At 52.9% G+C, this 115,343-nt stretch carries 108 protein-coding genes and 2 pseudogenes (1 of these 110 only partly in view); 52 read left to right on the top strand and 58 right to left on the bottom strand.

The window, feature by feature from the left end; translation table 11 throughout:
- The 12 genes from OGV93_RS17550 to OGV93_RS17495 all read left to right on the top strand — a co-directional run.
- Nucleotides 1-886 carry the 3' portion of a Csu type fimbrial protein gene (locus OGV93_RS17550; protein ID WP_137367344.1) on the top strand. The gene continues 83 nt to the left of window position 1, outside the view, so only the last 886 of its 969 coding nucleotides appear in the window; its start codon lies off the left edge, out of view; the stop codon is at nt 884-886.
- Nucleotides 887-1,207: 321 nt separating this feature from the next.
- Nucleotides 1,208-2,482: a Glu/Leu/Phe/Val family dehydrogenase gene (locus OGV93_RS17545; RefSeq protein WP_287109882.1), complete on the top strand. Its 1,275-nt coding sequence runs from the start codon at nt 1,208-1,210 to the stop codon at nt 2,480-2,482.
- A gap of 325 nt (nt 2,483-2,807) precedes the next feature.
- Entirely contained in the window at nt 2,808-3,878 is a 1,071-nt protein-coding gene (dhaK, locus tag OGV93_RS17540; protein ID WP_049282654.1) for a dihydroxyacetone kinase subunit DhaK, read from the top strand.
- An 11-nt stretch (nt 3,879-3,889) separates the two neighbouring features.
- Nucleotides 3,890-4,522 carry a dihydroxyacetone kinase subunit DhaL gene (gene dhaL / locus OGV93_RS17535; protein WP_016153354.1) on the top strand — a complete coding sequence of 211 codons (633 nt, stop codon included), beginning with the start codon at nt 3,890-3,892 and terminating at the stop codon, nt 4,520-4,522.
- A 10-nt stretch (nt 4,523-4,532) separates the two neighbouring features.
- Nucleotides 4,533-5,963, top strand: coding sequence for a dihydroxyacetone kinase phosphoryl donor subunit DhaM (gene dhaM, locus OGV93_RS17530; RefSeq protein ID WP_287109880.1), 1,431 nt, complete (start codon nt 4,533-4,535; stop codon nt 5,961-5,963).
- Between the two features lie 171 nt (nt 5,964-6,134).
- Nucleotides 6,135-7,847 (top strand): alpha,alpha-trehalase, encoded by a 1,713-nt coding sequence (locus OGV93_RS17525; protein WP_200012595.1) that lies wholly within the window; start codon nt 6,135-6,137, stop codon nt 7,845-7,847.
- 208 nt (nt 7,848-8,055) lie between these two features.
- Nucleotides 8,056-9,078 (top strand): ABC transporter substrate-binding protein, encoded by a 1,023-nt coding sequence (locus OGV93_RS17520; protein WP_200012593.1) that lies wholly within the window; start codon nt 8,056-8,058, stop codon nt 9,076-9,078.
- A 26-nt stretch (nt 9,079-9,104) separates the two neighbouring features.
- A complete protein-coding gene (locus OGV93_RS17515) occupies nt 9,105-10,064 on the top strand; it encodes a FecCD family ABC transporter permease (protein ID WP_284104072.1) in 960 nt (319 codons plus the stop codon).
- The gene (locus OGV93_RS17510) at nt 10,061-10,822 is read left to right on the top strand and encodes an ABC transporter ATP-binding protein (RefSeq protein ID WP_046275011.1); all 762 of its coding nucleotides are present in this window, start codon (nt 10,061-10,063) and stop codon (nt 10,820-10,822) included. The genes OGV93_RS17515 and OGV93_RS17510 overlap by 4 nt, the downstream gene beginning before the upstream one ends.
- Nucleotides 10,823-10,831: 9 nt before the next feature.
- Nucleotides 10,832-11,644 (top strand): class I SAM-dependent methyltransferase, encoded by an 813-nt coding sequence (locus tag OGV93_RS17505; RefSeq protein ID WP_094761114.1) that lies wholly within the window; start codon nt 10,832-10,834, stop codon nt 11,642-11,644.
- Entirely contained in the window at nt 11,641-12,498 is an 858-nt protein-coding gene (gene modD, locus OGV93_RS17500; RefSeq protein ID WP_047416626.1) for a ModD protein, read from the top strand. Before OGV93_RS17505 ends, modD begins: the two co-directional genes overlap by 4 nt.
- A 23-nt stretch (nt 12,499-12,521) precedes the next feature.
- Entirely contained in the window at nt 12,522-14,492 is a 1,971-nt protein-coding gene (locus OGV93_RS17495) for a TonB-dependent receptor plug domain-containing protein (RefSeq protein ID WP_275262481.1), read from the top strand.
- A 41-nt stretch (nt 14,493-14,533) separates the two neighbouring features.
- Here the strand turns inward: OGV93_RS17495 and OGV93_RS17490 are convergent, their stop codons facing one another.
- A complete protein-coding gene (locus OGV93_RS17490) occupies nt 14,534-14,788 on the bottom strand; it encodes a GlsB/YeaQ/YmgE family stress response membrane protein (RefSeq protein WP_016153363.1) in 255 nt (84 codons plus the stop codon).
- A 200-nt stretch (nt 14,789-14,988) separates the two neighbouring features.
- On the opposite strand from OGV93_RS17490, the gene ycgR reads away from it, so the two are divergent.
- Nucleotides 14,989-15,723, top strand: coding sequence for a flagellar brake protein YcgR (ycgR, locus tag OGV93_RS17485; RefSeq protein ID WP_016153364.1), 735 nt, complete (start codon nt 14,989-14,991; stop codon nt 15,721-15,723).
- 11 nt (nt 15,724-15,734) lie between these two features.
- Here the strand turns inward: ycgR and emtA are convergent, their stop codons facing one another.
- Nucleotides 15,735-16,346: a membrane-bound lytic murein transglycosylase EmtA gene (emtA, locus tag OGV93_RS17480; RefSeq protein WP_016153365.1), complete on the bottom strand. Its 612-nt coding sequence runs from the start codon at nt 16,344-16,346 to the stop codon at nt 15,735-15,737.
- A 98-nt stretch (nt 16,347-16,444) separates the two neighbouring features.
- Here emtA and ldcA point away from each other — a divergent pair, with 98 nt between their 5' ends.
- Nucleotides 16,445-17,359: a muramoyltetrapeptide carboxypeptidase gene (gene ldcA / locus OGV93_RS17475; RefSeq protein WP_287109876.1), complete on the top strand. Its 915-nt coding sequence runs from the start codon at nt 16,445-16,447 to the stop codon at nt 17,357-17,359.
- A gap of 97 nt (nt 17,360-17,456) precedes the next feature.
- A pseudogene (locus OGV93_RS17470) lies at nt 17,457-19,187 on the top strand (potassium/proton antiporter); the annotation flags it as partial.
- Here OGV93_RS17470 and OGV93_RS23950 read toward each other — a convergent pair.
- From OGV93_RS23950 to OGV93_RS17460, 3 genes and pseudogenes are all read right to left on the bottom strand, one after another.
- Nucleotides 19,128-19,250 (bottom strand): annotated as a pseudogene (locus OGV93_RS23950) (hypothetical protein); the annotation flags it as partial. The pseudogenes OGV93_RS17470 and OGV93_RS23950 sit on opposite strands and share 60 nt — an antisense overlap.
- 67 nt (nt 19,251-19,317) lie before the next feature.
- Nucleotides 19,318-20,388, bottom strand: coding sequence for a catabolic alanine racemase DadX (dadX, locus tag OGV93_RS17465; protein ID WP_049043149.1), 1,071 nt, complete (start codon nt 20,386-20,388; stop codon nt 19,318-19,320).
- A 12-nt stretch (nt 20,389-20,400) separates the two neighbouring features.
- Complete coding sequence (locus OGV93_RS17460) at nt 20,401-21,699, bottom strand: D-amino acid dehydrogenase (RefSeq protein ID WP_046275019.1); 1,299 nt, start codon at nt 21,697-21,699, stop codon at nt 20,401-20,403.
- A gap of 322 nt (nt 21,700-22,021) precedes the next feature.
- On the opposite strand from OGV93_RS17460, the gene OGV93_RS17455 reads away from it, so the two are divergent.
- The gene (locus tag OGV93_RS17455; RefSeq protein WP_003833557.1) at nt 22,022-23,554 is read left to right on the top strand and encodes a SpoVR family protein; all 1,533 of its coding nucleotides are present in this window, start codon (nt 22,022-22,024) and stop codon (nt 23,552-23,554) included.
- 75 nt (nt 23,555-23,629) lie between these two features.
- Here OGV93_RS17455 and fadR read toward each other — a convergent pair whose 3' ends face one another.
- Nucleotides 23,630-24,349, bottom strand: coding sequence for a fatty acid metabolism transcriptional regulator FadR (gene fadR, locus OGV93_RS17450; RefSeq protein WP_016153370.1), 720 nt, complete (start codon nt 24,347-24,349; stop codon nt 23,630-23,632).
- 236 nt (nt 24,350-24,585) lie between these two features.
- Here fadR and nhaB point away from each other — a divergent pair, with 236 nt between their 5' ends.
- The 3 genes from nhaB (at nt 24,586) to OGV93_RS17435 (ending at nt 27,254) form a co-directional block, all read left to right on the top strand.
- On the top strand, nt 24,586-26,130 hold the full coding sequence (gene nhaB, locus OGV93_RS17445; RefSeq protein WP_103928302.1) for a Na(+)/H(+) antiporter NhaB: 1,545 nt from the start codon (nt 24,586-24,588) through the stop codon (nt 26,128-26,130).
- 141 nt (nt 26,131-26,271) lie between these two features.
- The gene (dsbB, locus tag OGV93_RS17440; RefSeq protein WP_003844060.1) at nt 26,272-26,802 is read left to right on the top strand and encodes a disulfide bond formation protein DsbB; all 531 of its coding nucleotides are present in this window, start codon (nt 26,272-26,274) and stop codon (nt 26,800-26,802) included.
- Nucleotides 26,803-26,912: 110 nt separating this feature from the next.
- Entirely contained in the window at nt 26,913-27,254 is a 342-nt protein-coding gene (locus OGV93_RS17435) for a TehB family protein (RefSeq protein WP_200084427.1), read from the top strand.
- Nucleotides 27,255-27,283: 29 nt separating this feature from the next.
- Here OGV93_RS17435 and ycgN read toward each other — a convergent pair whose 3' ends face one another.
- The 3 genes from ycgN to OGV93_RS17420 form a co-directional block, all read right to left on the bottom strand.
- Complete coding sequence (ycgN, locus tag OGV93_RS17430; protein WP_287109874.1) at nt 27,284-27,730, bottom strand: cysteine cluster protein YcgN; 447 nt, start codon at nt 27,728-27,730, stop codon at nt 27,284-27,286.
- Between the two features lie 92 nt (nt 27,731-27,822).
- Nucleotides 27,823-28,482, bottom strand: coding sequence for a fumarylacetoacetate hydrolase family protein (locus tag OGV93_RS17425; RefSeq protein WP_016156786.1), 660 nt, complete (start codon nt 28,480-28,482; stop codon nt 27,823-27,825).
- Nucleotides 28,483-28,551: 69 nt separating this feature from the next.
- Nucleotides 28,552-28,845 (bottom strand): YcgL domain-containing protein, encoded by a 294-nt coding sequence (locus OGV93_RS17420; protein WP_016153375.1) that lies wholly within the window; start codon nt 28,843-28,845, stop codon nt 28,552-28,554.
- 126 nt (nt 28,846-28,971) lie between these two features.
- On the opposite strand from OGV93_RS17420, the gene minC reads away from it, so the two are divergent.
- Genes minC through minE form a run of 3 tightly spaced genes read left to right on the top strand, consistent with a single transcriptional unit; the run spans nt 28,972 to nt 30,785 of the window.
- Nucleotides 28,972-29,679: a septum site-determining protein MinC gene (gene minC, locus OGV93_RS17415; RefSeq protein ID WP_016153376.1), complete on the top strand. Its 708-nt coding sequence runs from the start codon at nt 28,972-28,974 to the stop codon at nt 29,677-29,679.
- Between the two features lie 23 nt (nt 29,680-29,702).
- The gene (minD, locus tag OGV93_RS17410) at nt 29,703-30,515 is read left to right on the top strand and encodes a septum site-determining protein MinD (protein ID WP_003020956.1); all 813 of its coding nucleotides are present in this window, start codon (nt 29,703-29,705) and stop codon (nt 30,513-30,515) included.
- A gap of 3 nt (nt 30,516-30,518) precedes the next feature.
- A complete protein-coding gene (gene minE / locus OGV93_RS17405) occupies nt 30,519-30,785 on the top strand; it encodes a cell division topological specificity factor MinE (protein ID WP_001185666.1) in 267 nt (88 codons plus the stop codon).
- Between the two features lie 87 nt (nt 30,786-30,872).
- Here the strand turns inward: minE and OGV93_RS17400 are convergent, their stop codons facing one another.
- Nucleotides 30,873-31,790, bottom strand: a complete 918-nt coding sequence (locus OGV93_RS17400; protein ID WP_016153377.1) for a LysR family transcriptional regulator — start codon at nt 31,788-31,790, stop codon at nt 30,873-30,875.
- A gap of 103 nt (nt 31,791-31,893) precedes the next feature.
- Between OGV93_RS17400 and OGV93_RS17395 the strand changes: the two genes are divergently transcribed.
- The 4 genes from OGV93_RS17395 to OGV93_RS17380 all read left to right on the top strand — a co-directional run bounded on the left by OGV93_RS17395 (nt 31,894) and on the right by OGV93_RS17380 (nt 37,039).
- Nucleotides 31,894-32,976 (top strand): tartrate dehydrogenase, encoded by a 1,083-nt coding sequence (locus OGV93_RS17395; RefSeq protein ID WP_287109872.1) that lies wholly within the window; start codon nt 31,894-31,896, stop codon nt 32,974-32,976.
- A 255-nt stretch (nt 32,977-33,231) separates the two neighbouring features.
- Complete coding sequence (locus OGV93_RS17390; protein WP_049043155.1) at nt 33,232-34,833, top strand: BCCT family transporter; 1,602 nt, start codon at nt 33,232-33,234, stop codon at nt 34,831-34,833.
- A 45-nt stretch (nt 34,834-34,878) separates the two neighbouring features.
- Nucleotides 34,879-36,003, top strand: a complete 1,125-nt coding sequence (gene yeaW / locus OGV93_RS17385; protein ID WP_003833746.1) for a carnitine monooxygenase, oxygenase subunit YeaW — start codon at nt 34,879-34,881, stop codon at nt 36,001-36,003.
- Nucleotides 36,004-36,073: 70 nt separating this feature from the next.
- Nucleotides 36,074-37,039: a PDR/VanB family oxidoreductase gene (locus OGV93_RS17380; protein ID WP_181599181.1), complete on the top strand. Its 966-nt coding sequence runs from the start codon at nt 36,074-36,076 to the stop codon at nt 37,037-37,039.
- Nucleotides 37,040-37,088: 49 nt separating this feature from the next.
- On the opposite strand, the gene rnd is transcribed toward OGV93_RS17380, so the two are convergent.
- The 5 genes from rnd to yoaA all read right to left on the bottom strand — a co-directional run bounded on the left by rnd (nt 37,089) and on the right by yoaA (nt 43,522).
- A complete protein-coding gene (gene rnd / locus OGV93_RS17375) occupies nt 37,089-38,204 on the bottom strand; it encodes a ribonuclease D (RefSeq protein WP_287110144.1) in 1,116 nt (371 codons plus the stop codon).
- Between the two features lie 84 nt (nt 38,205-38,288).
- Nucleotides 38,289-39,974, bottom strand: coding sequence for a long-chain-fatty-acid--CoA ligase FadD (gene fadD, locus OGV93_RS17370; protein WP_131379489.1), 1,686 nt, complete (start codon nt 39,972-39,974; stop codon nt 38,289-38,291).
- Between the two features lie 204 nt (nt 39,975-40,178).
- Nucleotides 40,179-40,763: a Slp family lipoprotein gene (locus OGV93_RS17365; protein WP_053389065.1), complete on the bottom strand. Its 585-nt coding sequence runs from the start codon at nt 40,761-40,763 to the stop codon at nt 40,179-40,181.
- Nucleotides 40,764-40,857: 94 nt separating this feature from the next.
- Nucleotides 40,858-41,553 (bottom strand): tRNA (adenosine(37)-N6)-threonylcarbamoyltransferase complex dimerization subunit type 1 TsaB, encoded by a 696-nt coding sequence (gene tsaB / locus OGV93_RS17360; RefSeq protein ID WP_275395435.1) that lies wholly within the window; start codon nt 41,551-41,553, stop codon nt 40,858-40,860.
- 58 nt (nt 41,554-41,611) lie between these two features.
- The gene (gene yoaA, locus OGV93_RS17355) at nt 41,612-43,522 is read right to left on the bottom strand and encodes a DNA repair helicase YoaA (protein ID WP_016153386.1); all 1,911 of its coding nucleotides are present in this window, start codon (nt 43,520-43,522) and stop codon (nt 41,612-41,614) included.
- A gap of 141 nt (nt 43,523-43,663) precedes the next feature.
- Between yoaA and OGV93_RS17350 the strand changes: the two genes are divergently transcribed.
- A complete protein-coding gene (locus tag OGV93_RS17350; RefSeq protein WP_016153387.1) occupies nt 43,664-44,008 on the top strand; it encodes a RidA family protein in 345 nt (114 codons plus the stop codon).
- A gap of 6 nt (nt 44,009-44,014) precedes the next feature.
- Here OGV93_RS17350 and OGV93_RS17345 read toward each other — a convergent pair whose 3' ends face one another.
- A complete protein-coding gene (locus tag OGV93_RS17345) occupies nt 44,015-44,194 on the bottom strand; it encodes a YoaH family protein (RefSeq protein WP_016153388.1) in 180 nt (59 codons plus the stop codon).
- 83 nt (nt 44,195-44,277) lie between these two features.
- Here OGV93_RS17345 and pabB point away from each other — a divergent pair, with 83 nt between their 5' ends.
- The 4 genes from pabB (at nt 44,278) to pdeD (ending at nt 49,501) form a co-directional block, all read left to right on the top strand.
- The gene (gene pabB, locus OGV93_RS17340) at nt 44,278-45,639 is read left to right on the top strand and encodes an aminodeoxychorismate synthase component 1 (protein WP_181548022.1); all 1,362 of its coding nucleotides are present in this window, start codon (nt 44,278-44,280) and stop codon (nt 45,637-45,639) included.
- Nucleotides 45,640-45,642: 3 nt separating this feature from the next.
- Nucleotides 45,643-46,221: a CoA pyrophosphatase gene (locus OGV93_RS17335; protein ID WP_016153390.1), complete on the top strand. Its 579-nt coding sequence runs from the start codon at nt 45,643-45,645 to the stop codon at nt 46,219-46,221.
- A 183-nt stretch (nt 46,222-46,404) separates the two neighbouring features.
- A complete protein-coding gene (sdaA, locus tag OGV93_RS17330) occupies nt 46,405-47,769 on the top strand; it encodes an L-serine ammonia-lyase (protein WP_016153391.1) in 1,365 nt (454 codons plus the stop codon).
- A 130-nt stretch (nt 47,770-47,899) separates the two neighbouring features.
- Entirely contained in the window at nt 47,900-49,501 is a 1,602-nt protein-coding gene (pdeD, locus tag OGV93_RS17325; protein ID WP_016156794.1) for a cyclic di-3',5'-guanosine monophosphate phosphodiesterase PdeD, read from the top strand.
- Nucleotides 49,502-49,507: 6 nt separating this feature from the next.
- On the opposite strand, the gene yoaE is transcribed toward pdeD, so the two are convergent.
- Together yoaE and OGV93_RS23945 are read right to left on the bottom strand one after the other, a co-directional pair.
- Entirely contained in the window at nt 49,508-51,067 is a 1,560-nt protein-coding gene (gene yoaE, locus OGV93_RS17320; protein ID WP_016153393.1) for a CNNM family cation transport protein YoaE, read from the bottom strand.
- Complete coding sequence (locus OGV93_RS23945) at nt 51,055-51,213, bottom strand: protein YoaL (RefSeq protein ID WP_371745393.1); 159 nt, start codon at nt 51,211-51,213, stop codon at nt 51,055-51,057. The genes yoaE and OGV93_RS23945 overlap by 13 nt, the downstream gene beginning before the upstream one ends.
- 313 nt (nt 51,214-51,526) lie before the next feature.
- Between OGV93_RS23945 and manX the strand changes: the two genes are divergently transcribed.
- From manX to mntP, 5 genes are all read left to right on the top strand, one after another.
- Nucleotides 51,527-52,489, top strand: a complete 963-nt coding sequence (manX, locus tag OGV93_RS17315; protein WP_047416602.1) for a PTS mannose transporter subunit IIAB — start codon at nt 51,527-51,529, stop codon at nt 52,487-52,489.
- Nucleotides 52,490-52,547: 58 nt separating this feature from the next.
- Nucleotides 52,548-53,348, top strand: a complete 801-nt coding sequence (manY, locus tag OGV93_RS17310) for a PTS mannose transporter subunit IIC (RefSeq protein WP_016153395.1) — start codon at nt 52,548-52,550, stop codon at nt 53,346-53,348.
- A 12-nt stretch (nt 53,349-53,360) separates the two neighbouring features.
- Nucleotides 53,361-54,212, top strand: a complete 852-nt coding sequence (locus OGV93_RS17305) for a PTS mannose transporter subunit IID (protein ID WP_016153396.1) — start codon at nt 53,361-53,363, stop codon at nt 54,210-54,212.
- A 60-nt stretch (nt 54,213-54,272) separates the two neighbouring features.
- Nucleotides 54,273-54,731, top strand: a complete 459-nt coding sequence (locus OGV93_RS17300) for a DUF986 family protein (RefSeq protein WP_016153397.1) — start codon at nt 54,273-54,275, stop codon at nt 54,729-54,731.
- Between the two features lie 431 nt (nt 54,732-55,162).
- Complete coding sequence (gene mntP / locus OGV93_RS17295) at nt 55,163-55,729, top strand: manganese efflux pump MntP (RefSeq protein WP_016153398.1); 567 nt, start codon at nt 55,163-55,165, stop codon at nt 55,727-55,729.
- Here the strand turns inward: mntP and rlmA are convergent.
- From rlmA to mgrB, 6 genes are all read right to left on the bottom strand, one after another.
- On the bottom strand, nt 55,726-56,535 hold the full coding sequence (gene rlmA / locus OGV93_RS17290; RefSeq protein WP_287109868.1) for a 23S rRNA (guanine(745)-N(1))-methyltransferase: 810 nt from the start codon (nt 56,533-56,535) through the stop codon (nt 55,726-55,728). The genes mntP and rlmA overlap by 4 nt on opposite strands.
- A gap of 63 nt (nt 56,536-56,598) precedes the next feature.
- Entirely contained in the window at nt 56,599-58,344 is a 1,746-nt protein-coding gene (ftsI2, locus tag OGV93_RS17285) for a peptidoglycan DD-transpeptidase FtsI2/PBP3(PARA) (RefSeq protein WP_016153400.1), read from the bottom strand.
- A 219-nt stretch (nt 58,345-58,563) separates the two neighbouring features.
- Nucleotides 58,564-58,773: a transcription antiterminator/RNA stability regulator CspE gene (gene cspE, locus OGV93_RS17280; protein ID WP_001062678.1), complete on the bottom strand. Its 210-nt coding sequence runs from the start codon at nt 58,771-58,773 to the stop codon at nt 58,564-58,566.
- A gap of 12 nt (nt 58,774-58,785) precedes the next feature.
- Nucleotides 58,786-58,929: a DUF2627 domain-containing protein gene (locus OGV93_RS17275; protein ID WP_006684179.1), complete on the bottom strand. Its 144-nt coding sequence runs from the start codon at nt 58,927-58,929 to the stop codon at nt 58,786-58,788.
- A 636-nt stretch (nt 58,930-59,565) separates the two neighbouring features.
- Complete coding sequence (locus OGV93_RS17270) at nt 59,566-59,850, bottom strand: YebO family protein (RefSeq protein ID WP_047358298.1); 285 nt, start codon at nt 59,848-59,850, stop codon at nt 59,566-59,568.
- Between the two features lie 74 nt (nt 59,851-59,924).
- Nucleotides 59,925-60,068: a PhoP/PhoQ regulatory lipoprotein MgrB gene (mgrB, locus tag OGV93_RS17265; RefSeq protein WP_016153402.1), complete on the bottom strand. Its 144-nt coding sequence runs from the start codon at nt 60,066-60,068 to the stop codon at nt 59,925-59,927.
- Between the two features lie 164 nt (nt 60,069-60,232).
- On the opposite strand from mgrB, the gene OGV93_RS17260 reads away from it, so the two are divergent.
- Nucleotides 60,233-60,472: a YobH family protein gene (locus OGV93_RS17260; RefSeq protein WP_016153403.1), complete on the top strand. Its 240-nt coding sequence runs from the start codon at nt 60,233-60,235 to the stop codon at nt 60,470-60,472.
- 112 nt (nt 60,473-60,584) lie between these two features.
- Here OGV93_RS17260 and kdgR read toward each other — a convergent pair whose 3' ends face one another.
- On the bottom strand, nt 60,585-61,376 hold the full coding sequence (gene kdgR, locus OGV93_RS17255; RefSeq protein ID WP_016156798.1) for a DNA-binding transcriptional regulator KdgR: 792 nt from the start codon (nt 61,374-61,376) through the stop codon (nt 60,585-60,587).
- Between the two features lie 174 nt (nt 61,377-61,550).
- On the opposite strand from kdgR, the gene OGV93_RS17250 reads away from it, so the two are divergent.
- Entirely contained in the window at nt 61,551-62,924 is a 1,374-nt protein-coding gene (locus OGV93_RS17250; protein WP_137367351.1) for an MFS transporter, read from the top strand.
- Between the two features lie 50 nt (nt 62,925-62,974).
- Here the strand turns inward: OGV93_RS17250 and icd are convergent, their stop codons facing one another.
- Complete coding sequence (gene icd, locus OGV93_RS17245) at nt 62,975-64,225, bottom strand: NADP-dependent isocitrate dehydrogenase (protein ID WP_003030769.1); 1,251 nt, start codon at nt 64,223-64,225, stop codon at nt 62,975-62,977.
- Nucleotides 64,226-64,427: 202 nt separating this feature from the next.
- Between icd and rluE the strand changes: the two genes are divergently transcribed.
- The 5 genes from rluE to purB are packed head-to-tail and all read left to right on the top strand — an operon-like array spanning nt 64,428 to nt 68,736.
- Nucleotides 64,428-65,051 (top strand): 23S rRNA pseudouridine(2457) synthase RluE, encoded by a 624-nt coding sequence (gene rluE / locus OGV93_RS17240; protein ID WP_016156800.1) that lies wholly within the window; start codon nt 64,428-64,430, stop codon nt 65,049-65,051.
- Nucleotides 65,052-65,064: 13 nt separating this feature from the next.
- Nucleotides 65,065-65,526 carry an NUDIX hydrolase gene (locus tag OGV93_RS17235; RefSeq protein ID WP_016153407.1) on the top strand — a complete coding sequence of 154 codons (462 nt, stop codon included), beginning with the start codon at nt 65,065-65,067 and terminating at the stop codon, nt 65,524-65,526.
- A gap of 53 nt (nt 65,527-65,579) precedes the next feature.
- Complete coding sequence (gene mnmA, locus OGV93_RS17230) at nt 65,580-66,686, top strand: tRNA 2-thiouridine(34) synthase MnmA (RefSeq protein WP_104651392.1); 1,107 nt, start codon at nt 65,580-65,582, stop codon at nt 66,684-66,686.
- Nucleotides 66,687-66,720: 34 nt separating this feature from the next.
- A complete protein-coding gene (hflD, locus tag OGV93_RS17225; protein WP_016153409.1) occupies nt 66,721-67,362 on the top strand; it encodes a high frequency lysogenization protein HflD in 642 nt (213 codons plus the stop codon).
- A 3-nt stretch (nt 67,363-67,365) separates the two neighbouring features.
- A complete protein-coding gene (gene purB, locus OGV93_RS17220; RefSeq protein ID WP_016153410.1) occupies nt 67,366-68,736 on the top strand; it encodes an adenylosuccinate lyase in 1,371 nt (456 codons plus the stop codon).
- A gap of 74 nt (nt 68,737-68,810) precedes the next feature.
- Here purB and ruvB read toward each other — a convergent pair whose 3' ends face one another.
- From ruvB to aspS, 6 genes are all read right to left on the bottom strand, one after another.
- Nucleotides 68,811-69,821 (bottom strand): Holliday junction branch migration DNA helicase RuvB, encoded by a 1,011-nt coding sequence (ruvB, locus tag OGV93_RS17215; RefSeq protein WP_016153411.1) that lies wholly within the window; start codon nt 69,819-69,821, stop codon nt 68,811-68,813.
- A gap of 8 nt (nt 69,822-69,829) precedes the next feature.
- A complete protein-coding gene (gene ruvA / locus OGV93_RS17210; protein ID WP_016153412.1) occupies nt 69,830-70,441 on the bottom strand; it encodes a Holliday junction branch migration protein RuvA in 612 nt (203 codons plus the stop codon).
- An 80-nt stretch (nt 70,442-70,521) separates the two neighbouring features.
- Nucleotides 70,522-71,043, bottom strand: a complete 522-nt coding sequence (gene ruvC / locus OGV93_RS17205; RefSeq protein ID WP_003034867.1) for a crossover junction endodeoxyribonuclease RuvC — start codon at nt 71,041-71,043, stop codon at nt 70,522-70,524.
- Between the two features lie 34 nt (nt 71,044-71,077).
- Nucleotides 71,078-71,821 carry a YebC/PmpR family DNA-binding transcriptional regulator gene (locus tag OGV93_RS17200; protein WP_016153413.1) on the bottom strand — a complete coding sequence of 248 codons (744 nt, stop codon included), beginning with the start codon at nt 71,819-71,821 and terminating at the stop codon, nt 71,078-71,080.
- Nucleotides 71,822-71,849: 28 nt separating this feature from the next.
- Nucleotides 71,850-72,293, bottom strand: a complete 444-nt coding sequence (nudB, locus tag OGV93_RS17195) for a dihydroneopterin triphosphate diphosphatase (RefSeq protein ID WP_016153414.1) — start codon at nt 72,291-72,293, stop codon at nt 71,850-71,852.
- A gap of 1 nt (nt 72,294) precedes the next feature.
- Nucleotides 72,295-74,067 (bottom strand): aspartate--tRNA ligase, encoded by a 1,773-nt coding sequence (aspS, locus tag OGV93_RS17190; protein WP_016153415.1) that lies wholly within the window; start codon nt 74,065-74,067, stop codon nt 72,295-72,297.
- Nucleotides 74,068-74,331: 264 nt separating this feature from the next.
- Between aspS and OGV93_RS17185 the strand changes: the two genes are divergently transcribed.
- The 5 genes from OGV93_RS17185 to cmoB are packed head-to-tail and all read left to right on the top strand — an operon-like array spanning nt 74,332 to nt 77,910.
- Complete coding sequence (locus tag OGV93_RS17185) at nt 74,332-74,898, top strand: hydrolase (RefSeq protein ID WP_016156803.1); 567 nt, start codon at nt 74,332-74,334, stop codon at nt 74,896-74,898.
- Entirely contained in the window at nt 74,895-75,713 is an 819-nt protein-coding gene (locus OGV93_RS17180; RefSeq protein WP_016156804.1) for a DUF72 domain-containing protein, read from the top strand. The genes OGV93_RS17185 and OGV93_RS17180 overlap by 4 nt, the downstream gene beginning before the upstream one ends.
- Before the next feature lie 52 nt (nt 75,714-75,765).
- On the top strand, nt 75,766-76,161 hold the full coding sequence (locus tag OGV93_RS17175; RefSeq protein ID WP_016153418.1) for an MAPEG family protein: 396 nt from the start codon (nt 75,766-75,768) through the stop codon (nt 76,159-76,161).
- Between the two features lie 40 nt (nt 76,162-76,201).
- Nucleotides 76,202-76,945 carry a carboxy-S-adenosyl-L-methionine synthase CmoA gene (gene cmoA / locus OGV93_RS17170; protein ID WP_016153419.1) on the top strand — a complete coding sequence of 248 codons (744 nt, stop codon included), beginning with the start codon at nt 76,202-76,204 and terminating at the stop codon, nt 76,943-76,945.
- On the top strand, nt 76,942-77,910 hold the full coding sequence (cmoB, locus tag OGV93_RS17165; RefSeq protein ID WP_016153420.1) for a tRNA 5-methoxyuridine(34)/uridine 5-oxyacetic acid(34) synthase CmoB: 969 nt from the start codon (nt 76,942-76,944) through the stop codon (nt 77,908-77,910). The genes cmoA and cmoB overlap by 4 nt, the downstream gene beginning before the upstream one ends.
- 167 nt (nt 77,911-78,077) lie before the next feature.
- On the opposite strand, the gene cutC is transcribed toward cmoB, so the two are convergent.
- Together cutC and OGV93_RS17155 are read right to left on the bottom strand one after the other, a co-directional pair.
- Nucleotides 78,078-78,824 carry a copper homeostasis protein CutC gene (gene cutC / locus OGV93_RS17160; RefSeq protein ID WP_287109865.1) on the bottom strand — a complete coding sequence of 249 codons (747 nt, stop codon included), beginning with the start codon at nt 78,822-78,824 and terminating at the stop codon, nt 78,078-78,080.
- A 2-nt stretch (nt 78,825-78,826) separates the two neighbouring features.
- Nucleotides 78,827-79,393, bottom strand: coding sequence for a VOC family protein (locus tag OGV93_RS17155; protein WP_049040531.1), 567 nt, complete (start codon nt 79,391-79,393; stop codon nt 78,827-78,829).
- A 238-nt stretch (nt 79,394-79,631) separates the two neighbouring features.
- On the opposite strand from OGV93_RS17155, the gene argS reads away from it, so the two are divergent.
- Complete coding sequence (gene argS, locus OGV93_RS17150) at nt 79,632-81,365, top strand: arginine--tRNA ligase (RefSeq protein WP_220222218.1); 1,734 nt, start codon at nt 79,632-79,634, stop codon at nt 81,363-81,365.
- A gap of 183 nt (nt 81,366-81,548) precedes the next feature.
- On the top strand, nt 81,549-83,468 hold the full coding sequence (mrdA2, locus tag OGV93_RS17145) for a peptidoglycan DD-transpeptidase MrdA2 (protein WP_080858821.1): 1,920 nt from the start codon (nt 81,549-81,551) through the stop codon (nt 83,466-83,468).
- On the opposite strand, the gene bglB is transcribed toward mrdA2, so the two are convergent.
- The 14 genes from bglB to tar form a co-directional block, all read right to left on the bottom strand.
- Nucleotides 83,440-84,579 (bottom strand): beta-galactosidase BglB, encoded by a 1,140-nt coding sequence (gene bglB / locus OGV93_RS17140; RefSeq protein WP_016156806.1) that lies wholly within the window; start codon nt 84,577-84,579, stop codon nt 83,440-83,442. The two genes, mrdA2 and bglB, sit on opposite strands and share 29 nt — an antisense overlap.
- Nucleotides 84,580-86,166 (bottom strand): MFS transporter, encoded by a 1,587-nt coding sequence (locus OGV93_RS17135; RefSeq protein WP_287109863.1) that lies wholly within the window; start codon nt 86,164-86,166, stop codon nt 84,580-84,582.
- 262 nt (nt 86,167-86,428) lie between these two features.
- A complete protein-coding gene (gene flhE / locus OGV93_RS17130; RefSeq protein ID WP_016153427.1) occupies nt 86,429-86,821 on the bottom strand; it encodes a flagellar protein FlhE in 393 nt (130 codons plus the stop codon).
- Nucleotides 86,821-88,899 carry a flagellar biosynthesis protein FlhA gene (gene flhA, locus OGV93_RS17125; protein ID WP_016153428.1) on the bottom strand — a complete coding sequence of 693 codons (2,079 nt, stop codon included), beginning with the start codon at nt 88,897-88,899 and terminating at the stop codon, nt 86,821-86,823. Before flhA ends, flhE begins: the two co-directional genes overlap by 1 nt.
- On the bottom strand, nt 88,892-90,043 hold the full coding sequence (gene flhB, locus OGV93_RS17120; RefSeq protein WP_016153429.1) for a flagellar biosynthesis protein FlhB: 1,152 nt from the start codon (nt 90,041-90,043) through the stop codon (nt 88,892-88,894). Before flhB ends, flhA begins: the two co-directional genes overlap by 8 nt.
- Before the next feature lie 140 nt (nt 90,044-90,183).
- Nucleotides 90,184-92,850: a family 78 glycoside hydrolase catalytic domain gene (locus OGV93_RS17115; protein WP_287109861.1), complete on the bottom strand. Its 2,667-nt coding sequence runs from the start codon at nt 92,848-92,850 to the stop codon at nt 90,184-90,186.
- A 24-nt stretch (nt 92,851-92,874) separates the two neighbouring features.
- Entirely contained in the window at nt 92,875-94,176 is a 1,302-nt protein-coding gene (locus OGV93_RS17110; RefSeq protein WP_016153431.1) for an MFS transporter, read from the bottom strand.
- Between the two features lie 105 nt (nt 94,177-94,281).
- Nucleotides 94,282-95,133 carry a helix-turn-helix domain-containing protein gene (locus OGV93_RS17105; RefSeq protein WP_016153432.1) on the bottom strand — a complete coding sequence of 284 codons (852 nt, stop codon included), beginning with the start codon at nt 95,131-95,133 and terminating at the stop codon, nt 94,282-94,284.
- A gap of 487 nt (nt 95,134-95,620) precedes the next feature.
- Nucleotides 95,621-96,265 (bottom strand): protein phosphatase CheZ, encoded by a 645-nt coding sequence (gene cheZ, locus OGV93_RS17100; RefSeq protein WP_029139578.1) that lies wholly within the window; start codon nt 96,263-96,265, stop codon nt 95,621-95,623.
- Nucleotides 96,266-96,278: 13 nt separating this feature from the next.
- Nucleotides 96,279-96,668, bottom strand: a complete 390-nt coding sequence (gene cheY / locus OGV93_RS17095; RefSeq protein ID WP_016153434.1) for a chemotaxis response regulator CheY — start codon at nt 96,666-96,668, stop codon at nt 96,279-96,281.
- A gap of 18 nt (nt 96,669-96,686) precedes the next feature.
- Nucleotides 96,687-97,736, bottom strand: a complete 1,050-nt coding sequence (locus tag OGV93_RS17090; RefSeq protein WP_279265698.1) for a protein-glutamate methylesterase/protein-glutamine glutaminase — start codon at nt 97,734-97,736, stop codon at nt 96,687-96,689.
- Nucleotides 97,733-98,605, bottom strand: coding sequence for a protein-glutamate O-methyltransferase CheR (cheR, locus tag OGV93_RS17085; RefSeq protein ID WP_016153436.1), 873 nt, complete (start codon nt 98,603-98,605; stop codon nt 97,733-97,735). Before cheR ends, OGV93_RS17090 begins: the two co-directional genes overlap by 4 nt.
- Before the next feature lie 19 nt (nt 98,606-98,624).
- On the bottom strand, nt 98,625-100,226 hold the full coding sequence (gene tap / locus OGV93_RS17080) for a methyl-accepting chemotaxis protein IV (RefSeq protein WP_053390057.1): 1,602 nt from the start codon (nt 100,224-100,226) through the stop codon (nt 98,625-98,627).
- A gap of 43 nt (nt 100,227-100,269) precedes the next feature.
- Nucleotides 100,270-101,925: a methyl-accepting chemotaxis protein II gene (tar, locus tag OGV93_RS17075; RefSeq protein ID WP_046275660.1), complete on the bottom strand. Its 1,656-nt coding sequence runs from the start codon at nt 101,923-101,925 to the stop codon at nt 100,270-100,272.
- 406 nt (nt 101,926-102,331) lie between these two features.
- Here tar and OGV93_RS17070 point away from each other — a divergent pair, with 406 nt between their 5' ends.
- Entirely contained in the window at nt 102,332-103,591 is a 1,260-nt protein-coding gene (locus tag OGV93_RS17070; protein ID WP_016153439.1) for a dicarboxylate/amino acid:cation symporter, read from the top strand.
- A 75-nt stretch (nt 103,592-103,666) separates the two neighbouring features.
- Here the strand turns inward: OGV93_RS17070 and cheW are convergent, their stop codons facing one another.
- From cheW to flhD, 6 genes are all read right to left on the bottom strand, one after another.
- Complete coding sequence (gene cheW, locus OGV93_RS17065) at nt 103,667-104,170, bottom strand: chemotaxis protein CheW (protein WP_003034638.1); 504 nt, start codon at nt 104,168-104,170, stop codon at nt 103,667-103,669.
- A gap of 20 nt (nt 104,171-104,190) precedes the next feature.
- Entirely contained in the window at nt 104,191-106,245 is a 2,055-nt protein-coding gene (gene cheA / locus OGV93_RS17060) for a chemotaxis protein CheA (RefSeq protein ID WP_016156813.1), read from the bottom strand.
- A gap of 4 nt (nt 106,246-106,249) precedes the next feature.
- Complete coding sequence (gene motB, locus OGV93_RS17055; RefSeq protein ID WP_016153441.1) at nt 106,250-107,179, bottom strand: flagellar motor protein MotB; 930 nt, start codon at nt 107,177-107,179, stop codon at nt 106,250-106,252.
- Nucleotides 107,176-108,063 carry a flagellar motor stator protein MotA gene (motA, locus tag OGV93_RS17050; RefSeq protein ID WP_016153442.1) on the bottom strand — a complete coding sequence of 296 codons (888 nt, stop codon included), beginning with the start codon at nt 108,061-108,063 and terminating at the stop codon, nt 107,176-107,178. The genes motB and motA overlap by 4 nt, the downstream gene beginning before the upstream one ends.
- A gap of 124 nt (nt 108,064-108,187) precedes the next feature.
- Nucleotides 108,188-108,772 carry a flagellar transcriptional regulator FlhC gene (gene flhC / locus OGV93_RS17045; protein WP_287109858.1) on the bottom strand — a complete coding sequence of 195 codons (585 nt, stop codon included), beginning with the start codon at nt 108,770-108,772 and terminating at the stop codon, nt 108,188-108,190.
- Nucleotides 108,769-109,110, bottom strand: a complete 342-nt coding sequence (gene flhD / locus OGV93_RS17040) for a flagellar transcriptional regulator FlhD (RefSeq protein ID WP_016153444.1) — start codon at nt 109,108-109,110, stop codon at nt 108,769-108,771. Before flhD ends, flhC begins: the two co-directional genes overlap by 4 nt.
- A gap of 792 nt (nt 109,111-109,902) precedes the next feature.
- On the opposite strand from flhD, the gene uspC reads away from it, so the two are divergent.
- Nucleotides 109,903-110,331 carry a universal stress protein UspC gene (gene uspC, locus OGV93_RS17035; RefSeq protein ID WP_016153445.1) on the top strand — a complete coding sequence of 143 codons (429 nt, stop codon included), beginning with the start codon at nt 109,903-109,905 and terminating at the stop codon, nt 110,329-110,331.
- Nucleotides 110,332-110,348: 17 nt separating this feature from the next.
- Here uspC and otsA read toward each other — a convergent pair whose 3' ends face one another.
- The 4 genes from otsA to araG form a co-directional block, all read right to left on the bottom strand.
- Nucleotides 110,349-111,770 (bottom strand): alpha,alpha-trehalose-phosphate synthase, encoded by a 1,422-nt coding sequence (gene otsA / locus OGV93_RS17030; protein ID WP_046275658.1) that lies wholly within the window; start codon nt 111,768-111,770, stop codon nt 110,349-110,351.
- Nucleotides 111,745-112,548: a trehalose-phosphatase gene (otsB, locus tag OGV93_RS17025; protein ID WP_047416573.1), complete on the bottom strand. Its 804-nt coding sequence runs from the start codon at nt 112,546-112,548 to the stop codon at nt 111,745-111,747. The genes otsA and otsB overlap by 26 nt, the downstream gene beginning before the upstream one ends.
- 175 nt (nt 112,549-112,723) lie before the next feature.
- Nucleotides 112,724-113,710 carry an L-arabinose ABC transporter permease AraH gene (gene araH, locus OGV93_RS17020; protein WP_016153448.1) on the bottom strand — a complete coding sequence of 329 codons (987 nt, stop codon included), beginning with the start codon at nt 113,708-113,710 and terminating at the stop codon, nt 112,724-112,726.
- 14 nt (nt 113,711-113,724) lie between these two features.
- Nucleotides 113,725-115,239 carry an arabinose ABC transporter ATP-binding protein AraG gene (araG, locus tag OGV93_RS17015; RefSeq protein WP_016156817.1) on the bottom strand — a complete coding sequence of 505 codons (1,515 nt, stop codon included), beginning with the start codon at nt 115,237-115,239 and terminating at the stop codon, nt 113,725-113,727.
- Nucleotides 115,240-115,343: the final 104 nt, after the last annotated feature.

Here is a 115,343-nt window from a genome sequence, read left to right as displayed (position 1 = left end):
TGTACAACCCATAAATTTGGGCTCAGTCAATCCGCTGTCTGCGACAGGCGCAACGTCATCAATGACGTTCAACTACACCTGCACCAAAGAGCTTGGCGACGTGCTGGCAGGGATCAACCTCTGTTTTAATATTGGCGCCTCAGCCGTCAGTGGCCAGGTGACACCCCGAAATATGTCATTAAACGGAACACCTGCCAGAACGCTGGCATACCAGCTTTACCAGGATGCCGGACACACCAAAGTCTGGGGGAGTCAGTATCAGTCGGGAACAACTTTTCCAATGGTACAGCTTAACCTGCTGAATCTGACGCCAGTGACGGGCTCACTCACGGTATCAGCGCAGATTGTCACGCCACAAACCTCAGCGGTCCCCGGAAGCTATCAGGATAGCTATACGGCGGCGACAGCCCTTGTCACCCTCAATCCTGGATTGCTTTTCCCGCCGACCACCTGTGGCGATACCGTTGCCGCCAGGCTTCCCTTCACCGTATCGGCGACGGTCAGCAAACAGTGCAATATCACCTCTGCAACCAATATTAGCTTTGCGCCCGCCAGGGCAACCGAGCGTAACCTAACGGCTTCAAATACCGTGGGCGTAGCATGTTCCAATAACACGCCTTACACCATCGGACTTCAGCCCTCTAACGGCAATACGGCAGGCAGCGGCGTGATGGCCGGCACGGGGTCAAATACGGACAAGGTCCCCTACCAGCTTAGCTCGACGCCGGGGCCGTCCGGAACGGTTTGGGGCAATTCATCGCTCAATACTGTCGCGGGCAACGGTACGGGAACCACCACCACCTACCCGGTTTACGCCACCGTTCCCAGCGCGAACTACACGCCTGACAACTATGCTGATACCGTTACCATCGCCGTGACCTACTGACCCCAGCTTAATCGCAATAAAGCAAATACATTTTATTATCATATTATTTACTTTTAGAGGTGCGTCATAAATCTGACAAATTGCGATTTTTATAAATCATGCATATTAAATTACCCAGCCAGCAAAATAACCGAAATATCAGCACAATCAAAGAATAACTATTCATTTCTCAGCTAAAGCCCACACGCTTCATGCCGATAAACCGTGTTAGCCGGACAGGCCATTCTATGAAATAAATGTTAAATTTAGGTTCATATGGTGTGATTCACTGTATACCACGGCCAAATTAAGAACATATTACTTTTATAACTAAGGTTTATCATGGATAAGTTATCTTACGCTTCAGATAGCAGCACATCTGCCTGGAATACCTACCTGCAACAAATCGAGCGTGTGGCCCCTTACCTGGGCGAACTTTCCCATTGGGTGGATACCCTGCGCCACCCAAAACGCGCGCTTATTGTCGATATCCCGGTGCAGATGGATGACGGTACTATCCGTCATTTTGAAGGGTATCGCGTGCAACATAATCTCTCCCGCGGGCCGGGCAAAGGCGGTGTGCGTTATCATCCTGATGTTGATCTTAATGAAGTGATGGCCCTGTCCGCATGGATGACCATCAAATGCGCAGCGTTGAACCTGCCGTACGGCGGTGCGAAAGGTGGTGTGCGCGTCGATCCGTTCTCGCTTTCCGAAGGTGAACTGGAGCGTTTAACCCGCCGTTATACCAGCGAAATCGGCATTATCATCGGGCCGCAGAAAGACATTCCTGCGCCGGATGTGGGGACTAACGGAAAAGTAATGGCCTGGATGATGGATACCTACTCCATGAACCACGGCACCACCGTGACCAGCGTGGTCACCGGTAAACCTATTCACCTCGGCGGCTCGTTAGGCCGTGATAAAGCCACCGGTCGTGGTGTTTTCGTCAGCGGTCTGGAAGTGGCGCGTCGTGCCAACATCGACGTTGAAGGCGCTCGCGTAGCGGTGCAAGGTTTTGGTAACGTCGGCAGCGAAGCCGCCCGCCTGTTCGCGGCAGCAGGAGCACGCGTGGTCGCGATTCAGGATCACACCGCAACGCTGTTTAACTCAACGGGTATCGACATGGCCGCGTTGTCTGCCTGGCAACTGGAGCACAAACAGATTGCCGGTTTCCCGGGCGCTGAAACCATTGCCAGCGAAGCCTTCTGGAGCCTGGAGATGGATATTCTGATCCCGGCCGCGCTCGAAGGCCAGATCACCCGTCACCGCGCGGAAACGCTGACCTGTAAACTGGTACTCGAAGGCGCTAACGGCCCAACCTATCCGGACGCCGACGACGTTCTGGCAAACCGCGGTATCGTGGTTGTCCCAGACGTTGTTTGTAACGCCGGCGGCGTAACCGTCAGCTACTTCGAATGGGTTCAGGACATGGCTAGCTTCTTCTGGAGCGAAGAAGAGATTAACAATCGCATGGACAAAATCATGACCGATGCGATGGTACACGTGTGGGAAAAAGCGGCAGAGAAATCCTGCTCACTGCGTACGGCAGCCTACATTGTTGCCTGCGAACGCATTCTACTGGCACGTAAAGATCGCGGAATTTATCCGGGCTAACGCCGAAATCGACCATGCCTACAAACCACCTGCTCTGCAGGTGGTTTGTTTTCCATAAACATCCGTGAATCAGCTTCCCGGCCAAATACGGCCCAACCTCTCATTTTCGCTGTTTTATGCACCATGACGTTCCAATACGGAACATTATTATGTTGCTACGTTTCGTATTGAAACGCCCATTGCAGCAATTTTCTTTTGCCAACCCGTGTGCAAAATTACCTTATCGGCAGCGAGCAGTCGCCGTGGCGTTGTATAACCCGATACCCTACATCAGATGCCTGCCCGAATCTGGCAGCCATCCAGGACTGTCTGCGGAGCATAAATAATGAAAAAATTGATTAACCGTGTTGAAGACGTACTGACTGAACAACTCGCCGGACTGGCGAAAGCGTATCCTTCCCTGGCACTGCATCAGGATCCGGTATATGTCACCCGCGCAGATGCGCCGGTAATGGGCAAAGTGGCGCTGCTTTCCGGCGGCGGCAGCGGACACGAGCCTATGCACTGCGGCTATATTGGTCAGGGCATGCTCTCTGGTGCCTGCCCGGGTGAAATTTTTACCTCACCCACGCCGGATAAAATGTTCGAATGCGCCATGCAAATTGATGGCGGCGAAGGCGTACTGCTGATCATCAAAAATTACACCGGCGATATTCTTAATTTCGAAACCGCCACCGAGCTGTTGCATGAAAGCGGCGTCAAAGTCACCACCATGGTAGTGGATGACGACGTGGCGGTGAAAGACAGTCTGTATACCGCCGGTCGTCGTGGTGTGGCGAATACCGTATTGATCGAAAAACTGGTCGGCGCGGCCGCCGAACGCGGTGACTCACTGGAAGTCTGTGCGGCGCTGGGTCGTAAACTGAATAACCAGGGCCACTCCATTGGGATAGCCATTGGCGCCTGTACCGTTCCGGCCGCCGGACAACCGTCGTTCACGTTGCAGGATAACGAAATGGAGTTTGGCGTGGGTATCCACGGGGAACCCGGCATTGACCGCCGCACCTTCACTTCCCTCGATCAGACCGTTGATGAAATGTTCGATACCCTGCTGGAAAACGGCAACTACAGCCGTACGCTCCGCCACTGGGACAACGTTCAGGGCGCGTGGCAGGAAGGCAAAGAATGCAAACGCGCGTTGCAAAGCGGCGATCGCGTCATTGCGCTGGTCAATAATCTCGGAGCGACGCCGCTGTCAGAACTCTTCGGCGTGTATAACCGCCTCGAAAGCCGTTGCCAGGACGCCGGCATCGTCATTGAGCGCAACCTGATCGGTTCTTACTGTACCTCTCTGGATATGACCGGCTTCTCAATCACCCTGTTACAGGTGGATGACGACACGCTGAGCTTATGGGATGCACCGGTTCACACCCCTGCTCTCAACTGGGGTAAATAAGGAGATACATGATGTCCCTCAACAGAACACAAATTGTTAACTGGCTCTATCGCTGCGGTGAGATCTTCACCACCGAAAGTGATTTTCTCACCGGTCTTGATCGGGAAATTGGTGATGCCGACCACGGTCTGAACATGCACCGTGGCTTTAGCAAAGTCGTCGAAAAGCTGCCGTCCATCGCCGATAAAGACATTGGTTTTATTTTGAAAAACACCGGCATGGTGCTGCTCTCAAGCGTCGGGGGGGCCAGCGGTCCACTGTTTGGTACCTTTTTTATCCGCGCCGCCCAGGTGACCCAGGCTCATCAAAGCCTGACGCTTGAGGAGTTGTATCAAATGATTCGTGATGGCGCAGAAGGTGTGATTAGCCGCGGTAAAGCTGAACCTGGCGACAAAACCATGTGCGATGTCTGGCTGCCGGTAGTGGAATCTTTACGTCAATCCTGCGAGCAAAAGCTGAGCGTACAGGCGGCGCTGGAAGCGGCAAGCCAACAAGCGGAAGCAGCAGCGCAAAGCACCATCACCATGCAGGCCCGCAAAGGCCGCGCCAGCTATCTCGGTGAGCGCAGCATTGGGCATCAGGATCCCGGCGCAACTTCCGTAATGTTTATGATGCAAATGCTGGCTCAGGCGTCCAGAGAGTAAGGATAAAGCGATGGTAAACCTGGTTATTGTTTCTCACAGCGCCCAGTTGGGCGAAGGCGTCGGCGCGCTAGCCCGGCAGATGTTAATGGGTGATGGTTGCAAAATCGCTATTGCCGCAGGCATTGACGATCCTGAGAATCCGATTGGCACCGATCCTATCAAGGTGATGGAAGCCATTGAGTCCGTGGCCGATACGGATCACGTGCTGGTGATGATGGATATCGGTAGTGCGCTACTGAGTGCGGAAACCGCGCTGGAACTGCTCGATCCGGCCATTGCCGCCAAAGTACGTTTGTGCGCCGCGCCGCTGGTCGAAGGCACGCTCGCCGCAACGGTTAGCGCTGCTGCAGGTGCTGACATTGAGCGGGTCATCTGTGATGCCATGAACGCCCTCGACGCCAAATGTGAGCAACTGGGTTTACCTTCGCCATCTGCAGCAAAGCCGACATCCGCCGAATTCGCGCCCGATGCAGATGCTCATTCAGTGGCCATTGTGGTGAAAAATCCAAACGGCATTCATGTGCGTCCGGCTTCACGGCTGGTTTCCGCGCTGTCTGGCTTTAACGCCGATTTGTGGCTGGAGAAAAATGGCAAGTGCGTCGTCCCTGATAGCCTGAATCAGATTGCCCTGCTGCAGGTACGCTGTAACGACACGCTGCGCCTGATTGCCAAGGGCGAACAGGCAGAGGATGCACTGGCCGCATTCAAACAGCTGGCGGCTGAGAATTTTGGTGAATCGCTCGAGCCCGCGCATGCTGATACCGTGGTGACGAAGGTTCCCTCACAGGTCACGGGGACGGCATTCTGTTACACACCGTTCTCACCACAGGTAAGCCAGCAGCCTGTAGCCTCACTCCAGATTGAGCAGCAACGGTTACGGGTCGCTATCCAAAGCACGCTGAACGACTTAAGCGAGCTAACCGCGCTTGCAGAAGAGAGATATTCCGCAGATATCGCCGCTATTTTCTCCGGTCACCACACGCTGTTGGACGATCCGGATCTGTTCGATATGGCCTGCGATCTAATGCGTGAAACGCAGTGCAGCGCGGCCTGGGCCTGGCATCACGTGCTGAGCGATCTCAGCCAGCAGTATTTACAGCTCGACGATCCTTACCTGCAGGCGCGATACATCGATATTGAAGATTTGTTGTCTCGTTCACTGCAGTATTTGACGGGAGAGACTGCACAAATTCCCGCATTCATCCGCCCCACTATTTTGGTCGCGGAGGTCATCTATCCATCTACGGTGCTGCAACTCGATCCGAAGACCATCAAAGGCATCTGCCTGCGGGACGGGAGCGAAGCGTCCCACCCGGCGATTATCGCCCGTGCAATGGGGTTATGTTGGTTATGTCAGCAAGGCGAGGCCATCGAGAGTATCACGATGGGTGATACCCTGACCCTTGACAGCGTGGCCCAGCGGATAACCCGCGCGGGCTGATGTCGGTTGCACGCCCTTTCCCGACAAAGGGTGTGCATCTTTTCGATTCGCGTCGGGAAATGTCTGTTTATTCGCAAAATGGGGCGTCGATCACGCGCAACGGTCGATCCTGAACTAAGGTTTTCTCATGGTAAATGCCGCTGCTTCGGCACACCCTAAGGAGATTAACCGATGATAACGCCTGCAACTCGCCATCCAGGCCTGCTCTCTGTTGCAATAAAACTGACGCTCGCAAGCACCTTTTTTGCCCTTTCCTCTTTTGCCGTCAACGCCGAGGACGCACCAACCGCTACGCCTCAGCCGCCTGATATTTTGCTTGGCCCACTGTTTAACGATGTACAAACGGCCAAACTGTTTCCTGACCAGAAAACCTTTGCTGACGCCGTCCCTAACAGCGATCCATTAATGATCCTTGCCGATTACCGGATGCAGAAAAATCAGTCCGGATTCGACTTACGTCATTTTGTGGAAGTGAATTTCACCTTGCCGAAAGCTGGCGAGAAATACGTCCCTCCAGCCGGGCAATCGCTGCGCGAGCATATTGACGGACTGTGGCCGGTACTCACCCGTTCGACAACCGACGCTGAAAAATGGGACTCTCTGCTGCCGCTCCCGGAGCCGTATGTCGTGCCTGGCGGGCGTTTTCGCGAAATATATTATTGGGACAGCTATTTCACCATGCTGGGGCTTGCCGAGAGCAATCACTGGGATAAGGTCTCTGACATGGTGGCAAACTTTGCTTACGAGATTGATTCCTGGGGACACATTCCTAACGGCAACCGCACCTACTATCTGAGCCGTTCTCAACCGCCATTCTTTGCTTTTATGGTGGAACTGCTGGCGCAGCATGACGGGGATGACGCGCTGAAAAAATACCTCCCGCAGATGCTCAAAGAATACACCTACTGGATGGAAGGCGTCGAAACGCTCCAGTCCGGCCAGCAGAATAAGCGCGTGGTTAAGCTGGATGACGGCACCATTTTGAATCGCTACTGGGATGACCGCGATACGCCGCGGCCAGAGTCCTGGGTGGAGGATATCGCCACAGCGAAAAGCAATCCGAACCGACCGGCCACAGAAATCTACCGCGACCTGCGTTCTGCCGCCGCGTCGGGTTGGGACTTTAGTTCCCGCTGGATGGATAACCCCAATCAACTAGGCACCCTGCGCACCACCAGCATCGTTCCGGTCGATCTCAATGCGTTGATGTACAAAATGGAAAAGATGATCGCCCTCGCCAGCAAGGCCGCCGGGGATAATGCCAAAGCTGCACAATATGAAGGCTTCGCTAATGCCCGACAAAAAGGGATCGAAAAGCACCTGTGGAACGACAAAGAAGGCTGGTATGCCGATTACGATCTGAAGAGCCACAAAGTACGTAACCAACTCACGGCCGCCGCCTTGTTCCCGTTGTATGTCAATGCAGCAGCAAAAGATCGCGCCAGTAAAGTGGCCGCGGCAACCCAGGCGCATTTGCTGCAACCCGGCGGCCTGGCCACCACGTCAGTGAAAAGCGGCCAGCAGTGGGATGCTCCCAACGGCTGGGCCCCGCTCCAGTGGGTCGCCGCATCGGGATTACAGAATTACGGTCAGGATAACGTCGCCATGGACGTGACCTGGCGATTCCTCACCAACGTGCAGCACACCTACGATCGTGAGAAAAAGCTGGTTGAAAAGTATGACGTGAGCAGCACAGGCACTGGCGGAGGCGGCGGCGAATATCCGTTGCAGGATGGTTTTGGCTGGACCAACGGCGTAACGCTTAAAATGCTCGACCTGATCTGTGCCAAAGAAAAGCCCTGTGACAGCGTGCCCGCATCGCGCCCGGCCCCGGCAAGTACCACGCCAGTCGAGCCTAAAAAACAGGCTCAGCCGACGTCTTAACGCCGTTACCTGAAGCGTTTTACTCCCCGAATCCGCGCTGCGTCGCGGATTTTTTCTGGCTTCTATTCCGCCATTCCTGTTGTCTCTACGCCATCTAGCCCTTATGGGGTATTCCGGGTTTTCATCCGTGAGAAATTGATTCTGAACATGTTTTTATTCGCTGTATATGTAAATATATAGCGATTTTATCACCTTCAGGATAACAATTATGCCACTGACAAGACGGATGTTTGCCCAGCTTGTGGCATCTGCATTGCTGCTACGCCATCTTCCCGCCTTGGCTCAAACACCGCTAACCGTTGCCGTGGGAGGCCACCCAGCGCCAGAGGCGACCCAACGCGTGGTCAGCGCAGGCGCACCCGCCGACATGCTGCTGCTGGCCGTCGCGCCGGAAAAACTGGTTGGTTTTTCATCCTTTGATTTTTCTCGTCAGACCGCCATCCCGTTTCACGAAGACATTCGGGCTTTACCGAAACTGGGCAAGCTGGCGGGGCGCGCCAGCACACTCTCGCTTGAAGCGCTACTGGCGCTTAAACCCGATCTGGTGATTGACTGCGGCAATGCCGATGAAACCTGGCTTTCTCAGGCCAGACAAGTGAATGCGCAAACGCAAATTCCCTGGCTGCTGATTAATGGCGAACTGCGGCTCAGCCCACAACAGCTACTCGCAGCAGGTGAAGCGCTGGGAGTCGCAACACGGGCCAGGACTCAGGCCAAACTGGCCCAGCGTTTTATTGATGAAGCCCTCGCGTTTTCACACTCTCCCGCAGCAAAGCTGCGTTTTTATGCCGCACGCGGCGCCCAAGGACTTGAAACAGGATTACAAAGTTCATTGCATACCGAAGCTGCAGAACTACTGGGATTACACAATGTGGCGCAAATTCCTGGGCGGCACGGGCTGGCGCAGGTTTCAATGGAAAACCTGTTGAGCTGGCAGCCCGATATTATTCTGGTACAGGATGCGATTACGGCACAGTACCTGCGAGAAGATCCCGTCTGGCAAGGAGTCAAAGCGGTTGCCGATCGGCGCATTCTGTTTCTCAGCGGCCTGCCGTTTGGCTGGCTGGACGCGCCTCCCGGCATCAATCGTTTGCTGGGGTTACGCCGTCTGCATGCCTGGCTTGATCTACAGGTTGAAGCGGGCTTTAAAACCGATATGCAGCGCTACAGTGAGCTGTTCTGGCACACCACGTTAAGCGACGCACAGTACCAACAACTGGTGAGCGTCTGATGAAAACGTCTACCCTCGGTTTTCTGATGATTACGACGGTGGTGCTTTGCGCGAGCATCGCCGCGGTGTCGGGTGCTTATCGCCTCGATGCACAACAGGTCGTGGATCTTATTGCAGGCAGGGATAGCGTCCCGATGCAGGACAAAATCGTCTTCTGGCAAATCCGACTGCCACGCATTCTGGCTGCATTGTTACTCGGCGCAGCGCTGGCTGGTGCAGGAACCACTTATCAGGGAATGTTCCGTAACCCACTGGTTTCGCCGGATATCCTCGGCGTGGCGGCCGGTGCCGGTTTGGGCGCCTGTACGGCAATCCTGCTGGGGCTACCAATCCTGTTTATTCAGCTGTATGCGTTCACTGGCGGTTTGTTAGTGGTCGCCGGTGTCTGGCTGATTACCCGGCGAGTCAAGCGTCACGATCCGGTGTTAACGCTGGTGCTGGTCGGGATTGCGCTGGGTACGGTCTGCGGAGCGGGAATTTCACTCATCAAAACGCTGGCCGACCCGTATACCCAACTCCCGTCGATCACCTTCTGGCTGCTCGGCGGTTTATCGACAATTACTCTGCACGATCTGTGGTTCTCAGCACCGCTGATCCTTGCTGGACTGGTCCCGTTATTGCTGCTGCGCTGGCGCATGAACCTGCTCACCCTGTCGGATGATGAAGCCCGATCGCTTGGGATCAACGTCTCCCGACTGCGGCTGGGACTGATCGTCTGCGCAACGTTAGTCACCGCCTGTACCGTCGCCATTGCCGGCATTATCGGCTGGATTGGACTGGTAGTGCCGCACATCGGCAGACTCCTCAGCGGGAATAACCACCAGCAGTTACTGCCGGTGTCCATGGGGATCGGCGCCATTTTACTCCTGCTCACCGACACCCTCGCCCGCACGCTGAGCCGCACGGAAATCCCGCTGGGGATCCTGACTGCATTTATTGGCGCACCATTCTTTTTGCTGCTTTTGCTGCGGGGAAACCGCCCATGACGCTATTACTCGTGCGCCACGCGTCGCTGGGATACCACAGTAAACAGCCCGTGTTACGCGATATCTCCTTTCAGGTTTCGCCCGGTTCTGTCTGTTGTCTGATTGGTGCTAACGGCAGCGGTAAAACCACCCTGATGCGCACCATTCTCGGCGTTCTTCCGCCGCTTCGCGGTGACATTCTGCTTGATGGCGTCGCGGTGAATCATCTCAGCGATCGGGAACGCGCCGCAGCCATCGCCTGGGTTCCTCAGGCGCACGACGGCGCGTTTGCCTTCACCGCGCTGGACATGGTGATGATGGGACTGGCCCCGCAACTGGCGGCATTTGCGGTTCCCGGCGCTAAAGAGCGTGAAATTGCGCATCAGCAACTGGCGATGCTGGAGATTTCTCACCTGGCACTTCGACGCTGGAACACCCTGAGCGGCGGCGAACGGCAACTGGTGTTGATCGCTCGCGCGCTGGCGCAACGTCCGCGTCTTTTATTGCTGGATGAACCCGCATCCAGCCTTGATTTTGGGCATCAAATCCGTCTGCTCGACACGCTGGTGACGCTGAAAAATTCCGGTATGGCCCTGCTGATGTCGACCCATCACCCGTTGCACGCCCGGGCAATCGCCGACAGCGTGGTACGGGTTGAACCAAACGGCGAGGTGTCGCAGGGTCTGCCTGAACATCAGCTCGCCGCCGACCGCCTGGCCGCGCTGTATCGCGTTACACCGTCACAAATTACCCACCATCTTTATGGTTCACTCAATTAAGGAATATTCATGCTCATTGACGACATTGATTTTGCCGATCTTTACCGTAAGCAATTACAGCTGGCGAACAGAACCGAGAAAAAGCCGGAGCACTGGGACAAACGTGCGGAAAAAATGGCGGAGAATTGCGCCTCATTAACCGACAGCTATCTGTTGCAACTGCTGGGGAAAATCGACCTGCAAGGTGCAGAGTCGCTGTTTGATATGGGTTGCGGCCCCGGTACAGTCTCGCTGGCGCTGGCTAAAAAAATGCCAATAATTTACGGCGTAGATTACAGCCAGGGAATGCTGAGCGTAGCTGCCCGCCGCGCCGCACAAATGAACGCCCGTCACGTACAATGGGTGCAACGAGCCTGGGAAGAGCACTGGGATGATTTACCCCAGTGCGATATCGCCGTCGCCTCGCGCTCCACGCTGGTTGCCGATATGCGCCAGGCAATGAGCAAGCTGAATAATCAGGCCCGGCTGCGGGTTTATACCACCCACCTTGTCAGTTCATCTTTCGTTTCTCCCACCATTCAGCGCGCACTGGGCCGCGAAGTGATTGAACTGCCCAACTATATCTATGCGCTTAATGTTCTGTATCAGATGGGGATCCACGCGCACGTTGATTTTATCCGCGGTCCCAACTGTCAGCAGGACAACAGCATCTGGACGCGTTTTCTGGAAAACGTGCGCTGGAGTATGGGTGAACTGAGCGCCGACGAGGTCGAACGTCTGGAAAACTGGTATCAACAGCAGGATCCACGCGCTATTGCCCCCGCCAGCCGTGACTGGGCGCTTATCTGGTGGGACAGCATCCCGCGGGAGGCGCTGCGATGATCTACTTTTCGCAGGCGCAAATTGACGCGCTGCTGCTGGAAGATATTCAGGGCGGCGATCTGACCACCCGCGCGCTGGGTATCGGCGCCCAACCAGGCGTCATCGAGTTTAGCCATCGCCAGGGCGGATGCGTTAGCGGTACCGCTGTTGCCAGACAAATGCTGACTTCATTGGGATTAACCGTCACCGATATTTTGTCCGATGGCGAACGGGCGAACGCCGGACAGCGACTGATTCGCGCACACGGACCAGCGGCGGCGCTGCACCAGGGCTGGAAAGCGGTACAAAATGTACTGGAGTGGAGCTGCGGCGTGTCGGGCTATCTCGTCGAGATGCTGAGCATGCTGCATCAACGCTATCCCGATGGGCAGATTGCCTGCACCCGCAAAGCCATTCCCGGTACGCGTTTACTGGCGACTCAGGCAATACTTGCCGCCGGGGGCATTATCCATCGGGGAGGATGCGCCGAAACGGTACTGCTGTTTGCTAATCACCGCCGTTTTCTTACCAACCCAAACGACTGGACAGGCGCGATTGCGCGCTTACGCAGCCATGCGCCAGAAAAAAAGATCGTGGTCGAAGCGGATACGCCAGATGAGGCATTGGCCGCCCTACGCGCCGCCCCTGATGTCCTACAACTCGACAAATTTACCCCCGAGCAGGCGGCAGAAATTGCCCGTCAGGCCCCTGCTCTGGCCCCCCATTGCACGCTGGCACTGACCGGCGGCATTACCCTCGCCTCGCTGGCGGGTTATCTCGACTGCGGTATCAGACTCTTTATCACTTCCGCGCCTTACTACGCTCCACCTGCGGATATCAAAGTGAGCCTGAGCCCGGACGCACGTGGCCTATAACATCAAAAAATGGACTAAAAATAATGAATTTCAACAAAAGTTGTCTTTACACAGCCCTGTCGTTTGCTTTCGCGCACAGTGCTTTTGCTGGGCAGGAAAGCGAAAACATGACCGTCTGGTCTAGTCCGGTCTCCGCGGCAACCACCACGGTTCTCGGCCAGGAAACGATACAACAGTTGGATAAACAGAACGTGGCGCAGGCGCTGAGCGTCGTCCCCGGCGTCGTGCTGCAAAAGTCAGGCAACCGCAACGAGCAACAGGTAAAAGTGCGCGGATTTGACAGCCGTCAGGTTCCCGTCTTTTTCGACGGCGTGCCGGTGTACATCCCCTATGACGGCAACCTCGACTTAGGCCGTTTTCTGACATCCGATATCGCTTCGGTTGAAGTCTCCAAAGGCTACTCGTCTCTGTTACAGGGGCCAAACCAGATGGGCGGTGCCATCAATATCACTACAAAAAAACCGACCAAACCGCTTGAAGGCAGCATTGGCTATCGCCAGGGCTGGAGTCGCAGCAAAGACAACGCCCACGATATGCACGCTTCATTTGGCGCCAGTAACGATCTCGGCTATATCCAGCTCAGCGGCAGTCAGCTGAAGCAGGATTTTCTTGGGTTACCGCATGGCGTGGACAACCCGGTTGCAGGCAGTCACGGCAAGATGATCAACTCTTCCGCTGATGACAAGCGTGGCATCGTGAAGCTGGGCTTTACCCCTCGTGGAGATGATGAATATGTGCTGACCTATATAAATCAGGACGGTGAAAAAGATAATCCACCGTACGCCGGAACCAGCAGCCAGAAATCACGCTACTGGCAATGGCCACAATACGATAAAGAGAGCTATTACTATCAGGGAACCACGCATCTGGGCGACCGTTTTACTCTGAAAAGCCGTCTGTATCGCGACACCTTTGAAAATACGTTAATGATGTACAACTCGCTGGCCGATCTGAAAAATAAGAAAGGCAGCTACAGCCATTATTCGGACTATAGCGATGGGGCTGGCCTGCAGCTCGCTGCGGATATGCGAGAAAACGATCTGCTCTCTTTCGCCGTGAACTGGAAGGACGATGTTCACCGCGAGAAAGGCGCACCGAATGCGGCTTACGACCGCTACGAAGACCGCACCTGGTCCGTGGCCAGTGAATACCAGTGGGCTGCGGCGGATAATGTCGATGTGGTGGCGGGAATAAGCTATGACTGGCGAGACAGTCTGGAAGGTATGAAGCACGAGAAAAACGGCAGCGTCACGCACTACGATGACAACAATCAGTCGGCCTTTAACTGGCAGGTGATGACCAAATACCACTTTGAAAATTCAGACACATTAGCGCTGTCTTACTCTGACAGAACGCGTTTCCCAACGTTAAAAGAACGCTACACGACCTCGAAACCGGCCTATAACCAGGTAGCCCTGGTCAATCCACAGCTTAAACCGGAGCGCGCCCGCAGCGTGGACCTGACATGGAATGGTTCACTTAGCCAGAACTGGGGATTCGAAGCCAGCGTGTATTACAACCGCATCAGCGACGCGATTCTTTCGCACAATATTGATGCCGATACCATCCAGAATCAGAACAGTGGTCGGGTGGATTACACCGGCCTGGATGCAGGCGTTAAAGGTAAAGTTTTTGATATGCTGGACGTCGGGCTGAGCTACGGCCTTATTCATGCGGACGCCAAACGCAGCGATATCGGTAAGATTACCGATCTGCCGACGCAAACCCTGACCGCCTGGATGACGCTGAAACCGTGGGAGCCACTCAGCATTACGCTGTCCGAAGAGGCCCGTTCGTCAAGCTATAGCAATACCGACGGCTCGCAGAAAGCCGCTGGTTTCGCCATTACCCATTTGCGCGCTGATTACGCCATTGGTCACGGGTTTAGCGTTAACGCTTCGGTCAATAACCTGTTCGATACGCAGTACGTTTACAGTGAAGGATTTATTGAAGAGGGGCGTAATTACTGGGCGGGCATTGAGTATCAGTTCTGACTTAACAATGCAGAAAAACGGCCCCGTCAGGGGCCGTTCGATTAATCTCGTCGTACAAGCCGAAAGACACCCAGCACAACAATCGCGCCGACCACGGCCACCAGGAAGCTGTGGAGATTAAACCCGCTGATATCGCCGCCGATACCGAACATCGTAGCCAGCCATCCACCGACCACAGCACCGATAATACCGAGAATGCAGGTCAGGATAAATCCACCGCCATCGCGCCCCGGCATAATCAGTTTGGCGATAACCCCCGCAATCAGACCAAAAATAATCCAGGTAATAATTCCCATTTCCAGGCCCTCTTTCCAGTGAACGCACGCGCAAGACATTCTTGCGCCAGCACGTTAAGTATAGGCAAGCCATCGCTACGTGCTTTTTCCCTCAGACTTAATTCATTGGGTTTGGTAAAAAATTTCATCCATTTGTATTAAGTTCCGTTGATTGATGCCGATAATCCAACGATAAACCAGGCATCCAGGAGTCATTAGGTGTGAGTAACTACAATGAGCAGTTCCTGAAGCAAAATCCATTAGCGGTGTTAGGCGTACTCCGGGACTTAAATTCGCAGCAGGTTCCGCTGCGTATCTCCTGGTCAGGTGGCCAGTTCATCAGCAAAATACTGGCGGTCAGCCCGGATGAACTGATCATGGATTTTGGTAGTCAGGAATATGAAAACCAGGCCGTGCAGCGAGCCAATCAAATTACGATTATCGCCGAAACGCAGGGAGCCAAAGTGGAGTTCACCCTGCCACAGCTGAAAAAAGGCGAATACCAGCGGCTACCCGCATTTATCTCATCATTGCCGCCATCTCTGTGGTTCGTCCAGCGTCGGGAATATTTCCGTATCGGTGCTCCACTGCATCCCCCCTATCGCTGCACGGTAAAAATGCCGGATAACAGCACGCTGTGTTTTCGCTTATTCGATTTGTCTCTTGGCGGTATGGGCGGGCTGTTAGAAACGGCAAAACCAGAGGGACTGGTAGAAGGCATGCGCTTTTCACAGGTTGAACTGAACATGGAGCAATGGGGAGTGTATCAGGTGGACGCCCAGCTAATTTCCATTAGCGAACGCAAAGTTATCGACGGGAAAAACGAAACAATTACCACTCCCCGCCTGAGCTTTCGTTTTCTCAACGTCGGCCCGGCGGTGGAGCGTAACCTACAGCGAATTATTTTTTCCCTCGAGCGCGAGGCCCGGGAAAAGTCGAATAAGGTGCGCGATTAGCATCACCTGAATTACATCACATCCAGCGCTTGTTGAAGCTTCCAGATATAGCGCGGAGCCTGCGGCGCCGGATGATTATCAGCAACATGTTCAATAAATTCATCCGGGCTGAGATCGTTTATCTTATTAATGGCTTTTTTCCTGTCGGAGGAGAACGTTCTCAGCAGCGCGCCCGCACCGTTGGCGTACGATACCACCAGCGCATATTGCATCACCTGCGGATCTTCGATCCCGGCCAGCGGCCCGGTCTCAAGAATGCTCAGGTATGCGGCCCCCATCGAGATATTGCGCTCAGGATTTTTCAGCTCGCTGGTTGACGGCTCGCCACTCCACCCCATGCGACGATAAACATCACGCCCTGACGTCGAGGCTTTTAACTGCATCAGGCCAATCGCATTAGACTTACTGACCGCATTCGGATTTCCACCTGATTCAATGGCGATGATAGCGGTAATCAATTGTGGACTGACACCCCAGGCCGCACCGGCTTTTTCGCTGATCGGCATCCATTGCATTGCGCGTTTAACCGGAACTTCAGCATTCCACGGCGGATTTTTGTAATCCTGTTTTGAACTACAGCCCGCAAGTAATACAACCAAAAAAGCAAACCATCTCAATTTCACGTCATCTATCCTTATAGCCGGAACCTGTCGCTGAGGTGACAACGACATACCTACGCGGCATGATATACATTTGGTTTTAGTTGTAGCAAGGAAATGCCATGTCCCGGTTTCACTTAATTGCCCCGTCGGGCTACTGTATCAACCAGCAGGCTGCCTTACGCGGGCTGGCGCGTCTTACTGAGGCCGGTCATCAGGTCGACAATTCAGCGGTCATTACGCGCCGTTGCCAGCGTTTTGCGGGTACAGAAGCAGAACGGCTTGCTGATGTGAACGCGCTCGTAAATCTGAACACGCCCGATACCATTGTGATGGCAGTACGCGGCGGCTATGGCGCGAGCCGTTTACTGGCAGATATTGACTGGCAGGCGCTGGCGAACCGTCAGCAACACAACCCGCTGCTGCTGTGCGGACACAGCGATTTTACCGCGATCCAGTGTGGTCTGCTGGCGCAGGGGAATGTGATTAGCTTCAGCGGCCCGATGCTGGCGGCTAACTTTGGCGCCGAGGAGATGAACGCATTTACCGAGCACCATTTCTGGCAGGCTGTTCGCAATGCCCAATTTACCCTCGAGTGGCAAGGTAACGGTCCGGCATGTGCGACCGAAGGTACGCTATGGGGCGGAAATCTGGCGATGCTCATTTCTCTGATGGGCACGCCGTGGATGCCTGCTATCGAAAACGGCATTTTGGTGCTGGAAGACATTAACGAGCATCCTTTTCGCATTGAACGCATGCTGCTGCAACTGTATCACGCAGGAATACTGGCCCGACAAAACGCCATTATCCTCGGCAGTTTTAGCGGCAGCGCACCTAATGATTACGACGCGGGTTACAGTCTTGACTCAGTTTGTGATTTTCTACGCGCCAGGTTATCGGTTCCGGTGATCGACGGCCTCGATTTTGGTCATGAACAACGCACCGTCACCTTGCCGTTGGGGGCCAGAGCGGAACTGAAAAATGATAAAAACGGCGCTCAGCTCACCTTAAGTGGGCATCCGGTACTTAAATCGTAAAAAAAGCGGTTAACAGGGCTAAGTAAAACGCTGTTTCTGTCGTTATTATGTTAGGGTTTATAAATACGAAACAGCGTAATTCAGGAGTAACCGAACGTTGGATGCCGCAGCAATAATTAGCCTTTTTATTTTGGGTTCCGTACTCGTCACCTGCAGTATCTTACTCAGTTCATTCTCATCACGTCTTGGTATCCCTATTCTGGTGATATTTCTCGCTATCGGTATGTTAGCGGGAGTCGACGGCGTGGGCGGTATTCCTTTCGATAACTACCCTTTCGCCTATATGGTGAGTAACCTGGCGCTGGCGGTTATCCTGCTCGACGGCGGGATGCGCACCCAGGCCAGCTCATTTCGTGTCGCGTTAGGCCCGGCGCTGTCGCTGGCGACCGTCGGGGTGCTGATAACCTCCGGACTCACCGGCATGATGGCCGCGTGGCTGTTTCATCTGGATCTTATCGAAGGACTCCTGATTGGCGCGATTGTCGGTTCAACCGATGCCGCGGCGGTTTTTTCCCTGCTTGGCGGCAAGGGGCTTAACGAGCGTGTTGGCTCTACGCTGGAAATTGAATCCGGGAGTAATGACCCGATGGCGGTGTTTTTAACCATCACGCTTATCGCCATGATTCAAAATCACGAGACCGGTTTAAGCTGGATGTTTGCGGTGCATATTATCCAGCAGTTCGGCTTAGGGATCATACTGGGCCTCGGTGGGGGCTACCTGCTTCAGCAAATGATTAACCGCATTTCACTGCCTGCCGGGCTTTATCCGCTACTGGCCTTAAGCGGTGGGATCCTGATTTTTGCCCTGACCACTGCACTGGAAGGCAGCGGTATTCTGGCGGTCTATCTGTGTGGTTTCCTGCTGGGTAATCGCCCCATCCGCAACCGATTTGGCATTCTGCAAAACTTCGACGGTCTGGCATGGCTGGCGCAAATCGCCATGTTCCTGGTGCTGGGACTGCTGGTTACGCCGTCCGACCTGCTGCCTATCGCGATCCCTGCGCTGATTTTGTCTGCATGGATGATATTCATTGCCCGTCCGCTGTCGGTCTTCGCCGGACTGCTGCCGTTTCGTGGCTTCAATCTGCGCGAGCGCATTTTCATCAGTTGGGTGGGCCTGCGCGGTGCAGTCCCCATCATCCTCGCCGTGTTCCCAATGATGGCGGGTCTGGAGAATGCGCGCCTGTTCTTTAACGTCGCGTTCTTCGTGGTTCTGATCTCGCTGCTGTTTCAGGGAACGTCGCTTTCCTGGGCCGCCAAAAAAGCCAAAGTGGTGGTTCCTCCCGTCGGCTGGCCCGTTTCGCGCATTGGTCTGGATATTCATCCGGAAAACCCCTGGGAGCAGTTCGTTTATCAGCTCAGCGCGGATAAGTGGTGTGTAGGAGCCGCACTGCGCGACCTGCATATGCCGGAAGAGACGCGAATTGCCGCCCTGTTTCGTGACAACGTGCTGTTTCACCCATCCGGCAGTACGCGGCTGCGTGAAGGCGATGTTCTGTGCGTCATTGGCCGCGAGCGCGATCTCCCGGCTCTCGGCAAGCTGTTCAGCCAGTCGCCGCCGGTGTCATTAGACCAGCGCTTCTTCGGTGATTTTATTCTCGAGGCCAGCGCAAAATACGCCGATGTGGCACTGATTTATGGCCTGGAAGATGGCACAGAGTATCGTGATAAACAGCAAACGCTGGGTGAAATTGTCCAGCATCTGCTTGGCGCCGCGCCGGTCGTCGGTGACCAGGTAGAATTTGCTGGCATGATCTGGACGGTTGCTGAGAAAGAAGATAATGCGGTGCTGAAGGTCGGTGTTCGCGTTGCTGAAGATGAGGATGAGGCGCGTTGATGCTTTTTGCCGGGCGGCGGCAGCGCTTTGCCCGGTTTGCGCTCTGCGTCGCATAATCTGCGTCGCATAAACGGTGTAGCCGGATGAAACGCATCAGCGTCGACATCCGGCTTTAGATACGTTACACCGTCACAACCGGCACGCGCAGCGCCAGAGAACACATCAACTCGTAGCCCACCGTACCCGCTGCGCTGGCCACATCGTCAATTTTAATCTCTTTGCCCCACAGCTCTACCGGCGTCCCGATCCCCGCCTGCGGACACGGTGTCAGATCTACCGCCAGCATATCCATTGAGACCGTCCCCACCGTTGTCGTGCGTACGCCGTCCACCAGCACCGGCGTTCCGCTTGGCGCATGGCGCGGATAACCGTCTGCATACCCGGTCGCCACAATGCCAATGCGCTGCTCGCCGCTGGCGGTATAGCGTCCCCCGTAGCCCACCCGATCTCCAGCTTTCAGCGTCTGTATGCCGATTATCTCGCTGCTCAGGGTCATGACCGGTTTCAGGCCGGTATTGGCGATGTCCCGCCACTGTCCCGAAGGTGACGCGCCATACAAAATAATGCCCGGGCGCACCCAGTCATAATGTGCTTCAGGGTGCCACAGCGTGGCGGCCGAATTGGACAGCGACCGTCTGCACTCCAGCCCTTCTGTCGCCTGTGCAATCCGCGCCATGGCGTCCTGAATACCTTCCGGGTGCTCCGCATCTGCAAAGTGGGACATCAGCGTCATTTCACCGACGTTGGGCATTGCCCGCAGCTGTTGCCAGACCGTTGATACTCTTTCCGGTAAGAAACCCAGTCGGTTCATGCCGCTGTTCACCTTCAGGTAAACATCCAGCGGCGCGTTGAGGCGCGCATTCTGCAGCGCTTTTAATTGCCAGTTACTGTGTACACAGGTGGTCAGACGATATTTGTCATACACCACCAGGTCTTCGGCGTGGAAAAATCCCTCCAGCATGAGTATCGGGCCTTTCCACCCGCGCTCACGCAGGGTTATCGCTTCTTCAAGATTGAGCATGGCAAAACCGTCGGTTGTGCCCAGCGCATTCCAGACACGTTCAATGCCGTGTCCGTAGGCATTGGCTTTCACCACCGACCAGACGCGGGCGTCCGGCGCGGCCTGGCGGGTAATGGTCAGGTTTTGTTTCAACGCCTGCAGGTCAATGCTGGCCAGTATCGGGCGAGTCATCTCACGTCCTTATCAGTTATGTGCGCCATGTAAATGCCGTGGACGAGATGGGGTAAACCCCGGGCTGTAACGCGCCACGCTCAGATCGTCGTAAGGAATGGCTGGTGTGCGGCCAGACAGAATGTCGCTCAGCAACTGACCCGAACCGCAGGCCATGGTCCAGCCCAGCGTGCCGTGGCCGGTATTAAGCAGTAGATTCTTAAAGCGCGTTCGCCCGATCACTGGCGTACCGTCCGGCGTCATCGGACGCAGCCCGGTCCAGAAGGTTGCCTGCTCCACATGCCCACCGCGTGGGAAGAGATCGCGGACGACCATCTCCAGCGTCTCACGACGGGGTTGCAGCAATTCCGTATTGAAGCCGACAATCTCCGCCATGCCGCCAACGCGAATACGATTATCAAAGCGGGTAATGGCGATTTTGTAGGTTTCATCAAGGATCGTTGAAACCGGTGCGCCGTCATCTTGCGCCACAGGAATGGTCAATGAATAGCCTTTGAGCGGATAGACCGGAATATCAACGATCCCTTTTAGCATCGCCGTAGAGTACGAGCCGAATGCCATTACATAGGCATCGGCTTTGACTATCTCCTCGCCACACTGAACGCCATAAATCTGCTCACCATCGCTCAACAGCTTATCGACCGGAGTATTAAAGCGAAATTTCACACCCGCCTGCTCCGCCATCAGCGCCAGACGCTGGGTAAACAGCTGGCAGTCACCGGTTTCGTCATTCGGTAAACGCAGACCACCGGTCAGCTTGTGTGCCACTTCCGCCAGCGCCGGTTCAACTTCCGCCAGACGGCTTGCTTCCAGGAGCTGATACGGCACGCCGGCGTCTTCGAGGACGGCGATGTCGCGGGTCGCGTTCTCATACTGTTGAGCGGTACGGAACAGTTGCAACGTTCCGCCCTGGCGTCCTTCGTACTCGATACCGGTAGAGGCGCGTAGCGCTTTCAGGCAATCACGGCTGTATTCCGCCAGTCGCACCATCCGGCCCTTGTTTTCCATGTAATGGCTGGTGTCGCAGTTGCGTAGCATCTGCCACATCCATTTCAACTGGAACTGCGTCCCGTCGAGGCGAACGGCCAGCGGCGCATGGCGCTGAAACATCCATTTAATTGCTTTAAGCGGTACGCCTGGCGCCGCCCAGGGTGCTGCATAACCTGGAGAGATTTGCCCCGCGTTCGCCGCACTGGTTTCCAGTGCCGGACCGGGCTCACGATCAATGACGGTGACATCGTGTCCAGCCTGACTTAAGTACCAGGCGCTGGTCACGCCAACGACACCACTTCCCAGTATGACAACTCGCATAGCCACTCCGTTAACAGTAAAAGAACAATCATCTAATTACATCTTGATAACTCAGTTGAAAATATTATTCAACATATGGCTTTTTTATGGTGACTTATCTCACATATGGCGGTGATGGCGGGGAACTCCCTGCTTTGGTATCTCCTGCTGTGCGTTATTTTTATCCAGCATAAAATTTTGCGGCCATACCGTTTTTCGACGCCTCGCTAACAAGAAATCGCAAAGAAAAAAATTCAGCCGCAGCACGTTTTTTAACACCATGATCTATGCTTGAAATGAGGTACTCCAGACAGAGAGTGCCGCCAACAATGAGGGTGCGCGAATGGCTACGATTGATTCCATGAACAAGGACAGCACACGGTTAAGCGATGGACCCGACTGGACGTTTGATCTGCTGGATGTCTATCTGGCGGAAATAGACCGCGTGGCGAAACTCTACAGACTGGATACCTACCCGCACCAAATCGAGGTGATCACCTCCGAACAAATGATGGACGCTTACTCCAGCGTCGGGATGCCAATCAACTATCCTCACTGGTCGTTTGGTAAAAAATTTATTGAAACCGAGCGTTTGTATAAGCATGGTCAGCAGGGGCTGGCCTATGAGATTGTTATCAACTCCAATCCGTGTATCGCGTATCTGATGGAGGAGAACACCATCACCATGCAGGCGTTGGTGATGGCGCATGCCTGCTACGGACATAACTCCTTCTTTAAAAACAACTATTTGTTCCGTAGCTGGACGGATGCCAGCTCCATCGTTGATTACCTGATCTTCGCGCGAAACTATATTACCCAGTGTGAAGAGCGTTACGGCGTGGATGAAGTCGAAAAGCTCCTCGACTCCTGTCACGCGCTGATGAACTACGGCGTGGATCGTTACAAACGCCCGCAAAAAATCTCCCTACAGGAAGAGAAAGCCCGACAGAAAAGCCGTGAAGAGTATCTGCAAAGCCAGGTAAATATGTTGTGGCGTACGCTGCCGAAGAAAGAGGAAGAGAAAACCGTTGCGGAAGCCCGACGTTATCCTTCTGAACCGCAGGAGAATCTGCTGTATTTCATGGAGAAGAACGCCCCGCTGCTGGAATCCTGGCAACGCGAAGTGCTGCGCATTGTGCGCAAGGTCAGCCAGTATTTTTATCCGCAGAAACAGACCCAGGTGATGAACGAAGGGTGGGCCACTTTCTGGCATTACACCATCCTTAATCACCTTTATGACGAAGGTAAAGTCACCGAACGGTTTATGCTGGAGTTTTTACATAGCCATACCAACGTGGTATTCCAGCCGCCGTACAACAGCCCGTGGTATAGCGGGATAAATCCCTATGCTCTGGGTTTTGCCATGTTCCAGGATATTAAACGAATTTGTCAGTCGCCTACCGAAGAGGACAAATACTGGTTCCCGGATATAGCGGGTTCTGACTGGCTGGAAACCCTGCATTTCGCGATGCGCGATTTCAAAGATGAGAGCTTTATCAGCCAGTTCCTGTCACCGAAGGTTATGCGTGATTTCCGTCTGTTCACCGTGCTGGATGACGATCGTCATAATTATCTGGAGATTTCCGCGATTCACAACGAGGAAGGATATCGTGAGATCCGCAACAGGCTGTCGTCGCAATATAACCTGAGCAACCTTGAGCCGAATATTCAAATCTGGAATGTCGATCTGCGCGGCGACCGCTCGCTCACCTTGCGCTATATTCCGCATAACCGCGCTCCGCTGGATAAAGGACGCAAAGAGGTGCTCAAGCATGTGCACCGGCTCTGGGGTTTTGACGTGATGCTGGAGCAGCAGAATGAAGACGGCAGTGTGGAACTGCTGGAGCGTTGCCCGCCGAGGATGAACGGTCTGTAAATCTTATTGCCGGATGGCGACGCGAAAACCTCTTATCCGGCCTACAATGCATTTCGTAGGCCGGATAAGCTGCGATTAGCGCCCCTGAATAGCTAAATCGCCCGGCAGGTTTTTCTGCATACGATGCCAAATCTCGCCGCTGTCGTGACCATAGCGACGCACCGTTTCATATACCTGCTCATGAGCACCCTGATCACAAAGTTCTGACAGCTTACGGTAAAAGCTCAGCGCCAGCGCGCGGGCTTCCGGATTGGCGAAATAATGGCGGCCAATGCGGGTATATAATCCCTTCATTCCATTGAGGATCAAACCGTAAATCGGATTGCCAGAGGCAAATGCCAGACCGCGGAAAATGTTATAGTCCAGATCGGCGAATGCATCAGCATGGTCGGCCACCTGATTTGCCGTTGCCAGAACCTCCTGCGCTTTATCAGGATGCTGGCGAAACGCGGTACGAACAAAGATCGTCGAGATGTTGGTACGCACGGACAGCAGATTATCAATAAGCTGCGGCACGCTCTCGTGATCGAGACGCGCCAGCGTTTCAAGGATATTTAGCCCGGAGGTTTCCCAGAAGTTATTCACCTTCGTCGGCTTGCCGTGTTGAATGGTCAACCAGCCGTCCCGCGCCAGACGCTGTAATACCTCGCGTAACGTGGTACGTGTCACTCCAATCAGTTCAGAGAGTTCACGTTCAGCAGGCAAAATAGTGCCAGGTGGGAAGCGGTTATTCCAGATACTTTCAATGATGTACTCTTCCGCGAACCCAGCCGGGCTTTGCGCCTTAATGACCATAGTGATAATTCCATTACACAGCAAAACATAGTTACAGTTATCATACCAGACGGGCTACATGGCTGATAGCTGACGCAATGAAGAAAAAGTGGATCAAGGCTTCATTTTCCAGATTACGCTGAAGCACAGCCAGCCTTGTCCGTCGCGTGAATAGCTTGCCTGTACTCCCTCCTCCCGCTAAGCTTTGCGGTCAAACATAAAAACATGATTTCATTTTTAAAGGTAGGGAAATCACCATGGAGCTATCATGGGGCCGCGCTATGTGGCGCAATTTTTTAGGTCAATCACCTGACTGGTACAAACTTGCACTACTCGTATTCTTAGTCGTTAACCCGGTAATATTTTTCATCAATCCCTTTATTGCGGGCTGGCTGTTGGTGGCCGAGTTCATTTTTACGCTGGCGATGGCGTTAAAATGTTACCCGCTGCTACCAGGCGGGTTGCTAGCCATCGAGGCGGTCATCATCGGCATGACCAGTGCCACACATGTGCGTGAAGAGGTTGCCGCTAACCTTGAGGTGCTATTGCTGCTGATGTTTATGGTGGCTGGCATCTACTTTATGAAGCAGTTGCTGCTGTTTATTTTCACCCGCCTACTGCTTACGATTCGCTCCAAGATGCTGCTGTCGCTGGCATTTTGCGTTGCCGCCGCCTTCCTTTCTGCATTCCTGGATGCGCTGACCGTCGTTGCCGTGGTAATCAGCGTAGCGGTTGGTTTTTATGGTATTTACCATCGCTTCGCCTCTTCCCGCACGGAAGACAACAATATGCTCGATGATAGCCATATCGATCAGCACAATAAGGTCGTACTGGAGCAGTTCCGTGGTTTTCTGCGCAGCCTGATGATGCATGCGGGTGTCGGTACGGCGTTAGGCGGCGTAATGACTATGGTCGGCGAACCGCAAAACCTGATTATCGCCAAAGCGGCTGGCTGGCATTTTGGTGACTTTTTCCTGCGCATGTCGCCGGTCACCGTCCCGGTGCTGATTTGCGGCCTGCTAACCTGCATGCTGGTTGAGAAATTGCGCTGGTTTGGCTATGGCGAAACGCTGCCGGAGACCGTCCGCGATGTCCTGCAACAGTTTGACGATCAAAGCCGTCAGCAGCGTACTCGTCAGGAAAAAATCAAACTGATTGTTCAGGCGATTATCGGTATCTGGCTAGTGGTTGCCCTGGCCCTGCATCTGGCGGAAGTCGGATTAATCGGTCTGTCCGTCATTATCCTGGCCACGTCGTTGACCGGCGTTACTGACGAACACGCGATTGGTAAAGCGTTTACCGAGTCGCTGCCTTTCACCGCCCTGCTGACCGTGTTCTTCTCTATCGTTGCGGTGATTATCGATCAACAGCTCTTTTCACCGATTATTCAGTTTGTTTTGCAGTCCTCTGAACATGCTCAACTGACGCTGTTCTATCTCTTTAACGGCCTGCTGTCTTCTATCTCTGATAACGTGTTTGTCGGCACCATCTACATTAACGAAGCCAAAGCCGCGTTGGAACATGGGACCATCAGCCTTAACCAATTTGAGCTGTTAGCGGTGGCGATCAATACCGGGACTAACCTGCCTTCCGTTGCTACGCCAAACGGCCAGGCGGCATTCCTGTTCCTGCTGACCTCCGCGCTGGCACCATTGATTCGACTCTCTTATGGCCGCATGGTGTGGATGGCTCTGCCTTATACTCTCGTCCTGACGCTGGTTGGTCTGCTTTGCGTCGAGTTCACGCTTGTTCCGGTGACTGAGTGGATGACCCAAGCGGGCTGGTTAGCTACATTTTCATAACAATTTACCGGGCAAATCACTGCCCGGTTTGACTTTTTGCATGATAATTATCCGATTACTCAAATTTTCAATTCCTGCTAGTGGCGCATAAATTGAATTGGTTTAAACTGCGCTCTCTACGCATGTTGCAGGGAAATTATTATGTTGCGATTTTTAAACCAGTGCTCCCGAGGTCGTGGTGCATGGTTATTGTTGGCGTTAACCGCCTTTGCGCTGGAGCTTGTCGCGCTGTGGTTCCAGCACGTCATGCTGCTAAAACCTTGCGTGTTGTGTATTTACGAACGTAGCGCATTATTTGGCGTGATGGGCGCGGGGCTGGTGGGGGCTATCGCACCAAAAACGCCGCTGCGCTATGTGGCGATGATTATCTGGATTTACAGTGCCTGGCGCGGGCTGCAGTTAGCGTATGAGCACACCATGATTCAGTTGCACCCATCACCGTTTATGACCTGTGATTTTGCCGCACGCTTCCCGAGCTGGCTGCCGCTGGACAAATGGCTGCCGCAGGTGTTTTTAGCATCCGGTGACTGTGCTGAACGCCAGTGGTCTTTTTTAACCCTGGAAATGCCACAGTGGCTGTTGGGGATCTTCGCCGCTTACCTGGTGGTCGCCGTGCTGGTAGTCATAGCACAGCCGTTTAAACCGAAAAAACGTGACCTCTTCGGTCGCTAACAGAGACGCTCCTTCGGGAGCGTTTTTTTTGCCTTAAATTCATTGCCTGCTGGCATCTATAAGATGTATATTAAATGCATCTTATAGATGCCACACCAAGGAGATGTCTGATGTCCCATTTACGCATCCCGGCAAACTGGAAAGTAAAACGCTCTACTCCCTTCTTTACCAAAGACAACGTCCCGGCAGCACTTCTTTCTCACCATAACACCGCCGCAGGCGTGTTTGGACAGCTCTGCGTGATGGAAGGTACGGTAACGTATTATGGCTTTGCCAATGAAGACGCAAAAGAACCTGAAGTGAAAGTGGTGATTAATGCCGGTCAGTTCGCAACCAGCCCACCGCAGTACTGGCATCGCGTTGAATTAAGCGACGATGCGCAATTCAACATTAACTTCTGGGTGGAAAATGACAACCACTCCGATGAGATGTATCAGGCGAAAAAGTCTTAACCCTTAACGCCTGCTAATCGATGGGCGGCTCAGTCCGCCCATGAAGGTTTGTTCAGGATATGATCCTGCCAGTCACGTACTTCCGATTCTTTCACCGCAATATGACGAACTGAGATACGTTCACCGTGCATCGCCGCTTTTGATCCTGTCAGCAACGGGTGCCACTCCGTTAGCCCTTTTCCTTCTGCGAGCAGACGATAGGCGCAGGTCATCGGCAACCATTCAAAAGTCGGCAGATTATCACGCGTCAGTTTGATGCAGTCAGGCTCGTACTCGAATCGACGTTCGTAATTACGACACTGGCAGGTTTTAATGTTGAGCTGACGACAGGCGACGTTGGTAAAGTAGATTTCGTCAGTGTCTTCATCCATCAGCTTATGCAGGCAGCATTGACCGCACCCGTCACATAATGACTCCCACTCGGCATCGGTCATTTCATCAAGGGTTTTACTTTGCCAGAAAGGTATGTCGCTCATCAGGGTTTCCGCTATTGCAATAAAGCTGCACCTTATAACCAGTCTGGCACGCTGATGCAAGTTTTGCCGCCCGAAAAGGCGGCAAGCAGAGATTACAGCACGCGGGTTGTTAGCGTTTGACCGTGAAAACTGATGGCCAGTTCGTCGCCGCTGCTTAAAGGTCCCACGCCTGCTGGCGTTCCCGTTAGCACCACATCGCCCGCTTTGAGGGTAAAGAAACGGCTCATATAAGCAATCAAGGGAACGATGTGATGGATCATGTCCGCCGTGGAGCCGTGCTGGCGAGTTTCACCGTTGACCGTTAATCCAAGCATCGTATCCTGCGGGTCGCCGTTAAACTCCGCCACAGGAATAAATCCAGACAGCGGGCAAGAGTTATCAAAACCCTTCGCTTTTTCCCATGGCTGCCCCGCCTTCTTCATTTTGCCCTGAATATCGCGCAGGGTCAGATCCAGCGCGACACCATAACCGGCGATGGCTTTACGCACATGATCTTCTGTCGCTTGCCGCAGGGTCGCGCCAATCAGCACAGCCAGCTCAACTTCATGGTGGACAGACCCCATATCAGATGGGATCACCAGCGGCTGGCGCAAATCGCACAGCGCGGTTTCCGGTTTAATAAACAGAACCGGTTCTTCCGGGGTGGTTCCGCCCATCTCTTTAATATGGTTGGCATAGTTACTCCCTACGCAAACCACCTTACTCACCGGATAATCCAGCAGAGCACCATGCCAGTTGTGATGTTGATACATTACTTTCCCCTAACGTAGTCATAGATTTCAGGTACTGCATCGATGGAACGTGCTGCTGCCGGATGCAGTTTAACGTTTAGCGTCTGGTGTATTTTGTTTTGCCGCTGCCAGATGCTGTTTAAGTAAATCTTCTGGCGGCGGGGGTATTTGTAAATAATAGCCCTGCTCGGTCAGGGCCTGTTTTACTTTTTCAAGATCGGCATTAACTAATTTTTTTCGCCCATCAAGCGGTAACATCATTGCCAGCGTCGGCTGACCAAATCCTCTCATCAGTTCTTCAGGAACGCGCGAGAAATCGTCTTTTTTTTCGACATATAAATAGGTCTGGTCACGTTTGCTGCTTCGGTAGATCACACAAAACATATCTTTTACTCTGAATTCACGGAATGGTGGCTTGCCTCAATATAATACTGACTATAACATGCCTTATAGTCTTCGGAATATCACCCCGCGCTGGGGATGATAAATAGCAAATTGAGTAAGGCCAGGATGTCAAACACGCCAATCGAGCTTAAAGGCAGTAGCTTCACCTTATCAGTGGTTCATTTACATGAAGCAGAACCCGAGGTTATTCGTCAGGCGTTGGAAGACAAAATCGCGCAGGCACCGGCTTTTTTAAAACATGCTCCCGTGGTGGTTAACGTGAGTGGTCTTGAAAGCCCGGTAAACTGGTCAGCGCTGCAGAAAGTTGTCGCGTCTACCGGATTGCGCATTATTGGCGTTAGCGGATGCAAAGACGCCAGACTAAAGGCAGAAATCGACGAAATGGGTCTTCCTTTACTGACTGAAGGTAAAGAAAAAGCTATTCGTCCTGCGCCTGTTGAGGTCCCGGCTCCCGTCGCTCCGCCGCAAAACGTTACTCCCATCACAAAAACACGATTAATAAATGTGCCGGTTCGTTCCGGTCAGCGCATTTATGCTCCACAATGTGATCTGATTGTTACAAGCCACGTCAGTGCGGGCGCAGAGCTTATCGCTGATGGCAATATTCATGTTTATGGAATGATGAGAGGCCGTGCGCTGGCAGGTGCAAGCGGCGATCGTGAAGCGCAAATTTTTTGTACCCATCTGACGGCAGAACTGGTGTCTATCGCAGGTGTTTATTGGCTGAGTGATAAAATCCCAGCAGAATTTTATGGCAAAGCGGCCCGTCTGCAATTAGCAGAGAACGCTTTGACAGTTCAACCGTTGAATTGATCCCTTTTTAACAAGGAATTTCTATGGCACGCATTATTGTTGTTACTTCGGGTAAAGGGGGCGTTGGCAAAACCACCTCCAGCGCGGCCATCGCTACAGGTTTGGCCCAGAAGGGAAAGAAAACTGTCGTTATTGATTTTGATATCGGCCTGCGTAACCTCGATCTGATTATGGGTTGTGAACGCCGCGTCGTTTACGACTTCGTCAACGTTATTCAGGGCGATGCGTCGTTAAATCAGGCGTTAATCAAAGATAAGCGTACCGAAAATCTCTTTATTCTTCCGGCCTCACAGACTCGCGATAAAGACGCGCTGACGCGTGAAGGCGTCGCGAAAGTTCTGGACGACCTGAAAACGATGGAATTCGATTTCATCGTCTGCGACTCCCCGGCGGGTATTGAGACCGGCGCGCTGATGGCCCTGTATTTTGCCGATGAAGCGATTATCACCACTAACCCGGAAGTCTCCTCTGTACGTGACTCTGACCGTATTCTGGGTATTCTGGCGTCGAAATCTCGTCGTGCGGAAAACGGTGAAGATCCGATTAAAGAGCATTTGTTGCTGACGCGCTACAACCCTGGCCGCGTAAATAAAGGTGACATGCTGAGCATGGAAGACGTACTGGAAATTCTGCGAATCAAGCTGGTTGGCGTGATTCCTGAAGATCAGTCAGTCCTGCGCGCGTCTAACCAGGGTGAGCCGGTTATTCTCGACATCAATGCTGATGCCGGTAAAGCCTATGCTGATACCGTAGACCGTCTGTTGGGAGAAGAACGTCCTTTCCGCTTCATTGAAGAAGAGAAGAAAGGTTTCCTCAAACGCCTGTTCGGAGGATAAGTTATGGCATTACTGGATTTTTTTCTCTCGCGGAAAAAGAGCACAGCGAACATCGCTAAAGAGCGACTGCAGATTATTGTTGCGGAACGTCGTCGTAGTGACGCCGAGCCACATTATTTACCGCAACTGAGGAAAGATATTCTCGAGGTTATCTGCAAGTATGTACAAATTGATCCCGAAATGGTCACCGTACAGCTTGAACAAAAAGACGGCGATATTTCTATCCTCGAACTTAACGTGACATTACCTGAAGCTGAAGAGTCTAAATAACGGCTTTGCTCAGTGAGTTATAGTTGCAAAAAAAGGCAGATTATTCTGCCTTTTTTATTTTCAGTTTCTTGCCTGGCTGTTGCGGATTTATTCCAAAGTAAACTTTGGATAGTTTTCGGCAAAATAGCGGCGCAAATACTCAACCGTAATACGGATTTTTGCCGACGTCGCCAGCCGAGAAACATAAACCGCCCATATATTTGCTGGTTGATAATACTCGGGTAATACGTGTACCAGATGTCCACCGGCAATGTTGTCGCAAACGTCCCACCACGAACGCAGGGCAATTCCCTGCCCATCAAGACACCACTGATGTACCACTTCGCCATGATTAGACGACAGAGGCCCCGTAACTTTAATTGAGTGAGCGCCCTCTTTATTACGCATTTGCCAGATGCCAAACGGATGGTCGCGCTCTTTGATAACCAGACAAGGAAAAGTGGAGAGATCGTTGAGTTGCTTCGGCGTCCCGTGCTGCGCCACAAATTCCGGCGAAGCGCACAGAATACGGTAGTTAGTCGCCAGCTTGCGGGCAATCAGGTTCGGCGCGATATCATCCCCGATACGAATATCAAGATCGACGCCCTCATTCACCATATCCACCAGGCGGTCTTCAACATCGAACCTCAGTTCTAGCTGCGGGTACGCTTTTGCCAGCGCAGACAGCGCCGGAGCCACCACCCGACGGCCAAAGCCAAAGCTACTAATAATGCGTAGCATCCCCTGCGGGATCTGCCTGGCATCAGACAACTCGTCCATCATCTGATCGACATCCTGCAGGATCCGCTGCGCCCATTCGTAGATCCGCTCCCCCTCTTCCGTGATGGTTACACGCCGCGTTGTCCGGTGCAGCAGCACCACGTTCAGTGTCTGCTCCAGCAGGGCTACTCGCTTACTGATAAAAGCCGGTGATACACCCAGTTCCTCGGCAACGGCGGCAAATCCTGCCCGACGGGCAACCAGCATAAAGACGCGTAAATCATTTAGCAGCGGCAGATTATTCATGATCTGTGTTTTATGTTTCACCAGTTAGGGGGATTAACTCTTAATCAGTCAATTATAGGATAAGGGGAAAGTCAATTTTGATGGCGTACAAGTGAGAGCTGCTATGAAGAAAACCTGTCGTATTGCCGCTATCCCCGGAGATGGCATTGGTAAAGAAGTGCTGCCTGAAGGCATTCATGTGTTACAGGCAGCCGCCGAGCGTTGGGGGTTGTCGTTCAGCTTTGAGCAAATGGAATGGGCGAGCTGCGAGTACTACACCCATCACGGCAAAATGATGCCGGATGACTGGCATGAGCAGTTGCAATCCTTTGATGCTATCTATTTTGGCGCCGTTGGCTGGCCGGATACCGTACCGGACCACATCTCTTTATGGGGCTCGCTGCTTAAGTTTCGCCGCGAATTCGACCAGTACGTCAACCTGCGTCCGGTACGCCTGTTCCCGGGAGTCCCTTGCCCACTGGCGGGCAAGCAGCCAGGCGACATTGATTTCTACGTCGTACGCGAGAACACCGAGGGAGAATACTCTTCTCTCGGCGGACGCGTGAGTGAAGGGACGGAACACGAGGTGGTTATCCAGGAGTCGGTCTTCACCCGTCGCGGCGTAGATCGTATATTGCGTTACGCCTTCGAGCTGGCGCAAAACCGCCCGCGCAAAACCCTGACCTCGGCGACCAAATCCAATGGTCTGGCCATCAGCATGCCTTACTGGGACGAGCGTGTTGAAGCAATGGCGGCTAACTATCCTGAGATCCGTTGGGATAAACAGCATATCGATATACTGTGCGCTCGCTTTGTGATGCAGCCGGAGCGCTTTGACGTTGTGGTTGCTTCCAACCTGTTCGGCGACATCCTCTCCGATCTGGGTCCGGCCTGTACCGGGACGATTGGCATCGCACCTTCTGCCAACTTAAACCCGGAACGCACCTTCCCGTCCCTGTTCGAGCCAGTACATGGTTCGGCCCCCGATATTTACGGAAAAAACATCGCCAACCCGATTGCCACTATCTGGGCTGGCGCCATGATGCTGGACTTCCTTGGCAAGGGTGATGCCAACTATAAGGCTGCCCACGACGGTATTCTGGCGGCAATTGAGCACGTTATTGCCAGTGGCCCGAAAACGCCGGATATGAAAGGCAGCGCCACCACGCAACAGGTGGGTGAGGCCATCTGTCAGGCACTACGTTAGAGGTCAAACCACGAAATATGAGCCGCGTCACTGACGCGGCTTTTTTATGCGTTTTGTGGAGCCAATAACCTGCGCTAATTCACCTTTTATTATTTCCGTTCCGTGTTTTATTGCTTCACACATCGGGCAATTGTTTAATTCATGTAAAGAACAAATAATAAAATTGTTAAATAAAAAATAACTCATTCTACCCCTACAGCATGATAACAACGACAGGCTAATGCCATACGCGGGCAACTGTGCCCAGGAGATCCCATGTTGAGCAACGTCAAGAAAAAAGACATGCCGCTGATAGCCATCAGCCTGGTGGCTATTCTTTTCATCGCCGCCACACTTAGTCTCTTCCCTCAGCAGTCTGCACAAGTCGCAAATACCCTTTTTAACGGCGTTACCCGGATGCTGGGTTCCGCCGTGCAGATCCTCGTTCTGATGGCTATGGGTCTGGTCGTCTGGCTGGCTACCAGTAAATACGGCAACATTCGTCTGGGAGAAGGTAAAGCGGAATACAGCACGCTCTCCTGGCTTTTTATGTTTATATGCGCCGGATTAGGCTCCTCCACGCTCTACTGGGGCGTTGCTGAGTGGGCCTATTATTACCAGACCCCGGGTCTGAATATCGCGCCGCACTCGCAAAAAGCGCTGGAATACAGCCTGCCTTACTCCTTTTTCCATTGGGGGATCAGCGCATGGGCGACCTACACGTTGGCCTCATTAACCATGGCCTACCACTTCCATGTGCGTAAAAACAAAGGACTGAGCCTGTCCGGGATTATCGCCGCCATTACAGGCGTGCATCCGCAGGGTGTCTGGGGTCGCCTGGTTGACCTGATGTTCCTGATCGCGACAGTTGGCGCGTTAACTATCTCTCTGGTCGTCACCGCCGCCACCTTTACCCGCGGTTTGTCTGCCCTGACGGGGTTACCGGATAACTTCACGGTGCAGGCGTTTGTGATCCTGTTCTCTGGCGGCATTTTCTGCCTGAGCTCCTGGATTGGCATCAATAACGGTTTGCAACGTCTGAGCAAAATGGTCGGCTGGGGGGCGTTTTTACTGCCGCTGCTGGTGCTGATCGTCGGCCCGACCGAGTTCATCACCAATAACATCATCAACGCCATCGGCCTGACGACACAAAACTTTTTGCAAATGAGCCTCTTCACCGACCCGCTTGGCAACGGTGAGTTCACCCGTAACTGGACAGTGTTCTACTGGCTGTGGTGGATCTCCTACACGCCGGGCGTGGCAATGTTTGTCACTCGCGTATCCCGTGGTCGCAAAATCAAAGAGGTTATCTGGGCATTAATCCTCGGTAGCACTGTTGGCTGCTGGTTCTTCTTTGGCGTGATGGAAAGCTACTCCATTCACCAGTTTGTGAACGGTGTGATCGACGTACCGCAGGTTATGGCGACGCTGGGTGGTGAGACGGCCGTACAGCAAGTGTTGATGTCGTTGCCTGCCGGGAAACTGTTTCTGGTGGCGTATCTGGCGATCATGATTATATTCCTCGCCTCACACATGGATGCTGTGGCCTACACCATGGCGGCCACCAGCACACGCAACCTGCAGGAAGGGGAAGATCCGCAGCGCAGTCTTCGTCTGTTCTGGTGCGTGGTTATCACCCTGATCCCATTATCGATTTTGTTCACCGGCGCGTCCTTGGAAACCATGAAGACCACGGTGGTTCTGACCGCTCTTCCATTCCTCGCCATCCTGTTGGTGAAGGTTGGCGGTTTTCTGCGCTGGGTACGGCAGGACTATGCCCACGTTCCTGCGCATCAAATTGAAAGTCATCTTCCCGAAGCGCCAGTTGACGTCCCGGTCGCGCCACCGGCCGGGACACTACTCAAAGGCGACAATTAAGCGCCAGTACAAAAATCCTCTTACTCACAAATTAAAGGTATTCCAATGAGCAATCTGAGCCCTGAGTTTATTCTGCCGCAAAATTTCTGTGCCAACCCGCAGGATGCCTGGACTATCCCGGCCCGGTTTTATACCGACCATCAGGCTTTCGAACACGAACAAGAAAAGGTGTTCGCTAAAAGCTGGATTTGCGTCGCCCACAGTAGCGAACTGGCGAAACCCAATGATTATGTTACCCGAGAAGTGATTGGCGAGAATATCGTGCTGGTACGTGGTCGCGATAACGTGCTGCGGGCATTCTACAACGTCTGCCCGCATCGCGGCCATCAGCTGTTGAGCGGCGAGGGGAAAGCGAAAAATGTGATTACCTGCCCTTACCACGCATGGGCATTCAAACTTGACGGCAATCTGGCGCATGCGCGTAACTGCGAAAACGTCGCCAACTTCGACAGCGAAAAAGCACACCTTACACCGGTACGCCTGGAAGAATATGCCGGATTCGTGTTTATAAACATGGATCCGAACGCGGGCAGCGTGGAAGAACAACTCCCTGGTCTTGCAGACAAAGTTATCGAAGCCTGCCCAGACGTGCATGACCTGAAACTTGCTGCACGTTTTACTACCCGTACCCCAGCCAACTGGAAGAATATCGTCGATAACTATCTGGAGTGCTACCACTGCGGTCCGGCCCATCCAGGTTTTTCCGACTCGGTCCAGGTTGACCGTTACTGGCATACCATGCACGGCAACTGGACGCTGCAATACGGTTTCGCCAAACCTTCAGAGCAGTCATTTAAGTTCGAAGAAGGAGTTGATGCCGCCTTCCACGGTTTCTGGCTGTGGCCGTGCACCATGCTCAACGTGACGCCAATCAAAGGCATGATGACCGTTATCTACGAATTCCCGGTAGATGCGGAAACCACGCTGCAAAACTATGACATCTACTTCACCAACGAAGAGCTGACCGAAGAGCAGAAACAACTGATCGAATGGTATCGCAACGTCTTTCGTCCTGAAGATTTACGTCTGGTTGAAAGCGTACAAAAAGGGCTGAAATCGCGCGGGTATCGTGGCCAGGGACGCATTATGGCGGACACCAGCGGCAGCGGCATCTCCGAGCATGGCATTGCCCATTTTCATAATCTGGTCGCCCAGGTTTTTCAGGAATAACCCGGGGCTGTTACGACAGGTTCCGGCGCGTCGCTGAGGCGCGTCGGACAGATTTTTTAGGGAGGCCGCAATGTCTGATTATCAAATGCAAGAAGTCCGGGTCAGCCGGATTGAGACGATTACCGCGCAGGTAAAATGCTTCACCTTAACGGCGACCTCAGGCCAGCCGTTACCTGCGTTTCAGGGTGGCAGCCATATTATCGTGCAGATGCGCGATGGCGAGAACCTGTACAGCAATGCGTACTCGCTGATGAGTTCACCACGCGATACGCGCGCCTATAAAATCGCCGTACGCCTGGAGGAAGCGTCCAAAGGCGGCTCACGATACCTGCATCAAAACGTGAAGCCCGGCGACACGCTCACGATCTCCACACCAAACAATCTCTTCGCCCTCGCCCTTCAGGCACAAAAACATCTGTTGATTGCCGGAGGTATCGGCATCACACCGTTTTTATCGCAACTCCCGGAGCTGGAACAATCTCAGACGCAATGGCAACTGCACTATTGCTCTCCCAGCCAGGAGACCTGCGCGTTTCATGACGAACTCATGCAACACCCCAGCGCCGATCGCATTCATCTGCACCTGTCGAACGCAGGCACCCGCCTCGATTTAGCCCGTCTGCTGGCAGATGTTGAACCCGGCACGCATATCTACACCTGTGGCCCTGCGGTGCTCAACGATGCTGTCAGAGAAGCGGCTTCCCGCCTTGGGCTGGACAGCAATACGCTACATTTCGAACAATTTGCCGCGGAAAAGAAAGGCGGCGACGCCTTCACCCTGGTGCTGGCGCGTTCCGGGCGCGAGTTTGTGGTCCCGGAAGAGATGACCATTTTGCAGGTTATCGAAAATAACAAAGCCGCCCGGGTTGAGTGCCTGTGCCGGGAAGGTGTTTGCGGCACCTGCGAAACGACGATTCTGGAAGGGGAAGCGGATCACCGCGATCAGTATTTCAGCGACGACGAAAAAGCCAGCCAGCAAAGCATGCTCATCTGCTGCTCGCGCGCCAAAGGTAAGCGCCTGGTGCTCGATCTGTAGCGTTGCGCAGGCCGGGTCAGCAAACGCGCGACCCGGCGAGCCTGGTGACTTACTGCGGGTATTCCTGCAGCAGCGCGTTGAGGCGATCGGACATCAATTCGCCACGCCAGCCGGAAACCAGCTCTGGCAGGGATTGCTGCGGCTTTAATTTCCAGTGCCAGTTGAGCAACTGGTTGATCTGGCGACGCGAAGCAAGCAGTTCGACGCTGAGATTATGTTCCGCACTCACCTCGGCAACCAGCGCTTTGATGGCTTTGAACGCCTTGCGATACCCTGGCATATCCATCAAATTCAGCAGCGGCTGCGGTAGCGACTCTTCCGGTAAAGCCTGGGCCTTTTCCACCAGGGCGATCAGCGTTTTACCGTGGAAACGAATTTCACTCCCGGAAAGACCCAGGCTATCCAGTTCACCCAGGCTGCCCGGCATATAACGCGCCACCGCCCACAGGTGCTCTTCACGCACCACGAAGTTTACCGCCAGATCGCGCTCGCGTGCTTTACGCAGTCGCCAGTCAGCAAGCAATTGCAGGCAGGCTAGCTGACGGGTGCGCAGTTGCCATGCGTTGGTGATGTCACGCCAGGCGTCTTCCGGCGCCAGAATCTCCTGGCGACGCTGCTGCATTAAGCGGCATTCGTCCAGCGCGGCTGGCAGCCAGCCGCTGGCTTCGGTCTCAGCCATCAGTTTTGTGGTGATCGGTAACAGATACCAGACGTCAGCCGCCGCGTATTCGCACTGACGCTCGGTCAGCGGTCTGGCCAGCCAGTCGGTACGCGATTCGCTTTTGTCGAGCGCCACACCCGTAAACTCTTCCACCATCGAGGCGAAGCCCCATGACAGCGGACGACCGCAAAACGTGGCCAGGATTTGTGTGTCAATTAACGGCTGCGGAAGTTCGCCAAAAGCGTTGAGAAACACTTCCAGGTCTTCACTTCCCGCATGCAGGAATTTGGTGATGGTGGTATCACGCAGAATATCGCGCAGGGGCGACCAGTCGGTGATCCCTAGCGGATCAATCAGAGCAACGTGTTTGCCATCAAACAGCTGGATCAGCCCCAACTGCGGATAATAGGTACGTGTGCGAACAAATTCGGTATCCAGGGCTATCGCCGGAAATTCACGGACGGCTTCGCACAGCGTGGCTAACGCGTCGTCCGTGGTGATCATTTGATAATTCAAATCGTGCTCTCTTAGGTTTGCGCCAAAAAAAACGCCGGTTTACCCGGCGTTTTCTGCTGGCTGACTTAACGCTCAGCCTTTATTGTCCACTTTGGCGCGCGCTTCGTCACGTAATTCTCGTCGCAAAATTTTACCGACGTTAGATTTCGGCAACTCGTCGCGAAATTCCACCAGCTTCGGTACTTTATAGCCCGTCAGGTGACGACGGCAGAAAGTGATAAGCGCCTCATCAGTTAACGAGGCATCTTTCTTCACCACGAAAATTTTCACCGCTTCACCGCTGCTGCCCGACGGAACACCGACCGCAGCCACTTCCTGTACGCCAGGATGTTGCATAACCACGTCTTCAATTTCGTTTGGATAGACGTTAAAGCCGGACACCAGGATCATATCTTTCTTACGATCGACAATACGCAGGAAGCCTTCATCATCCATCACCGCAATATCGCCGGTGTGCAGCCAGCCGTCTTTAACGATTTCGTCGGTGGCGTCTGGTCGCTGCCAGTAGCCCAGCATCACTTGCGGACCTTTCACGCACAGTTCGCCCGGTTCTCCCGGCGGCACTTCGTTATCGTCGTCATCCACCAGTTTGACCTCGGTGGAAGGAACCGGTAACCCGATACTGCCGCTGTGGTAGTCGATATCATGAGGGTTGACGCTCACCAGAGGGGCACACTCCGTCAGGCCATAGCCTTCCAGCAGATACTGACCCGTCAGCTTTACCCAACGTTCAGCTACCGCCTGTTGAACCGGCATCCCGCCGCCAGCCGAAAGGTGCAGTGACGAGAAGTCCAGTTGTTGGAACTCTTTGTTATTCAGCAGCGCGTTAAACAGCGTGTTGACGCCGGTCATGGCGGTGAACGGATACTTCGCCAGCTCTTTTACCAGTCCCGGAATATCACGCGGGTTGGTAATCAGCAGGTTTTGACCGCCCAGCTCAATAAACAGCAGACAGTTCATCGTCAGCGCAAATATGTGATACAGCGGTAGGGCCGTCACCACCAGTTCTTTACCCGGATGCAGCAACGGGCCATACGTGGCGTTAACCTGCTCAAGGTTAGCCAGCATGTTACGGTGCGTAAGCATCGCGCCCTTAGCCACACCGGTAGTCCCCCCGGTATATTGCAGGAACGCCAGATCTTCCGACACTACTTCGGGTTTCACATACTGCATGCGATAACCGTTTTGCAGCGCGCTACGAAAAGAGATGGCATCCGGCAGGTGATATTTCGGTACCAGACGCTTGATATACTTGACGACAAAGTTAACCAAGGTCCCTTTGGCGGTCGACAGCTGATCCCCCATACGCGTCAGGATCACGTGTTGCACCGACGTTTTGTCGACGACTTTTTCCAGCGTGTGGGCAAAGTTAGACACGATGACAATCGCCGACGCGCCGCTGTCGTTGAGCTGATGTTCCAGCTCGCGAGGCGTGTACAGCGGGTTCACGTTCACGACGATCATGCCGGCACGTAAAATCCCAAACAGTGCGACCGGATATTGCAGCAGGTTCGGCATCATCAATGCGACGCGATCGCCCTTCTTCAGCCCGAGTCCCTGTTGCAAATAGGCCGCAAATGCCCGGCTACGCTCTTCAAGCTTGCGGAAGGTCATCACCTCCCCCATGTTTACAAACGCGGGCTGATCGGCATACCGTCTTACTGAGTGTTCAAAGAGTTCCACCAGGGATTGATAACGGTCAGGATTGATCTCCGCAGGAACACCAGCGGGATAACGGTTAAGCCAAACCTTTTTCAATACATCACCTCTAAAATGCGTATTCGTCGTCATCACAACCCCAGGCAATAAACAAACTGTTAACATAATATTAACTCAGCGTACCAGTTTGTTTATTACACAACGACAAGGTTGCGAAGCACGTCACTATTTATTTTTCTTATATCCACGTTAATGCAGAAACAGCGGACGAGCCGCTGTTTCTTTTACTCATAAAACAAAGAGTTACTCAGTTACTATGGTCTGAACCTGTGCCGGGCCGGGATTGTACCATCCCCATCCACCGTAGCCACCGTAAGGCCAGCCACGCGCACCGTAGAACCAGGGGTCGATCGGCTGAGGCGGCATAACAATTTGCTGAGTAATATGCCAGCGTTTATAGCCAGTTACCTGCATCAGCATGAATTTATACGGCGTATTACCGATTTTTCCATCCACAGTACCGCTAATCGGACCGACGACGGTAACCAGTTGACCGCGGAAGTCCACCGGGTCGAGGAAGCCATTTACATCAGCATAAATTCGCCCGCGGGAGGCTTCGCCCAGCACCGGTCGCGCCCCACTATCAAGAGGAACAGTGGCAATTTCCAGACGGGATTTCCCCTGCTGGTTCTGAATATCCACCACTTTACCGCCGAAACGCGCTTCCTGTCCGACATACAGCTGCGGGGCATTCATAACCCGCACCAGATCCTGCTGCGGCGTAGGGCTCGAACCTTTAATCGCGTCCGGGATGGTGACACAACCGCTAAGCATTAACGCGAATGCGCCCGCCAACAGACCTTTCAATAACTGCTTTTGCACCGCCATATTGCGACTCCCTTTTCTTAGCTTCTGCCCCGACCAATTCACCATGCTGCGCACTGACGGCTGTGCGAATTGACCAGGGATGTACTACTAAGATTCATTCTTTACCGGGAAGTTTCTTCCATGCCACGGTGTTACGTAAATAAACCGGTTCCGCATGTTCAACCGCCACGGTCTTACCGGCAGCCAGCATTTGAGTGGCAACAGGCAGCATATCTTCAGCCGCCGGAAGCAAAACGTCGCCATCGCTCAGCGTCAGACCGCTGTCTTTACCGAGCTCAGGCCAGGCAGGCCAGCCCGTTCCGACCGTTACCCACTCGCCAGACAGTTGCAGTAAACGCGCATGCACCTGCTCGGGGGTTAGCACCGCTTCGGTTTCTTCACCGTGCCAGTTGCCGTTCTCATCACGCAGGTATTCGGCCCAATAGACTTCGCCCATTCGCGCGTCGATCGCGGCCAGTACGCGGGTCGCGCCCGACTTACGCCAGGCTCCCTGCGCCATTGTTGCCAGGGTGGAAACGCCGATCATCGGTAAATTCGCGCCTAACGCCAGCCCCTGAGCAATGCCAATCCCAATACGTACACCGGTGAAACTGCCAGGACCGCGACCAAACGCCAGAGCGTCGATATCGGTTAACGTAAGACCGCCAGCGGCCAGGATTTCCTCGACCATTGGTAAAATTCGTTGGGTGTGTTCTCGTGGGCAAAGCTCGAAATGAGCCTTGGTAGTACCGTCATTCCACAGGGCAACAGAGCACGCCTCTGTGGCGGTATCGATAGCCAGAATTCGCATGGGTGTTTGTGATCAGGTCAATAAATTTGGCGCGCATCTTACCACACTCCGTAACAAATTACTCAGTCGTTGGTATGGCAAGAAAACGAACAGCGCGAGCAATATCACGCGTCCGCGGCGCAGGCGGAAGACTTGCCAGGAAAGTGGCACCGTAAGGTCGCATCACCAAACGGTTGTCGCAAATCACCAGCACCCCGCGGTCGTCAGCGTCACGAATCAGACGCCCCACGCCCTGTTTCAGGGTTATTACCGCATCCGGCAACTGAACGTCTTCAAACGGATCGCCGCCGCGCAAACGGCAGTCCTCCATCCTCGCTTTTAACAGCGGATCGTCCGGCGAGGTGAACGGCAGTTTATCAATAATCACCAGCGACAACGTATCGCCACGCACGTCCACCCCTTCCCAGAAGCTGCTGGTGGCAACCAGTAACGCATTACCTGCGCTGACAAACTGCTGTAACAGTTGCCCTTTACTGGTTTCGCCCTGCAGCAGCACGGGAAGGGTCATGGTGGCGCGGAATTGTTCCGCCAGATCGCGCATCATCGCGTGCGAGGTACACAGCATAAAGCAGCGTCCGTTGTTCGCTTCGATAATAGGACGCAGCATGGATGCCAGCTGACGCGCCGCTCCCGGTTGGTTAGTTTGCGGGAGATTACGCGGCACGCACAGCAGCGCCTGGCGGGTGTAATCAAATGGGCTTGGCAGCAGCATCGACTCGGCATCTTCAATACCCAGCCGCGCGGTGAAATGATGAAGATCATCGTTTACCGACAGCGTCGCGGAGGTAAAAATCCAGCAGCCCGGCTTCTGTTCCATCACTTCTTTGAATTTATCCGCCACCGTGAGCGGCGTCAGCGCAAGGGTGAAATGGCGCGAGGTGCATTCATACCAGTAGCTGAAACCTGGCTGGTTGATCTCTTTCAGGCGCTTCAGACGAGCACGGTAAAGCGTGGCACGTTCAAACGCGGCATCCAGCAAGGCGGAACGTCCGAGAGACAGTTTCGCCACGTCGTAACACAGCTCCAGCGTGTCATCGAGCAACAAAAACGCGCGCTGCACGCGCGGGTCGGCCAGCAGTTCCCGCAAGTTTCCTCGATAGCCCGGCTCGCCCAGCTGCAGGCGGAAGTCCTGCGCGCTTTGCGCCAGCCGGTCGGCGCATTTTTGAAGCTGTTGAGTGTCTTTCAGCTCGGTGCGATAGGCAATGGTGATGTCTTTCGCCAGATCCAGCAGTTGGCGACTGGAGAGCGATTGACCAAAATATTGGCTGGCGATATCCGGTAACTGATGCGCTTCATCGAAGATCATCACTTCAGCTTCCGGGATCAGCTCGCCAAACCCACTCTCTTTTACCACCATATCAGCGAGAAACAGATGGTGGTTTACCACGACGACATCTGCATCCATCGCCTTCTTGCGCGCTTTCACGACAAAGCACTCTTTGTACAGCGGGCAGTCGCTCCCAAGGCAATTATCGTTTGTGCTCGTCACCAGCGGCCAGGCCTGAGAGTCTTCCGCCACGCTGACGCAGGTGCTGATGTCACCATCAAGGGTTTGATTTGACCAGGAGCGTAGCAGAATGACGTCACTTAAAGTTTGTACCGGCAGGTCACCGCCCGCCAGCGCCTGTTGTTCGAGACGCTCAAGACACAGATAGTTTGAACGCCCTTTCAGCAGCGCCAGTTTACCCGTGAATTCCAGAGCCTTCGCTACTGTGGGTAAATCGCGGCTGTATAGCTGATCCTGCAACGCCTTCGAGCCCGTGGAGACAATTACTTTCTTTCCGGCACGCAGCGCAGGGGCAAGATAAGCGTAGGTTTTACCTGTTCCTGTTCCGGCTTCGACAACAAGCGGCTGTGATTTTTCGATAGCATGACTGACGGCGAAGGCCATCTGCCGCTGTGGTTCACGCGGTTTAAAACCGGGTATCGCTTTAGCCAACTGACCGTCTGCTGCAAAATCGTCCGTCACACTGCCCCCTGTTCATTTGAACAGGGATTATGTCAGGCCAGCGGCTCTTTCGCCAGTTGAAGAGGTGACGTGGACACAACATTATGGCAGTCTTGGCGCAACCCGAAGCCATTATGAAAAAACGTAAATGAGGAATGATTTATGACGATTGTGCGCATTGATGCCGAAGCGCGTTGGTCCGACGTAGTTATCCACAACAACACGTTGTATTACACCGGCGTACCGGAAAATCTGGATGCCGACGCCTTTGAGCAAACGGCAAATACGCTGGCGCAAATTGATGCGGTGCTGGAAAAACAGGGCAGCAGCAAGTCACGTATTCTTGATGCCACCCTGTTCCTGGCGGACAAAAATGATTTTGCCGCCATGAACAAAGCCTGGGACGCATGGGTTGTTGCTGGTCACGCGCCGGTACGTTGTACCGTTCAGGCCGGGTTAATGAACCCGAAATACAAAGTTGAAATTAAGATTATCGCTGCGGTATAAGCGGCGTTATTCGTCTTCATCTTCAAAACGCGCCACGATCCGCTCGCCGGTATGGCTGGCGCGTAATTCAGCAGCCACTTTCGTAATCGCCTCGCCACTGCTCATCCCCTGGGATATCAGTTCATGAATGCGTTCAACCGCCTGTTGCTGCTGATCGTGCGTGAGTGAAGGTAAACCTGCAATCATGGTGAACTCCTGCTAAATTATTAGCGCTAATTATTTCATGCTACCCGGCACATAGCCAGTGAAGTAGCAACGAGTCAGGACTGATGAAGACGTTATCTCCCGCTGTAATCACACTCCCCTGGCGTCTGGACGCCGCTGAGCACTATTTTGCCACATTAAGCCACCAGCCCTGGGCAATGCTTTTGCATTCAGGCCATGCCGACCATCCGCATAATCGCTTTGATATTCTGGTCGCCGACCCCATTACCACGCTGGTCACACATGCAGAAGAGACCGTTGTGCATGACCATCACGGCACTATGCAAACGGTTGATGATCCGATGACGGTTTTACGTTCGGCGCTGACATCGCTGACTATTCAGCCCGATTATAATCCCGATTTTCCCTTCCAGGGAGGCGCATTGGGTCTGTTCGGTTATGACTTAGGCCGTCGTTTTGAATCTCTGCCAACGGAAGCCGAACAGGATATCACGCTACCGGACATGGCGGTTGGCATTTACGATTGGGCGCTGATTGTCGATCATCAGTTGCAAAGGGTGTCGCTACTTAGCCACTCCGATGTACAGGCACGACGCCGTTGGCTGGAAAATCAACAGATACCCGTGCGCGAACCGTTTTCGTTAACATCCTCGTGGCAGTCAAACATGACCCGCGAGCAGTATGGTGAAAGGTTCCGTCAGGTGCAGCGTTATCTGCACAGCGGCGATTGCTATCAGGTCAATCTTGCCCAGCGTTTTCAGGCTCATTATCAAGGAGATGAGTGGTTGGCGTTTGTACGTCTCAACCATGCGAACCGCGCCCCGTTCAGTGCGTTTATACGTCTTGAGGAGGGGGCGATTCTCAGCCTTTCACCTGAGCGTTTTATTCTGCTGGAAAACCAGCACATCCAGACGCGTCCGATTAAAGGCACGCTGCCCAGACTTGAAGATGCCGATGCCGATCGTCAGCAGGCTCAATCACTGGCGAACTCCCCAAAGGATCAGGCGGAAAACCTGATGATCGTCGATTTAATGCGTAATGATATCGGCCGCGTTGCCGAACCCGGTTCGGTACAGGTTCCGGAACTGTTCGTTGTCGAACCGTTCCCTGCCGTTCATCATTTGGTCAGCACCATTACCGCGCGTCTGCCAGAGTCATTGCACGCCACTGACCTGCTGCGCGCCGCCTTCCCCGGCGGCTCTATTACCGGTGCGCCAAAAGTGCGGGCAATGGAAATTATTGACGAACTGGAACCGCAAAGACGCAACGCCTGGTGCGGTAGCATTGGCTATCTGAGCTTTTGCGGCAATATGGATACCAGCATCACCATTCGCACGCTGACAGCCACCAACGGACGCATTTATTGTTCCGCTGGCGGTGGCATTGTGGCGGACAGCCAGGAAGATGCGGAGTATCAGGAAACGTTTGATAAAGTGAATCGTATTTTGCACCAACTGGAGAACTGACACGTGGAATACAGCAGCCTGACGCTTGATGATTTTTTATCGCGCTTTCAACTCCTGCGCCCGCAGGTTAATCATACTGCGTTAAACCAGCGTCAGGCCGCCGTACTGATCCCCGTCGTGCGTCGTGCACAGCCGGGGTTACTGTTAACTCAGCGATCCGTTCATCTGCGCAAGCACGCCGGACAAGTCGCCTTTCCCGGCGGCGCGGTGGATAGCAGCGATGCCTCGTTAATTGCCGCCGCCCTTCGCGAAGCGCAGGAAGAAGTGGCGATCCCACCATCCTGCGTGGAGGTGATTGGCGTTCTGCCGCCGGTCGACAGCGTGACCGGTTTCCAGGTCACGCCGGTGGTAGGCATTATCCCGCCAAATTTGCCATATCGCGCAAGTGTTGATGAAGTTTCCGCCGTGTTCGAAATGCCGCTGGCACAAGCCCTGCATTTAGGTCGTTATCATCCACTGGATATCTACCGTCGCGGCGATTCACATCGTGTATGGCTTTCCTGGTATGAGCAATATTTCGTCTGGGGAATGACCGCCGGAATAATTCGTGAGCTGGCGCTGCAAATTGGCGTCAAGCCCTGACTATACTTATCTTTACGCACACCATAGACAACTTGAAACTCAGGTCACAACATTAGTAAAACCGCGGTTATCTATTAGTTTAATTCATGTGAATAGTTAAGCCGATCGCCGCGTTCCCTCTTACACTATGCGCAGTTATAACATCGTTACTGGAAACCCCAGTCGCCCTGTAGGAGTATTATCGTGATTAGTCTATTCGACATGTTTAAGGTGGGGATTGGTCCCTCATCTTCCCATACCGTAGGACCTATGAAGGCGGGTAAACAGTTCGTCGATGACCTGGTCGAAAAAGGATTACTGGACAGCGTTACTCGTGTCGCCGTCGACGTGTATGGTTCACTGTCGCTCACGGGTAAAGGTCACCATACCGATATCGCCATTATTATGGGTCTGGCGGGCAATGAGCCTGCTACCGTAGATATTGACAGCATCCCCGGATTTATCCGCGACGTAGAAACGCGTGGACGCCTGCTGCTTGCGCAGGGTCAGCACGAAGTGGATTTCCCGCAGAATGACGGAATGCGTTTTCACAACGGCAACCTGCCGCTGCATGAAAACGGAATGCAGATCCACGCGTACAGTGGCGAAACCGTCATTTACAGCAAAACCTACTACTCTATCGGCGGTGGATTCATCGTTGATGAAGAACATTTTGGTCAGGATGCCGCGGGCGAGGTCAGTGTGCCTTATCCGTTCAAATCTGCCACCGAAATGCTGGAATACTGCAACAGCACCGGCCTGTCTCTCTCTGGCATGGCGATGCAGAACGAACTTGCTCTGCACAGTAAAAAAGAGATTGAAGAGTACTTTGGTAACGTCTGGCAAACCATGCAGGCTTGTATCGATCGTGGTATGAACACCGAAGGCGTGCTGCCGGGTCCGCTGCGCGTTCCTCGTCGTGCTTCAGCCCTGCGTCGTATGCTGGTTTCCAGCGACAAGCTGTCCAACGATCCGATGAACGTGATCGACTGGGTGAACATGTTCGCGCTGGCCGTTAACGAAGAAAATGCCGCGGGTGGTCGCGTAGTCACTGCGCCAACCAACGGTGCCTGCGGTATCGTGCCTGCGGTACTGGCCTATTACGATCATTTCATCGAGTCCGTCAGCCCGGATATCTATACCCGTTATTTCCTGGCGGCCGGCGCGATTGGCGCGTTGTATAAAATGAACGCGTCTATCTCTGGTGCAGAAGTGGGTTGTCAGGGTGAAGTGGGCGTAGCCTGTTCCATGGCTGCCGCGGGTCTGGCTGAACTGTTAGGCGCGAGCCCTGAGCAGGTGTGTGTTGCTGCTGAAATCGGCATGGAACATAACCTCGGCTTAACCTGCGATCCGGTTGCGGGACAGGTACAGGTTCCGTGCATCGAACGTAATGCCATTGCGTCAGTGAAGGCGATCAACGCTGCGCGTATGGCAATGCGCCGTACCAGCGCTCCGCGCGTCTCGCTGGATAAAGTCATTGAGACCATGTACGAAACAGGTAAAGACATGAACGCCAAATACCGTGAAACGTCACGCGGTGGCCTGGCAATCAAAGTTCAATGTGACTAATACTTATTTTTCGCCCATCTGCGACGGATGGGCGAATTTGCCCCCTCTCCCTCGTCTGGCGTAATTTTCCCCACTACACTTGCTCTGTTGCTGTTGGCTACTGTGACCAACGGCTTATCGGGCGGCCCGCATGCAAACAGCGCAAAGGATCATCAAGAACTATCGCCGGAATCGCTTAATCGTCTGCACATTATGTGCACTACTGACGCTCATTCTCACATTAACTGTCCGATTTATTTCGGAGCGTAATTTAAATCATCGCAATACCGTTACCTTTGCCAACCACGCCGTTGAAGAGTTGGATGACGTGCTTTTGCCCCTACAGACCGGACGCGATGTACTGCTACCGCTGATTGGGCTTCCCTGCTCAGTCGCGCGTTTACCTCTGAGTAAGCATGCAGCCAGACTGCAAACGGTACGTTCTATCAGCCTGATTCAGAGCGGGATCCTTTATTGTTCCAGCATTTTTGGCTATCGCAATGTGCCTATTCGCCAACTGGAGCCTGAATTACCCAGTCGGGAGCCGCAATTGCTGCTGTCTACCGACCATTCGTTGATTAAGGGCAGTCCGATTCTGACGCAATGGTATCCAGCATCTGCCGATGGCTCAGATGGCGTGCTGGAAATCGTTAACATTGATTTATTATCGTCCATGTTGCTTGAACCCCAGCCACCGCAAATTACCCATGCCAGCTTAACCGTCGGTAATCGCCATTTGCTATATGGACAGGGTGTTGTCGATACGCTACCTGAACTGGATAATGAAAAACGCTACCAGCTCTCATCGCAACATTTCCCCTTTACTATCAGCGTCACCGGTCCGGGTGCCAGCGAACTGGCTATAAAACATCTACCAACACAACTGCCGCTGGCGGTGATCCTAAGTTTTTTAGTGGGCTACCTGGCATGGCTGGCGACCGCCAGCAGAATGAGCTTCTCCTGGGAGATAAATCTGGCCCTTGCTGCACGGGAATTCGAGCTGTTTTGCCAGCCGCTACTTAATGCGCAAACCCAGCAATGTATGGGAGTGGAAATCCTTTTACGCTGGAATAACCCGCGCCAGGGTTGGATCTCTCCCGAAGTGTTTATTCCCATCGCAGAGGAGCACAACCTGATTGTGCCGCTTACCCGTCATGTCATCGCAGAAACCATTCAGCAACGGCACGTATTCCCGATGAGCAGCCAGTTTCATATTGGGATTAATGTTGCCGCCAGCCATTTTCGTAACGGTACGCTGCTAAAAGATCTCAACCAGTACTGGTTCAGCCAGCACCCTATTCAGCAGTTGGTTATCGAACTCACCGAGCGCGATGCGTTGCTGGATGTGGATTATCGGGTCGTGCGCGAGTTAAATCGGCTTGGCGTAAAGCTGGCAATTGACGATTTCGGCACCGGCAACAGCTCGCTCTCATGGCTGGAAAAGCTTCGCCCGGATGTGCTGAAGATTGATAAATCATTTACCTCGGCAATCGGGACAGACGCCGTGAACTCAACCGTCACAGACATCATTATCGCTTTGGGGAAAAAACTGAATATAGAACTGGTGGCGGAAGGCGTTGAAACACAGGCGCAGGCACAGCATTTACGCCGACACGGCGTACATTTATTGCAAGGCTTTTTGTACGCAAAGCCGATGCCGCTGCGCGATTTTCCCAAATGGCTGGCGGGCAGCACGCCGCCGCCCGCCCGGCATAACGGGCGACACAGTATGCACGTTATGCCGTTTCGCTAACCCCGCTTACTCGTCTTCGTCGTGAGCGGGTTGTTCTTTAACAATGCGAACTAAATCCACACGATAGTCATTGGCTTCGACAATCGTAATGCTCAACGGTGCAACATCGATAACATCACCTACGCGTGGAATATGGCCGTTAGCGGCAATGACTAAACCTGCCACCGTGGCGATGTCTTCATCTTCATTCACTAACGTATCCACGTCCAGCGCCTGTTGCAACGCATGCAGATCGGTACCACCTTTCACCAACCAACCGCCTGCATCAGCAATAATTTCAGGCGTTTCATCAGCATCCGGGAATTCACCGGCAATAGCTTCTAATACGTCCAACGGCGTGACCAGACCCTGGACTACACCAAACTCGTTAGTGACGATAACAAAGCTGCCGCGAGCGCGTCGCAGAACACCTAACAGATTGATAGGATCCAGCGTTTCCGGGACAATAATAGCCGGAGACGCAGAGGCAATGGCCGCCACATCCACACCGTCTTCCAGCGCGACCAGCAGCTCTTTAGCACGCACAATACCGATGATTTCATCCAGTTCGCCACGACACACCGGGAACAGGCTGTGTGGTGACGAGAGCAATTGCTCGCGAATTTCCTCCACGCTCAGGTCTGCATCAACCCAGCTAATTTCGCCACGAGGCGTCATAATGCCGCGTAATGAACGCGATGCCAGAGAAAGGACGCCGTTGATCATATAGCGTTCTTCTTCCACAAATGCGCCTTCCGGGACGGGAACCGGCACCGGGTTGTCGGATTCCATCTGCGCGCTGGCCTGACTTTTACCCCCCATCAGACGCAGGATTGCATCGGCAGTGCGCGCACGCAGCGGCAGCGTCGACTGGTGGCGAATAAAGTTCCGACGGGCAATCTGGTTAAACAACTCAATGATGATTGAGAAGCCAATCGCCGCATACAGATAGCCTTTCGGAATATGGAAGCCAAACCCTTCGGCAACCAGGCTCAGACCGATCATTAACAGGAAGCTCAGACACAGCACCACCACCGTCGGATGTTGGTTCACAAATCGTGTCAGCGGCTTAGAAGCCAGCAGCATCACGGCCATGGCAATCACGACCGCCGCCATCATCACCGGCAGATGGTTGACCATACCAACCGCCGTAATAACGGCATCCAGCGAGAACACCGCGTCGAGGATGACAATCTGCGTCACAACAACCCAAAAACTCGCATACCCTTTTGCCTGGCCGGTATCATGTTCACGGTTTTCCAGCCGCTCATGCAGCTCTGTCGTGGCCTTGAACAAGAGGAAAATCCCCCCCAGCAGCATGATCAGATCGCGCCCCGAGAACGAGTAGTCCATTACCGTAAATAGCGGCTTAGTTAGCGTCACCATCCACGAAATCACGGACAACAAGCCCAGGCGCATAACCAGTGCCAGTGACAAACCGATTAAACGCGCTTTATCTCGCTGTTTTGGCGGCAGCTTATCAGCCAGGATCGCAATGAAGACCAGGTTATCGATACCCAGAACAATTTCGAGAACGACAAGCGTGAGCAAACCCACCCAAATCTGCGGGTCCATTAATAATTCCATGACAAGCTCCTGCTTAAGGAATGACCAAACTGCGCGCTGAGGATCTCAGGCGTTGAAGCGATATGCAGAGAAAATTTGTGGCAAAAAGTGCCAATCTGACAGGCTTGATACGGCCTGATAGTGAAATGACGTCGGTGACGATCCATATGGTGAGCTACTGCCCTATACTCCTGAGTAATTAAACCGATGCTAAACATAACAGAGACAACCGTTTTTTAGCAAAGATTTACCTTCCTTTGCAATAAGTTGTTTCGGAGATATTTTACCCTTCGAAATTTCTTTTTATCGGAAGTTAAATTACGGATCTTCATCACATAAAATATTTTTTTCGATATCTAAAATAATTCACGAAAATCATAGGTTTTTCTTTGTAACCCTTATCTGAATCGATTCGATTGCGGACGACGATTCAAATACATCTTCACGTTGATGTGTTAACGATAATAAAGGAGGTAGCAAGTGACCATTGCTATTGTAATAGGCACACATGGTTGGGCTGCAGAGCAGTTACTTAAGACAGCAGAAATGCTGTTAGGCGAGCAGGAAAACGTCGGCTGGATCGATTTCGTTCCAGGCGAAAATGCCGAAACGCTGATTGAAAAGTACAACGCTCAGTTGGCAAAACTCGATACCAGTAAAGGCGTGCTGTTTCTCGTTGACACATGGGGAGGCAGCCCGTTTAACGCTGCGAGCCGCATTGTCGTCGATAAAGAGCATTACGAAGTCATCGCCGGTGTGAACATTCCCATGCTGGTTGAAACCTTCATGGCGCGTGATGACAACCCCAGCTTCGATGAATTAGTAGCACTGGCCGTTGAAACCGGTAGCGAAGGCGTGAAAGCGCTGAAAGCAAAACCGGTGGAGAAAGCCGCTCCAGCCCCAGTCGCGGCGCCAAAAGCAGCAGTTCCCGCCAAACCGATGGGGCCGAACGATTATATGCAGATCGGCCTGGCGCGTATTGATGACCGCTTAATCCATGGTCAGGTAGCAACTCGCTGGACCAAAGAAACCAACGTAACACGCATTATCGTCGTCAGTGATGAAGTTGCCGCCGATACCGTGCGTAAAACGCTGCTGACCCAGGTTGCACCTCCGGGTGTGACGGCGCATGTGGTTGATGTCGCGAAAATGATCCGCGTCTACAACAATCCGAAATATGCAGGTGAGCGTGTGATGCTGTTGTTTACCAACCCGACCGACGTAGAACGTATCGTTGAAGGTGGTGTGAAAATTACCTCTGTAAACATTGGCGGTATGGCTTTCCGTCAGGGTAAAACGCAGGTAAACAACGCAATTTCTGTCGATGAAAAAGACATCGAAGCCTTCAAGAAACTCAACGAACGCGGTATTGAGCTCGAGGCTCGTAAGGTTTCTACCGATCAGAAACTGAAAATGATGGATTTGATTGCCAAGGTGAAATAACGCCCTGGCATTTACTTAGTTTTCACACTTAAGTCTGTATAGCAATAGGAGAAGTACAATGGAGATTACCACTCTTCAGATTGTGCTGGTGTTCATCGTCGCATGTATCGCGGGTATGGAGTCGGTACTCGATGAATTTCAGTTCCACCGTCCGTTGGTGGCCTGTACGCTGATTGGTGCCGTTCTCGGTGATATGAAAACCGGTATCATCATCGGTGGTACCCTGGAAATGATCGCCCTGGGCTGGATGAACATCGGTGCTGCGGTTGCACCTGATGCTGCACTGGCCTCAATTATCTCTACCGTTCTGGTTATCGCGGGTCACCAAAGCATTGGTGCAGGTATCGCGCTGGCTATCCCACTGGCAGCAGCAGGCCAGGTACTGACCATCATCGTTCGTACTATCACCGTAGCATTCCAGCACGCAGCGGATAAGGCGGCAGAAAACGGTAACCTGACGGCGATCTCCTGGCTGCACGTATCCTCCCTGTTCCTGCAGGCTATGCGTATCGCTATCCCGGCGGTAATCGTGGCGATTTCTGTTGGTACCAGTGAAGTTCAGAGCATGCTTAATGCCATTCCGGAAGTTGTGACCGGCGGTCTGAACATCGCAGGGGGTATGATCGTAGTGGTTGGTTATGCGATGGTCATCAACATGATGCGCGCAGGCTACCTGATGCCATTCTTCTACCTCGGCTTCGTCACCGCGGCATTTACTAACTTCAACCTGGTTGCTCTGGGTGTGATTGGCGCAGTAATGGCTATCCTCTACATTCAGCTGAGCCCGAAATATAACCGCGTAGCCGGCGCACCTGCTGCTGCGGCTGGCAATAACGATCTCGATAACGAACTGGACTAGCAGGTGAGCGAAATGGTTGATATGACTAAAACTACCACCGAGAAAAAACTCACTCCGAGTGACATTCGTGGCGTGTTCCTTCGTTCTAACCTGTTTCAGGGTTCCTGGAACTTCGAACGTATGCAGGCGCTGGGTTTCTGTTTCTCCATGGTGCCGGCTATCCGCCGCTTGTACCCGGAAAACAACGACGCTCGTAAGCAGGCTATTAAGCGTCACCTGGAATTCTTTAATACCCATCCGTACGTAGCGGCCCCCGTATTGGGCGTTACGCTGGCGATGGAAGAGCAGCGTGCAAACGGCGCAGAGATTGACGATGGTGCCATCAACGGTATCAAAGTTGGTCTGATGGGACCGCTTGCAGGCGTGGGCGACCCGATCTTCTGGGGTACCGTACGTCCGGTATTCGCCGCACTTGGCGCAGGTATCGCGATGAGCGGCAGTCTGCTTGGACCACTGCTGTTCTTCATCCTGTTTAACCTGGTTCGTCTGGCAACCCGTTACTACGGTGTGGCATACGGCTACCGTAAAGGTATCGATATCGTTAAAGATATGGGCGGCGGCTTCCTGCAGAAACTGACTGAGGGGGCGTCAATCCTCGGCCTGTTTGTCATGGGGGCATTGGTTAACAAGTGGACGCACGTAAACATCCCGCTGGTGGTTTCCACCATCACCGGTCAGGATGGTCAGACTCGCGTCACCACTGTGCAGACTATCCTTGACCAGCTGATGCCGGGTCTGGTTCCTCTGCTGTTGACTTTCGCCTGTATGTGGCTGCTGCGTAAAAAAGTGAACCCGCTGTGGATCATCGTTGGCTTCTTCGTCATCGGTATCGCGGGCTACGCTGTCGGACTGCTCGGCCTGTAAGACTGTTGTACATCACCGGGGGCTTGCCCCCGGTTTTTCTATTTAGAGGGTTGAGGATTCATGACTATCACGGACCTGGTGCTGGTTCTTTTTATCTTTTCGCTGCTGGCGTATGCCATTTACGATCAGTTCATCATGCCCCGCCGTAATGGCCCTACTCTGCTGTCTGTCGCCCTGCTTCCTCGTAGCAGAGTCGACAGCGTTATCTTCCTTGGCTTGATTGCTATTCTTATCTACAACAACATCACCAGCCACGGCGCGCAATTTACCACATGGTTATTATGTGCACTGGTATTGATGGGACTGTATCTGTTTTGGATCCGTACGCCAAAAATCATCTTCAAACAGAAAGGCTTTTTTTTCGCCAATGTTTGGATTGAATATAACCGGATTAAAGAGATGAATTTATCTGAAGACGGTGTCCTGGTGATGCAATTAGAACATCGAAGATTACTGATTCGCGTACGGAATATAGACGATCTCGAAAACATATATAAACTTTTAATTTCAAATCAATGAGTTAAAAATATAGCCTGAACTATGTTTTATATATATCCATTCCAAAATAAACATAGCTAAGGCTATATCCCACTGCTCATAATGTTATTTATTTTAACGTTTTATTTATAAATAAATCTAAATGAAAATCGTTTTCAATTAGAGGCCAAATATTATTTCTGCGTTTCTTGTTTTATATTCTCAAAATATGTTAAGGTTGCGCCCGTCGTTGGGGAGTAGCCGATTTCCAGACTCCGGAAATGTACGTGTCAACATACTCGTTGAAAAACGTGGCGCGTACGGACTGATCTTACAGGTTCAGTCAGGCGAGACCATAGGCACATCAACTGCAATGCATACCTGAATGGCGCTGTATTTAGTGATTCCAGCCTGTATGCATGGTTACTGGGGGCAGTGATGTGTGTTATGGATACCCCGGTCAGGACGCTGTTATGAATCTCACCGCTACTGTTCTTCTTGCTTTCGGCATGTCGATGGATGCTTTCGCTGCATCAATTGGCAAAGGCGCCACCCTGCATAAACCCAAATTTTCTGAAGCACTGCGCACCGGCCTTATTTTCGGCGCCGTTGAAACGCTTACGCCGCTCATTGGCTGGGGCATGGGTATGCTCGCCAGCAAATTTGTACTGGAGTGGAACCATTGGATCGCCTTCATTCTGCTGATCTTTTTAGGCGGACGAATGATAATAGAAGGCTTTCGCGACGACGGGGATGAAGATGAAGAGCCACAGCGCCGCCATGGCTTCTGGCTGCTGGTCACCACCGCCATTGCAACCAGTCTCGACGCAATGGCCGTCGGGGTGGGTCTGGCTTTCCTGCAGGTCAACATTATTGCCACTGCGCTGGCCATCGGCTGCGCCACGTTGATTATGTCTACGCTCGGCATGATGATCGGTCGTTTCATTGGCCCGATGCTGGGCAAGCGAGCTGAAATTTTGGGCGGGGTGGTACTGATAGGTATTGGCGCCCAGATCCTCTGGGCACACTTCCACGGTTAATTCAGGCGCTGCCAGATATGAATACTAAAGTCTGTCTGGCAGTCAAACGTCGTTTTTCCGGCTAACGTTTCCCACACTTCCGGCTTTGCCCGCCAGGCGAACGGCGTCATTTGCAGTAACGCAACGGCCTCGCTACCTTTGAGCTGCATCTGATACCCCAGCGCAAGACTCTCTTGCAGAACAAAACCGTCCAGTTGCTCAGTGTGTGGCGCATGCAAACGCACCTCATCATAAATCAGCCCTTTCAGCTCCATTAAATGACGCGGACCCGGCGTGGCGGTAATAACCCAGCCATCCGGTTTGACCACGCGAGCCAGCTCCGGCGCTTTACAGGGCGCGTAGATCCGGATGATGGCATCCATTGACTCGTCGGCAAACGGCAGGCGATGGCTGGAGGCAACGCAAAAGGTCACCTGCGAATAACGACGGGCTGCGACCTTAATCGCCACTTTAGAAACGTCAAGACCAAAGGTTGTACAGCCCGTCAGCGCATCGGCAAAGGCATGGGTGTAATACCCTTCCCCACAGCCAATATCCAGGATCGCCGCATCTTCTGAACTCAACCTCTGGGTGAGCGCATCCACAATTGCTTCGCGCAGCGGCTGATAGTGTCCGGCATCGAGAAATGCCCGGCGCGCCTGCATCATCTCCGCGCTATCACCCGGATCGCGCGACCGTTTGTGCTGAACCGGCAGTAAGTTGACATACCCTTCTTTCGCCACGTCAAACTGGTGCCGCCCAGGGCAGACAAAACTGTTATTCGCTTGAGTAAGAGGCTGGTGGCAAAGAGGACAGGAAAACGACATGACAACTCCGGCAGGTGACTTAAGGGCGCAAGTGTAACGCGAATTGCGCCCTGGGAAAATAACTTACAGCGACGGCGAGGATACGTTGCTGCCGTGCATTACCAGCAGATGATCGGAGCCAGGAGGCATACCGTCCGGCTTAACGTTTTCCAGACGCAGGACATCGCCCATTATCTGGCTGAATACCGGCGCGGAGACTGCCCCCCCATAATAAGCACCGTTTTGCGGGTTATTTATAACCACAACCAGCGCGAACTTTGGGTCGCTCGCTGGCGCAACGCCCGCCGTATAGGCCACATATTTATCGACATATTTGCCGTCATCGCCAATTTTCTTTGCCGTTCCGGTCTTAACCGCGACGCGATAATCTCTGACCGCGGCCTTGGTTCCCCCGCCGCCGGGTAGCGCGACGCTTTCCATCATATGTTCAACCTGGTGAACCAACGCCTCCGGCATCACCCGCGTACCTATTACCGGCGGATCGATACGCGTAATAGAAAGGGGTCGATAGATACCAAAACTGCCGATGGTGGCATATACATGCGCCAGCTGGAGCGGCGTCACCATTAATCCATAACCAAATGCGAAGGTTGCCCGGTCCAGATCGCTCCAGTAGCGGCGTTGAGGCATTAATCCGCGACTTTCCCCGGTTAAACCCAGTCCGGTTGGATCGCCAAAGCCAAAGCTTTTATAGGTATTCAGTAATTTCTGTACCGGCATCGCCAGCGAAAGGTGTGACACGCCGGTATCGCTCGATTTCTGCAAAATCCCGGTCAGCGATAGCTCCGGGTAAAATCCGACGTCGCGGATGCGATGCCCATCAACAATAAAAGGATGAGTATCAATCACGCTGTCAGGCTGTACTATCCCCTGCTGCAGAGCGGTCATAATCACCAGTGGTTTTACGGTTGAACCGGGTTCAAAGGTATCGCTAATTGCACGATTACGAAAATCATCCAGTACCGCGCCATCACGGTTATTGGGATTGAAATCGGGAAAGCTTGCCATGGAGAGTATTTCGCCGGTGGCAATGTTGACCAGCACTGCGGCCCCTGATTCCGCTTTATTCCATGTCACGGCATTGTCCAGCGCGTCTTCAGTAACCGTCTGCAAGCGCTCATCAATGCTGAGCTGTAATTCATGCGCAGGCACCGGCATCACTTCCGTGATATTTTCGATGACATGGCCAAATTTGTCTTTCCGTACCAGGCGGGAGCCGGGTTTGCCCATCAACTGGCTATTGAAGCTTTTCTCCAGCCCTTCAATCCCCTGACCGTCAATGTTGGTGAAACCAATCAGATTGGCCGCAACATGTCCGGCGGGATAAAAGCGGCGGGACTCTTCACGCAGGTTGATTCCCGGCAGATCCAGTTTATCGACCCATTCTGCCTGCTGAGGAGAGATCTGGCGCGCCAGATAGATAAACCGCCCGGCTGGATTGCTGTTAACGCGTTCAGCCAGCGTGCTGAGCGAAATATGCAGCGTCTTCGCTAACGCCTGCCAACGTTCGTTATAGCCAACGCCACCCTTGCTGATAATCGTCTTCGGATCGGCCCAGACGGCGTTAACCGGAACGCTTACCGCCAGCGGTCGCCCTTCTCTGTCGGTTATCATTCCGCGTGGCGAAGCGATGGACACCTCGCGTAAAGAACGCATGTCTTCCTGTTTTACCAGATTCGTCGGCGTGACAATTTGCAACCACGCAACCCGCCCCAGCAGCAATCCAAGGCTCAATAATATTGCCACGCAAAGCAGGGCAAAACGTACGGGAGTAAAATTGCGCGCATCGCCGTCGTTTTTCTTTTTCACCCGATCTCCAACAAGATAGTTTTTCAGGTGTCTGATTTAACGGGAAATGCCGCAAGAAAGCGGGGAAAACTATGCTACGAACATCACGCCTTTGCAACAAAGCGCTAATGGATGGGCATTCAGTAATATTTTGACGTAATTAGAATTAAAAAGCCCCGCATAAGCGAGGCTTTATATCTGAGATGGATGCGCAAAAGCGCTTCAAATCAGTGGTGTCGATCAGATAGCTGTTACGTTAACAGCAGCCGGACCTTTCTGGCCGTCCTGAATTTCGAACTCAACGTTCTGGCCTTCAGCCAGAGTTTTGAAGCCGTTACCCTGGATAGCGGAGAAGTGTACGAACACGTCTTTGCTGCCATCAGCCGGAGTAATGAAACCAAAACCTTTAGACTCGTTGAACCACTTAACTTGACCTTTAATCTTTGCCATTTGCAAAATTCCTTAGAGTATTTTCTTCGCCCGCGGGCATAACATAGATAAAACTGAGACATTACTGCTTGAGGCACTAATATAAGGTTCGGCAGAGAAGCGGTATTCAACGTCAACGTGTTTACTCAGGACTTCTTTACTGAAAATGCCACACATAAACAGAACTGTACCTCGTTTAACCCAAAACGTGTTATCACATACAACGTTAATAATGGCAAGCCATTTTTAAACGTGTCTCGATCGGTCGCACAAATCCCGTCGTCCATCAAACAGCAACTGCACAGTTATGCGCCAGGTCGAGTAGAATTATATTCTCGCCTCTCTCCCCTATCCCCGCCTGACTTGCGCCATAGCCGGGATATTTCTACCATAGCTCAATAGCTTCAGTTGTTCCAGGTTATCTGTTACGGGTTCTGCCAGATATCATTTTTTATGCTTAGTAATGCATAAAATGTCACAAGCGTAAAAATGAGATCCGCCTTCTGGTTTTGCACCAAAATAATGAAAGAATGATGACAAGGCACAAAAAAAGTAAGAGAAACGTTTCGCTGTTAATAAAACGATCGTTATCACAAAAATGACATAATCATATTTTTTACGTATGGAAGATTATATTTATATCAGACTGGGGATAAGATATTAATTAGTCGGAGCATCTGAAAATACTGAGAATAGATGACTGTCCGGCCGCCAATTACACGACGGGGACAGAAGAAAATAATCTGACGCGCTGACGACAGGATGAAGCAACTGAGAACAACAACAGCCGTTCCTCATCCTGCCATACCTTTTTTACCGCTCAGCTACCAGGCGGATGATGTCATCGTCTTCATCCTTAATGGGCAGTGCAGTAGGCTCTGCTGCTTTCTCGGGTTCGTTAGCTTCGCAAAGGCGACGTAACAAAGCGTTCTGTCTTTTTTGCTGATCTAACAATGCCTCAAGCAGCTCAATCTGCTCGTTAGTACGCGAACTTGCCCGATTGATAAAAAACCAAAGAACAAGCCCAACAATCAGAACCACCACCGATACCGCTAAAGGCGCAAAACTCAACGCGCCAGAATTCAAAACTTCGTTCATTTTACCACCTCAATGTAGACAGTGTAGTTTACCACTGCCGCACAAGAAGGTAATCAACTGTTGCGAAAATGCGCTTACCAGGGAATAAATTTATTGAAGGCACAAATACCGCTGAAAAATTGTACGTCCTGATCGCACATGATGTTGAACACCTGCGCCCACATCAGTATGCATACCAGTACAACAACAATCAGCACTACCCAGCGAATTTTTTTCACTCCAGCTCCACTCTTCAACTCCACATCTTATGTCTATAAATTATCATGCGTTACCTAAACCCAGCGTTAACTGTATAGGCATTCAATCTTTTTAGGAATGATTGACTTGTTTCATACCGTGTACAGGCTAATCTAATAACTATGAGAAAAGATAAGAGGTTGTAATGCGTCTGATTATCCGCGCTATTGTGTTGTTAGCTCTGGTTTGGATCGGTTTATTATTGAGCGGCTATGGAATTTTGATTGGAAGTAAGGAGAATGCTGCCGGTCTGGGTCTGCAATGCCAATATCTGACTGCCCGTGGAACCAGCACGGCACAGTACGTCCACACCAGTAGCGGTATCATTGGCCTGTCGGATTGTCCCTTGTTAAGGAAAAGCACGGTCATTATCGATAACGGCTAATAATGCAACATTACATTCGATACGTTATTTACGCCAGGTAACGTTATGACTGTTCATAAAAAACCCCAGGTACAAAATACCTGGGGTTTTTAACATTCGCGATTACGTCAGATTAGAACGGATAGTCGTTATAGCCCATTTGTTCTGAAATCTTGCGCGCTGCCGTATGCAGCATTGCCACATATTCGTGTAAACGCTCTTCTGAGAAACGCAGCGTTGGGAATGAAATACTCAACCCCGCAATAACCACGCCGAAACGGTCAAACACCGGTACGCCGATGCAGCGCAGGCCTTCTTCCTGTTCTTCGTTATCTTCGCCGTAACCCTGCTCACGTACTTTATCCAGCAGTAGCAGTAATTCATCAGTATTCGTAATGGTACGATCGGTGCTGCGTTTGTACTCAATGCCATCCAGAATCTGCTTCACTTCATCGCGGTCACGCCATGCCAGCAGAACTTTACCGATAGCCGTACTGTACAGCGGATTACGACGACCAACTCGGGAATACATGCGCAGATTGTACATAGAGTCGATTTTGTGAATGTAGACGATGCTGTCTTCATCCAGCGCACCGAGGTGGACTGTTTCTTTAGTCAGGCGCGAAAGTTCGCGCATCTGAATGTCAGCGCTACGGATAAGATCGACGTTTTGCAACGCGCGCGCGCCCAGCTCGAATAATTTCAGGGTCAGTGAGTATTTCTCAGACTCCCCTTCCTGTGCCACATAACCCAGCGTTTTCATGGTCTGCAAAAAGCGATAAACGGTGCTTTTCGACATCATGACGCGTTGCGACAACTCGGTAATACCAATTTCGCGCTCTTCACCCAGCGCCTGCAGAATGCCAAAAACTTTCAGCACGGAAGATACAGAATCAGGTTGCTTATCCAGATCTGCGATTGCCATTTATCACCCCTTTCGAGTGTTTTATAAAAATCAGAACCGGTTTTTATTATAATTTCACGTACCAACCCTCGCAATCGCTCTTTGCTCACTTAGTTACAAATCTGCGACCTAACACCTGAATATCAATGCTAAAATTATTACTCTCATCATAAATTCCACAAATATCGACTTTCTATGGAAAAAATTCAGGCCGATGGTCTGCCATTGCCCCAGCGATATGGCGCAATTTTAACCATTGTTATTGGCATTTCTATGGCAGTACTCGACGGTGCAATAGCGAACGTGGCCCTGCCAACTATCGCCGCCGATCTTCAGGCCTCACCTGCCAGCTCAATCTGGATTGTAAACGCCTATCAAATCGCGATCGTCGTTTCGCTCCTGTCCCTCTCTTTTTTAGGCGATATGTTCGGTTACCGGCGCATTTATAAGTGTGGCCTGGTCGTGTTCCTGCTTGCATCGCTATTTTGTGCCTTGTCAGATTCGTTGCACATGCTGACGCTGGCTCGCGTCGCCCAGGGTTTTGGCGGTGCGGCGCTAATGAGCGTGAATACGGCATTGATCCGACTTATTTATCCCCAGCGTCAACTCGGGCGAGGGATGGGGATTAACTCTTTTATCGTCGCGGTCTCCTCGGCCGCGGGTCCGACCATTGCCGCAGCAATTCTTTCTATTGCCTCCTGGAAATGGCTGTTTCTGATTAACGTCCCGCTGGGAATAGTCGCCCTGTTGCTGGCGATGCGTTTTTTGCCAGCCAATGCGTCCCGCGGCACTAAACCACGCTTTGACCTGCCCAGTGCGGTAATGAATGCCTTAACGTTTGGCTTGTTAATTACGGCGCTCAGCGGCTTTGCACAAGGACAGTCGCTAAAACTGATTGGTGCCGAGCTTGTGGCGCTTATGGTGGTAGGTTTTTTCTTTATCCGACGCCAGCTCGCGCTGGAGGTGCCGTTACTGCCGGTTGACCTGTTACGCATTCCACTGTTTTCACTCTCGATTTGTACCTCGATATGTTCATTCTGCGCACAAATGCTGGCATTGGTTTCCCTGCCCTTCTTTATGCAAACGGTGCTCGGACGCAGCGAGGTCGAAACAGGCCTGCTGTTGACGCCATGGCCGCTGGCAACCATGGTGATGGCGCCGCTGGCGGGATATCTGATTGAACGCGTTCACGCCGGGCTGCTAGGCGCACTGGGCATGGCGTTGATGGCAAGTGGGTTGTTTTCGCTGGTGCTGCTGCCCGTTTCCCCCTCCGATTTTAATATCATCTGGCCGATGATTCTGTGCGGCGCGGGCTTTGGCTTGTTCCAGTCCCCAAATAATCACACCATCATCACCTCCGCGCCGCGTGAACGCAGCGGTGGGGCGAGCGGTATGCTGGGGACGGCGCGCTTGCTGGGTCAGAGTACCGGGGCCGCGCTGGTCGCGCTGATGCTAAACCAGTTTGGCGACAGTGGAACGCACGTCTCGCTGATAACCGCTGGAATTCTGGCCTCGCTGGCAGCAATTGTGAGTGGTTTACGTATTACGCAACCGCGAGTTCAGGCATAAAAAAAACGGGAACCTCTCGGTTCCCGTTTTCACACAACCCAGTATCTGGATTACATGTTTTCGATGATCGCGTCACCAAACTCTGAACATTTCAGCAGTTTAGCGCCATCCATCAGGCGTTCGAAATCGTAAGTTACGGTTTTCGCGTTAATCGCGCCTTCCATACCTTTAACAATCAGGTCAGCCGCTTCAACCCAACCCATGTGGCGCAGCATCATTTCAGCGGACAGAATAATGGAACCTGGGTTCACTTTATCCTGACCTGCATACTTCGGTGCAGTACCGTGGGTTGCTTCGAACAGCGCACATTCGTCGCCGATGTTCGCGCCCGGCGCGATACCAATACCACCAACCTGTGCGGCCAGCGCATCGGAGATGTAGTCGCCGTTCAGGTTCATACAGGCAATCACATCATATTCAGCCGGACGCAGCAGGATCTGTTGCAGGAACGCATCGGCGATAACATCCTTAACCACGATCTCTTTACCGGTTTTCGGGTTCTTGATTTTCACCCATGGACCGCCGTCGATCAGTTCACCACCGAATTCTTCACGCGCTAACTGGTAACCCCAGTCTTTGAACGCGCCTTCGGTGAATTTCATGATGTTACCTTTGTGTACCAGGGTAACAGAATCACGATCGTTAGCGATGGCGTATTCGATCGCCGCACGAACCAGACGTTTAGTCCCTTCTTCAGAACACGGTTTGATACCAATACCGCAATGCTCCGGGAAGCGGATTTTCTTCACGCCCATCTCTTCGCGCAGGAATTTAATCACTTTCTCGGCATCTGCAGAGTCCGCTTTCCATTCGATACCTGCGTAGATATCTTCGGAGTTTTCACGGAAGATGACCATGTCGGTGAGTTCAGGGTGCTTAACCGGGCTAGGCGTGCCCTGGTAATAACGCACCGGGCGCAGGCAGACATACAGGTCAAGTTCCTGACGCAGGGCAACGTTCAGAGAGCGAATACCGCCGCCAACTGGGGTGGTCAGTGGGCCTTTGATGGCAACACGATATTCACGAATCAGATCAAGGGTTTCAGCAGGCAGCCAGACGTCCTGGCCATAAACCTGAGTGGATTTCTCGCCGGTGTAGATTTCCATCCAGGAGATTTTACGCTCGCCTTTATAGGCTTTCTCGACAGCAGCATCGACAACTTTGATCATCGGTGGGGTTACATCAACGCCGATACCGTCGCCTTCAATGAACGGGATAATCGGATTTTCAGGAACGTTGAGTTTGCCGTTTTGCAGGGTGATCTTCTTACCTTCCGCCGGAACAACTACTTTGCTTTCCATTCACCTCTCCTTCGAGCGCTTCTGGTTCTGCTCGTCTGTCATCGCGCTGCATGTGCGTTTGCGTCCTGCTGCACGAATGCGTTAGAGCAATTTTTTGTTAATGTTTTGTAATGAGCATGTCAATACTACCCTAATGTTCGTCGCCATGAAAGACACTCGTTCTTAGGCTATAATGCGGCAATTGATATAATCTGAAAATACCATGCAAAAAACTTCTTTTAGAAATCACCGGGTTGAGCGATTCAGCTCACGACAAGTCACCAGGCAGCGTAAAGAAAACCAGCCAAAACGCGTGGTTTTGTTCAATAAACCCTACGATGTTTTGCCACAATTTACTGACGAGGCGGGCAGAAGCACGTTAAAAGATTTTATTCCCGTGCCGGGAATCTATGCTGCGGGCCGACTCGACCGGGACAGCGAAGGACTTTTGGTGCTGACCAATGACGGCGCGCTGCAGGCGCGGTTAACGCAACCTGGCAAGCGCACGGGGAAAATCTATTACGTCCAGGTCGAAGGCGAGCCGACAGCAGAAGCGCTGGATGCGCTGCGTACCGGGGTGACGCTCAATGATGGTCCCACGCTGCCCGCAGGTATTGAAATAGTAGAGGAACCCACCTGGCTGTGGCCGAGAAACCCGCCTATTCGGGAACGGAAAAATATCCCCACCAGTTGGCTGAAAGTTACTTTATATGAAGGCCGTAACCGCCAGGTTCGTCGTATGACAGCGCATGTTGGATTCCCGACGCTGCGCCTCATCCGCTATGCCATGGGAGATTACACGCTGGAAAATCTCGCCAACGGTCAATGGCGGGATGCAACTAACTGAATAAGGAACAGGTATGTTCAAACCGCACGTCACGGTCGCCTGCATTGTGCATGCAGAAGATAAGTTCTTAGTCGTTGAGGAAACAATCAATGGCAAAGCCCTGTGGAATCAACCTGCAGGACATCTGGAAGCGGATGAAACCCTGGTGCAAGCCGCCGCTCGCGAACTGTGGGAAGAGACGGGCATCAAAGCGCAGCCGCAACACTTCATCCGGATGCATCAATGGATTGCGCCGGACAAAACGCCCTTTTTACGTTTTCTGTTTTCTATCGAGCTTGCCAATATGTGCGCTACTGAACCTCATGACAGCGATATAGATTGCTGTCGCTGGGTCAGCGCAGAAGAGGTTCTCTCAGCGCCAAATCTGCGTTCGCCGTTGGTTGCGGAGAGTATTCGTTGCTATCAGAGCGGACAGCGCTACCCGCTGGCGATGATCGGCGAATTTAACTGGCCGTTTACAGAGGGTGTCAAGTAAGGGGCTGCGTGCTAGAATATGCCGCCTTGAAGTTCAATGTCGTGAGTATTCCTATGTCTGAAAGCCCAAAAAAAGTGATCGTCGGCATGTCCGGCGGTGTCGATTCCTCCGTTTCTGCCTGGCTGTTGCAACAACAGGGTTATCAGGTAGAAGGCCTGTTCATGAAGAACTGGGAAGAGGACGATGGCGAGGAATATTGCACAGCGGCCGCCGATCTTGCAGATGCGCAGGCTGTCTGTGACAAACTCGGCATTGAACTGCATACCGTCAACTTTGCCGCAGAATACTGGGACAACGTCTTTGAACTGTTCCTTGAAGAGTACAAAGCGGGCCGTACGCCAAACCCCGATATTCTGTGCAATAAAGAAATCAAGTTTAAAGCCTTCCTCGAGTTTGCCGCCGAAGATTTAGGTGCCGATTATATCGCCACCGGTCACTATGTGCGCCGCGCCGACGTCGACGGCAAAAGCCGCCTGCTGCGTGGACTTGATGGCAATAAAGACCAGAGCTATTTCCTCTACACGCTCGGTCATGAACAAATCGCGCAGAGCCTGTTCCCGGTAGGCGAACTGGAAAAACCGCAGGTGCGTAAAATTGCCGAAGATCTCGGTCTGATTACGGCCAAGAAAAAAGACTCAACCGGTATCTGCTTCATCGGCGAACGTAAGTTCCGCGAGTTTCTCGGTCGTTACCTGCCGGCTCAGCCTGGCAAAATCATCACCGTTGATGGCGAAGAGATTGGCCAGCATCAGGGGCTGATGTACCACACGCTGGGTCAGCGTAAAGGTCTGGGAATTGGCGGGACGAAAGAAGGCACGGAAGATCCGTGGTACGTGGTGGATAAAGACGTCGAGAACAACATTCTGGTTGTTGCTCAGGGTCATGAACACCCGCGTCTGATGTCCGTTGGCCTGGTGGCGCAACAGCTGCACTGGGTCGATCGCGAACCGTTCACCGGCACAATGCGCTGCACGGTGAAAACCCGCTATCGTCAGACCGACATTCCGTGCACCGTTAAGGCGCTGGATGCTGAGCGTATTGAAGTCATTTTCGACGAGCCAGTCTCGGCGGTAACGCCGGGTCAGTCGGCTGTCTTTTACAATGGCGAAGTGTGCCTCGGCGGCGGCATTATCGAACAACGATTGCCTCTGCCGGTATAATTACTTACACATCTAATACAAGGAAGCAGTGAACGTGGCAAAGAATTATTATGACATCACCCTCGCTCTGGCAGGCATTTGTCAGTCGGCACGCCTGGTGCAGGAACTGGCGCACCAGGGGCATTGTGATGCCGATGCATTGCACGTTTCACTGAACAGTGTCATCGACATGAATCCCAGCTCTACGCTGGGCGTGTTTGGCGGTAGCGAGGCCAACCTGCGTTTAGGTCTGGAAACGATGCTCGGCGTGCTCAACGCCAGCAGTCGTCAGGGGCTGAACGCGGAACTCACCCGCTACACGTTAAGCCTGATGGTGCTGGAGCGTAAGCTGTCAGCCGCTAAAGGCGCTATGGACACGCTGGGAGACCGCATCAACGGCTTGCAGCGCCAACTGGACCATTTTGATTTGCAGTCAGAAACGTTGATGAGTGCGATGGCAGGCATTTATGTTGACGTCATCAGCCCACTCGGCCCACGTATTCAGGTTACGGGCTCCCCGGCCATCCTTCAGAGCCCACAGGTTCAGGCTAAAGTACGCGCTTCCCTGCTGGCTGGCATTCGCGCTGCCGTGCTCTGGCATCAGGTTGGTGGAGGCCGTCTGCAACTCATGTTTTCTCGTAATCGCCTGACGACTCAGGCTAAACAAATTCTTGCTCATTTAACCCCGGAGTTGTGATCTATGGAATTATCCTCACTGACCGCCGTTTCCCCTGTCGATGGACGCTACGGCGATAAAGTCAGCGCGCTGCGCGGGATTTTCAGCGAATACGGTTTGCTGAAATTCCGTGTACAAGTTGAAGTACGCTGGCTGCAAAAACTGGCCGCGCACGCAGCGATCAAGGAAGTTCCTGCTTTTGCTGCCGACGCAATCGGTTTCCTTGATGCGATTGTCGCTAACTTCAATGAAGAAGATGCTGCGCGTATCAAAACCATTGAGCGTACGACCAACCATGACGTGAAGGCAGTTGAGTATTTCCTGAAAGAGAAAGTGGCGGATATCCCGGAACTGCACGCTGTTTCCGAGTTCATCCACTTCGCGTGTACCTCAGAAGACATCAACAACCTGTCTCACGCGCTGATGCTGAAAACCGCCCGTGACGAAGTGGTTCTGCCGTACTGGCGCAAGCTTATCGACGCGGTGAAAGATCTTTCCGTACAGTATCGCGATATTCCTCTGCTCTCCCGTACCCACGGTCAGCCAGCCACCCCGTCTACGCTGGGCAAAGAAATGGCAAACGTGGCTTACCGTATGGAGCGTCAGTACCGCCAGCTCAATCAGGTCGAAATTCTCGGCAAAATCAACGGTGCAGTCGGTAACTATAACGCCCACATCGCCGCTTATCCGGAAGTGGACTGGCATCAGTTCAGCGAAGAATTTGTCACCTCGCTGGGCATCCAGTGGAATCCGTACACCACGCAGATTGAGCCGCACGACTACATTGCCGAGCTGTTTGATTGCATCGCCCGTTTCAACACTATCCTGATCGACTTCGACCGCGATGTCTGGGGTTACGTGGCGCTGAACCATTTCAAACAGAAAACCATCGCGGGTGAAATTGGTTCCTCCACCATGCCGCACAAGGTGAACCCAATCGATTTCGAAAACTCCGAGGGTAACCTGGGCCTGTCTAACGCGGTTCTGCAGCATCTGGCGAGCAAACTGCCGGTTTCCCGCTGGCAGCGCGATCTGACAGACTCTACCGTTCTGCGTAACCTTGGCGTGGGGATTGGCTATGCGCTGATCGCTTATCAGTCCACGCTGAAAGGTGTGAGCAAACTGGAAGTGAACCGCGATCATCTGCTGGATGAACTGGATCATAACTGGGAAGTGCTGGCAGAGCCGATCCAGACCGTGATGCGTCGCTATGGCATTGAAAAACCATACGAGAAGCTGAAGGAACTGACCCGCGGCAAACGCGTTGACGCCGAAGGTATGAAGCAGTTTATCGACGGTCTGGCGCTGCCTGAAGACGAGAAAACGCGCCTGAAAGCAATGACGCCGGCCAATTACATTGGTCGCGCCGTCACCATGGTTGATGAACTGAAGTAATCTGTTTTACGCCTGTCCGGCCTGCATCATATCGTAGGCCTGCCAGGCGTAGCGCCATCAGGGATTATTGGATCTTATGGCATTTCCGGCGGTGTAATGCCAAAGTGGTTCCACGCCCGCACCGTTGCCATACGTCCGCGCGGAGTTCGCTGCAGAAAACCTTGCTGAATCAGATACGGCTCCAGCACGTCCTCAATGGTTTCACGCTCTTCCCCAATCGCCGCAGCCAGGTTATCCAGTCCTACCGGTCCACCGAAGAACTTATCGATAACCGCCAGCAGCAGCTTACGGTCCATATAATCGAATCCTTCCGCATCCACATTGAGCATATCCAGTGCCTGAGCGGCAATATCTGCTGAAATTGTGCCGTCATGCTTCACTTCGGAGAAGTCGCGTACCCGGCGTAATAAACGGTTGGCGATACGCGGCGTACCACGGGCGCGGCGTGCCACTTCCAATGCGCCTTCATCGCTCATTTCCAGTCCCATAAAGCGGGCACTGCGTCCAACAATGTGCTGCAGGTCTGCCACCTGATAGAATTCCAGGCGCTGTACAATACCGAAGCGGTCACGCAGCGGAGACGTTAACGAACCGGCGCGCGTCGTCGCCCCGATCAGGGTAAACGGCGGCAGATCGATCTTAATCGAACGTGCGGCTGGTCCTTCGCCAATCATGATATCCAGCTGATAATCTTCCATCGCCGGATACAGCACCTCTTCCACCACCGGTGACAGGCGATGGATTTCATCGATAAACAGCACATCGTGCGGTTCAAGGTTGGTGAGCATTGCCGCCAGATCGCCCGCTTTTTCCAGTACCGGACCGGAAGTGGTGCGCAGATTAACGCCCATTTCATTGGCAACAATATTGGCAAGTGTGGTTTTACCGAGACCTGGAGGACCGAAAATCAGCAGGTGATCGAGGGCTTCACCGCGCAGCTTAGCCGCCTGGATAAAAATCTCCATTTGCGAACGCACCTGAGGCTGGCCAATATACTCTTCCAGCAATTTGGGGCGGATCGCGCGATCCACCAGATCTTCAGGGGTCGTGCTGACAGCCGAAATCAGGCGATCTGCTTCAATCATCCTTTACCTCACAATGCCGCGCGAAGCGCTTCACGAATCAGGGTTTCACTGCTGGCATCAGGGCGAGCAATTTTGCTCACCATGCGGCTGGCTTCCTGTGGTTTATAGCCTAACGCCACCAGCGCAGCAACCGCTTCCTGCTCGGCGTCATCCGTTGCAGGACTGGCTGGAGAGGTCAGGACCAGGTCCGCCGCCGGCGTGAAGAGATCGCCATGCAGGCCTTTAAAGCGGTCTTTCATTTCCACAATCAAACGCTCTGCGGTTTTCTTACCTATGCCCGGTAATTTCACCAGCGCGCCAAGCTCTTCGCGCTCAACGGCATTAACGAACTGCTGTGCAGACATACCGGAGAGGATCGCCAGCGCCAGCTTCGGCCCGACGCCATTGGTTTTGATTAACTCTTTAAACAGCGTGCGTTCTTGTTTGTTGTTAAAACCATATAGCAGTTGAGCGTCTTCACGCACCACAAAATGGGTGAAGATAATCGCTTCCTGCCCGGCTTCCGGCAACTCGTAGAAACAGGTCATCGGCATATGGACTTCATAGCCTACTCCGCCGGTTTCCAGAAGGACCAGCGGGGGTTGTTTTTCAAGAATGATGCCTCTGAGTCTGCCTATCACGTGACGCTCCTGCGTTAAGGGCTAAAAGGTAATGCGCTATCATAAAAAAAGGCTGGATAGATATCCAGCCTCATTTGTCACTAACGTAACCGACCTCGCGCCAGATTCAGCCGCGACTCGCTCATTTGCATGGCGTTCTGGCTGACGTGGCAATGGGTAATAGCAATCGCCAGCGCATCCGCGGCATCCGCCTGCGGATTTGCCGGGAGTTTTAGCAGCGTGCGTACCATATGCTGAACTTGGCTTTTTTCCGCGCTGCCGATACCTACCACGGTCTGTTTTACCTGGCGGGCCGCGTATTCAAAGACCGGAAGATCCTGATTGGTAGCCGCAACGATCGCCACGCCGCGCGCCTGCCCCAGCTTTAGCGCCGAGTCGGCATTCTTCGCCATAAAGACCTGCTCAATGGCAAAATAGTCGGGCTGGAACTGGGTGATGATTTCCGTCACGCCTGCATAAATCAACTTCAGACGTGATGGAAGATCGTCGACTTTGGTGCGAATGCAGCCGCTACCGAGGTAGGTCAGCTGTCTGCCGACCTGACGGATTACGCCATAACCGGTGATGCGCGACCCCGGGTCAATGCCGAGAATGATAGACATCACGCATCTCCTGTTAGTTTATGGCTTAACCACATCATTCGAGCGTTGCAGCAACCTCATCGGAGATTTCGCCGTTGTGGTAAACTTCCTGCACGTCGTCGCAGTCTTCCAGCATATCGATCAGACGCATCAGCTTCGGTGCCGTTTCTGCATCCATATCCGCTTTGGTGGAGGGGATCATAGACACTTCAGCCGCGTCCGCTTTCAGACCAGCCGCTTCCAGCGCATCACGCACTTTGCCCATCTCTTCCCACGCGGTGTAAACGTCAATCGCGCCGTCGTCGAAGGTCACAACGTCTTCAGCGCCCGCTTCCAGTGCCGCTTCCATAATGGCGTCTTCGTCGCCTTGTTCAAAAGAGATCACGCCTTTTTTGCTGAACAGGTAAGCTACGGAACCGTCGGTACCGAGGTTGCCGCCCGTTTTAGTGAATGCGTGACGCACTTCCGCAACGGTACGGTTACGGTTGTCAGACAGACACTCAATCATAACGGCTGTTCCGCCAGGACCGTAACCTTCATAGATGATGGTTTCCATGTTCGCATCATCGTCGCCACCAACACCACGCGCGATTGCACGGTTCAGGGTGTCACGGGTCATGTTGTTTGCCAGCGCTTTATCAACCGCGGCGCGCAGACGTGGGTTAGCATCCGGATCGCCGCCGCCCAGTTTGGCTGCCGTCACCAGCTCACGAATGATTTTGGTGAAAATTTTACCGCGTTTAGCATCCTGCGCTGCTTTACGATGTCTGGTGTTGGCCCATTTACTATGACCTGCCATAAATAATCTCTCCAAAAAGCGCGCCTTTTCAGGCGACGTTAATTACAAACTCTTCAATCGCCTGCCGGTTACTCCACGACTTGGTTAACTGCGCGGCTTCGTGCGCATTAACCCAACGGTAGGTCAGATGTTCGGTGAACACGATCTCTCGTTCAGAGGGAAGTGCCAGGCAAAACCAGGATTCAGTATTACGCTCAATTCCCGGCGCATAGCGATGACGTAAATGGCTAAAAATCTCAAATTCCACCGTGCGCTGACAGTCAATTAAGGTCAGTTGCTCAGTCGCAACATCAATGGCGACCTCTTCCTTTACTTCGCGCATCGCGGCTTGCGACGCGGTTTCACCCTCTTCAAGGCTGCCGGTGACCGACTGCCAGAAATCAGGATCGTCGCGTCGCTGTAACATCAGCACTCTCCCGGTGTCCTTTGCATAAATCACGACTAACACCGAGACAGGCTGTTTGTATCTCATATCAGTTATTCTCGGCCTTCTTAACAACCTGAATGCTCAGTTCCGCCAGCGCTGCTTCGTTGGCAAAGCTTGGCGCTTCAGTCATCAGACATGCTGCAGCGGTGGTTTTCGGGAAGGCAATAACGTCACGAATGTTGTCAGTACCGGTCAGCAGCATCGTCAGACGATCCAGACCAAACGCCAGGCCCGCATGCGGCGGTGTACCGTATTTTAGCGCATCCAGCAGGAAGCCGAACTTCTCGCGCTGTTCTTGCTCGTTGATGCCCAGAATGCCGAATACAGTCTGCTGCATATCACCGTTGTGAATACGCACGGAACCACCGCCCACTTCATAGCCGTTGATGACCATATCGTAAGCGTTGGCAACAGCGTCTTCCGGCGCAGCTTTCAGCTCAGCGGCAGTCATGTCTTTTGGCGCGGTGAACGGGTGGTGCATCGCGGTCAGACCGCCTTCACCATCGTCTTCAAACATCGGGAAGTCGATAACCCACAGCGGCGCCCATTTGGCTTCGTCGGTAATGTTCAGGTCTTTGCCCAGTTTCAGACGCAGCGCGCCCATCGCGTCGGCAACCACTTTCTTGTTGTCGGCACCGAAGAAAATCATGTCGCCGTCTTGCGCACCAGTACGCTCCAGAATCGCGTCTACGATTTCTGCGTTCAGGAACTTAGCAACCGGGCTGGTGATGCCTTCCAGGCCTTTCGCACGCTCGGTGACTTTGATGTAAGCCAGACCTTTCGCGCCGTAAATCTTAATAAAGTTACCGTAATCGTCGATCTGCTTACGGCTTAAGCTCGCACCGCCCGGTACACGCAGGGCAGCCACACGGCCTTTCGCGTCGTTCGCCGGACCAGAGAACACAGCAAACTCAACGCCTTTCACCAGATCGGCAACGTCAACCAGTTCCATCGGGTTACGCAGGTCTGGTTTATCAGAACCGTAACGACGCTCGGCTTCGGCAAAGGTCATGATCGGGAAATCACCCAGATCCACACCTTTAACTTCCAGCCACAGGTTACGCACCAGCGCTTCCATCACTTCACGCACCTGCGGCGCGGTCATGAAGGAAGTCTCAACGTCGATCTGAGTAAATTCAGGCTGACGGTCAGCACGTAAGTCTTCATCACGGAAGCATTTTACGATCTGATAGTAGCGGTCAAAACCGGACATCATCAGCAGCTGTTTAAACAGCTGAGGAGACTGCGGCAGCGCGTAGAACTTACCTTTATGAACACGAGAAGGAACCAGGTAATCGCGCGCGCCTTCTGGCGTAGCTTTGGTCAGCATCGGAGTTTCGATGTCGAGGAAGCCGTGATCGTCCATAAAACGACGCACCAGGCTGGTAATTTTTGCACGCGTTTTCAGGCGCTGCGCCATTTCAGGGCGACGCAGATCCAGGTAGCGATACTTCAGTCGCGCTTCTTCGGTGTTTACATGGTTAGAGTCCAGCGGCAGCGAGTCTGAACGGTTGATGATGGTCAGATCGGAGGCCAGCACTTCAATTTCGCCAGTCGCCATATCGGCGTTGACGTTTTTCGCGTCACGCGCACGCACGGTGCCCGTAACCTGGATACAGAACTCATTACGCAGTTCGGAGGCCAGCTTTAACGCATCCGCACGGTCCGGATCGAAAAATACCTGCACGATACCTTCGCGGTCGCGCATATCGATAAAGATCAGGCTACCAAGATCACGACGACGGTTGACCCAACCACACAGAGTCACCTGCTGCCCCTCGTGGGACAGACGTAGCTGTCCGCAATATTCTGTACGCATGAGATATCCCTTAACTTTGCCGCAGGCGGATTGTCACCTGTCTCGCAGGTGACGAAGTCGCAGCTTTAGCTGAATGTCACAACTGAATGAAAAAAGGCGGCTATTATACTGGAAATTCTGCCGCACGATAAGTCCGGTACTGACTGTACGCCTGTTTCCTGGACGGGCATTGCGTAATCTCACAAAAAATAACAAAAATTGTCGTCCCTTTCACACTGAATCGCGATTAAGGTGTAACGGAATTCTTTTTTTACTGGAGTGATCATGCTGGAACTGAACGCAAAAACAACCGCTCTTGTTGTTATTGATCTACAGGAAGGTATCCTGCCTTTCGCTGGCGGCCCATACTCGGCAAACGACGTGGTTGCCCGCGCCGCGCAGTTGGCGGAAAAATTCCGTGCCCACGGTTCCCCGGTGGTAATGGTGCGCGTCGGCTGGTCTGACGATTATGCCGAAGCGCTGAAACAGCCAGTTGATGCTCACGCTCCGGCCAAAGCGTTACCCGAAAACTGGTGGAATTACCCGAGCGCTCTGGGTAAATGCGCCAGCGACCTCGAAGTGACCAAACGCCAGTGGGGAGCTTTCTACGGCACCGATCTGGAATTACAACTGCGTCGTCGGGGCATCGAGACCATCGTCCTGTGCGGAATCTCCACAAATATTGGCGTGGAGTCAACGGCGCGAAATGCGTGGGAGCTGGGTTTTAATCTGATCGTTGCAGAAAACGCCTGTAGTGCCGCCAGCGCTGAGCAACATCAGGGCAGCATGACGCATATTTTCCCGCGTATCGCACGCGTACGCAGCGTGGACGAGATCCTGCAAGCGCTATGATTTATATCGGTTTACCCCAGTGGGCGCATCCCAAATGGGTGCGTCTGGGGATCACCAGCCTTGAAGAGTATGCCCGCCACTTTAACTGTGTGGAGGGCAATACCACGCTGTACGCGCTGCCAAAAGCCGACATTGTGGCCCGCTGGCATGCGCAGACTACCGATGCGTTTCGATTTTGTTTTAAGTTTCCGGCCACCATTTCGCATCAGGCCGCGCTGCGTAATTGCGATGACCTGGTACAAGAGTTTTTCACGCGCATGTCGCCACTTGAATCACGCATTGGGCAATACTGGCTGCAATTACCCGCAACTTTTGGCCCGCACGACCTGCCAGCCTTGTGGCAGTTTCTCGATGCGCTCCCCAAATCCTTTACCTACGGTGTGGAAGTTCGCCATCCGGACTTCTTTGCCAAAGGCGAAACAGAGCAACGATTCAATCGAGGCCTACATGAGCGCAGGGTAAATCGGGTGATTCTGGACAGTCGACCGGTACATGCCGCAATACCACATACTGAAGCGATACGTGACGCCCAGCGCAAGAAGCCAAAGGTTCCGGTGCATGCAGTGGTGACGGCAAACCATCCGATGGTACGCTTTATCGGCAGCGATAATATGGCACAAAACAGCGCGCTTTTTGCCGTCTGGCTGACCAAGCTGTCGCAATGGCAACAAACCACAACGCCGTATCTGTTTTTACATACCCCGGATATCGCGCAGGCCCCGGAGCTTGTCGATACGCTATGGGCAAATTTACGCAGCGCCCTGCCAGAGATCGGATCAGCTCCGTCTATTCCACAGCAATCTTCTCTTTTCTGAAAATGCCACCTATCATAGTCAATGCCATCAGCCATTTTAAAAGGGAGTTTGTATGGTAAGCGCGCTTTATGCCGTATTGGGTGCGTTATTGTTAATTAAGTTCTCCTTTGACGTCGTTCGCCTGCGCATGCAATACCGCGTTGCATATGGTGACGGAGGTTTTAGCGAACTACAAAGCGCTATCCGCATTCACGGTAATGCGGTGGAATATATTCCCGTCGCATTGGTGCTGCTGTTATTTATGGAAATGAACGGCGCAGAAACGTGGATGGTGCATATTTGCGGGCTGATTTTGATTGCCGGACGATTGATGCATTATTACGGATTCCATCACCGGCTTTTCCGCTGGCGCCGTTCAGGCATGAGCGCGACCTGGTGTTCGCTGTTGCTAATGGTGCTGGCGAATCTTTGGTATATGCCCTGGGAGTTGGTTTTCTCCCTGCATTAGCGCACAATACGCCACTTTATTTTTCCCGGATTTTTACGTTATGTCTCACCGCGACACGCTTTTTTCTGCGCCTATCGCCAGTCTGGGTGACTGGACCTTTGATGAACGGGTAGCTGAAGTCTTCCCGGATATGATCCAACGATCCGTTCCTGGCTATTCCAATATCATTTCTATGATTGGGATGTTGGCCGAACGTTTCGTACAGCCCAACACACAGGTCTACGATCTGGGCTGTTCTCTGGGCGCGGCGACGCTCTCGGTGCGTCGCAATATTCATCACGAGAATTGCAAAATTATTGCCGTTGATAACTCCCCGGCCATGGTTGAGCGCTGCCGCCGTCATATTGACGCCTATAAAGCGCCGACACCGGTTGACGTTGTCGAAGGCGATATTCGCAACATTACTATCGAAAACGCCTCGATGGTGGTGCTGAATTTTACCCTGCAATTCCTTGAGCCACCTGAGCGCCAGGCATTGTTGGATAAGATTTATCAGGGGCTGAACCCCGGCGGCGCGCTGGTACTGTCTGAAAAATTCAGTTTCGAAGACGCTAACGTTGGCGAACTGCTGTTCAACATGCACCACGATTTCAAACGGGCAAATGGCTATAGCGAGCTGGAAATCAGTCAAAAGCGCAGCATGCTGGAGAACGTGATGCTGACCGACTCGGTCGAAACGCACAAAGCGAGACTGCATCAGGCGGGCTTTGAACACAGCGAATTGTGGTTCCAGTGCTTTAACTTTGGTTCTCTGGTGGCACTGAAAGCTGAGGTTAGCGCATGATCGACTTTGGTAACTTTTATCAACTGATTGCCAAAAATCACCTTTCTCATTGGCTGGAAACGCTCCCGGCGCAAATCGCGACCTGGCAGCGCGATCAGCACGGCTTGTTTAAGCAGTGGTCAAATGCGGTCGAGTTTCTGCCCGAGCTGACGCCGCATCGCCTGGACTTACTGCATAGCGTTACCGCCGAAAGCGATGAGCCGCTCAGCGACGGTCAGCTCAAACGTATCGACACCCTGATGCGTAACCTGATGCCATGGCGTAAAGGGCCGTACTCGTTGTACGGCGTCAATATAGATACCGAGTGGCGCTCGGACTGGAAATGGGATCGCGTTCTGCCACACTTGTCTGACCTCACCGGGCGCACCATTCTTGATGTCGGCTGCGGGAGTGGATATCACATGTGGCGCATGATTGGCGCGGGGGCGCATCTGGCAGTTGGTATCGATCCTACCCAACTGTTTCTGTGCCAGTTTGAGGCAGTACGTAAACTGCTGGGCAATGACCAGCGCGCTCACCTGCTGCCGCTGGGTATTGAGCAGCTTCCGGCGCTCAACGCCTTTGATACCGTATTCTCCATGGGAGTGCTTTATCACCGCCGTTCACCGCTGGAACACCTGTGGCAGTTGAAGGATCAGTTGGTGAAAGATGGCGAACTGGTACTGGAAACGCTGGTCGTCGAAGGTGATGAAAATACCGTACTGGTGCCGGGCGATCGCTACGCGCAGATGCGTAACGTTTACTTTATTCCTTCTGCGCTGGCGTTAAAAAACTGGCTGGAAAAATGTGGGTTTGTTGATGTGCGCATTGCTGATGTCTGCGTCACCACCACCGAAGAGCAGCGCCGCACCGAGTGGATGATAACCGAATCCCTGGCCGACTTCCTCGACCCGAACGATCACAGCAAAACGGTGGAAGGCTACCCGGCCCCATTACGCGCGGTATTGATTGCACGTAAGCCGTAATCATTTTTGCCCGATAGCACTCTTTCTGCAAAATAGTTCAACTTGCAGCAAGGCAGACAGCTCCGTTGCGGCTTGAAATATGCAGGATAAAAAAAGGCCCCTGTTGAAATTGCAGGGGCCTGGTACGAGCAAGCATCATATTGGGCGACATGATGCAACGGTAAAAATCAGCTGGCCTGGTGGTGTGCAATGATTGCTTTCATTTCCGCAACCGCCGCCCCGTCTACTGCATAGCGTGAATACTCATCCGCCTGTGCATCCGAAGACATCGACAACCCCGAATTGCGATAACGCATGGGGGAAGCCAGCCATACTCCGGCAGAACTGTGGACTTCCTGCACTCCAGCATCAAGGAACAGGGACAAATTCGAGGCGCGAACCCCCGCTCCGGCCATAATGATTGGAGCATCCCCCTGCGCAATAAGTTCCATAATTTTTGTTAAACCTTGCGCCGCATCTGATTTTTGCCCGGAAGTCAGCACTCTGGCGATGCCCAAATCAGCTAATTTTTTTAGCGCATTGAGTGGGTTAGCGCACATGTCAAAGGCCCGATGAAAAGTGACGTGCAGCGGTCCCGCCGCGATCATTATTTTCTCCATGCGCGGCATATCGACATCACCCTCTGCATCTAAAATGCCGGTTACCAACCCTGAGAACCCCAGATCTCTTACCATTGCAATATCATCCAGCATTGCAGCGAATTCACCGTCGGTGTAACAAAAGTCGCCCCCGCGTGGGCGAATAATGGGATTGACCGGAATCGAGATATGCTGGCGAACCGAACGCAAGACGCCCAGGGACGGCGTTAAGCCCCCCTCTTTGGGCACCGAGCAAAGCTCAATGCGATCCGCGCCGTTTTGCTGCGCCGTGCGCGCGCACTCCATGCTGTAACAGCAGATTTCCAGTAATGCCATACTCACTCCTGACGTTCGCTTGCCACAATGGCTTCAATCGACCACGGATGGAATTTTATCGTCACACTGCCATCGCTGACCGCCAGCGTTGGATTCGGTAAACGCTCGCGCTCGCCTTTTGGCGAACTGGTTTTTACAAATATACCCGGCTGGCTCAGCCCGTGATCTGAAAGCAGCGCCAGCGCTCGTGCATTCAGCGTCTCCACCTCACCCGGCAGAACAATTTCAACATGCTCCCAGCCTTCATGCGGATAACGCTTTTCGCCCGGCCACGGCAGTTCTACGATAGAAAATTGCCAGTGTTGCACACAAACTGGCTCATCGAGCTTGAACAAGCAAATCGGTCGGCCATTGATGATATTTTCTGACAACAATTCGCCGCACTGTTCAAACCCACGACGCCAGCGCTCTGCGGTGGTATTTTGATGACAACGCAGAGAAATGTGATCGGCTTCAAGCGATGAGACATCCAGCCCAAGGCGAGTGGAAAGATCCGTTAACGCCTGAATGAAATGCGGTAAATCTGCGGAAATATCATGCAGTTCTGCAACTGTTTGCCAGTTCGCCATAATGAAAGCTCATATCCATATTCAAAGCCGCTAATTTACCCTGTTGCGCAGCCCCAACCAACTGCTGATTTTCTTAAGCGCAATATGAATAATTATACGTAATGACAATGTTTATATTTCAGGGTGCTGGAGATACTCGCAATGCTGACGGCAACGGGCATTTGCAGTATACTCCCGCCCTTAATTCTTAAACTGGTGCGGTGCATTTTAAGCCGCTTCATAAATGTAAGGTATTCCGGTGAATATTCAGGCTCTTCTCTCAGAAAAAGTCAGTCAGGCCATGATTGCTGCAGGCGCGCCTGCAGATTGCGAACCGCAGGTTCGTCAGTCAGCAAAAGTACAGTTCGGCGACTATCAGGCTAACGGCATGATGGCTGTCGCTAAAAAACTGGGTATGGCGCCGCGACAACTGGCTGAGCAGGTGCTGACTCATTTGGATCTCAACGGGATCGCCAGCAAAGTTGAAATTGCAGGCCCGGGCTTTATCAATATTTTTCTCGATCCGGCATTTCTGGCGCAGCACGTTCAGCAGGCGCTGGCTTCCGATCGTCTGGGCGTCACCCAACCGGCTAAACAAACCGTTGTGGTTGATTACTCCGCACCTAACGTAGCGAAAGAGATGCACGTTGGTCACCTGCGTTCCACCATCATCGGTGACGCTGCGGTGCGTACGCTGGAGTTCCTCGGTCACAATGTTATCCGCGCCAACCACGTCGGCGACTGGGGTACTCAGTTCGGTATGCTCATCGCATGGCTGGAAAAACAGCAGCAGGAAAATGCTGGCGAGATGGCGCTGGCTGACCTTGAAGGTTTCTACCGTGATGCGAAAAAACATTACGACGAAGATGAAGCCTTCGCGGAACGTGCCCGGAGTTATGTCGTGAAGCTGCAAGGCGGCGACGAGTACTTCCGTGAGATGTGGCGCAAACTGGTCGACATCACCATGTCGCAAAACCAGTTAACCTACGATCGCCTGAACGTCACCCTGACCCGTGACAACGTCATGGGTGAAAGCCTGTACAACCCGATGCTGCCTGGCATCGTGGCCGATCTCAAAGCTAAAGGCCTGGCTGTTGAAAGCGAAGGCGCTACCGTCGTATTCCTTGATGAGTATAAGAACAAGGAAGGTGAACCGATGGGCGTAATCATTCAAAAGAAAGATGGCGGCTATCTCTACACCACGACCGATATCGCCTGCGCCAAGTACCGTTATGAAACGCTGCATGCCGACCGCGTACTTTATTACATCGACTCCCGTCAGCATCAGCACTTAATGCAGGCCTGGACCATCGTGCGTAAAGCCGGTTATGTGCCGGATTCTGTGCCGCTGGAACACCACATGTTCGGTATGATGCTGGGTAAAGACGGCAAGCCGTTCAAAACCCGTGCGGGTGGCACGGTTAAACTGGCCGACCTGCTGGATGAAGCGCTGGAACGCGCACGCCGTCTGGTAGCGGAGAAGAACCCGGACATGCCTGCCGACGAGCTGGAAAAACTGGCAAATGCGGTCGGTATCGGCGCGGTGAAATATGCCGATCTGTCCAAAAACCGTACCACAGACTACATCTTCGACTGGGACAATATGCTGGCGTTCGAAGGGAACACTGCGCCGTATATGCAGTACGCCTACACCCGCGTACTGTCCGTGTTCCGTAAAGCGGATATCGACGAAAGCGCGCTGGCAAATGCGCAGGTGATTATCAGTGAAGATCGCGAGGCTCAGCTGGCTGCGCGTCTGCTGCAGTTTGAAGAAACGTTGACCGTTGTTGCACGTGAAGGTACGCCGCACGTGATGTGTGCTTACCTGTACGACGTTGCCGGTCTGTTCTCCGGCTTCTACGAGCACTGCCCAATCCTTAGCGCTGAAAACGAAGAGATTCGTAACAGCCGCCTGAAACTGGCACAGTTGACGGCGAAAACCCTGAAGCTGGGTCTGGATACGCTGGGTATCGAAACCGTAGAACGTATGTAAATCAGCTCACCTATCAGGCCTGACTCCGAAATTCGGACTCAGGCCTTTTTTATTTCTGTAACAGGCCATCTGTAACAACTCACAAGTAATGACACATTTCCGTAGAGATATGGAACATTTTTTGCCTGTCATCCCGTTTAAGCCTCCGTATCATGAGGCGGCGAATTAATCGGGTACGGGTCAATGACATTCAGAGATTTTGAGGCGGAGGAAAAACTCTTCCAGCGGCGTGTATTGGTGGCCTTTGGCCTGGTGGTCATCTGCTTTGGCATCCTGATTTACAATCTCTACAACTTACAAATCTGTCAGCACCAGTATTACACCACCCGCTCGAATGCAAACGACATCAAAATGCTGCCCGTGGCCCCGACGCGTGGCATGATTTACGATCGCAACGGCATCCCGCTGGTGCGCAACGTAACCTGGTACGACATTTCCGTTACGCCTTATAAAATCAGTGATATGAATGCCCTGATCAGGCAGCTCACGCCTATCATTGACCTCACTCCTGATGACATTGACCAGTTTCGCCATGCGCTGAAAGCCAGCAGCCGCTATCGCCCGGTCGTGCTAAAAAATGCGCTGACCGATGTGGAAATCGCCCGCTTCTCGGTTAACCAGTTTCATTTCAGCGGCGTCAATATCAATAGCTATGAAGACCGCCAGTACCCTTATGGCGCAGCGCTGGCGCATGTCCTTGGCTATGTGTCAAAAATCAATGACAACGACCTGAAAGCGCTGGATCAAAAAGGCCTGACAGAGAACTACGCCGCCGATCACAACATCGGTAAGCAGGGTATTGAGCACTACTATGAAAATGAACTGCATGGGAAAACCGGTTATCAGGAGGTCGAAGTTGATAACCACGGACGCATCGTACGCCTGATCAAAGATGTGCCGCCCGTTGCCGGAAAAGATATCCATCTGACGCTGGACCTCCATTTACAGCAATATATTGAGAGTCTGTTGGTGGGCCAGCGGGCCGCCGTTTTGGTTGAGGATCCACATGACGGTTCCGTGCTGGCAATGGTTTCGAACCCCAGCTATGACCCCAACCCGTTTGTCAAAGGTATCAGCTATCAGGACTATAACAAGCTGCTTCAGGATAAGGACCTGCCGTTAATCAACCGCGTCACGCAGGGGTTGTATCCTCCTGCCTCCACGGTCAAACCGTATATGGCGATGTCAGCGTTACTGGACGGCGTGATCACGCCGCAGACCCGTTTCTTCGGCGCCCCCACCTGGACGCTCCCCGGCACGGAGCGACATTACCGTGACTGGAAAAAAACGGGCCACGGTATGCTGGATGTCACCAAAGCAATTGAAGAATCTGCCGACACATTCTTTTATCAGGTGGCATATATGATGGGGATTGACCGTATTAACAGCATGCTCAGCCAGTTTGGCTATGGCAAGCCGACCGGCATCGATCTTGGTGAGGAGTATAACGGCCTGCTCCCGAGCCGCGAATGGAAGCAGAAAGTGCATAAAAAAGCCTGGTATCAGGGAGATACCATTTCGGTTGGCATCGGTCAGGGATACTGGATTGCCACGCCGATCCAGATGGTTAAAGCCATGGTCGCGCTGATTAACAACGGCAAGGTTATCGCCCCTCACCTGCTACGTGATGAAGAGAGCGGAAAAGTCATCACGCCGTACCAGGCTCCCGAAGCACCGTCACAAATTGCCTCTGCTTCGTCCCCCTACTGGGGGCTGGTGCGTCAAGCGATGTTCGGCATGGCGAATGAGCCAAACGGTACCGGTTATAAGTTCTTTCACACCGCGCCTTACGGCATTGCAGCGAAAAGTGGCACATCACAGGTCTTTAGCCTGAAAGAAAATCAGACCTACGATGCGAAAATGATCCCCGTGCGTCTGCGCGACCACGTGTTCTATACCGCATTTGCGCCATATAAGAACCCGAAAGTCGCCATAGCGTTAATTCTGGAAAACGGCGGCAGCGATGGCGTCACCGCCGCACCAGTCATGCGTCAAATCATGGATCATCTGTTTGCTGCGCAGGGCGACGATGCTCAAGCGGGTCCGATAGCCGCAACGCCATCGGACACCGATATCAAAAATACTTACGCAAGTATTCGGTAAGGCACAGCATCGCCATCGCCTGACCGTAAGGCATGGAGGTCCGTGGGATGTTGCGGTAGAAATCGAGATTGTGGCCCATCCCGGTACCAAACGAGGTATGCAGCAATTCACCTTCCGGCGAAATATGTTGCACAATGCCTCTGATCGCTTTTTCGGCTACAGCCGCATAGTCTTGTCCGACATAGCGTTTACGTACCGCTTTGAGGATCCCATAGGCAAATCCGGCGGTTGCCGAGGCTTCCAGATACGACTGCGGGTCGTCCAGCAAGGTGTGCCACAATCCGCTTTCATCCTGGCACTTCGCCAGCGCCGCGATTTGCGCGTTCAAAACCTGCACCAGATAGCGGTGCACTGCATTGTTTTCCGGCAAATCAAGTAATTCGAGGAAATCCGGGATGACTATAGTTAACCAGCTGTTGCCACGCGCCCAGCGAGCGTTGGCGAAGTTATGCTGTCCTTCATAGCTCCAGCCGTGGAACCACAGCCCCGTTTCTTTATCCATCAGGTTTTGCACGTGCAGCAGGAACTGATAGGTTGCCTCTTCAATATACTCGGGGCGGTTGAGCAACTTGCCAATCTTCGCCAGCGGTAAGACCGTCATCATCAACGTGTCATCCCACATCTGCTGGTGATTTTCTTCCGCCAGCGTAATGTGCTGCATACCGCCGAATTGGGTACGCGGCATATCATGCATTGCCCACTCAGCCCAGCTGTCGAGCCACGGCAGATACGCGGGATTACGCGTCTCTTCATAGCGATATGCCAGCGTTAAAAACGGTGCCATGGTGTTGACGTTTTTGGTCGTTGCACCTTCCGCAAAGCGATCGGCAAACCAGCTGTCGATAATATCGCGCATCGCGGCATCGCCGGTTTGCTGATAATACTGATACATCCCGTACAAGCCGATGCCGTGCGTCCACTCCCATCCCGCCCAGCCTTTGGTATCAATAACGCGTCCGTCATCCAGACGTAGCAAGAACTCGCCGGTCTCATCATGAATATTGACCAGGTTATGCGTCACCTTTTTGATCAACGCTTTTAATTCATCCCTGGCAATAAAATGTTCTGGCTGGCGCAACAATGGACTGTGTTTAACCGGATAAACAATCATTTACTTAACCTCTGTCAATGTCGAATTCAATACAGCACCCTTTTCCAGTTTCGGTGCCGCTGGTTTATTACGATTCAGGTAACCAATATTGTTGTTACCCCAAAGTGATTCATAAGGCATGCCCGATAGCATCTCTACGGTCGTGCGTCCTTTAGCGGAAAGTCCTTCCAGCACGGGTTGCCCGGACTCACGCATTTTTGCTGTCTCTTCGCGCAGGGTGCTGTGCGTTTGCAGGTTCAGTTTGAAGCGCAAGGAAACCAGGAAACCCATCGCCAGAACAATCAGCGTTCCGCAGCTCAGAATTAACAGGATGGTATGACTGACCGCCGCGGGTTGTGCGCTCTGGCCGGATACAAAACCAGACAACTGCATCACAATCCCCACCAGCATCACCGCTCCCGCCTGCGACGCTTTACGCGTTAACGTCATAATGCCGGCGAAGATCCCTTCCCGACGCTGACCGGTGATCACTTCGTCAACGTCGGCAATATAGGTGTAGATATTCCAGGGAACGTAGTTGATACCACCGCGTCCTAAACCCGCAACGGCGGAAACCAATAGCAACAGAGAATAAACATCGCTTAATCCGGCGTAATACAGCCCCGCATAGGAGAGTGAACTGAGGCCAAACAGGACGACTACCATGCGATAAGACGGCGCAGGTCCGAAACGGATGCACAATGGGATCATGGCGATAACGGCAATAAACTGGAAGATAGCCATCGTACCCAGCAGGTTTGACGCCATCGATGCTTCCTGCATCAGCACAAACACCACATAGTAAGTAAAGACGGCGTTAAAGACGTCCTGGGCAATATAGCCGCCAAGATACATTCCTAAATGCTGGCGAAAGATACGGATGCGCAGTGTTGAACTCAGTTCCACAAATAAACGGTTCATACTCTGACTTAAGGTCAGGCTTTTCTTCTCTTCTTCGACTCGCAGCGCCGCCTCAGTCCACTCTTCCCGTGGGCGTTCCCAGGTAAAGAACCAGACGAAGGTCAGCATCAGTGCACACAGCACAGAAAACACCAGGCTGGCGTAGAAAAAAGAGACGGGGTTGTCCTTGCCAAACAGCGTCAGCAGAACGCCGGGTAAGAATGAGGCCAGAATGGCAGACATTTGCGCCATCGAAATGCGCGCGCCGGAGAATTTGGTTTTCTGTTTAAAGTCATCGGTCATTTCGGGTACCAGCGTTTCGTATGGCACCAGAATCATGGTGTAGACCACGTCAAAAATCAGATAGGTGAGCAGGTAGTACCAGAACCCCATATCACCCACCCACATTAGTGAGTAGCTAAAGACACAGGGGATCCCCAACAAAATAAAAAACTTACGTCGCCCAAAGCGTTTGCCGAGCCAGGTGGAGTCAAAGTTATCGGTTAAAAAACCCATTAATGGGCTAACAACGGCATCCAACACCCTGGCGGTAGCGAAGATAAAGGTTGCTTCGATTGGCGTCAGGCCACAGAACGTCGTGTAAAAATAGAGTAGCCAGGCAGCGGTTAACGCCGTGGTGCCTGCGCCTAAAAAATCCCCCGAACCGTAGGCAAAATAGTTAACCAACCCAATTTTACGTGTATTCATTGCCGTTACCCCTGCACATTATTGGGAGGCCCCGCAATCCTCGCTTTGACATTGGGCCTCCTTACAGGGCCACAGTAAAAGCTAACAGCAAGTGAAACCTTTCTATTTTTGCCAGGGGTATTCGTGAAATGGCAACAGCACAAAGAGTCCGGCAACGTATGTCACCTATTTTATAAAACAGCGTTTCTATTTAATCAAAGAGGCGGACTAGAATTGCGAAGCAGCCAGCAGTTTCTGCTGCTGGCCGGAATGAAGGGAGGCGTTAACGATAGTTCACAATCACCTGATTGCTCTGAACTTGCAAGGCGGGGATCAAGCGACCGCCACCGGGTACTTCCCAGACAAAATGCATCGGTTCGATGGCGGGAACATTATTGAATCCGTTGGTGGTCCCGCTTTGCCCGTCCAGCTCAACACAGCGGGACTGGGAACATAAACGTACCCGTAAACCCGCAGGCGTTGGGCCATTGAGCTCATAGCGCCAGGCCACCAGCGTCATCAACCCCGAGACCGGCTGGCTGGGCGTCAGAGGTGAAGACGAGGCTGACTGGCCGCGGTGATTTAAAGTAATCCCCATACCGCTGGCCTGCCAGGCGCCTTCTCCGGCAGCCTGCGCTACCAGAGGAAAAAACAACAACCACAGTAATTTACGCATTACTTACCTCCAATAGTCGCCGTCATACGGATATGGCGGTTGTCAGACAGCTCCATGTTCGATAACACCACCAGTTGCGGAATGCTGCGACGTAAAAAGCGAGCCAGTAACGGACGCAACGCGTGGTTAACCAGTAAGACCGGCGGCGCACCCAACATTTCCTGACGGGACAGCGCTTCCTGAGTCTGGGCCAGCAGTCGGTCTGCAAGACCCGGCTCCAAACCGCCGCCGCCCTGCAGCGCCTGCAGAAGCAAACGTTCGAGCGGAGTATCAAGGCCGATAACCTGAACCTCTTCATTACCTGGGAACCACTGCTGAGTGATGGCGCGTCCCAACGCAACACGTACCACCGCGGTAAGCTCATGCGGATCGTTTTGCAGCGGTGCATGTTCAGCCAGCGTTTCGAGAATGGTGCGCATATCGCGAATCGGTACTTTCTCATCCAGTAAGTTCTGCAGCACTTTATGCAGCGTAGTGAGCGTCACGACGCCCGGGACCAGGTCTTCTGTCAGTTTTGGCATCTCCTGCGAGACGCGGTCCAGTAGCTGTTGCGCCTCCTGACGACCAAACAGCTCCGCAGCGAACTGCCCAATCAGGTGATTAAGGTGCGTGGCGACAACGGTACTGGCTTCAACAACCGTAAAGCCCTGAATCTGCGCCTGTTCCTTCAATGCGCTTTCAATCCAGATAGCGTCCAGACCGAAAGCCGGATCGACCGTTTTCTCGCCCGGCAGTGACCCGGCGGCAGTACCAGGGTTAATGGCCAGCCAGCGTCCCGGATAGGCGTCACCGCTGCCAATTTCCACCCCTTTCATCAAAATACGATAGCGGGCCGGCTGCAGATCCATATTGTCGCGGATATGTACCACCGGCGGCAGAAAACCCATATCCTGGGCAAATTTCTTACGAATACTGCGAATTCGCCCCAGCAACTCGCCATCTTGCTGAAAGTCCACCATTGGGATCAGGCGGTAGCCTACCTCCATCCCCAGGGAATCCTCCAGCTGTACGTCATTCCATGTTGCTTCCACCACGGAGTTGTTTTCCGGCATTTTCACCGGCTGCGGCTCATCGGGAGCTTTTTGCTCACGACCACGCATCCACCAGGCCAGACCCAGTAACGCGGCGGTAAACATCAAAAACACCAGGTTCGGCATGCCCGGAACCAGACCCAAAAGCCCAAGCACCGCCGCACTAAGCAGCATGACACTAGGATTACTGAACAGTTGGGTCACCATCTGTTCGCCTACATCCTGGTCGGTACTCACGCGGGTCACGATAACCCCCGCCGCGGTGGAGATTACCAGCGCAGGAATTTGCGCCACCAGCCCGTCACCGATGGTCAGCAGGGTATAACTTTCCGCTGCGCTACCCATGCTCATACCATGCTGCAACACCCCGACTAACAGACCGCCGACCACGTTGATCACCATGATCAAAATACCGGCGATGGCATCTCCACGTACGAATTTACTCGCACCGTCCATAGAGCCGTAGAAATCCGCTTCCTGCGTCACCTCCGAGCGTCGTTTTTTGGCTTCATCTTCGCCAATCAGACCCGCATTCAAATCCGCATCAATCGCCATCTGCTTGCCGGGCATACCATCCAGCACGAAGCGCGCGCCAACCTCGGCGATACGTCCGGCACCTTTGGTGATAACCATAAAGTTGATAATGACGAGAATAACGAAGACCACGATACCGATCGCAAAGTTACCGCCCACCAGGAAGTGACCAAAAGCTTCAACCACCTTTCCCGCCGCCGCCGCGCCGGTATGCCCTTCCATTAAAATGATACGCGTCGACGCAACGTTCAGGGCGAGGCGTAATAATGTGGTAAACAGCAAAATCGTCGGGAATGCGGCAAACTCCAGCGTACGCTGGGTGAACATCGCCACCAGCAGCACCATGATCGACAGCGCAATGTTAAACGTGAACAGCAAATCGAGGACGAAAGCCGGCAACGGCAACACCATCATCGACAGGATCAGCAGGATAAGGATCGGTCCGGCAAGGATTTGCAGTTGCGTGGATTTCAGGTTGCTGGGCAAACGCAACATCGCGACCAGATTAGCCATCAGTATTCTTCTCGTTCATGAAATCCAGTGCTTCAGGCACCGGAAGGTTTTCAGGTTGTGGTGGACGCTTGCCGCCGGCGAGACGCCAGCGTTTTAGCTGCCATACCCATGCCAGCACTTCGGCAACGGCGGCATATAATTGACCCGGTATTTGTTGACCAATCTCAGCATGACGGTATAGCGCACGCGCCAGCGGCGGCGCTTCTAACGTAGGGACTCGATGTTCAGCGCCAATCTCACGAATGCGCAGCGCCACCAGCCCCGCGCCTTTGGCAACAACTTTCGGCGCGCTCATTTTGTTCTCGTCATACTTCAACGCCACCGAATAGTGCGTGGGGTTGGTAACAATCACGTCCGCTTTCGGCACATCCGCCATCATGCGACGCTGCGCGGCCGCGCGCTGCATTTGGCGTATTTTGCCCTTAACGTGCGGGTCGCCTTCGCTTTGCTTAAATTCGTCACGGATATCCTGACGCGACATGCGCAGCTTTTTCAGATGGCTGTAAATCTGGAAAAAAACGTCGAACCCCACCATTGGAATAACGCCAAGCACCACCAACAGCGCACACATGCCAACTAAATCCAGGGCGTTGCCCATCGCCGTAATCGGCGATTCCGCCATCAGACGCATCATCGCCGGCCAGTTATGCCAAAGATAAAATCCGGCCACGCTCCCCACCAGCGTGGATTTCAGTATCGCTTTGAGCAGTTCCGCTCCGGTTTGCGCTGAAAACATGCGTTTAATGCCCGGCAACGGATTCAGCTTAGAGAACTTGGGCTGCAGAGATTTACCGCTGAAAATCAAGCCGCCAAGCATCACCGGGGAGATTAATGCCACCAGAACGACGCCGGTAATCAACGGTAACAGCGCAATCATCGCGTCTTTAATCAGCAGGATGATTTGGCTGAGGATCAGGTTAGGGTCATTGACCATACTGTGGTCAAAACGTAATCCGGCCGACAGCATACCGGCCAGTCTGCGGGCAAGCGACTCCCCGCCAATCCAGATAATGCACACGCCCACCAGCAAAATAAGCAGTGAGGTCAGCTCTTTGGATCGGGGGACCTGCCCTTCTTCCCGTGCTTTTTCAAGTCGGTGGGGTGTGGGGGCTTCTGTTTTGTCGTCGTCGCTTTCTTCTGCCACGGCATTACTCTCGTCGTCACGGTCACGAGTATTATCGCGACCGCAACCATTGCCAATGCGTCGAATAGCGAAACGAAAACAGAGGAATTCGAGCGTTCGTTTGCCACGACAGCGCGAAAGCTGCCGTGACAACCGCGCGGTTAGCGCTGCCAGATAACGCGATAATGGCCCGATCCCACCTGCGCGCTATAGCCGCCGTCTACTGGCGCGAAGTCGAGGCCATCGGTATCGAGCAGCGTTTGTGCGCCATCGAGGATCACCATTGAGTGGGTATTCGACGGAATATCTACCTCAAGAGTGATGGTCTGCAAACCATCGCGCGCCGGTTCCTGCGTCCAGTGGACGGCAATATCACCATATACCGAGCCGTATCGCGCTTTCAGCCATGTCAGGCCACCGCCCGGAATAGGCCGCAGTACCGAAGATTTAAATCCCGGCGCGTGTTCTTCGGTATTTATTCCCGCCGCCACGCGATACAGCCATTCACCGATCGCCCCGTAGGCATAATGGTTGAAAGAGTTCATGTCCGGGCTCCACATTGTGCCATCCGGTTTCACGCCATCCCAGTGTTCCCAAATCGTCGTCGCCCCGGCTTTTACCTGATACAACCAGCTTGGGAAGTCCTCTTTCATCAGCAATTGCCACGCCGCGTCGGCCTGCCCGTTTTCGCTCAATGCGTGACAGAAATAGGGGGTGCCGACAAACCCCGTCACCAGATGACCGTCATTTTCCGCCAGCAGTTCCAGCAGCGTTTGCACGGTGCGCTCGCGGTGCGCATCCGGCACTAACTGGAAGTAAAGCGCCAGAATATGCGCCGTTTGCGTGCGCGCCGCCAGCCGCCCGGTGGCGGTAAAAAACTCATTGCGGAAGCTTTCGACAATCGCGGTATGCAGCGCCTGATAATGGGTGTGATCAACGTCATTTCCCAGTGCTTTGGCTGATTTCGCCAGCAGCAGCGTGGACAACGCATAGTAGGCCATGCAGGTCAGTTCATTCGGCGTTGCGCCAAAATAGCTGCCCTCTTTGGCATCCAGCGCAACCCAATCGCCAAACTGCAGTTTCCACGACCACTGGTTCTCAACAGCGTTGTCATGCATAAACTCCACCCAGGCTTTCATGCTGTCGTACTGGCGGGCCAGCGTCTGTTTATCGCCGTACATCAGGTACAGCGTCCATGGGTTAATCACCGCCGCATCGGCCCAGGCGGCGGCGGAATGGGTGCGCCCGTGGGATAAAAAGCGGTCGTTGTCGCATTTGCCGGTGAGGATATCGGGGATGACGTGCGGCACACCGCCCTCCGGCGTTTGGTCATGCTGAAGATCGGTCAGCCATTTGGCAAAAAAAGTGCGCGTCTGCATCAGATAACTGGCGGTGCGGCAGAAAATTTGCGCATCGCCCGTCCATCCCAAACGTTCATCGCGCTGCGGGCAGTCGGTTGGGATATCGACGAAATTGCCCTTAAGCCCCCACATGATGTTGTGATGCAGTTGGTTGAGATCCGCGTTTGAGGTTTCAATGTGACCCGTCGGCGTCATCGCGGAATGCAGCACGACCGCGACAAAGTCATCCCGCGTCGGCGTGCCAGGCCAACGTTCAATCAGCACATAACGGAAACCCTGAAAGGTAAAATGCGGGTGAAAACATTCTTCGCCATCGCCGCGTAAGGTGTAATCAATGCACTGTTTGGCGGTGCGCAGGTTCGCCAGATAAACATTGCCTTCGGCATCCAGCACTTCAAAATGGCGCAGCACCACGCGCTCACCTGCCGCACCGCGCACCCGAAACTCCACCCAGCCGCTGAGGTTCTGGCCAAAATCAAGCACCGTCTCGCCTTTTGGCGTCGTGATGATTGAGCACGGCGCAAGCCGTTCTATTTCTTGTACCGGGCAGGCCGTTTGCGGTTGCAGCACCGAAGTCTCTGCCGCAAGCGTCGTCACCGCACGCCAATGCCCGGCGCTAAACGCAGGCTCGCTCCAGCCGCGCTGCTCCCGACGTGCGTCATACACTTCGCCATCATAAATTTCAGCAAACAAAATCGCGTCATCGCAGCCCTGCCAGTGTGCATCCGTGGCGATTATCCGCTGGCTACCATCGCGGAGCGTCACTACCATATGGCAAATAAACCCCGTCTGCTGGCCGTAATAGTTGCGATAGCGGTTGAAGCTCATATCCCCTTTATACCAACCCGCCCCCACCATCGCGCCAATCACGTTTTCGCCTTCTCGCAGGTGCTCAGTCACATCCCAGGTTTGATACAACAGATGGTGGTGGTAGCTCGTCCAGCCGGGCGATAACTCATCACGCCCGACTTTTTCGCCGTTGATCCACAGTTGATACAGCCCCAGCGCGCTGGCATGTACCACCGCCGAAACAATGTCATCACCGTCGGGCAAACTGAACGCATGGCGCAACAACGTGCCTTTTGAGTTGTCTTTATCCTGCGGCGTTTCAGCCGAGATAAACACCCCTTGCCACGCTTGCGCTGGCAGGCCGGTAATAAACGTTGCCGCCGGGCTCCAGCCGCTCTCTTCACCGTGGTTGTCGGTAATATGCACCCGCACAAAATAGCGCGTCGAGTGCTGGCAGGCGACGTCGGGCAATTCGATATTACTGGAGCGGTCATCGTGCATTTCGCCGCTGTCAAACAGGCATTGGGCAAAATCTTCTTGCGCCGACAGCTGCAAACGCCAGCTACGCTGCTGTACATCGCGCAAGGTGCTGGTGATTATCCAGCCGAAAACCGGCAACGTTTCGCAGCCCGTCAGCGTGGTTTCATAGTTGAGCGTAATCTTTTCTACTGCCAACATAATTTTTCCCTCAGTGGCTCATATTCAGGCTTTGGCCCGCAAAGTATCGTGCGACGCCTGCCCGTTATCAGGCGTCACCACCATTTCTGTTTCTGCATTAAATTCATTACGTTGCTTGCCGTGGAAGCACAGCCAGCCGATAACCATGCCTATCGCCACAATCGCCGTCAGCAGGCAATAAAGAACCACCGGCCCCGCGCTCAACAGCACAGGAGTGACGAACGCCAACAAGCCGCAGGTCAGACGGGCGACACCGACAATCACTCCTTGCGCGGTGGCGCGGAGCATGGTGGGGAATGACTCTTGTGCCCACACTTTCATGATGCCTTCGAAGGCAAATCCTGTGCCGATATTGGTAAACAGCAGGCAGCAGAACCAGGAGAGTGGCGAGAAATTAAACAATACCGGCACGAAATAACCACCGGACATCATCACCGCGCCAAAAATAAAGAATGGAACCCGTTTTGAGGTATCAACGACGCGCATAAACATCAACCCAGACGCCACGCTCACTGGCAGAATCAACAGCCCCCACAGAGAGTGCGTGCTGACGGAAATGCCCACCACATTTACCGCTACATAAGCCCCAAACTGCCCGCCGGTATTGGCCGCCAGATTGGTGAAGGTATAAAAGATACACAGCGAGATAAACGGCCACAGGTATTTGCCTTCGAGCAGATCGCGCCAGCCGGTTTTCTGCGCCCGCACGGTGGCGATGCCACGACGCAGTTCATCCTTTGCCGCCAACCACAGCGGCGACTCAGGGATAGACCAACGCAGGATCATCAGCACAACCGCCACCAGCCCAACGTGCATATACATGATTTGCGCGCCAATCAGCCCCCAGTCGCCGACGATAGCGGAGATCCCCATCGTGGCGCCAATTCCCACCAGCCAGAGTAAATTGGACAAGCCGATAATCTTGCCGCGGTTTTCATCGTTCGCCGCTTCGGAGATAGTCGCCAGAGAGACAGGTAAATCAGCCCCTGTCGCCAGCCCCACCAAGAGTGTGCCCAGCACCAGGAACGGGAAGTTCAAACCAAAGGCCAGCGCCAGCGTGCCGATAAAAATCATCGCCATCGTAATAATAAAAACATTACGACGACCAATACGGTCTCCAAGACGACCGCCACCAAAAGCCCCAGCGGCAATACTCAGCGTTAATAATCCAGATAAAATGCCAATTTGTAGTGCAGTAATACCCATTGTTTTTTGATAAATGACTAAGGCTGTACCACTGGAAACAATAGCCGCTGAATCAATATATGATGCCATTCCAGACACCACCCCAATATACCAGGGGTTAGGTGTTTTATTTTTTGACATAACGATTCCCTTAAATTTACAGACAGTATGGCGAGAAATAAGCGTATGGCCTACCCCCGTCACGATGGATGGTAGTAATAATTTTTATTGTTATTAACCTAACAATTAAATCGCTATTAAAACTCGTGAATGAAGTTCACGTTCATGGCTTGGAGGATAATGAAAATACCGTCGGTACGATTCAGTCAACCTGATCGCATTCATAAAACCACAACGTGCCGCAATTTCACTGATGGTTTTATCCGTAGTGCGCAGTAATTCTTGAGCTTTTAATACACGATACAACATCTGGAATTTAACCGGAGTATAACCGGTCACTCGCTTAATTAAGCGATACATCGTGCGCCTGGCAACACCGTTATCATCACTCAACACATTCCAGTCTAAATGACGCAAGCTACTGGTCTTGAGCATACGGATTAGGTTGGCTCGCCCTCGCTCATCAGGGCTAAGCGCCTCGGTTTGGCGGTCGCACTGGCAAAGCGTGTTGATGATGTTCAGCAAAGCGACTTCACACAATGAAAAATAGAGCACGTCATAGTTACTCTCGTTACGTGAGATTATCTCCTGGCTCAATACCTCAATACGCGCCAGCGCTCCCTGAGTTAACGCCAGCGCGGTAGGCTGTAGAAGTTTTTCTTTTATACAATCGAGCAAATTATCAATGTGCTGTAAAAAATGAAAACTGCGCGGGCGACGAATCAATATATTAATAACCGACAGATTATTAGTTGAAACATAACTATGGGTATCGTTAGCGGTCACTAAAAAAAAGTCACCCTGACAGATAAAACGAACCAGGTCATTAATAATATGAAACCCGCTACCGCTACGGACAATCACCAGTTCATCAAAATCATGCCCGTGCACACCTTCCATTAATTGGTTATTCATCGAAAAAAGACAAAACGCATGTTGCTCTGAATGAAAAAAATCATTCTCACGTAAAATTCGCATATCTCCCCCGCCGCTATTCGAGTAAAAACACTCGGGATATCGATAAATAACCTACTGACATAATATATTGCCTTGCACTGATAACCATTTAACTGCAATTATTATGACAAGTCTATATATCGCACTGTCACTCAGGCGTAACCCGCTGTGACCTCAGCATCATTTCGGCAAATAACCGCCAAGTTATGGCATAAAAAAGAGGATATACGCCGTGCAGATGAACCCACTTCATCCAGGCATTCAACCGGGTACGAATCATAGTGCAGGGCACATTGTCCCGACTGGCGGCCCAATAACCCTGCGGGATCCACAAAAGCGCAGCGCTCGGTATGCAGCGTTCGAACCCGTTCTGGCAACGTCACCGTAAAAATGGATAGTAAGTAAAGAGAACGATAGGTATCTGTAGGCCGGATAACGCGCAAGCCGTTATCGGTTAGAATGCCCGGCGGCGAGCGCCTGCCGGGCCAGCAAATAAAAACGCTACGGATCAGAACCCGAGGCTATCCAGCAGGTCGTCAACCTGATCCTGACTTGCCACCACGCCGGCTTTTGAGGTGTCAACCTGCGGGCCGTTAAGCAAGCTTTCGTTTTCACGTTTTGGACGAGCGCCCTGCTCTGGAATGTTTTCCAGCAGAACCATCAGCAACTGACGTTCAATCTCCTGGATAACATCCATCATGCGCTTGATGACCTGACCGGTGAGGTCCTGGAAATCCTGCGCCATCATGATGTCCAGCAGTTGAGCGTTAGTAAAGCTGGTATGCCCTGGCACATCACCCAGGAACTGGCGGGTATCGGTGACCAGTTCACGGGCGTCAGACAGCTCGATCGGATTTTCGAACCATTCATCCCAGCGTTTGGTCAGGTCTTTGGCCCCTTTTTCCATCGCGTCCTGGTGCGGCTGCGAAGCTTCCACACTGTTCAGCGCGCGCTCTGCCGCCTGTGCGGTCATCTGCACAACGTAATCGAGACGATCGCGGGCATCGGGAATCGCTTCTGCCGCTTCGGCAATGGCCTGATCCAGCCCCAGTTCACGCAGGCTGTCGCGCAGCATTCGGGTCAAACTGCCGATGCGCGCGATGATGTCCCCGGCTGAATGTTCGTCAGCAGGTTTAATTTGTGGTTGCATCATCATTATCACACCCTCACATGCCCAGTTTCTCAAAGATTTTATTGAGTTTCTCTTCTAGCGTCGCCGCCGTGAACGGTTTCACGACATAGCCACTGGCGCCAGCCTGTGCCGCCGCAATGATATTCTCTTTCTTCGCTTCCGCCGTAACCATCAGCACCGGCAGGGCGGACATTCCGCCATCAGCACGAATGGTTTTCAGCAGTTCCAGGCCATCCATGTTCGGCATATTCCAGTCGGAAATGACAAAACCAAATCCCCCAGCCTGCAGCTTATTCAGCGCGTCCACGCCGTCTTCGGCCTCTTCAACATTGTTGAAACCCAGTTCTTTGAGCAGGTTACGCACGATGCGACGCATGGTGGAAAAGTCATCCACAACCAAAAACTTAAGCTCTTTATCCGCCATAAAAAATAAACTCCTGATTCAAATACGTATTGCCTGTCCGGCACTGATTTTCGCCAGCATTTGCTGGCTTACCTGGCTAAGATCGACCACTTCGCTTACGCCACCCATATTGATGGCCTCGCGCGGCATGCCGAACACCACACAACTTGCTTCGTTTTGCGCAATGGTCCAGGCACCCGCCTGGTTCATCGCTAACATTCCGGCGGCGCCATCGTTGCCCATACCCGTCAGGATCACTCCCACGGCATTACGCCCCGCATGTTTTGCCACCGAATGGAACAGCACATCCACTGAAGGCCGATGCCGGTTAACCGGTGGACCATCATGAATTTTGATCTGGTAGTTCGCCCCGCTGCGCGCCAGTTCCATATGCTTGTCACCAGGGGCGATATACGCATGCCCTGGGAGCACTCGCTCCCCGTCTTCAGCCTCTTTCACGGTGATCTGACACAGTTTGTTCAGACGCTCGGCGAATGAGCGGGTAAATCCTGGCGGCATATGCTGGGTAATAAGAATACCGGGACTTGAAAGCGGCAATGGCTGGAGTACATGGCGAATTGCCTCTGTTCCTCCGGTTGAGGCGCCAATCGCCAGCAGTTTTTCAGAACTGAGTAACGGCCCCGCTTTCAAGGTCGCCTGTGCCGTCATGGGTTTGTGGGCCGCCAGTTTTGCCCGCGACGCGGTGCGGATCTTCTCAGCGATCATTTCGCTGTAGGCCAACATCCCTTCACGGATCCCCAACTGTGGTTTGGTGACAAAATCAATCGCCCCCAACTCCAGCGCCCGCAGCGTGACCTCAGAACCTTTACCGGTCAGCGAAGAGACCATAACCACTGGCATCGGACGCAGACGCATCAGTTTCTCAAGAAAGTCGAGGCCGTCCATGCGCGGCATTTCCACATCCAGCGTCAGGACGTCGGGATTGAATTTTTTGATTAAATCCCGGGCAACCAACGGATCCGGCGCCGTCGCCACCATTTCCATATCACTGTGGCTGTTAATAATTTCGGTCATGATTTGACGCATCAGTGCAGAATCATCAACCGATAAAACCCTGATTTTACTCATGCTTTATCCTTACCTGGCGCATGCGCATACACCGTCTGTCCACGCAAGCTAAACTCGCGCACGAGGTTGCTAAAGTTTTCTGAATGACCTGCAAACAGCAGCCCATCTGGTTTAAGAAGTGGAACAAAACGGTGCAAAATGTCCTGCTGCGTCGTTTTATCAAAATAGATCATCACGTTACGGCAAAATATGGCATCGAAGGGGCCTGGCACGTTGTACTGCTTATCCAGTAAATTCACGCTGGAAAATTCAACATGCCCCGCCAGTTCCTGCCGAACGCGTACCAGTCCTTCATGCGGTCCGGTGCCGCGCATGAAATAACGCTGTAGCTGCTGCGGTGACAGCGTCTTTAGCTCATCAAGGCGGTAGATGCCGCTTCTGGCTTTTTCCAGCACTTCGGTATCAATGTCGCTGGCAAAAACACGCCAGCGGCCCGGAGCCATACCTAAGGTATCGGCGAGCGTAATCGCAATGCTGTACGGCTCTTCTCCGGTTGACGCCGCCGCGCTCCAGACACGGTATTCACCGCTGCGCCGACGAGCATGATCTGACAGCACTGGAAAATGATGCCCTTCGCGAAAAAACGCGGTCAGATTGGTAGTCAGGGAGTTAATAAAAGCCTGCCACTCAGCACTGTTCTGGTTAGCTTCCAGCATGCTGAGATAGCGACCAAAGTCATCCAGTCCCAGGGTTCGCAGACGGCGGACCAGGCGGTTATAAACCATGTCCCGCTTATGGTCGGCCAGCACGATCCCCGCACGCTGGTAGATTAATTGACATATCCGACGAAAATGCGCGTCAGACAGCGCGAGGCGCTGTGTCATCTGTAACAATAATGACGTTTGCCCAGGGGGCAGAGATGATGTCATAGCGCCTTCTCAATCACATTCAGGATACAACGGGCACAACCTGCGGCTGCGCCAATTCTTGTTTTGCTACGGTTTGCTCTTCAAGCTTAAAAAATGCGACACAGGCAGAAAGATTATCGGCCTGCATGGCAAGTTGTCCGGTGGCGGATGCGGCTTCTTCCACCAGCCCGGCGTTTTGCTGCGTCACGGAGTCCATCTGGCTGACGGCCTGCGCCACCTGCTCGATGCCTTTGCGCTGTTCATCAGACGCAGAGGCAATCTCGCCCATGATGTCGTTAACCCGGGTAACCGAGCTGACAATTTCCGTCATGGTGCGCGCTGCCATATCAACCAACTGCGAGCCCTGATGCACCCGGGTGACAGACTCCTCAATGAGCCCCTTAATTTCTTTCGCCGCCTGTGCGCTACGGCTTGCCAGATTGCGTACTTCGCCAGCAACCACGGCAAAACCACGCCCCTGCTCACCCGCGCGAGCGGCCTCAACCGCAGCATTCAGCGCGAGGATATTGGTCTGAAAGGCAATGCTGTCAATCACGCCGATGATGTCGCCAATTTTCTGCGAGCTCGCGGAAATCTCATGCATGGTGCTGGCGACCCGGGAGGTCTGTTCGCCGCCTTTATGCGCTGTATCTGCCGCACTTTTGGCAATTCCTGACGCCTGGCGCGCGTTATCCGCATTCTGCCCAACGGTTGCGGTCAGTTGTTCCATGCTGGCTGCCGTTTGCGCCAGCGCGGCCGCCTGCTGTTCAGTGCGCGAAGACAAATCGTTATTACCCATCGCGATTTCTGAAATACCGCTATGCATGGCTGAGCTGCCCTGGCGTACTTCGCTTACCGTTTCACGCAGTGCCTGCTGCATCTTCTTCAGACTGGCAAAAATGGCTGATATCTCATTGCGCCCATAAACCGCTACCGGCCGGGCCAGATTACCCGCGGCAATGCTGTCGAAATGACTGCCCACGATCGCCAGCGGCTGGACAATCATCTTGCGCGACCAGTACAGCGCACCGCTGGTGAGCAGTGCCGCCAGTACCACCATGGTGGCGAAAATCACCCCCGACATATGGTAATTTCGCTGGCTCTGCTCTCCTGCCGTTTGCAACACGCGATCGATGTTGCTCTGCCACGCATTCACATTTGCATCAAAAGCATCCTGAGCAGCCTGCACCGGCGCGGTCAGAAAATCTGACAACTGATTGTTTTCAAGCCAGGTGGCCTGATGCGCAAGAGCGCTGTGCCATTGGCTGAAAGTTTTCTCCGTTGCGCCAAACAGCGCCTTTCCTTGTGCCGTCGTATCCGATGTCGCCATAAAGCGTTTAAACATCAATTCAGACTGCGCCAGGCTATCACGTGCGAGGGTCATCAGCGTGTTGATATCCTCTGGCGGATAGCTCAGGGCGGTCAGCGTCCCTGCCTTATTAAGGGCCGTACTGGCCTGTAATAACACAGCGCGGGTTTGGGCCAGCGCAGCGCGTTGCTGATTACTTCGTTCGACCTGATTCAGGTTCTGAAAACCGTCCCGAAATGCCCAGAAGGACAAGCCATTACTGCCAATCTGCAAAACACCGCAGAGGATTAAAATCAAAAACAGCGTGGTCGAAATTCGAATACGATTAAACATCAACGCTCCCATTGGGCGGCACTGGCCGCGGTTTAACTATCAGTCAAAATGTTTCCCAATTCGTATCTTGCTCATTGTTCTGGCGCGGATAGGATGCGGCCGCCGTTGCAGGTAATCGTGTATCGCGCGGCTTAGCCGACGCCGGACGTGACGCAAGGCGGAAAGTCGACACCGACTGCGTCAGGCGGCTGGCCTGTTCTTCAAGAGCCGCGGCAGCGGCAGCCGATTCCTGTACCAACGAGGCGTTCTGCTGCGTAACGCGATCCATCTCGGATACCGCGAGCGCCACCTGATCAATCCCCCGGCTTTGCTCGTCGGAGGCCGAGGCAATCTCGCCCATAATGTCGGTAACCCGCGTTACGGCATTTACGATGTCGTTCATCGTTTCGCCTGCGCTTTCTACCAATACGGACCCGGTATCCACTCGGGAAACCGAATCCTCAATCAACGCTTTGATCTCTTTCGCTGCCTGCGCACTGCGACTTGCCAGATTACGCACTTCGCCCGCAACCACAGCAAAGCCACGGCCTTGTTCACCGGCACGCGCCGCTTCAACCGCCGCATTCAGTGCGAGAATGTTGGTCTGGAAAGCAATACCATCAATAACGCTGATGATGTCGGCGATTTTCTTCGAGCTATCGGCGATTTCGTGCATGGTGTTCACCACGCTATCAACCACTTTGCCGCCATGCTGTGCGGTATCGGAGGCGCTTTTCGCCAGTTGCGAGGCCTGACGCGCGTTGTCCGCATTTTGCTTCACGGTTGCGGTCAACTGTTCCATGCTGGCTGCGGTCTCTTCCAGCGCAGAGGCCTGCTGTTCAGTACGAGATGAAAGGTCGGTGTTCCCGCTGGCAATTTCGCTGGTCCCGGAATAAATCGCATCAGAACCTTCACGCACCAGGGTGACGGTTTCCGTCAGCGAGCGCTGCATATGATCAACCGTACTGGCCAGCTCGCCGATTTCATTACGACCGCTGACGGCCAGGGTCGCGGTCAGGTTACCGCTGGCGATTTCCCGAATATGGGCAATGACGCGAGACAGAGGATTAAGCAGGGTATGGCGGATGCCGTACCACACCACCACCAGAATCAGCACCAGCACTACGGCCAGCACGCCAAGCTGCCATTGGGCGAAGTGGTAATCCCGCGCACTTTTATCGAATGCCTGAGCGTAAAGTTTTTCGCTAACGCTGGCGTACTTGCCCAGCGCCTCACCGAGCGCGTTTTGCATTCCCTGAGTCGGTTGCGCGAAATAGGCGTCCATATTGCCGTTCTCCAGAAACTGAACCAGTTCGGTTAAGGCCGCATGGTACTGCTGATATTTCTCCTCAACGTTGCCGCTGGCTTCTGCCATCTCGGGTAACGGTGTGATGTTTTTAAATTTTGCGTAATGTGTTTCGGCCTGCGCCAACGATGCTTTCGCATTCTTCAGCAGATCGTTTTTCGCGCTGCTTTGCTGGTTGGACGCGTCCATCATCATGCGTGCAGAAGAACGGCTTAAATTGATACGTGTTTGCAGCATCAGATCCCATGTTGAGGTGAGTTCACTTTGCTGCTGTCGAAGATCGTTAGAAATAACAAAACTTTGCTGATTCTGCTGCAATGAAGAAAACAACAGACCACCGGAAACAAGCTGTAGCAGTGCGAAAACCCCCAGCACCATCATCAGCATTGTGACAACGCGGATACGGTTAAACATAAGGCACCTTCCTGAAAACGAGTTATCAACGTTATCGGCAGTCGCTGAGATAACTTTACGTTTGCGAAAAGGAAATCCTGAAGGGACGTGAAGCCTCGCGGAAGGAGGGGAAGACGGGTGTACGGCAACCACAAATCATTCACATAAAAATGTCACAATTATCATGTGAATAACATTCAAATTTATCTGTGGGCGCGGTCATATTGGATGAAACAGTCATTATTTCGTGACCAGGATCACAAATACATATCCTCTGCACCACAACAAAATGGATAAAAAATTAAAAAAAGTTGTATCAGTTGGCGCTTTAATTCAATTTATATGATGAATACTTAGTTACCAATTAATAAATATAAAAAATGAGTAACCGAACAATAAATGTTAAATCCTTACTGAGGGCTTTTTAGTGGCAAATGCAAACAAACTCACGTTGTTTATCGTGATCTTCATGCTGGCGGGGATCCTGTCAGGGGCGGTGATCCACTCTTATGCCGCCCCCGGCGTAGTGACCGCCTGGGCCGATAATATTACGCTTCTCACCGACATCTTTTTGCGCCTGATTAAAATGGTGATCGCACCTTTAGTATTCAGCACCCTGACCGTCGGTATTATGCGCCTGGGGGAAACGTCCACCATCGGGCGCGTAGGCGGCAAAGCGATGATCTGGTTTATTAGCTCTTCCATACTGTCTATTCTGGTCGGTCTGTTTGTGGTTTCTCTTGAGCAACCCGGCAGCGGCCTGAACCTGGCGATCCCGCTGGAAGCCACTGATACCGGCCTGGCCGTGAGCGGCATGAGCCTGAAAGGTTTCCTGACTCACACCATCCCAACCAGCATAGCCGAGGCGATGGCCAACAATGAGATCCTGCAAATTGTGGTGTTCTCGATGTTCTTCGGTATTGGTGGCGCATCCCTTGGTGAGAAGTTCAATGCCCCGCTGGTTGCCGCGCTGGATGTGGTCTCCCACATTATGCTTAAGGTGACTGGCTACGTGATGTACGTTGCGCCGCTGGCCATTTTCGCCGCCATTTCCTCCGTTATCTCCACCCAGGGTCTGGGGATCCTGCTTAACTATGCGTCGTTCATCGGCGGCTACTATGTGGCTATTTTGCTGACCTGCCTGGTACTGCTGGCGGTCGGTTATGTCATGCTGAAAAAAGAGGTTTTTCGTCTGGTAAGCATGCTGAAAGATCCGGTTCTGGTCGCATTTACTACCAGCAGCTCGGAAGCCGCCTATCCAAAAACGCTGGAGCAATTAACCAAATTTGGTTGCTCGCCCAACATCGTGTCATTTGTATTGCCTATCGGTTATTCATTTAACCTGGTCGGCTCGATGGTTTACTGTTCATTTGCCTCGATGTTTATCGCGCAGGCCTATAACATTCACCTCTCCTTTGCAGAAATCACCGTCCTGATGCTGACGCTGATGCTGGCGTCAAAAGGGATTGCCGGCGTGCCACGTTCTGCGCTGGTGGTGCTGGCAGCAACCATCCCGAGCTTTAATATTCCGGTTGCCGGGATTCTGTTACTGATGGGTATTGACCACTTCCTGGATATGGGACGTTCAGCAATCAACGTATTAGGTAACGGGATTGCAACGGCGATGCTGGCACAAGATGAAGGTTTACTGGAAGAAGAACCGGAGCTGGTTGAGCGGGAAGCGTAAGGGGAAATCTGCCGGATGTGCTACGCGTATCCGGCCTACAACCGCAATCATTGTAGGCCGGATACGGTATAGCGGTTACGCGACGTGACTGGCGGCAATATCCAGCAGCGCCATTTCTTCGCTATTGAGCAGCTTCTCAATGTTAACCAGGATCAGCATCCGGTCACCCAGAGCCCCCAGTCCCGTCAAGTATTCCGTCGACAGCGTTACGGCAAATTCCGGTGCCGGACGGATTTGATCCGTTGTCAGCGACAGCACATCCGAGACGCCATCGACCACAATCCCGACCACCCGCTGGCCCAGATTCAGCACAATCACCACGGTGTTTTCGTTGTAATCCACATCGCTCTGGCTAAACTTCACGCGCAGGTCAACAATCGGCACAATCACACCGCGCAGATTGGTGACACCTTTGATAAACGCAGGCGTGTTAGCAATACGCGTCACCTGATCGTACCCTCGGATTTCCTGCACTTTCAGGATATCGATACCGTACTCTTCATCCCCCAGCGTAAACACGAGGAATTCCTGACCTGACGGTTCGCCGGCCAGTTTAGTTACATTACTCATACCGGTCATATTATTCCCTTCTCACTCAATCAGGCGGCTGTGATCGCCACACGTTGTTCGCGGTTTAATCCCTGCAATGCAGAGACATCGACAATCAGCGCGACGCTGCCGTCGCCGAGGATCGTTGCTGCAGAAATACCTGGCACTTTGCGGTAGTTGCTTTCCAGGTTTTTAACGACCACCTGGTGTTGACCAATTAACTGATCGACCAGCAGCGCGTAGCGACGCCCTGCACTTTGCAAAATCACCACAATACCTTGAGTCGCTTCGGTTTTTGCGCCTTCAACCTCAAAGACTTTCCACAGCTCAACCAGCGGTAAATATTCGCCACGCACTTCCAGCACGCGCTCTCCTCCGGCCAGCGGATGGAGATCTTCTTCGCGCGGTTGCAGTGATTCCATAACGGCATTCAGCGGCAGAATAAAGACTTCGTCGGCCACGCGCACGGACATGCCGTCGAGGATCGCCAGCGTCAGCGGCAGCAGAATTCGGATAGTCGTCCCCTGTCCCTGTTTGGACTGGATCTCAACATGGCCCCCCATCTCCTGGATATTTCGCTTCACCACATCCATACCCACGCCGCGGCCAGAGACATCCGTCACCTGTTCAGCAGTCGAGAAGCCCGGAGCGAAGATCAGCATACCGACTTCGTCATCGCTCATGTTTTCGTGGATCGGCATCCCCTGGGAGATAGCTTTGGCGAGGATTCGTTCACGGTTCAGACCGGCGCCATCATCGGTGACTTCAATACAGATATTCCCGCCCTGGTGCTCCGCGGAAAGCGTCAGATTACCGATTGGGCTTTTCCCGGCTTCAAGGCGTTTTTCCGGCAGTTCAATACCGTGATCGAGGCTGTTACGCACCAGGTGCGTCAACGGATCGATGATGCGTTCAATCAGGCTCTTGTCGAGTTCGGTTGAGCTTCCCACCTGTGTCAGTTCGACCTGTTTACCCAGCTTACCGGCCAGGTCACGCACCAGACGCGGAAAACGGCTGAACACATACTCCATGGGCATCATACGAATCGACATCACCGACTCTTGCAAGTCGCGGGCGTTACGTTGTAACTGACCCATACTGGTGATGAGATCGCCATGATTGACGGGATCCAGTTCGTTAGAACGTTGTGCCAGCATAGACTGGGTGATGACCAACTCACCGACCAGGTTAATGAGCTGATCGACCTTCTCAACCGCTACGCGGATGCTGGTCGACTCGCTGGCGCGGGCGGGTTTGTCGCGTTCCGCGCGTCCGTTTGGCGCTTCACTGGCGGCGGCTTTTGCCGCTGGCGCAACGGCAACCGGCTGCGGCTTCGCGACAACGGCTACCGTTTCTGCTTCTGCTTCTGCTTCAGTTTCAACAGCTACGGGCGCTGCGCTGACGGTTTCGAATTCAATCTGATCAGCTTCAATCACAAAGCACAGCACCGCGATGATGTCATCTTCTGCGAGGTTGCCATCAAGCGTTGCTGACAACGTGTCGCTCCCTTTCACCACATCGGTTAAGGTCGCCAGGTTCCCCAGCTCCTCTTCCAGTAAATCCACTTCATTGGCTTTCAGGCGCGTGAGAATAATGCGTTTCTTGCTCTCTTCACTTGCAGACTCAGGCTGTGCAACCGCCTCTTCCTGCATTGCAGCGCTGTCAACAACGCTCAGTTTTGCGGTGTTGACGACTGCCGGTGCGGTTTCACCTTTCGCTTCGAGCGCTAACTGTCGTAACGCATTACAAATGTACTCAAAGCTGGCGGCATCCGGCTCCTCTGAGTTTTTATAGGCGTCGAGCTGTTCCTGCATAATATCTTTCGTTTCCAAAAACAGGTTGATAATGTCGGCATTGAGCTGCATCTCGCCACGCCGCGCTTCATCCAGCAGGTTTTCCATCAGATGGGTCGTTTCCTGCAAAATGGTAAAGCCGAAGGTGCCCGCCCCGCCTTTTATCGAGTGCGCAGCACGAAAAATTGCATTCAGCTGTTCGGAATCCGGGGCTTCAGGAACCAAATCAAGCAGGTGTTGCTCCATGTCAGCCAACAGTTCGTCAGCTTCATCAAAAAATGTTTGATAAAAATCGCTTATATCCATGCTCACGCTATCACCTCGGATTGGCTGGTGGCGATGTGGGAACGCTTGCCGGCGGGAGTTCCGCTGGCTGTTGTAAGACACTTACCGGCTCATTCTGGCTTTCAGCGTTTTCATGCAAAATGGCCTCTTCCGCCTGCTTATTGAGAACCAGCAGGCTAATACGGCGGTTGATAGCGTCTTCAGGACCGCGATCGCTCAGACGCATCGTGGCGGCCATACCTACCACACGTAATACTTTTCCATCATCCAGACCGCCGCTAACCAGTTCGCGACGCGACGCGTTAGCGCGATCGGCGGACAACTCCCAGTTGCTATACCCTTTTTCACCATTGGCGTAAGGGTAATCATCCGTATGGCCGGAAAGGCTGATTCGATTAGGAATGCCGTTAAGCACTGGCGCTATGGCTCGCAGGATATCGCGCATATACGGTTCCACCTCAGCGCTACCGGTTTTAAACATCGGGCGATTCTGACTGTCGATAATCTGTATCCGCAGCCCTTCCTGAACTAAATCAATTTTCAAATGCGGGCGCAGCGCACGCAGTTTGGGGTCAGATTCAATCAACTGATCGAGATCGCCGCGAAGTTTGCTCAAGCGGCTTTGTTCCATGCGTTTTCTCAGATCATCGATATTCGGCTGCTTGTTCACCTCTCCCTGCTGCTGGGTGTAATCATCCCCGCCGCCTGGAATTGGACTTTGGCTATTCGAAATACGATTTCCCCCGGTTACCGCAGTAGCCAGCGGCGTACGGAAATATTCGGCAATCTGGATCAATTCTTTAGGGCTAGAGATGGAAATGAGCCACATCACCAGAAAGAAGGCCATCATCGCGGTCATAAAATCGGCGTAGGCGATTTTCCACGAACCATGCGCCCCACCACCGTGACCTTTATGCTTGCGTCGCTTTACAACGATAATGGGATGGGCCTGATTTTTCATGCGTCCTCAGTCGTCTGCTGCGCAGTTGGATTTCTCACCGCACGAACATGCTCTTCCAGTTCGATAAACGATGGACGTTCGCTGGAATACAGAGTCTTACGACCAAATTCGACGGCAATTGGCGGCGCGTAACCATTCAGATTGGAGAGCAGAGTTATCTTCACACACTGCATCATTTTGGTGGTTTCAGCGCTTTTCTGGCGCAGAACGCTGGCAAGCGGAGAAATAAATCCATAGGCCAGTAAAATACCGAGGAATGTCCCTACCATGGCATGTGCAATCAGCGAACCCAGTTCAGCCGCCGGACGATCGGCAGAAGCCAGCGCATGGACAACCCCCATGACCGCCGCCACGATCCCGAACGCCGGTAATGAATCCCCCACCATCGCCAGACTGTTGGCCGGGACTTCGGCCTCACTTTCGTGAGTCTCAATCTCTTCATCCATCAGCGCTTCAATTTCAAACGTGTTCATGTTGCCGCTGATGATCAGTCGCAGATAATCGACAATGAAATCAAGCATCACGGCATCAGCAAGAATGCGCGGATAGCTGGCGAAAATTTCACTCTCTTTGGGGTTTTCGATATCGCGTTCGAGCGAGAACATGCCCTGCTGGCGTGACTTGGCCATCAGGCGATACAACAGCGCCAGCAGATCCATATACATCGCTTTGGTGTATTTTGATCGACGAAAAAGCATCGGGATGGCTTTCATCGTCCCCTTAATGGCTTTCCCGTTATTGCCGACGATGAATGCCCCAATACCCGCGCCACCGATAATCACCAGCTCAGCCGGTTGATAGAGTGCCCCAAGGTGTCCGCCGGTCATCATGTAACCGCCGAAAACTGTACCAATAACAACCAGGTAACCTAATAAGATAAGCACGACATCATCCTTTCGCAATTGACTATGACAGGATGCGCAGTCGGGCAGTTAACTCGAGGTCAGGACAAAAAAAAGCAGCGGTAATCGCTTACCGCTGCTGGAGTGTTTGTCCACACCGTATCAGTTAAACAGCCTGTTCGATCTGTTCATCCAGCAGTTGTGGAATAATATCGGCAGCATTCTGGGAAAGTTTACGTCTTTTTACGGCGCGTGATGGCGGTTGGCATAAACTGCAGGCAAAGCTGCCTGCGGGTTGGTGAGCGTGGGTAATAAAATTCCCACCGCAGCAATTGCATCGGGACAACTCCAGCAATCCGCTGTCGACAAAACGCACCAACGTCCATGCGCGAGTTAACGCCAGCAGTGGCCCTTCTGCTGGCTGCGGGCACTGCTCAAGATATAAACGATACGCTTTGATCACGGCATCCACGCCGCTGCACAAACCAGTTTTGAGCAGGAATTGCCATGCGTTGCAAAACATCGAAGCATGAATGTTTTGTTCCCACGTCATAAACCAGTCGGTGGAGAAAGGCAGCATCCCTTTTGGCGGAGGGCTGCCGCGTAATTCTTTATACAGCTTGATAAGTCGGCCACGGCTTAATTGCGTTTCGCTTTCCAGCATTTGCAAACGGGCGCCCAATGTGATTAATTCCATCGCTAGCTGGATATCACGCGCTTCCTGAACAATGCTTTTTTCGCTCATCATCAAGCCCTTTTCTTGCGCGCTGCTTCATCGATGTCGCTTAACAGTCGCGTTGAAAGCATGATACCGGTATGAATTTGCTGAAGATCGTCAACGCGGGAGTCTTGCGTCAGGCGAGTAACGGTCTGGTGATCGTCGAAACGGAAATGACAGACCAGTTGGTTTGTTTCAGCCAGTTTGACCATTTGTGGAAGTGTTAATGTTGCCAACGTGTCCGCCATTTCTTCGCTGATACCAAGGCGAAACATCGCAGATGCTTTGTCCTGAACGATCAAACGCTGTGCAAGCAATAAATATGACAAATTGATGTCATAGATGTGTTTCAGCAACTCGGATGTATGCATTATTTGCATCCATAATAACCAACATTGTTTTCATGCGGTGAAACCGCACCCCGTGATGTCGCCGGGAAGGCCCGGTAAAAAAAAGCAAAAGGTCAAATACATAGCAGCGTGACGGCACTTACGCGTTGTCTAAACATTCCCTTTTCAGAAAGCCGCGCCCCTTACAAGCTCACATCAATTCTTACAAATGTCTAAGATTTTTCCTAATTCGACGCAACTCTACCCGCCGCCCGTTACACATACAACGTAGCTATGCTGCGAATTTGAAGAATATGTGACATAGATCACATAAACCAGCTAAACACTTAACATAAATCCATCAGCACAGCTTTTACTTTGCTTATTTTTTAATCTCAAGTTCGCCATTTCAATTCCTGACATACGAATATTCTTGCAATAAAAGCGAATAGTATTTTGTTCACAAACGTTAATATCACCTTGTGAAATAGCGAGCTTGATCACATATTTAATGTAAAACACTATTTTAATTAAATCCTTTATAAACAATGACTTAAATATTAAGGGTGATTAATTAATACCGGGTAGTGATAACCCGTTAAATGTTAACTTATGTTAATTTTTAATTAACGCATTGTTTTCATTAGCGGTGAGTTTTACTTAAGTAAGCTGTACGTATTTACAAGTTATATGACGCAATTATTCTATTTATAAGAATAATTAATGAATAAGCATGATGACATTCACACTATCCGGGAAGGAAACGTTGCAGTATGGAGTAAGCTGAGCAATGCTGAGAAACCCTCTCATAATTCTTGAAAAAAGGAGCGAGTTATGAGCTATACACACATTCTTGTGGCCGTTGCCGCCACCCCTGAAAGCCAGCAGTTGTTAGCCAAGGCGGTTTCAATCGCTCGCCCTGTCAACGCTCGTATTAGCCTGATAACCCTGGTCTCAGACCCTGAACTGTATAATCAGTTTGCTGCACCTATGCTGGAGGACCTGCGTGAAGTGATGCAAGAGGAGACTCAGGATTTTATCGACAAGCTCAGCAAAGAAGCACAGTACCCCATTGAGCATACCTTTATTACCTATGGGGCACTGAATGAACATATTCTGGATGTATGCCGTAAACACGCGGTCGATCTGGTCATTTATGGCAACCATAACCACAGCTTCTTTTCGCGGGCATCCTGCTCAGCAAAAAGCGTGATCGGTGCCAGCCACGTGGATGTTCTGCTGGTTCCACTGGCTGGAGATTGACCTGCGTTTTCTGAGCGTTACGCCAGTTTAGTGCAGGGAGAAACGTTGTCTGGCAATGGCTGTTTACTCTGACGTTGGATAACTTTTTCCAGATCGCAAATGAACCTCGCCTGCCAGTTGTCGATATCGTTTTTAATGATAGTTTCGAGCATCTCAGCGTGGCGGGAGATACGCTCAGCAAGCGGCATCGTCAGAGCCTGGTTTAATGCGCCAGCCACTTCGTCGCGGTCATAAGGATTAACAATAAGCGCGGCAGTTAGCTCATTCGCGGCCCCGGCAAATTGCGATAACACCAGCACGCCGGGGTTGGCAGGATCCTGCGCGGCCACGAATTCTTTCGCGACCAGGTTCATACCATCTCGCAGCGGCGTCACCAGCCCTACATCAGAGTAGCGGAAGATTTTCATCAGCAATTTACGATCAAAGTACTGGTTCAGATAATAGAGCGGCGTCCAGCCCAACTGCCCATATTTACCGTTAATCCTCCCCGCTTCAGTCTCCAGTTGGTGCCGAATATCCTGGTAGGCCTGCACCTCTTCACGCGAAGTTGGCGCTATCTGGGTGTAGCGAATTTTACCGTGGTGCTGCGGATAGTGTTCCAGCAGAGCCTCATAGGCCTGAAAGCGCTCCGGCAAACCCTTAGAATAATCCAGACGCTCAACGGAGAAGATATTCTGCACATTTTTGAGTTCTGCTTTCAGTTGCGCCAGCTTCGGCGGCAAAGGTCCGGAAGCCTGGCGGGCGATCTCATCCGGCTCAATACCGATGGGATAGACCTGGGTACGAAACGCTTTTCCCCATGCACGGTGGTGCTGCTCGCTCTGAGTGGTTACCTGAGTCTGGGCTGCCAGACAATCCAGAAAAGCCTGACGATCGTTCTCGGTCTGGAAACCGAGTAAATCAAAATCACACATCTGCTCAAGTAGCATCTGATGTGGGGGTAAGGCATTAAAGATTTCCGGCGTCGGAAAAGGGATGTGCAGGAAAAAACCGATACGGTTATTCACGCCCCGTTTACGCAGTTCGCTGGCAAACGGCAACAGATGGTAATCATGAACCCAGATTATGTCGTCATCGTTGAGCAGCGGCAGCAGTTTATCTACCAGCAAGGCATTCACCCGCTGATAGCCCTCCCATGCAGGACGCTGAAACTGCACCAAATCGAGGCGATAATGAAATGCAGGCCATAAAACCGCATTAGAAAACTGGCAGTAATACTCTTCGTAATCCTGTTCACTCAAATTAAACGAAGCCCAGGTAATGTTGCCACGCGTGACTTTTTTTAATGGTTTGTCCTCATTACCCGTGTCGCCACTCCAGCCAAACCACAGGCCACCAGCAGCCTTCAACGCGCCAAGCACACCGACGGCAAGCCCACCTGCGCTTCCTTTGTCATCGGGTGAGGCGATACGATTAGATACTACGACTAAACGACTCATAGCCACCTCTTCTGTTATTCGTTGCTTTCGATTCTTGCTGCGAAGAGTTAATTTGTTCCAGCCAGTGCCAGACATCACTCACGCCATCCAGACGCCATGTCGCCTGCGTCGCTCCATTCCCCACCTTCACGGAAATGCCCCCAGCGCGATTAACCACGCCAAATCCTGTTTCGTCCGTCAAATCGTCACCAAAAAAAACGGGGACCCGTCCGGCAAAAGGTGCTTCCTGCATAAATGCGGCAATTGCGTCGCCTTTGTTCGTACCCTTTGGTTTTATCTCCACAACGCATTTTCCGTGCTGTAAAGCCAACTGCGGCCATCTGAGCGTGATGCGCTCAGCCAGATTAATTAGCGCCGCTTCATGTTCCGGGGCCTGGCGATAGTGCAGTGCGAACGCCATCCCTTTTGCTTCAAGCGTTGTACCCGGCATCGTCGCCAAGGCGGTACTTAATAGCTCTCCTGCTTCGCGCTCTATTGCCGCAGCCAGGCGCACTATATGAGTTTGACCATTGATGTCACGGCGCTCTGCCCCATGCACTCCGGCGAGCGGAAAACGAAAGGGAGTGGTAAGCGCGTCAAGCTCAACCATCGAGCGCCCTGAAATCAATGCCAGCGCACCCGCATTATGCGTCGCCAACTGATGTAATAACTGCAGGATTGTCTGAGGGACAACGACCTGGTCAGGATAAGGTTTGATCTCAGCCAGTGTCCCATCGAGATCAAAAAAATAAGCACAGCTTGCAGATTGTTCAGGGGGTAAGATCAGTGATGCTGTCACCCGGTTATCCTCCTCATCATGGTCTGTACGCCGCGCGGATCGCGCCGTATATATGATGTATGACGGATATAAGTATAGACAGTGTGACCATGCTCGCCATTTGGAAAAACAATCGCCAGCCGGGTAGCGGCTGGCGATGAGCTAAAGCTAGACTAAAAAGTTGGGGTTAAAATCATCAAACAGTACGCTTCGCTTTTTGCTTGTAACGGTCGAAGATCACCGCCGCCAGCAGGATCAGACCACGTACGACATACTGTGCGAACGGAGAGATGTTCAGCAGGTTCATTGCATTCTCAACTGTACCCAGAATCAACACTCCGGCTACCACATATGAGATTTTTCCGATGCCGCCTTTAAGCGAAACGCCCCCTAACACGCACGCGGAAATCACGATCAGCTCATAGCCGATTGAGGTCATTGGCTGGCCGCTGGTCATACGAGATGCGAGGATAATCCCGGCGATGGCGGATACCAGCCCGGACAGAATAAAGATAATAATTTTGGTACGAACGACCGGAACCCCAGCCAGACGTGCCGCCTCTTCATTCCCCCCAATGGCCAGCGTGTTACGACCAAACGTGGTTTTATTGAGCAGTAAGCCAAAAACGATGAAACAGACGACCGTGATCCAGATAGGTGCCGGCAGACCAAACCAGTTGGCGTAGCCGAGAGTGAAGAAGCGCTCGTCTTCAATCCCTACCGCCTTACCGTCGGAAATAATGTAGGCCAGACCACGCACAATCTGCATCGTCGCAAGGGTCGTGATCAGGGCGTTAATTTTCAGCCGCGCAATCACGAACCCATTCACCAGACCACATAGAATACCGAGCAGTAGCCCGGCAGCCACGCCAATCCACAGGCTTTCGGTCATATTAATGACCACGGCTGTAGTAACCCCGGCGCAGGCAATCACGGAGGCAACGGACAGGTCGAAGTCACCGGATGCCAGGCAAAACAGCATCCCACACGCGACCATACCCGACATCGATACCGCCAGCCCCAGCCCCTTCATGTTGATGAAAGTGGCAAAGTTAGGCACAAAGAGGGAACAAACCAGGAACAGCGCGGCGAACACGACCAGCATCCCGTATTGATCCCAAATGCGACCAAGATTTAGCGCCGACTTTGCAGCACCTGAACCCGATGTTGAAACGGAAGACATCATTCTCTCCTTATTCAGGCTACAGCCTGGCTAACTTTTGGCATAGCAAGGCTTAACGCCTGGCGCTCATCCGCCTGTTCATGAAGTAACTCACCGGCAATTTCGCCTTCTCTCATCACCACAATACGGTCGGCGACACCGAGCACTTCTGGCAGATCGCTGGAAGCAAACAGCACGGCCACGCCGCGCGCCGCGAGGGCATAAATCACGTTATAAATTTCATGCTTGGCGCCCACATCAATACCGCGTGTAGGTTCGTCCAGCAAAATCACTTTCATCTCTTCCGATAACCAACGGCCGAGAATAGCCTTCTGTTGATTACCGCCGGAGAGGTTCATAATCAGTTGCTCCGCGCCCGGCGTTTTAATATTGAGTGAGCGAATATGGTGATCGGCATTGGTCTCTTCCCAGCCGTTATTGATCACGCATCCGCCCAGAACATGTTTACGACGGGCACTGATGTTGATGTTGTTACGCACCGAATGGACCGGAATGATCCCTTCAGCCTTGCGATCTTCCGGGCACAGCATCATCCCCGCTTCAATGGCGTGGCTCGGTTTACGGATATCAATAGGCTGTTCATCGATAAACACCTGGCCTGCCGTGATACGCGTGCCGCCAAACAGACCTTTCATTAATTCGCTACGTCCGGCGCCCACCAGTCCAAACAATCCAACAATTTCACCACTGCGCACTGATAAACTGATCGGGGTACGCACGCCAGGGGCTTTGACGTCATGCAAACGCAGGCGCTCTGCACCATAAGGTCTGGATTTCCAGCCATAAATATCACCGAGGTCGCGCCCGACCATCGCCTGCACCAGCGCGTCGTGATCGACCTGCTGCATATCCGTGAACGTTTTGACGTAATGACCATCTTTAAACACGGTGATGGCATCGCTAAGGGCAAAGATCTCCTCCATACGGTGCGAAACGTACAGGATGATGCGCCCTTCGTTGCGTAGCTCACGGATGACGCGAAACAGATTCTCAATCTCGCGCGCTGAAAGGGAGCTGGTCGGTTCATCAAACGCGATAATTTTGGCGTTGCGCGCCAGCGCTTTCGCAATCTCCACCATCTGCCATTGCCCAATGGAGAGGTATTTCAACGGCGTATCGGGATCGATATCCATGCCCAGATGCTTGAGCTGAAGCCCCGCTTCATAGTTCAGCAGCGAGCGGTTCACAATCCCGCCTTTGTGCGGCATCTGCCCTAAATAAATATTCTCGGCAACGGTCATTTCCGGGACGAGATGCAGCTCCTGGTAAATAATGGCAACACCGGCGTTCAGCGCGGCATTGGTGTCCGCAAACGAAACCTCTTGTCCACGGATCGCCAAAGATCCCGTCGTTGGCGCATAGTTGCCGCTGAGAATTTTTAATAGTGTTGATTTCCCGGCGCCATTTTCGCCCATCAGCGCATGCACCTGACCGGCATAGCAGTCGAAACTGATATCCGTGAGCGCTTTAACGCCGGGGAACGTTTTGCCAATGCCGCGAAATGAGAGATACGGGGTAGACTGTTGCATAACGTCTCCGTGAGTCAGATCTTTATGCCGGATAGCGGCTTTGCCTTATCCGGCCTACTGAGTACGCAATTCGTAGGCCGGATAAGACGCGTTGGCGTCGCATC

The sequence above is a fragment of the Citrobacter sp. Cb031 genome, assembly GCF_030336725.1.
GTDB lineage: Bacteria > Pseudomonadota > Gammaproteobacteria > Enterobacterales > Enterobacteriaceae > Citrobacter > Citrobacter braakii.
The sequence above is the reverse complement of the archived record's forward strand: the minus strand, read 5'-3'. Positions and strand labels throughout refer to the sequence as shown.

What these genes read in the sequence shown, in the direction of transcription:
- OGV93_RS17545 (WP_287109882.1), top strand. Translation starts at nt 1,208, where the DNA reads ATGGATAAGTTATCTTACGCTTCAGATAGCAGCACATCTGCCTGGAAT.
- dhaK (WP_049282654.1), top strand. Translation starts at nt 2,808, where the DNA reads ATGAAAAAATTGATTAACCGTGTTGAAGACGTACTGACTGAACAACTC.
- dhaL (WP_016153354.1), top strand. Translation starts at nt 3,890, where the DNA reads ATGTCCCTCAACAGAACACAAATTGTTAACTGGCTCTATCGCTGCGGT.
- dhaM (WP_287109880.1), top strand. Translation starts at nt 4,533, where the DNA reads ATGGTAAACCTGGTTATTGTTTCTCACAGCGCCCAGTTGGGCGAAGGC.
- OGV93_RS17525 (WP_200012595.1), top strand. Translation starts at nt 6,135, where the DNA reads ATGATAACGCCTGCAACTCGCCATCCAGGCCTGCTCTCTGTTGCAATA.
- OGV93_RS17520 (WP_200012593.1), top strand. Translation starts at nt 8,056, where the DNA reads ATGCCACTGACAAGACGGATGTTTGCCCAGCTTGTGGCATCTGCATTG.
- OGV93_RS17515 (WP_284104072.1), top strand. Translation starts at nt 9,105, where the DNA reads ATGATTACGACGGTGGTGCTTTGCGCGAGCATCGCCGCGGTGTCGGGT.
- OGV93_RS17510 (WP_046275011.1), top strand. Translation starts at nt 10,061, where the DNA reads ATGACGCTATTACTCGTGCGCCACGCGTCGCTGGGATACCACAGTAAA.
- OGV93_RS17505 (WP_094761114.1), top strand. Translation starts at nt 10,832, where the DNA reads ATGCTCATTGACGACATTGATTTTGCCGATCTTTACCGTAAGCAATTA.
- modD (WP_047416626.1), top strand. Translation starts at nt 11,641, where the DNA reads ATGATCTACTTTTCGCAGGCGCAAATTGACGCGCTGCTGCTGGAAGAT.
- OGV93_RS17495 (WP_275262481.1), top strand. Translation starts at nt 12,522, where the DNA reads ATGAATTTCAACAAAAGTTGTCTTTACACAGCCCTGTCGTTTGCTTTC.
- OGV93_RS17490 (WP_016153363.1), bottom strand. Translation starts at nt 14,788, where the DNA reads ATGGGAATTATTACCTGGATTATTTTTGGTCTGATTGCGGGGGTTATC.
- ldcA (WP_287109876.1), top strand. Translation starts at nt 16,445, where the DNA reads ATGTCCCGGTTTCACTTAATTGCCCCGTCGGGCTACTGTATCAACCAG.
- dadX (WP_049043149.1), bottom strand. Translation starts at nt 20,388, where the DNA reads ATGACTCGCCCGATACTGGCCAGCATTGACCTGCAGGCGTTGAAACAA.
- OGV93_RS17460 (WP_046275019.1), bottom strand. Translation starts at nt 21,699, where the DNA reads ATGCGAGTTGTCATACTGGGAAGTGGTGTCGTTGGCGTGACCAGCGCC.
- OGV93_RS17455 (WP_003833557.1), top strand. Translation starts at nt 22,022, where the DNA reads ATGGCTACGATTGATTCCATGAACAAGGACAGCACACGGTTAAGCGAT.
- fadR (WP_016153370.1), bottom strand. Translation starts at nt 24,349, where the DNA reads ATGGTCATTAAGGCGCAAAGCCCGGCTGGGTTCGCGGAAGAGTACATC.
- nhaB (WP_103928302.1), top strand. Translation starts at nt 24,586, where the DNA reads ATGGAGCTATCATGGGGCCGCGCTATGTGGCGCAATTTTTTAGGTCAA.
- dsbB (WP_003844060.1), top strand. Translation starts at nt 26,272, where the DNA reads ATGTTGCGATTTTTAAACCAGTGCTCCCGAGGTCGTGGTGCATGGTTA.
- OGV93_RS17435 (WP_200084427.1), top strand. Translation starts at nt 26,913, where the DNA reads ATGTCCCATTTACGCATCCCGGCAAACTGGAAAGTAAAACGCTCTACT.
- ycgN (WP_287109874.1), bottom strand. Translation starts at nt 27,730, where the DNA reads ATGAGCGACATACCTTTCTGGCAAAGTAAAACCCTTGATGAAATGACC.
- OGV93_RS17425 (WP_016156786.1), bottom strand. Translation starts at nt 28,482, where the DNA reads ATGTATCAACATCACAACTGGCATGGTGCTCTGCTGGATTATCCGGTG.
- OGV93_RS17420 (WP_016153375.1), bottom strand. Translation starts at nt 28,845, where the DNA reads ATGTTTTGTGTGATCTACCGAAGCAGCAAACGTGACCAGACCTATTTA.
- minC (WP_016153376.1), top strand. Translation starts at nt 28,972, where the DNA reads ATGTCAAACACGCCAATCGAGCTTAAAGGCAGTAGCTTCACCTTATCA.
- minD (WP_003020956.1), top strand. Translation starts at nt 29,703, where the DNA reads ATGGCACGCATTATTGTTGTTACTTCGGGTAAAGGGGGCGTTGGCAAA.
- minE (WP_001185666.1), top strand. Translation starts at nt 30,519, where the DNA reads ATGGCATTACTGGATTTTTTTCTCTCGCGGAAAAAGAGCACAGCGAAC.
- OGV93_RS17400 (WP_016153377.1), bottom strand. Translation starts at nt 31,790, where the DNA reads ATGAATAATCTGCCGCTGCTAAATGATTTACGCGTCTTTATGCTGGTT.
- OGV93_RS17395 (WP_287109872.1), top strand. Translation starts at nt 31,894, where the DNA reads ATGAAGAAAACCTGTCGTATTGCCGCTATCCCCGGAGATGGCATTGGT.
- OGV93_RS17390 (WP_049043155.1), top strand. Translation starts at nt 33,232, where the DNA reads ATGTTGAGCAACGTCAAGAAAAAAGACATGCCGCTGATAGCCATCAGC.
- yeaW (WP_003833746.1), top strand. Translation starts at nt 34,879, where the DNA reads ATGAGCAATCTGAGCCCTGAGTTTATTCTGCCGCAAAATTTCTGTGCC.
- OGV93_RS17380 (WP_181599181.1), top strand. Translation starts at nt 36,074, where the DNA reads ATGTCTGATTATCAAATGCAAGAAGTCCGGGTCAGCCGGATTGAGACG.
- rnd (WP_287110144.1), bottom strand. Translation starts at nt 38,204, where the DNA reads ATGATCACCACGGACGACGCGTTAGCCACGCTGTGCGAAGCCGTCCGT.
- OGV93_RS17365 (WP_053389065.1), bottom strand. Translation starts at nt 40,763, where the DNA reads ATGGCGGTGCAAAAGCAGTTATTGAAAGGTCTGTTGGCGGGCGCATTC.
- tsaB (WP_275395435.1), bottom strand. Translation starts at nt 41,553, where the DNA reads ATGCGAATTCTGGCTATCGATACCGCCACAGAGGCGTGCTCTGTTGCC.
- OGV93_RS17350 (WP_016153387.1), top strand. Translation starts at nt 43,664, where the DNA reads ATGACGATTGTGCGCATTGATGCCGAAGCGCGTTGGTCCGACGTAGTT.
- OGV93_RS17345 (WP_016153388.1), bottom strand. Translation starts at nt 44,194, where the DNA reads ATGATTGCAGGTTTACCTTCACTCACGCACGATCAGCAGCAACAGGCG.
- pabB (WP_181548022.1), top strand. Translation starts at nt 44,278, where the DNA reads ATGAAGACGTTATCTCCCGCTGTAATCACACTCCCCTGGCGTCTGGAC.
- pdeD (WP_016156794.1), top strand. Translation starts at nt 47,900, where the DNA reads ATGCAAACAGCGCAAAGGATCATCAAGAACTATCGCCGGAATCGCTTA.
- yoaE (WP_016153393.1), bottom strand. Translation starts at nt 51,067, where the DNA reads ATGGAATTATTAATGGACCCGCAGATTTGGGTGGGTTTGCTCACGCTT.
- OGV93_RS23945 (WP_371745393.1), bottom strand. Translation starts at nt 51,213, where the DNA reads ATGGATCGTCACCGACGTCATTTCACTATCAGGCCGTATCAAGCCTGT.
- manY (WP_016153395.1), top strand. Translation starts at nt 52,548, where the DNA reads ATGGAGATTACCACTCTTCAGATTGTGCTGGTGTTCATCGTCGCATGT.
- OGV93_RS17305 (WP_016153396.1), top strand. Translation starts at nt 53,361, where the DNA reads ATGGTTGATATGACTAAAACTACCACCGAGAAAAAACTCACTCCGAGT.
- OGV93_RS17300 (WP_016153397.1), top strand. Translation starts at nt 54,273, where the DNA reads ATGACTATCACGGACCTGGTGCTGGTTCTTTTTATCTTTTCGCTGCTG.
- mntP (WP_016153398.1), top strand. Translation starts at nt 55,163, where the DNA reads ATGAATCTCACCGCTACTGTTCTTCTTGCTTTCGGCATGTCGATGGAT.
- rlmA (WP_287109868.1), bottom strand. Translation starts at nt 56,535, where the DNA reads ATGTCGTTTTCCTGTCCTCTTTGCCACCAGCCTCTTACTCAAGCGAAT.
- cspE (WP_001062678.1), bottom strand. Translation starts at nt 58,773, where the DNA reads ATGGCAAAGATTAAAGGTCAAGTTAAGTGGTTCAACGAGTCTAAAGGT.
- OGV93_RS17275 (WP_006684179.1), bottom strand. Translation starts at nt 58,929, where the DNA reads ATGTGTGGCATTTTCAGTAAAGAAGTCCTGAGTAAACACGTTGACGTT.
- OGV93_RS17270 (WP_047358298.1), bottom strand. Translation starts at nt 59,850, where the DNA reads ATGAACGAAGTTTTGAATTCTGGCGCGTTGAGTTTTGCGCCTTTAGCG.
- OGV93_RS17260 (WP_016153403.1), top strand. Translation starts at nt 60,233, where the DNA reads ATGCGTCTGATTATCCGCGCTATTGTGTTGTTAGCTCTGGTTTGGATC.
- kdgR (WP_016156798.1), bottom strand. Translation starts at nt 61,376, where the DNA reads ATGGCAATCGCAGATCTGGATAAGCAACCTGATTCTGTATCTTCCGTG.
- OGV93_RS17250 (WP_137367351.1), top strand. Translation starts at nt 61,551, where the DNA reads ATGGAAAAAATTCAGGCCGATGGTCTGCCATTGCCCCAGCGATATGGC.
- icd (WP_003030769.1), bottom strand. Translation starts at nt 64,225, where the DNA reads ATGGAAAGCAAAGTAGTTGTTCCGGCGGAAGGTAAGAAGATCACCCTG.
- rluE (WP_016156800.1), top strand. Translation starts at nt 64,428, where the DNA reads ATGCAAAAAACTTCTTTTAGAAATCACCGGGTTGAGCGATTCAGCTCA.
- OGV93_RS17235 (WP_016153407.1), top strand. Translation starts at nt 65,065, where the DNA reads ATGTTCAAACCGCACGTCACGGTCGCCTGCATTGTGCATGCAGAAGAT.
- mnmA (WP_104651392.1), top strand. Translation starts at nt 65,580, where the DNA reads ATGTCTGAAAGCCCAAAAAAAGTGATCGTCGGCATGTCCGGCGGTGTC.
- purB (WP_016153410.1), top strand. Translation starts at nt 67,366, where the DNA reads ATGGAATTATCCTCACTGACCGCCGTTTCCCCTGTCGATGGACGCTAC.
- ruvB (WP_016153411.1), bottom strand. Translation starts at nt 69,821, where the DNA reads ATGATTGAAGCAGATCGCCTGATTTCGGCTGTCAGCACGACCCCTGAA.
- ruvC (WP_003034867.1), bottom strand. Translation starts at nt 71,043, where the DNA reads ATGTCTATCATTCTCGGCATTGACCCGGGGTCGCGCATCACCGGTTAT.
- OGV93_RS17200 (WP_016153413.1), bottom strand. Translation starts at nt 71,821, where the DNA reads ATGGCAGGTCATAGTAAATGGGCCAACACCAGACATCGTAAAGCAGCG.
- nudB (WP_016153414.1), bottom strand. Translation starts at nt 72,293, where the DNA reads ATGAGATACAAACAGCCTGTCTCGGTGTTAGTCGTGATTTATGCAAAG.
- aspS (WP_016153415.1), bottom strand. Translation starts at nt 74,067, where the DNA reads ATGCGTACAGAATATTGCGGACAGCTACGTCTGTCCCACGAGGGGCAG.
- OGV93_RS17185 (WP_016156803.1), top strand. Translation starts at nt 74,332, where the DNA reads ATGCTGGAACTGAACGCAAAAACAACCGCTCTTGTTGTTATTGATCTA.
- OGV93_RS17180 (WP_016156804.1), top strand. Translation starts at nt 74,895, where the DNA reads ATGATTTATATCGGTTTACCCCAGTGGGCGCATCCCAAATGGGTGCGT.
- OGV93_RS17175 (WP_016153418.1), top strand. Translation starts at nt 75,766, where the DNA reads ATGGTAAGCGCGCTTTATGCCGTATTGGGTGCGTTATTGTTAATTAAG.
- cmoA (WP_016153419.1), top strand. Translation starts at nt 76,202, where the DNA reads ATGTCTCACCGCGACACGCTTTTTTCTGCGCCTATCGCCAGTCTGGGT.
- cmoB (WP_016153420.1), top strand. Translation starts at nt 76,942, where the DNA reads ATGATCGACTTTGGTAACTTTTATCAACTGATTGCCAAAAATCACCTT.
- cutC (WP_287109865.1), bottom strand. Translation starts at nt 78,824, where the DNA reads ATGGCATTACTGGAAATCTGCTGTTACAGCATGGAGTGCGCGCGCACG.
- OGV93_RS17155 (WP_049040531.1), bottom strand. Translation starts at nt 79,393, where the DNA reads ATGGCGAACTGGCAAACAGTTGCAGAACTGCATGATATTTCCGCAGAT.
- mrdA2 (WP_080858821.1), top strand. Translation starts at nt 81,549, where the DNA reads ATGACATTCAGAGATTTTGAGGCGGAGGAAAAACTCTTCCAGCGGCGT.
- bglB (WP_016156806.1), bottom strand. Translation starts at nt 84,579, where the DNA reads ATGATTGTTTATCCGGTTAAACACAGTCCATTGTTGCGCCAGCCAGAA.
- OGV93_RS17135 (WP_287109863.1), bottom strand. Translation starts at nt 86,166, where the DNA reads ATGAATACACGTAAAATTGGGTTGGTTAACTATTTTGCCTACGGTTCG.
- flhE (WP_016153427.1), bottom strand. Translation starts at nt 86,821, where the DNA reads ATGCGTAAATTACTGTGGTTGTTGTTTTTTCCTCTGGTAGCGCAGGCT.
- flhA (WP_016153428.1), bottom strand. Translation starts at nt 88,899, where the DNA reads ATGGCTAATCTGGTCGCGATGTTGCGTTTGCCCAGCAACCTGAAATCC.
- OGV93_RS17115 (WP_287109861.1), bottom strand. Translation starts at nt 92,850, where the DNA reads ATGTTGGCAGTAGAAAAGATTACGCTCAACTATGAAACCACGCTGACG.
- OGV93_RS17110 (WP_016153431.1), bottom strand. Translation starts at nt 94,176, where the DNA reads ATGTCAAAAAATAAAACACCTAACCCCTGGTATATTGGGGTGGTGTCT.
- OGV93_RS17105 (WP_016153432.1), bottom strand. Translation starts at nt 95,133, where the DNA reads ATGCGAATTTTACGTGAGAATGATTTTTTTCATTCAGAGCAACATGCG.
- cheZ (WP_029139578.1), bottom strand. Translation starts at nt 96,265, where the DNA reads ATGATGCAACCACAAATTAAACCTGCTGACGAACATTCAGCCGGGGAC.
- cheY (WP_016153434.1), bottom strand. Translation starts at nt 96,668, where the DNA reads ATGGCGGATAAAGAGCTTAAGTTTTTGGTTGTGGATGACTTTTCCACC.
- OGV93_RS17090 (WP_279265698.1), bottom strand. Translation starts at nt 97,736, where the DNA reads ATGAGTAAAATCAGGGTTTTATCGGTTGATGATTCTGCACTGATGCGT.
- cheR (WP_016153436.1), bottom strand. Translation starts at nt 98,605, where the DNA reads ATGACATCATCTCTGCCCCCTGGGCAAACGTCATTATTGTTACAGATG.
- tap (WP_053390057.1), bottom strand. Translation starts at nt 100,226, where the DNA reads ATGTTTAATCGTATTCGAATTTCGACCACGCTGTTTTTGATTTTAATC.
- tar (WP_046275660.1), bottom strand. Translation starts at nt 101,925, where the DNA reads ATGTTTAACCGTATCCGCGTTGTCACAATGCTGATGATGGTGCTGGGG.
- cheW (WP_003034638.1), bottom strand. Translation starts at nt 104,170, where the DNA reads ATGACCGGTATGAGTAATGTAACTAAACTGGCCGGCGAACCGTCAGGT.
- motB (WP_016153441.1), bottom strand. Translation starts at nt 107,179, where the DNA reads ATGAAAAATCAGGCCCATCCCATTATCGTTGTAAAGCGACGCAAGCAT.
- flhD (WP_016153444.1), bottom strand. Translation starts at nt 109,110, where the DNA reads ATGCATACATCCGAGTTGCTGAAACACATCTATGACATCAATTTGTCA.
- uspC (WP_016153445.1), top strand. Translation starts at nt 109,903, where the DNA reads ATGAGCTATACACACATTCTTGTGGCCGTTGCCGCCACCCCTGAAAGC.
- otsA (WP_046275658.1), bottom strand. Translation starts at nt 111,770, where the DNA reads ATGAGTCGTTTAGTCGTAGTATCTAATCGTATCGCCTCACCCGATGAC.
- araH (WP_016153448.1), bottom strand. Translation starts at nt 113,710, where the DNA reads ATGTCTTCCGTTTCAACATCGGGTTCAGGTGCTGCAAAGTCGGCGCTA.
- araG (WP_016156817.1), bottom strand. Translation starts at nt 115,239, where the DNA reads ATGCAACAGTCTACCCCGTATCTCTCATTTCGCGGCATTGGCAAAACG.